Source organism: uncultured Marinococcus sp., from assembly GCF_947493875.1.
Taxonomy (GTDB): domain Bacteria; phylum Bacillota; class Bacilli; order Bacillales; family Marinococcaceae; genus Marinococcus.
Genome location: NZ_CANLSU010000001.1, coordinates 395,600 through 509,312, shown reverse-complemented (window position 1 = coordinate 509,312; position 113,713 = coordinate 395,600). Strand labels below are relative to the sequence as shown.

The window sequence follows — 113,713 nt, the reverse complement described above, 5'->3', positions numbered from 1 at the left end:
CTCCAGTTCGGGTGGTTTAAGGCGTCCTCCACCGTTACTCCGTCAAGATCACTGCGTGAATAGTCACGGAAGCTTCCTCCCGAAGCTGTCAAAATCAGGCGGGTCACTTCCTTTAACTCATTTCCTTCGAGGCACTGGGCGATCGCCGAATGCTCGCTGTCAACCGGGAGCAGGCGTACGCCGTGCTCCTTTGCTTTTTCCATTACAAGGTGACCGGCGGTGACGAGCGTTTCTTTATTGGCAATCCCGATATCCACCCGGTTTTCAATCGCCCGGAGCGTCGGCTCAAGCCCCATGCTGCCGCTGACCGCGTTCATCAGAAAGTCACAGGAGCTTCCCGCAATTTCCATCAGGCCGTCGTGGCCCCAGACGATGCGCATGCGTCCGCCGTATTCCGCCTGAAGCGTTTCGGCGTCTTCCTTTGTATGGACAGCCGCAATTTCAGGGGAAAATTCTTCAATCTGCTTTCGCACCAGGTCAACGTTTTTCCCGGCAGCAATCGCCGTTATCCGGAACCGTTCCGGATGCAATCGAACAACGTCAAGCGTCTGTGTACCGATGGATCCGGTGGACCCAAGCAATGCTATTCGTTTCATGGCTTAAACTCCTTTAGGTTGGCAACCTGCGTCTGAGGTATTAACCAAAAAAATAGAAAAAATGAAGCAGGGGCATAACGAAAATCAGGCTGTCGAACCGGTCCAGGATGCCGCCGTGACCAGGAAGAATATTCCCGGAATCCTTAACCGCGTAGTGCCGTTTCAGCGCTGATTCCACCAGATCCCCAAGCTGGCCAAAGATGGATGTCACCACGATAAAAGCACTCATGATCAGGTAGGACTCAAATACCGGGTACACCGCCTCAAAGATGAAGCCGACAATAAATGCCGCGACAAGCCCCCCGACAAATCCTTCGATGGTTTTTTTCGGACTGATCTCCGGCCAGGGCCGGTGGCGCCCGAAATTCTTTCCAATAAAATAGGCTCCGGAATCGGTTGCCCAGATTAAAAATAAAATCAGAATGACAACAGCAAGGCCGATGTCCGGCAGCTGGCGGATCATAATCAAGCTGTGAAACCCGTACCCTATGTACACAGAGGATAAAATGACGAACCCTGCTTCATCAAAGGTGAAGGAGTTTTTCGTGACTACTGTTAATGCAAGCAGGCCCAGAATCATCGTCAAAAAAATCTCTGTTTTCGTTATATGCTGCAAAAACGGAAAATCCAGCCATTCTGTGGGCACGAGCAGTATCCACATAAAGCCCATACTGATTACACCCCGGAAGGACAGCAGCGGGATCCGTTTCATGCGCATTATTTCAAACATGGCGACAGAAGCAAGCAAAGCGATCAAAAGAGTAAACCATTCGCGGCCTACAAATACAATCGCCAAGACGAGTACTGCTCCGATAAGACCGGTAATCGCCCGCAATCCCATACAAGACCTCCCCTTCAGTCGTTAAACGCCCCCGTACCTGCGTTTTCTCTGCTGATATTCTATGACAGCTTCCGCTAAGCCCTCTTCATTAAAGTCCGGCCAGAGCGTTTCGGTAAACCAAAATTCCGCATAAGCTAACTGCCATAGCATAAAATTGCTCAGCCGGATTTCGCCGCTCGTACGAATAAGCAGGTCAGGGTCCGGGATCTGGTTCGTGTACAGCCGGTTGGTGATTAACTCTTCATCGATAGCCTCTGCCTTCATCCGCCCCTCTTCCACGTCCCGGGCAAGCTCCTGCACCACATGGACAAGCTCATGCCTCCCGCCGTAGTTAAGGGCAAAGTTTAAAACGATGCCGGTGTTTTCGGCGGTGGCATCCACAGCCTCCTGCACAGCCTGCAGCGTATGGTCCGGCAGCTTGTCCGCATCACCCATCATCCGCACCTGTACGTTGTTTTTCATTAGCTTTGGCAGCTCTTTAGCCAAAAATCGCTCCGGCAGCTGCATTAGAAAATTCACTTCTGATTTCGGCCGCTTCCAGTTTTCCGTGGAAAAAGCGTAGAGCGTTAAGTACTTTATACCGAGCTCGTGCGCTTTTTCCACCACCTTCGTGATCGCCTTCATACCTTCGCGGTGGCCGGCTACACGGGGCAGGCCTCTTTTTTTTGCCCAACGGCCGTTGCCATCCATAATAATAGCCACATGGGCAGGCGTATTCACTTTCACTGCCGTGGCGTTCGCCTCCGCCCATGGATTTATTTGATTAAATAGTCGATCGTTCATAACGAGGGCACCAGCCTTTTCCCCTTTGTCTGATTTATATGGCGCATGTGAAATCAATTCCATATAAAAACCGTTCCTGCCTCAGCATTGTTGAAGAACGGAAAGCAGTATATCTGTTTATGTGTTCTTTCCGGCAGCGCAAATAAATCTGCCGGTTTTGTACTTACAAAAAAACCCTCTTGAGTGCAGAGGGTTCCAGTCTGTTCCTATTGTAACTCGATTCGCATCAAACTTCCATAACTTCTTTTTCTTTTTGTTCGGCTGCCTGATCCACCTGACCGATGTATTTGTCGGTTGCTTTTTGCACCTGCTCCTGCTCACGCTTCAAATCATCCTCGGTGATTTCATTGCTTTTTTCATCTTTTTTCAGCGTGTCATTAGCGTCGCGCCGGATATTACGGATGGCCACCCGTGCTTCTTCCGCGTACTTGTTAATGAGTTTGGTCATTTCCTTGCGGCGGTCTTCTGTCATTGCCGGAATCGGAATGCGGATTACTTCGCCGTCGTTACTGGGATTCAGGCCGAGCTCCGCCTTTTGGATCCCTTTTTCCACGTCCTTGATGGAGCTTTTATCAAACGGCGCCACAACAAGCAGGCGCCCCTCCGGCACGGTAATCGTCGCAAGCTGCTGAAGCGGCACCTCGGCACCGTAGTAGTCAACTACCACCCGGTCGAGCATGGAAGCGTTTGCCCTCCCTGTCCGCAGCGTGGCAAGCTCGCGGCTTAAAGAATCCACTGACTTTTTCATTTTCTCTTCTGTTGCTTTTATATCATGAGCCATCGTTGTTCCTCCTTATGATTGTTCCAATGTCTTCTCCCATTACGGCCTTCTTGATGTTTCCTTCTTCCATAATCGAAAATACGAGAAGCGGGATGTTGTTGTCCATACAAAGCGTGGACGCCGTCGAATCCATCACCTTCAGATCATGATTTAAAATATCCAGGTAAGTGAGCGACTGGTACTTTTTCGCGTCCGCATTCGCAGATGGGTCTGAGTCATATACCCCGTCCACTTTGTTTTTAGCCATCAAAATAATATCCGCTTCGATTTCTGCCGCCCGCAGCGCCGCAGTGGTATCGGTCGAAAAGTACGGATTCCCCGTCCCGGCCGCAAAAATGACTACCCGCTTTTTCTCTAAATGCCGGATGGCTTTGCGGCGGATGTACGGTTCGGCTACCTGTCTCATTTCTATGGACGTCTGCACCCGTGTAGGAATCTCAATGTCTTCAAGGCTGTCCTGGAGCGCAAGCGAATTCATGACTGTCGCGAGCATGCCCATATAGTCAGCGGTAGCCCGGTCCATCCCTTTTGAACTTCCGGCCATGCCTCTCCATATGTTCCCTCCGCCGACAACAATCACTACCTCTGTACCCAATTCTACTATCTCACCGATTTGAGAAGCAATAGACTGAATGACTTCCGGATCAATACCGTAGCCCTGCTGTCCTGCTAATGCCTCTCCGCTCAACTTCAACACAACGCGATTGTATTTCTCCATCGTCATGAACCCCGCCTTTTTATTATGTATCGCAGAAGCGCTGCGGCCTCTGCCCTGGTTTTGCTTTCAGAAAAAAGGAGAGCCTACGGACCCTAGAGGATTCGATATGGACTCTCCCATACTGCCGATTTATTTCTTTACCTGGTTCATTACTTCATCTGCAAAGTTTTCGTCGCGTTTTTCCATGCCTTCGCCTACTTCATAGCGGGCAAATGTGCGCACGGTAGCGCCCTTGCTTTTCAGGTAGTCGCCTACTTTTTGGTCTGTATCCTTTACAAATTCCTGATCAAGCAGGCAGATTTGTTCAAAGTACTTGCCAATACGGCCTTCCACCATTTTTTCAACGATGTTTTCCGGCTTGCCTTCGTTCAGCGCCTGCTGCTTCAGCAGTTCACGCTCACTGTCCGCTTCTTCCTTCGGAACATCTTCACGGGAAATGTATTTCGGGCTGATCGCCGCTACGTGCATCGCCACGTCCTTGGCAAGATCGCCGTCTTCCGTGTTTTCAAGAACCGTCAGCACGCCGATGCGCCCGCCCATGTGAAGATAGGCGCCGAATGCATCACCGTCGTTTTTCTCCGCAAGCAGAAAACGGCGCAGGGAAATTTTCTCCCCGATACGTGCGATCTGGTCGTTAATGTAACGCTCAAGCGTCACTCCGCTTTCGATTTCCCCGGCAAGTGCCGCGTCAACGTCAGCCGGCTGTTCCTTCAGCAGGTACGTGGAAACGTCCGCGACGAGCTGCTTAAACAATTCGTTTTTCGCGACGAAGTCTGTTTCAGCGTTTACTTCCACAATCACTGCCTGGTTTCCTTCATACGTTGCGTACGTAAGGCCCTCTGCTGCTACACGATCAGATTTTTTCGCTGCTTTGGAGATACCTTTTTCGCGCAGGTAGTTAACCGCTTCTTCCATGTTACCATCTGTTTCGTTGAGTGCTTTTTTGCAGTCCATCATACCTGCACCTGTTTTTTCACGCAGTTCTTTTACCATGCTTGCTGTTACAGCCATTTAAATTCCTCCTTCGATTTTTCCATGCACAAGCGCTTGAGCGCTATTTTTCAAGAAAAAGGGTGATAAAGGGTTTTTCCCTTTTACCACCCTTCGCGTCAGGCCTGGGCCCGTTATATTTATGAGAGCTTACTGGTTTGAAACGCTCTCTTCTTCTGTGTTTCCTTCTTCTTCCGCTGCGGCTGCTTCCTGTTCTTTTTCCTGGGCAGCTGCCTGCTCACGGGCTTTTTCTTCTGCACCCTGGGTTGCTTCGATAACGGCATCGGCCATTTTTCCTGTAAGAAGACGAACGGCACGGATAGCGTCGTCGTTACCCGGGATGAGCTTGTCGATCTCGTCAGGATCACAGTTAGTGTCCACGATCGAGATGATCGGGATGTTTAATTTGTGTGCTTCTGCCACTGCGATGCGCTCTTTGCGCGGATCGATAATAAACAGGGCATCCGGAAGCTTGTTCATATCTTTAATGCCGCCAAGTACTTTTTCGAGACGGTCTTTTTCTTTGTTTAACAGCATAACTTCTTTTTTCGGAAGAATATCAAAGGTACCGTCTTCTTCCATTTGTTCGAGGTCCTTCAAGCGGGCAATCCGTTTACGGATCGTTGCGAAGTTCGTCAGTGTACCGCCTAACCAACGCTGGTTAATGTAGTACATGTTTGAACGGATCGCTTCATCGCGAACAGAGTCCTGCGCCTGTTTTTTCGTTCCGACGAAAAGGATTTTACCTCCGTCTTCTGCAATGCTGCGCACGTATTTGTACGCTTCTTCTACTTTACGTACCGTTTTTTGAAGGTCAATGATATAAATACCATTACGCTCCGTGAAAATATAACGGCTCATTTTAGGGTTCCAGCGACGAGTCTGGTGACCGAAGTGCACCCCTGCTTCAAGCAACTGTTTCATAGAAATAACAGCCATAAAATAATTCCTCCTTAGGTTTTTTCCACCGCAAGCGTCATGTCTGTACAAAACTTTCCATGCGGAAAGCACCTCTATACAGATCAGCTGTTGCGTGTGTTTTTAACACCAACTCGTAATATACCACACGAGTCTTTAGGACGCAATGCTAAAGCTTATTTTTCCTGCATCTGCAAAAACAGATGCACTTCCCGCTGGCCGATAAACAGGGTCTTTGCAATATCCTTTTCCTTCCATCCTTCTTTATATAACATTATAACACGGTTCATCATCGATTCCTTCGGCGAAGGTTCGTCCACGTCCTGTGCCGGCTCAGCCATTTCCGTTTCTTCCACTGGACTCTCCCGCCCCTCCCACACGCTGCGGAGACGTTCATTGTCGCGTTTCATTTCTTCGGTATAGTAGATTAACAGCTGCTCGATTTCTTTTTTATCATTTTTTAACGCCTGCAGTTCACGCACTGTGAATTGATGCTTTATCCATAAAGCACCGGCAGCCATCAGGGCAAGCAGACTGAATATCAGAGACATAGGCCTTCTCCCTTCTCACGTTTTTTCTTCCGTCTGTTTCAAATACTGGCGCAGACGGAAAAGTGCTTTGGAATGAATTTGTGAAATTCTCGATGTGGACAGCGATAAAATATGGCCGATTTCGGTCAACGTCATTTCCTCCAGGTAAAAAAGGGAGACGACCTTCTGCTCCTTTTCCGGCAGATTTGCTATTGCTTCCCCGAGCTCGTGCAGGGAGGCCTGGTCGGTTAGCATTTCCTCCGGGGACGGAGCGTTATGATCCACAATGGCCCCGCGATACGTTTCATCGCGTTCACCGTCCGGCGTCGCCTCATCCATAGACAGCATATGCACGAAATAGTTTTCGGCGATCACCTTCGATACTTCCGAGGACTTCATGTCCAGCTCTTCGCCTATCTCCCGGTCCGAGACAAAACGTCCCTTTTTTTGTTCGAGCCATTCAGCTGTTTCTTCAATTTTCTTTGTTTTCTCGCGAAGAGAGCGCGGCATCCAGTCTTCCTGCCGGAGACCGTCAATAATCGCTCCGCGGATCCGGAATGAGGCATATGTATCAAATTTCAAATCCCGGGACAGGTCGAATTTTTTCATCGCATCGTACAGGCCCATCAGCCCGTGACTCACAAGATCGTCCCGGTTCACATTTTTAGGAAGCTTCGCTGCGATGCGCTGAACGTGATAATGAACAAGGGGCATATAAATGTCGACTAGTTGGTCGGCCGCCGTATCGTCATAATTATCCAGCCATTTCTCCCAAATCTCCTGATGAGCATGCGCTGTCGATCTACTCATGTCTTCTTCCCCCTGTTCATATTATCGTTGTTTCTCCTCCGGTCAGCTTAATCCGCAGAACTCCTGTGACCACATCGAATTCTATCGTTCTGCCAGTGTGACCCCCTGTTTCCTCTGCTCTGACCGGTACGGACCGCCCGGCAAGTATTTCCTTTGCTGCTTCGACATTTCGTTTTCCAATATGCAGATGATCCGTCTGAAACTGAAACATTCTTGCTCCTCCGGCAAGCTTTGCTTCGAGCGAAGCAATTGGAATACCACGTTCTTCAAAGCCGGCAAACGCCTTTTGCAGGGCCGTATCAGCATATTTCGCCTCGTTAACATGCTGCCCTTTCCGTGCCATCCCAGAGAACGGGAGCATCGCATGAATCAGGCAGGCATATTGGTGGCGGAGCGAATAAATGACAATGCCTACACACGAACCCAGGCCGCTCGTTGAGAGTATATCGCCGTCCGTGCCCCACTTCATATCCGCCATCGCCACTTTTATCTTCGTTTGTTTAATGTCCAAGTTTTTCACTCCCCATCCTCCTGTACTCCGAGGGAGGCAAAAATTTTCGGAAGCGAGTGGGCATCCGGCAGCATAAAAAACCGGCCTGCCATCTGCGAGTGATCCTCCCCTTTTGTCATGTTCGTGTCGATCATGATCGCTTCATCTCCTTCAAGACCAGCTTCGATAAGCCCTTCGCTCAAAAGCGCTCCGATCATGTCAACGGCAGACGACGGAACCGTCGGCATCATGTAAAGACCTGTAAAATCTGAAAGCGCCGATAAATAAGACCCAGCCAGAATATTCGTTAATTCACACACTGCCGACTCAAGCAGCTCCTGTTCATTTTCCGGCGTGTACGGAAGATTCCAGCTTTGTACCAGTGCTCTTCCCACTGCCTGCATCTCCTGTGGCTCAAGCACAAAAAATATGCTGCCGCTGATGTGGCCCGCGATGCGCAGAAAGGTGACCGCCGCTACTTTTTCTTCTCCTCCGGCTGCTTCAAGCAGCTTCGGAAACGGCACCATCTGTACCGACGGCACGCTGATCTGGACCGGCGTTTTCAGAAGGGAGGACAGTGCAGTGGCGGCATTGCCGCCCCCGATGGTTCCGATTTCTTTTAATATATCGAGCTCTACGTCACGTTTATCCATCATTTTACCTCTCCTTCATATACAGTAGTTTGCACCAGCTGGCCGATCCGCTCTCCAATCGCATGGAGCGGGAGGACTTCGTCGATGACACCGGCCTGTACCGCTGCCCGGGGCATCCCGTAGACTACAGCCGTTTCTTCTGATTCAGCGACAGCATAAAGTGCCGTCGCTGCCTGCAGCTTTTTTAATCCGCATGTACCGTCGCTGCCCATGCCCGTTAAAATAACAGCGAGTACCCGCAGGTCTCCTAATTTAAAGAGAGAAGCCAGCAGCAGATCCATCGACGGGTGATAACGGTCACCGGTTTCACTTTCATTCACTGCTGTTATCAGCCGGTTTCCTTTTCGACGGATTTCAAGCTGCCTTCCTCCGGGAGCAATATAAACGGTACCTTTCTGCAGCGCTCCACCGTCTTCGGCTTCCTTAACGCTCCACCTGTAATCCCGGTTCAGCCTGTCCGCAAGTGATCTTGTGAATCCAGACGGCATATGCTGCACAATCACAATCGGCAGCTCCACCTCCTCCGGCATCGAATGGAAAAGCTTCTGCAAAGCTGCAGGTCCGCCTGTGGACGTTCCGATCACCAGCAGGTCCCAGCGGCCCGGTTTCCCGGAAGGTTGAATGTTCATATATTTAGGCTCCGTTCTATGTGCGGGCAGAAGCGAATAACCGCTGCTTCATCCCTGTAATAAAATGCCGGAACGGCTTGCCGTCCGTTTTTGCTGACTGTTCTTTCACCCACAGCCCTGCTGCAATCTGCTTCATGCTCTGGGCCGCCCGGCTGTCAGGATAGGCAATGACAAACGGTGTCTGCTCCATGACTGCCCTGCTTACTTTAGGGTCATTTGGCACCATCGGCAGCACGGTCAGCTGCATGCCGAGAAACCGTTCACTGACTGTCATTAATTTCTGCGCGGCCGCCCGGCCGTCTTTTTTCTGATCCACCCGATTAATGACGGCCGCAAATGGAAAATCACTTTTGTGGGAGCGGATGTATTTCATCATGGCGTAGCCATCCATCAGCGCCGTCGGCTCCGGGGTTGTTACAAGAATTCCGCGCTCGGTCGTCGTAATCAGGTGCATATGGTTTTCGTTCAGCCCTGCTCCCATGTCAAAAATAATAAAATCAAATTCACCTTCAAGCAGCTGCAGCTGTTCGTAAAACCTCAGCTTATGCTCCTCCTCCATATGAAAAATACCGGAAAGACCCGAACCTCCCGCAATCCACTGCACTCCGGACGGGCCGGATTGAATCAATTCAAAAATGCTTTTATTTTCCGTAAACATCTCCTGAAATGGCAGAAGAGGCGTATATCCAAGCAGGATATCCAGGTTGGCCATGCCGGTGTCCATGTCAATCAGCAATACCTCCGCGCCGGATTCCGCCAGGGAGATAGCTACATTCAGGGACACATTGGACTTGCCGACGCCCCCTTTTCCGCTTACGACCGACAGCACTCTCGTCTGCCTGTGACGCCGTTTCTGCATCTGAGTACGCAGACTTTCAGCCTGATCATTTTTCACCAAGTGCCCCCCCTGCTATTTTTGCTGCAAGCCATTTGTTGTCCGCGGGCTCAATGTCCTCCGGCACTTCCTGGCCGGTGGTAACAAAGGACACCCGTAGTGAAAATTCATCAATAATATTCAGAAGTGCCCCAAACGAAGTGGTTTCATCTGTTTTAGTGATAATAACCTCGTTTGATATATAAGGAAGAAATTTTTCAGCGACTTCCTTCATGTCTTTGTATTTAGCCGTCAGCGAGAGCACGAGCACGGTTTTAATCGGTTCGCCCGCCGGAAGCAGCCGCTGCGCTTCTTCCACGGTCTGTTCATGCAGAAAATTTCTTCCTGCCGAATCAATGAACACATAATCATGAGCCCGGGACTGAGCCAATGCTTCCCTGTAATCAGCCTGGTCGTATATAACATGAACCGGTGCTTCCATAATGGAGGCGTACGTATTCAACTGGTCGACTGCTCCCATGCGGAAGGTGTCTGTCGTAAAAAAGGCAATCGATTTTTTTCTTCGGAGCATTTCCCGGGCACCGAGCTTGGCAAGTGTCGTCGTTTTGCCGACGCCAGTCTGGCCGACCAGCTGAACCATCCGGGACATTGCTGCTTCGGCCCGGGGATGCCGGTCCTCCAGCCATTCTCCTATGCAGGCTTCGAGTATGGACACTTCCGGCCGGCTGCCCTTTTCGGCGTACCATTTTTCCATAAACCGGTTCATCAGCTCTTCTTCCACCCGTTCGTTTACTTCCTGTGTCTTTAAGGCAGCGGAAACGGACTGAAAAGGAGCTGGAGCTGAAGCAGGAAGCACGTTTGGCTTTTTATCCGGTACCTCGAAAGTCTTCACCTCTTTTGGCTGAGCCGGCTTTACGGGTTCTGCCGGAGGCGTGCGCTCTTTTTTTCGGGGAGGGGCGTCATCGATCCCTGCATAAACTTCGAGCCTGTCCACGGACTTAAGCCCGAACCATCTTCTGACCTTCACCGGCCGGGAATGCAGAATGACCGCTTCATCTCCGAACTCCTGCCGCACCTTCGCTACCGCTTCCGGCATCGAATCCACTGTAATTTTTTTCATTCTCATTCATTGTTCACCACCCCGACGCTTTGAATTTCGATGGAAGGCTCCAGTTCGTTATAGGATAATACCGGCATCTGCGGAAAGAACCGCTCAATCAGATGGCGCACGTGCATGCGCACAGCCGGCGAACAAAGAATGACCGGTGTCTTTCCGATGTTCATCAGCTGTTCGGCTTCTGCCCCGATCCGCTGCACCATCCGCTGGGACTCGTTTGGATCCATCGCTAAATAATTACCGCTTTCGGTCTGCTGCAGAGCGTCGGCAATTTTCTTTTCAATGCCGCCGCTGAGCGTGACGACCTGAAGCAGCTCTTCCCCGTCAGCGTACTGCTTGGAAATCTGTCTCGACAGGGCCTGCCGTACATACTCTGTCACAATCTCCATGTCCTTGGTCATCGTGCCGTATTCGGCCAGCGCTTCAAAAATGGTTGGCATGTTCCGGATGGATACCCCTTCCCGGAGCAGCTTGGCCAGTACCTTCTGAACATCCCCGATCGTAAGCGTTGAAGGAGTCACTTCTTCGACCAGCGTCGGGTACGTTTCCTTCAGATGATCGATCAGCTGCTTCGTTTCCTCGCGGCCGAGGAGCTCGTGCGCGTGCGTTTTAATAACCTCGGTTAGATGCGTACTCACAACCGACGGCGGGTCCACGACGGTGTAGCCGGCATCTTCGGCAATGTCGCGCTCCTCCTCCGGAATCCAGAGAGCAGGCAGTCCAAAGGCCGGCTCTATCGTTTCGATACCGTCGATTGGCTCTTCAGTACCGGTCCCCATCGCCATGTAATGATCCATGTAAAGCTCACCCCGGGCGATTTCGCTGCCCCGCATGCGCACAACGTACTCTCCCGGCTGCAGCTGGATATTGTCACGAATGCGTATCACCGGCACGACCATCCCGAGCTCGAGTGCCAGCTGGCGCCGGATCATCACAACCCGGTCAAGCAGGTCGCCTCCCTGCTTCGCATCCGCAAGAGGAATGAGGTTGTAGCCGAATTCAAACTCGATCGGGTCTACGTCCAGCAGCTGCATCACGCTGTCCTGCGAACGCAGATCCTCCTCCTGCGCTTCTTCGGTTTCATGCACTGCGGCCTGCTCCTCCTGCAGCACCGTCTGCCTGATGCTAAAGCCAATGGCAGCCATCGCTCCGGCAATGCAGGTGGTTAAAAAGAAGTTAATCGGCGTAAACACGCCCAGTAAAAAGATGGCGCCCGCTGCCACAAACAGCATCGGGGGAAAGGCAAACAGCTGCTTTGTAATATCGTGACCGAGGTTGCCTTCCGAGGCCGCCCGGGTAACGACAATACCGGTTGCTGTAGAAATAAGCAGCGCAGGGATCTGACTGACCAGACCGTCCCCGACGGTAAGGAGCGTAAAGGTGTTCGCAGCAGTGCCGATATCCATTCCGTGCTCAGTCATGCCAATCACAAGACCGAAAATAACGTTAATAATTACGATAACAATCCCTGCGATGGCGTCCCCTTTCACAAACTTACTCGCCCCGTCCATCGAACCGTAGAAGTCCGCTTCCCGTTCGATTTTCTCCCGGCGCGCCTTCGCCTGCTGTTCGGATATAACACCCGCATTCAGGTCGGCATCGATGCTCATCTGTTTTCCCGGCATCGCATCGAGGGTAAAGCGGGCCCCGACTTCTGACACCCGTTCCGCCCCTTTAACGATAACGACAAATTGAATCACTACAAGAATCACAAAAACCACCAGGCCGACAAAGGCACTGCCCTGTACCACAAAGCTTCCGAACGTTTCGATAACGTTGCCTGCTTCGGCGTTGCTTAAGATGGAACGGGTCGTCGAAACGTTCAGCCCGAGCCGAAACAACGTCACAAGCAGAAGCAGCGTGGGAAAGATACTGAATTCAAGCGGCTCCTTTGTGTTCATTGCCACGAGAATAACCAGAAGCGCCAGTGAAATATTGGCCATGATCAGGATATCTAAAATAAATGTCGGCAGCGGGATGATCAGCATAATGACAATCAATATAACGCCCAGCAGCACTGATAGTTCTCTAAATCCCATAGGGTTGCTCCTTTTCTAGCCGTTTTTCCTTTTGATGCGGTACACGTATGCAAGCACCTCAGCTACGGCTTTAAATAAATCTTCAGGTATTTCATCATCAATATCGGACTGGGCATACAGCGCACGGGCGAGCGGTTTGTTTTCCACCATTGGGATGGAATGCTCACCTGCTTTTTCTTTAATTTTACGGGCCAGATGGTCGGCTCCCTTGGCAATCACCTTCGGCGCACCCATCGCGCCTTCTTCATAACGGAGGGCCACCGCAAAGTGTGTCGGGTTCGTAATGACGACGTCTGCTTTCGGTACTTCCTCCATCATCCGCCCCATCGCCATTTCCTGCTGCTTCTGCTTTCGCTTGCCACGGATGAGCGGATCGCCCTCCATGTTTTTCATTTCCTGCTTTACATCGTGCTTGGACATGCGGATCTGCTTTTCATGGTCGTGCTTTTGATAAACATAGTCCGGCAGCGAAAGCACGAGCAGCAGCAGGCTGCCAATCAGCCCCATCAGCCCGGTCAGGCGGGCAATTTCCATAAAGCCGTCACCGACATCCTTTTGCGATAAAAACAGCAGCCGGTCGAGCGACAGCCAGAGAATCGTAAAAACGACCCCGCCGACGAGCGTAATTTTCAAGAGTGCCTTCGCCAGCTCTACAAGCGCCCGGGCCGAAAATATCCGCTTGATGCCGCTGAGCGGGTTAATCTTTTCAAGCTTCATTTTGATCGGTTCGCCCGTGAACAAAAAACCTACCTGCGTAAGCGAGGCTGCCACGCCCGCCACCATGGCCACAAGCATCACCGGCAGAATAATGATAACGGACTGAATCGTAATTTCCTGCAGCATCGCCGGGACACTGGCTTTCGTTATTTCCCACTGCATGTATTCTATGTATGTATGCGTCATTAATGCCTGCAGGTGATTAAATATGGTGCCTCCGTACATGTAGAAGAGTGCGAATACTAAAAACAGGATAATTGCCGTATTCACATCGTTGCTTTTGGGGACCTGGCCTTTCTGCCTGGTGTCCCGGCGCTTTTTGGGAGTGGCCTCCTCTGTTTTTTCCTGTGAAAAAAACTGCAGATCCAGCTTCCACTTCATTCCTGTCCCTCCCCCAAAAGCTCAAGCAGTCCGCGCGAGACGTGAAACATATCCTCGTACAAATACTGAATGGCCAGAAACATACCCGGGATTGCCACCACAAGCAGCGGCAGTCCCGCTGCAATTTTCAGCGGCAGTCCGACGACGAACACGTTCATCTGCGGAACCGCCCTCGCCATAATCCCTAAAGCGAGATCGACCAGAAAGAGCGAGCCGACGAGCGGAAACGCCAGTTGAAAAGCGAGAATAAACATCTGGTTAAAAGCCTCCGCCACGTGCGTAACGACCGCTTCATCACCGAATGCGAGTCCCGTCTGGTCGATCGGCACAAAGCTGTAGCTGTAATAAATGCCGTCGAGCAGCAGATGGTGGCCATTTACCGCCAGAAGCATTAAGAGTGCAAAAGCGTAAAAATAGCCGCCGAACAGTGGGCTTTGGGCACCCGTCTGCGGGTCCACTACGTTTGCCACCAAAAAGCCGAAGGAGATATCAAGAAACATTCCGGCTGTCTGTACCGCATACAGCATAATCGTCGCAATAAGCCCAATCGCAAGCCCGAGCATAACCTCCTTTAGCAAAAGCAGGATATACTCGCCGTCCACCGTCATCAGCGGGGCATCCAGCGCCGGAAAAATAGCCAGAGCAAGAAAAAATGCCAAACCTACTTTAAATTGATTCGGAATAGTCCGATAAGAGAAAAGAGGCATCGTCGTAAAGAAAGCGAGCACTCGCACAAGCACCAGGGAAAAAGCCGGGAGCTGCTCTATTATTGCTTCCATCGTCTGTTCATCCGATGAACTGCTGCGCGTGGTACCAGAGGTTTCTCGTATACTCCACCAGCTGCGTCAGCATCCATGGGCCGAGCACGAGCATGGCGGCCAAGACGCCAAGAATCTTTGGTATAAACGCGAGTGTCTGCTCCTGGATCTGGGTAGTCGCCTGAAATATGGCAACACCAAAGCCGAGTACGAGCGCAATGACAAGCAGCGGCCCTGCAATTAAAAAAACCATCCATATTCCCTGTTGTGCGATCTGCATTACCTGTTCTGCTGACATACATTTCTTCCTTTCTTCGTCCCGGCTAGGTGTAGCTGAGGAGCAGCGACTCCACAATCAGGTACCATCCGTCCACGAGGACAAACAGTAAAATTTTAAACGGCAGACTGATCATGACAGGCGGAAGCATCATCATGCCCATACTCATCAGTACACTTGCCACAATCATGTCAATAACAAGAAAAGGCACAAAAATGAGAAACCCCATCTGAAAGGCTGTTTTCAGCTCACTGATGGCAAACGCCGGCACGAGCGATGTGAGCGGAATATCCTCGACCGACTCCGGCCGTTCTTCCCCCGCGTAATCCATAAACAGTGCCAGGTCTTTTTCCCGTGTGTACCGGGACATAAATTCCTTCATCGGTCCGACCGCTTCTGTCAGTGCTTCGTTCTGGTCGATTTCTCCTGCCATCAGAGGACTGAATGCCTGCTCGTTTACTTCCGAGAGCGTCGGCGCCATGATGAAGAAGGTTAAAAATAAGGCAAGGCCGATAAGCACCTGGTTGGGAGGAGTCTGCTGCGTTGCAAGACCCATCCGCACAAAGCTCAGCACGACCACGATTCTGGTAAAGCAGGTCATCAGCACTAAAATACCGGGAGCAAGCGACAATACAGTAAGCAGCAGCACAAGCTGCACCGACGTTGCCGCTCCTTCCCCGCCACCCTCGAACAGGCCGCTGAAATCAAGCGCCGGAAGAGCACTAATAATCATCGCTGTTCCTCCTTCGCTTCCATCCGCTTATCGGATGCTTCCGGATGCTTCGCTCCGCGTGCTGTTTTCAGCCGTTCTTCGAGCACCGATTGAAAGGACTGGCTGCTTCCTTCCTCCGTGTTTCCCCGTGTTTTCCATTTTTCCAGCAACGACGGAACGCCTGTATATGTATTCTGTTCCCGGGCAGTAATCCGCTCCTGCTCCTCTTTATCCTCAATCTCCTGAAGCAGCGAAATCGTATCCCCCACTCCGACAACAAGCATTTTATCCCCGACTTTAACCACCTGAATCGATTTGTTCTGTCCAAGCCCGATACCGCCAATGCTTTGAATCGAGCGGGTTGACTGGTACCTGCTTGTTTTTTTGTTGATGAATTTCAGCAGCCAGAACAGCAGACCGAGAACGACTGCAAGTGCTCCTATCATCTTTACAAAGTTCAGCCACAGGTTTCCATTATCCATTGCTGCCGGCGCGGTCTCATCGCCTGCCGGAGCTTCTTCATTTCCGGCTGCCGGCTCCTCCTGGTTTTCCTGCGGATTCAGGGACTCATTGACAGTAGTGCTGGCAAACGCTGTGTCAGCGCCCGCCAAAAGAATTGCTGCCATCATTACACCTATGAATACTGCATATTTCCAATTCATTTTCTTCCCCCGCGGCAGGCCATCAGCCCAGCGTTTTATTGATTGCTTCAAGTACACGGTCTGCCTGAAATGGTTTAACGATGAAATCTTTTGCCCCCGCCTGAATCGCATCGATCACCATCGACTGCTGGCCCATGGCTGAACACATGATTACCTTGGCATTCGGATCCGCCGCCTTAATTTCCTTCAGTGCTTCAATTCCGTCTTTATCAGGCATCGTAATATCAAGCGTGACCAGATCCGGCGACGTTTCCTGAAATTTTTGCACTGCTTCGTTTCCGTCCTTTGCCTCCCCTACTACGTTAAAACCGTTCTTTTCCAGGATATCTTTAATCATCATCCGCATGAACGCGGCGTCGTCTACTACTAAAACTGAATATGCCATGTGTTCCACTCCCTGTTTGTCATTATTTTAATTGTGCAACCCGTTCTCTCGGACTTAGAATTTCCGTAATACGAACACCAAAATTTTCATCGATGACGACTACTTCCCCTTTAGCCACAGGCTTTTGGTTCACCAGTACATCAACGGGCTCGCCGGCAAGCTTATCAAGCTCGACCACAGAGCCCTGGGACAGCGATAAAATATCCTTGATCGACTGCCGGGACCTGCCCAGCTCCACCGTTACATCAAGCGATATATCCATCAGCATATCCAGGTTCCCGCCGCCGTCACTGTACCTGTGTGCAGGCTCCTCAAGCTCGGAAAAGGCGGCTCCGCTTACTGTTGGAGCTGCTTGCGGCTCCGGAGCGTATGCTCTCTCGGCCCTCGTTTCCTTCCGTGCGGAAGGCCCCGGGGCAGGCTGCTTTTGTTCAGGCTGCGCTGCTTCAGCATTTGCCCCAAGCAGCTCCTCCACCATTTTTTTCGCAAACCTAAGTGGTATGAGCTGCATAATGTAGGAGTCCATCAGTTCCCCTATCTGGATTCGAAACGCCACCTGAACAACTGTGTCTTCATCAGGGATGTAGCGGGCCGACTCTTCTTCTTCGAGATTCATAATATTGACTCCCGGAGGAGAAATATCCACCCGTTTGTTAAAAATTGTACTCATCGATGTTGATGCTGAACCCATCATCTGGTTCATGGCTTCCTGGACCGCGCTTTGCTGCATTTCGTCAATATTGTCAGCTTCATCGACTTCACCGTCGCCGCCCATCATCAGATTCGCGATAATGCTTGCGTCCGTCATACTGATCACAAACAAATTGGTGCCTTCAAACCCTCGCGTATATTCTACATTTACAGCTACGTGCGGACGTGGAAAGGACTTTTCCACCATCTCGGTCGATACTGCTTTTACGCCCGGAATAGTAATGCTTACTTTTTGGTTCAGCAGGCTCGACAGGGCGGTTGCTGCGCTGCTGAAGCTGATGTTGCCGATTTCGCCGAGCGTGTCTTTTTCTTCACTGGAAAGCAGATGATCAAGCCCTGTCTCTTCCGAGTTAGAGGCAGTTTCTTTAGCCGCCGCCTCACCGGAGGAATCGCCGCTGCTGTCATCATCATCGTCGGCGCCGACGTTTTTCAGCAACTCGTTAATTTCGTCCTGTGAAAGCATATCGTCATTGCTCATGCTGTTCTTCTCCCTCCTCTATTTTTTCTAGAATCTGTACAGCCATATGGCTGCGCTTTTTCCCGGGCTGAGCCGTGAATTTCTTTCTGCTTCCTACATGCACCTCGAGTGGGTCATGGATGTGCTGCTTGAGCGTTAAAACATCGCCACGCTCCATATGTAAAAGTTCTTCGATAGTGATAGAAGAAGTGCCGAGAATCGCCTGCAGGGAAATGTTCCCCTGCAGCAGCCACTCGTTCAAATGCTTGACTTCCTGCTGATCCCGCTCTTTTACTTTCGTCTGCATCCAGTAGTGGGTGGTAAGCTTGGGCAGTATCTCTTCAAGCACCATATGCGGCAGGCACAGATTAATCATCCCGGACGTCTCTCCAATTGTTGTGGTCAAAGAAATAACCACTACAGTTTCGTTTGGAGAAACCATCTGGAGAAACTGCGGATTGACTTCAATTTCGGAGCCTATCGTTTCAATGCTGAGCACTGATTCCCAGGCGCTCTGAAAGGATTCGAGAATCATCTGCATAAATGAGCTTAAAAGCTTTGTTTCAATTTCCGTCAGCTTTTCCACCTTGTTCATGCTCTGGCCCTGGCCTCCGAGCAGCCGGTCAAGCATGGCGTATCCGACGTGCGGATTAACCTCCATAAGCATCCGCCCTTCAAGCGGCGGCGCTTCGAATACATTCAGCAGTGTCATTTTAGGAATCGAGCGTATAAATTCATCGTAGGGCACCTGATCCACGGAGGCTACGCTGATATCCACAAAGGAGCGCAGCTGTCCTGAAAGCGCCGTGGTAAGAATCCTGGCAAAATTTTCATGAATTCTCGACAGGCCCCGGATCTGTTCTTTGGAAAAACGCAGTGCGCGTTTAAAATCGTACGACCGGACCTTGCGTTCATTTTCTTCCTTTTTTAACTGCTCACCGTCCATTTCTCCGGTAGACAAACCGGACAAAAGGGCATCTATTTCATGCTGGGATAGTACATCTGACAAGAGGTTTTCACCTCCCTTTCTCTTCTCTCTGGCGGCTCCTGGATTATTGAATGACACGTTCGGTCGTGTAGACCCGCTGTACTTTCCCTTCAGTCATAACCTCATTCACTTTTTCCTTGATTCGTTCTTCCATTCTGGTAGTGCCTTCCGAGCCTTCAATGTCTGCGGGTTCGAGCTGGGCCAGCTCATGGATGATAATATTGTTGATCTGATAGTCCCGCTGCTCCAGTTCTTCCCGGGCTTTTTCATTATCGGCCTGCAGACTGAACATCGTTTTAATATAGCGATCGTTGCCTTTAAGGTTGGTCGTCATTTCATCCATATCCCACGTAAGCTCCCGCAGTTCTTCGGCGCTTAATTCCTCTGCCTTTTCTTCACTGCCTTCTGCCTGTTCAGATGAGGAGCCGAGAAACTGATACACAGCCGCCGCCGCACCGGCAATAAGTACAAGGGTCAAAAGCATAACCATCATCACTTTTCCTGCTTTGCTTTTTAACATAGCTTAAGCGTCCTCCCCCTTTCGACCGGCCGGCATCCAAGACCGACGGTAAAACCGTTCGGCAAGCTCCATCACTTCACTGATGTTTTCCCTCACCACAATCTTATTGCCGTTTAACAGCGTAATCGTAGTGTCTGGCGCTGCTTCGACCTGCTCGATCAGTGTAGTGTTCAGCACGAACGGGCGTCCGTTTAATTTTGTTAATTCCATCATAATTAATTGAGGGGCAGCGCTGCGCCCCTGTCTCCCCCGATTTCATTCATTAGTTACCGTTTGATGTTGAGCAGCTCCTGCAGCACTTCATCTGCTGTCGTAATACCACGCGTATTCGCCTGGAACCCGCGCTGGGCGGTGATCATTTCCGTAAACTCCTCGGAAAGGTCAACGTTGGACATTTCAAGGGCACCAGCTACAATTTCCCCAGCTCCGTTTTCACCTGGAACGATATTGTTAGCATCGCCCGAATTTAATGACGGACGGTAAACGTTTCCGCCTGATTTTTCAAGTCCTCCCGGGTTTGCAAATGTAGCCATACCGATTTGAGCCACTGTTTCTGTTACATTGTTCTCATCGACAATATTAACGTTGCCCACATCATCGATACTGAAGCTTCGCGCTTCCTGATCAATATTAATAGTGCCTCCATCTGTGTTTAACACATATAGCCCTTCAGCGTTCACCATGTCTCCATTATCATCAAGATAGAAGTTACCAGCTCTTGTGTAGCTCTCTCCCTCTTCGGTAGGATTCTGCAGGCGGAAATACCCGGATCCGGAAATAGCCAGATCGAGTTCACGGCCGGTATTTTGCAGACTACCCTGCGTATCAACCGTATCAATACTGCCCATTTCGCTTCCGATTCCCACTTGTTTTGCGTTCACACCGCCACGTCCACCTTCAGCTGCTGCAGCTGATCCGGTCTGCTGGCTCATCATATCCTGAAATGTCGGGCGTCCTTTTTTAAACCCCTGGGTATTGACGTTTGCGATATTGTTGCTGATAACGTCCAGTTTCTGCTGAAAGTTCTTCATTCCTGCGATTCCTGAATACATAGAGCGTAGCATCGTATTCCTCCTTTGGTTTAAGCGGGTCCCGTCTGTCTGTCGGGGGCCCAGGCCTCCTTGCGGTCAAGCCTTTTACATAAATATAACGCCGTCAATATTAGTGAATGTATGGTTTGCTGCTTCCTGCTTTGACATTGCTGTAATAATAGTCCGGTTCTCTGCGTTTACCACCAGTGCCGCTTCCGGGAATACCACGACGGATTCTTTGACGCCTTTTTCCGCTGCCTCACCTAGCTTCACCTGCATCTGCTCCCAGTCCGCGCTTTTAATATGAACATTTCTTTCTTCCATTCGTTTGGCAGCGTGCTTGCTGATTTTGACATCCGGGACTTTCAGCTCGTTCTGCAGCAGCGTGGCAAATGAGCCGTCCTGCTGTTTTTCCGGTCGCGGGGTGTTGGCTGTACTAGACGGAACCGGCATTCTGGCATAGTTGTGCACCTTTGAATAATCCATGCTGTTCCTTCCTCCGTATCAGCTTTCCTCTGAAGTCGCCTCGTCTTCCCCGATGTTCACCACCTGCCTGCCATCAATCCAGCGGCCGGAGTCAAGCTCAACCATTATGTTTCCCTGCGTGTCTTTTTTCACCGACATAATTTCGTTGCGGCCTGTCTGCACATCTTCATTTGGAGTATTCGCGTTTACGAGCGTCTGCCATGTTACATCCTGGCCGATCAAACCGCTCAGCTGCATCAGGGCGTCCTGCGCCATAAATTGTGTCGACTGCTCCATCGATTTATTCATATTGTTCATCTGTTCAAGCGTACTGAAGTTGGCAATCTGTGAGACGTATTCGGTATCATTCATCGGCTCAAGCGGATTCTGGTTCTGCAGTTGGGTAATGAGCAGCTTTAAAAAATCATCTTTATCCATATTGCCGTTACTGTTTTCAGCGGCAAAGGGGGTTTTGGTGTTCGAAGCGCTGTTCAGCTGCATATTATCTGTAATCGTACTCACCGTATGTTCACCTCCTTTAAATTCGTTCGTTGACTGAAAGCTGCTGTAAAATATCTTCAAACGAGCGTTCTTCCTCTTCTGAAGAATCCTCCTGGACATTTAACGTTTCCGGCTGTTCTTCAGGGTCTTCTTTCTGTTCCTCTTCTTTATAGAAGTCCGGGTGCTCGGCTACCTCGATGCGTTCCACCTGAAGGTTCTGCTGGAGGAAGGAATGTCTCAGCTGATGGATGCTGCCTTCCACAAGCTCCTGCGCCCCTTTGGAGGTTGTAATCAGCTGGGCGGTCCATTGTCCTTCGATTTTCGTAAGCTTCACATCGAGCCTGCCCAGATGTTCAGGGTGAAGACGAATCGTATAGGAGGCCCCGTTTTTCAGCTGGGCGGCGTTCATAGTGCCAAGCGTCTGCTGAAACTGCTTTAAAAATTCGGCCTGTCGCTGATTTCCTTCAGATGCCGGCGGGATCCGGATCACAAGCGGCGTGTCCGGCTGAAGCGTTCTCGCCTCTCCCGAGCCAGCTGCTGGCGCTGGGGAAGCTGAAGCATTCCCTCCTTCGCCGCGGATGCTCTGAAGAATCTGCTCAAGCTGCTCAGCAAAAGCTTCGCTCTTACTGTCCTTTGCTGTTAAAGACAATGGCAGCTGCTTTTTCACCAGAGCTGAAAGGTTTTGGATAAACGCCGTCAGCTGCTTTTCCGGCTGTTCTCCAGCGGACGGCTGAAGCGCTTTAGGTACCCAGTTGCCTGCCTGTTCCCGTCCACTGAGATATTTCTGCCACTGCTGCAGGTCGTGTTTTACCGCCTGGGCGGCGTCATCTGCAGACGGTTCCTTCCCGGCTGCAGGGCTCATCCACCCAGCAGGCATCTGCGGCAGCCACTGGGGACGCGGATCTGCACTGCGTTCGGCTTCTTGATGCTGCTTCAGGTATGAAATAAGCTGCCGCACTTGCGGAGGTTTTTCTGGAAACAAAATCTCCAGCTTTTCAATTCGGGATATTACTTTTTGAGATGCGTTCCGCTCCGGCTGAATATCTCCCGTTTTATCCTTCATTCCATTTCCCTGCACCAGAGCTTCGGCAGCTACTGCTGCAGCGATAAGAGCAGCTTCCGGTCGGGCTTTTCCTGAGCTTTCTGGTAAAACTTTTGAAAGCAGTTCAGTCAGCTCACTCAATTGGTTCGTAAAAAGTTCTGCCGCCTTTTCCTCTCCCGCCAGAGCTTTAGAAAGCAGCGGCCCAGCGGCCTTCTGCAGCTTTACTGCTGCCGTCTGTATCGCCTGCTTTTCGCTGGGAGCAAGGTCATTAAACCGGGCCGCCAGCTGCTCAGGCACAGGCAGTTCTGATTTCACTTCCCGCTCTTCATTGGTGCTCCCCAGGGATTCAGGCTTCACTTCACCCGGTCCGGCATGTATGTCTGCCGATACTTCTGCATGTGGGGAATGCAGGGCAGCGGCAAGCTTCGTGAACACATTATCCTTTTCCTTGGGCATTTCTTCGAGCGTATCTCCCGGTACTGCTGTCCTGCCGCCCTGCTCCTCAAGTATGAGCTCTGCAATATACATCACTGCTTCTTCAAGCTCCGGATACTGCTTCATCAGGGCGTTGATTGCTTCGGGATGCGAGTCGATCGCTTCCATTATTTGTTCAGCTGAAGGCAGGGCGTTTCCCGGCCCTTTTTCCTCTGCCGGTTGTCTTTCCGCAAGCGCAGCTGCTCCTGCGAATAACGCTGCAAAAGCTGATGAACTGCTTCCTGCCTGCCCGGACAAAGGCGCGCCGGTCAACTGGGCCGGTGACCGGCCGGTGATTGCTGTTTCCATAGCCTCCTCCTTTCTTCTACTGCTCCAGGTCAAGGCCTTCAATTCCCGAAACAACGGAAGCAGCAAGCTCCTCATCCATTTCTTCGAGTATGGCGGCCTGTTCCTCCGGCTGCAGTGAATACAGCTGCTGAACAATGACTTCTGTTTCCTGCTGTCCGAGCACCGCTGCCGCAGTCGCCGGTTTCATTTCCCCGTATATTTTCTGGACTGAACCGGTATTCCCACTGCTTTCTTCTTCTTCACTATTCTCTTCTGATTCTGTTTCAAGCGTCAGCTCCTCAAGCTCTTCTTCCACGCTGCGCAGCTCCTGCTCCCGTTCATCAAGCCGCTGCTGCAGTTCGACGATTTCTTCTTCCTTGGCTTCAAGCTCTTCACCGGAGGCCCCGGCGTCATCTGCACTTTCCTCGCTGCCAATGACCGACTTCACTACGTCCTGGCCGAGCTGAGTGACGTTTATGCCCATAAAGGACATAACAGCCACCGAAAGCACGACGGCGAAAAGAAGCGGAATAAGAAACAGCATGAAAAACCATTGAAAAAAACCGCCTTTTTTCTTTTCTTTTTTAGCCATAATGCTGCACCGTCTGCTTCTGAAGATACATCTGTACGGCCGTGTCATCCATGGCCATACGCTCGCTCCGCTTTATTTTTTCCACATGTTTTGCTTCTTCTTTTTCCTTCATCAGTTCAAGCTTCCGGTTTTCGCGCCATGCTTCCTGCATCGCTTTCTCTTCACGCTGCATCATCCATCTGGCCTTACTCACCGCTTCTTCGAGAACGATTGCTTCCCGCTCATACATATGCAGCATTTTTTCCTGCTGGCGAAGCTCCCGGACTGTCACTCCCCGGGTCATTTTCTCCCGGTTTATATCCTCTGCGTGCTCTTTGGAACGAAGCATTTCATACAGGGCGCCGGCTTTCTGTTCAAACTGGTCCACTGCTTCATTATAGGATTTTACTTTTTGGTCTTTTTCGCGGTCCCTCAGCTGCAGCAGCTGTTCTAAAGAAAATTGGTAGGACATCAGGATGCTCCTTTCTCCATAACATTTTGCAGCCTTTGCAGCGTCTGTTCCATCGTGGATGCTTCCATCGGCCGCTGCTGGATAAGCGCTTCAACAGCAGCTAATTTTTCCAGTGCCTCATCGGTTTCCCGGGAGCTGCCTTTGCGGTAGGCACCGATTCGTATAAGGTCCTCCGCTTCCCGGTAAGCTGCAAGCCAGCCCTTCACCTTTGAAGCCGCCTCCTGATGGGCTTCATTCGTAATTTCTGACATTACCCGGCTGACGCTTTGAAGCACGTCAATGGCCGGAAAATGATTTTTATTGGCAAGTGACCGTTCAAGAACAAAGTGGCCGTCAAGAATACCGCGTACGGCATCGGCAATCGGCTCATTCATGTCATCCCCGTCAACAAGCACGGTATAAAAAGCAGTAATTGAACCTTCTTTACTTGTCCCCGTCCGCTCAAGCAGTCCCGGCAGTAGGGCAAAAACTGAGGGCGGATAGCCCTTGGTTGTCGGAGGTTCGCCGATCGCAAGGCCAATTTCTCTTCTAGCCATCGCAAACCGGGTGATGGAATCCATCATGAAATTGACCTTTTTTCCTTTGGAGCGAAAATATTCGGCAATGGCAGTCGCCGTGTAGGCACCCTGGATCCGCATCGAGGCCGGCTGATCCGAGGTTGCCACCACCAGCACCGACTTGGCCATGCCTTCTTCCCCGAGGTCGCGTTCGATAAAGTCGCGCACCTCACGCCCGCGCTCCCCGATAAGGGCGATAATGTTAATATCGGCTTCTGTGTAGCGTGTGATCATCGAAAGCAGGGTGCTTTTTCCGACACCACTTCCGGCAAAGATACCTATACGCTGGCCCTCGCCCATCGTGAGCAGACTGTCAATTACTCTCACACCCGTTGGCATAACGTTTGTAATTCTCGGCCGGTCAAGCGGCGCCGGCGGGGCTGCATCCGAAGAAACGCTGACCAGCCCTTCCGGAAGCTTTTGATGATCAATCGGTTCTCCCATACCGTTTAACACACGTCCGATAAGGCCAGCCCCTGCCTTGATTTTCAGTGGTTTTCCGGTGGCTTCGACTGTGCACCCCGGGCTGATATTTTTTAATGACTCAAGCGGCATGAGCAGCACGTATTCCTGTCGGAAACCAACTACTTCAGCGGCCGTGGAGGCGTCGGTTCCGACACCGTATATGTAGCAGATATCACCGACGTTTGTTTTCGGGCCGCGCGACTCCACCATTAATCCAATCACCCGCTCCACACTTCCGTAAGAACGATACAGAGACATCTGTTTCATTTGTTTTGCTGCGTGCTCTGCTCTCATACCGGCATGCCTTCTTTCACGACAGCCTGCAGCTGTTTTTTCAATTCCTGGAGCTGGGTATCCAGGGAAACGTCGAGTTTTCCAAAATCCGTTTCGAGCACGCACTGCCGCTCTTTCATCTGCGTATCCGGATAAATGGTCACCTTCTGGTCGCTTCCCGCCGCACTCTGCAGCTCCTCTTTGTACATTCGCACATCTTCATAGTCACCGGCGCTGACGAGCACACGGATATTGCCCTGCTCGCGCAGGGAGCTGACTGCAGTCGAGAGCTGCATCCGCCAGTGTTCATCCGGCAGCCATTCCGGGCCAAGCATTTTTTCAAGTGCCTGCACCGCGATATCGACCACCGTCGGTTCGGCTTCATTCAGGCGTTCGTGAAAAGCCTGTTCCGCAGACTCTATGATCCGCCCGGCGTGGCTAATCTGTTCCTGCCACGCTTCGAATCCTTTCTCCTCCCCGCTCTTAAAACCTTCTTCGTATCCTTGTTGTTTGGCTTCCTCAGCCCATGCAGCGATACGGTTTTGAGCCTCAATTTCTTCCTGTCTGATTTTTTCCTGTGTTTCCTTCCAAGCCTGTTCGGCCTGCTCGTGCAGCCGAGCGGCCTGTTCCTTTAACTGTTCGGCCCGGCGCTGCTTGAGAAAATGCTCGTCTGCCTGAGGGGGTGTTTCTTCATACACGATTTTTCTCGGCGCTATGGTTCGATGCTCTGCGCTGAGGTGCGTGCGAAATACGTTAGACAATGACATCATCTCCTCCGCCGCGGGCAATTACAATTTCCCCCGTTTCTTCGAGTCTGCGGATAATACCGACAATTCTCGACTGGGCTTCTTCGACATCACGCAGCCGTACCGGGCCCATGAATTCCATTTCTTCCTGGAATGTTTCGGCCATCCGCTGGGACATGTTCTGGAAAACGACTTCTTTCACCTGCTCACTGGCTACCTTCAGCGCAAGCTGAAGGTCATCGTTATTGACGTCGCGCACCACCCGCTGAATCGAGCGGTTATCAAGCGCCACAACGTCTTCAAATACAAACATGCGCTTTTTGATTTCCTCGGCCAGCTCCGGGTCCTCCTGCTCCAGAGATTCAAGGATAATTTTTTCCGTGCTCCGGTCCACGCCGTTCAGCACCTCCACGACGGATTCAATACCCCCTGCTTCGGTGTAGTCCTGGGTGACGGAGGTGGAAAGCTTTTGCTCGAGCACTGCCTCCACTTCGCTTACGATCTCGGGCGAGGTCCGGTCCATTTTCGCAATACGCCGGGCCACATCGGTCTGCTGGATCTCAGGCAGCTCCGATAAAATCTGACCGGCCTGCCCCGGCTCTAAGTAGGAAAGCACAAGAGCGATGGTCTGCGGATGCTCATTTTGAATGAAGTTCAGCACCTGGGAAGGCTCAGCTTTACGGGCAAAATCAAACGGCTTTACCTGCAGAGATGACGTAAGACGATTGATCATATGCATCGCTTCCTCTTCTCCAAGCGCTTTTTCAAGCACGCTTTTAGCGTATCCGATGCCTCCCTGGGAAATGTAATCCTGGGCAATCGCTATTTGATGAAATTCATTCATCACTTCTTCTTTTTTTGAGCTTTCTACTTTTCGGACGTTGGCAATTTCAAGCGTCAGCTTTTCAATTTCTTCTTCCCGGAGATGTTTATATACTTCGGCTGAAACGTCCGGGCCCAATGAAATCAGCAGTACAGCTGCTTTTTGTTTACCAGTCAGCGTTTCTTTTCTTTTCTGCAATTGCTGCTCCCCCTTTTAATCATCGGACAGCCAGGAACGAAGCAGCTTTGAAAATTCCTCCGGCTTTTCTTTTGCTAGCTTCTCGAGCTGGTTTCGTTTCATTTCTTCCTCGGTCATTTCCCGGCTGCTTTCCAGGTCCGGGATATCACGCTGTTCAAATTCTGCAGCCTGAAAGGTTTCTTCCTTGGCTTCTGCCGGCTTTTTCCGCCGGACGAGCCATACCACTAACAGGATAAGGCCAACAGCTCCGATCGCCATTAACGCATACGCCCACCACGGCAGACCGCCCGCTTCCTGATCGATCTCTTCTGCGCCGAGGAAGGTCTGGGAGGAAATAGAGACTTTTTCTTCCACATCCATTTCTTCGCCTTCCACTTCAAGATATTCCTTATCAATGCTCGTACTGATGACTGTCTCAAGCATCGCCTGCATATTATCCATCGTTTCCGGTTCTAAAGAATTTGGATCTTCCGGATCCGGTGGCTCCACCATCACCTGAATACCGAGGTCGCGCAGCTTGTACGGACTTTCCTGAATCTCTTTATGTATACGATTCACTTCGTAGTTGATTCGCTCCTCGGTCCGCTCGGAGTCACCGGCTGCTTCAGTACCGGCCGGGTAGTTGGCTACGTCCTCCTCCCCGGCTCCTGCTTCCCCTTCTTCGACTGGATCCACGCCCTCATAGGCTTCAGCCACTTCTTCGGCACTAACGGCAATGCCTTCCATTGTCTCTTCATCCACCGGTTCCACCAGGTCTTCTTCCCGGTTTTCCTTCGTAAAGTCGATATCTGTCGTTACCGATACCATCACTTTATTTTGCCCGGCCACGGTACCAAGCATTTGCTGGACTTCCCGGCGGATATCCTTTTCGATGTCCTGCTGAACCGCACGCTGGTCCTCATATTGATCCATCGCTGAGCCGGACGCCCCGTTTTCTTCATATGTATAATAGTTCATGCTCGTATCACTGATATCAATGTTTTCCACCGGCAGATCAGGTACGCTTTTGGATACCAGGTTGTACAGGGTTTTCACCTGCTCCTGATCCAGCTCCCCGGTACCGCTCAAATCAACGGTCACCGATGCAGTAGCTGCTTCGGCCTCCTCGGCCACCCATGTGGCTTCCTCCGGCATATTGATCATTACATCAGTGCTTTCCACCGCGTCCATGTTGGAAATCAGCGCCTCAAGCTCGGTCTGGAGCGCCGCCCGCTCCATAACGGAAAATTCGTTGTCCGTCATTCCGAAGCCGGTCTGATCTTCAATAAAGCTGTAGTCAATCGCTCCGTCCTGCGGAAGTCCCTCAGCCGCCAGATCCACCTTTAATGCGTCCACCTGCTCCTTTGGCACACTGATGGTGGTCCCTTCATTTGATATTTCATATTTCACCCCGCGGGTGTCCAGTGTCTCTTTGATGCTTCCTGCTGTTTCCGGTGCCAGGTCGGTGTAAAGAGGCTCAAAGTTTGTCCGCGAAAACAGCAGTATGCTGATGAGGAGAAAAAGAAAGATCGCCGTCGTGCCAAAAATATATATTCTTTTTTGTTTTTTACTGCGGCTGCCCCAATACGTTTTTGCCTTTTGGCTGTACTCTTTCCATTTTTCTTTCATAACTCCGCTTCATACCTTCCTCTTTACGATTACACCTGCATCCGCATCATTTCTTTGTAAGCTTCCACTGCCTTATTTCTCACCTCGGTGGCCGTCTGCATGTAGATACTTCCTTTTTCCGCAGCAATCATTACGTCATGCAGATTGTCCGCTTCCCCGGTTACCAGTTTTTCTGTCATCTGGTCCGACTCCAGCTGGGCCTCATTGACTTTACTCATCGCCTCGCTCATCGCTTTTTGAAACGAGTCGCTGGTTTCCTTTACGGTGGCCCCGCCCGCCTCATTCGCTGTTTTCATGACGGGAGCCTGAATATTATTGATTTCCATCCGTACTCCTCCTTTCGTCGTTAGTTTTTACCGATCTCGAGTGCTTTCATCATCATGTTTTTATTGGCATTGAGCGCCGTGACGTTTGCTTCGTACGAACGCGAGGCCGAGGTCAGGTCCGTCATTTCTTTTAAGGGGTCCACGTTCGGCATCTGTACGTAGCCTTCTTCATTGGCATCGGGATGCTCAGGCTGATAGACCTCATCGAAGGGGGCGTCATCCACTCCTATTTCCGACACGCGCACGCCGCCCTGATCATTCAATGCCTTCGTTAAATTTGACTGAAAAGAATTGTCCTGCTTCGGACTCATAGAAACGGTTTTGCGCTGGTATGGCTGCCATTCCCCATCGACGAGACGACCCCTCGTTGAATCCGCATTTGCAAGGTTGGAGCTTACAACATCCATCCGCAGGCGCTGGGCCGTCAAGGCTGAACCGGAAGCCTGAATTCCATTAAAAATAGACATGCTTATGACCCTCCCCGGATAGCTGATTTAATACCGCCGAATTTTCCGTTAATACGATCGATAATGGCGTTATAATGCAGCTGATTTTCCGAAAGCTCGGTCATTTCTTTATCAATGTCTACGTTGTTTCCGTTATTGTTGTATGTATTGCCCCGCTGCTCGTATACGCTTGGAGTATTATGATTATTCTGAAAAGGGAAATGTTTTTCATTTGTTCGCATGGCTTCCATTTGACTGCTGCTTTCCTCCTTTAACATATCCTGAAAGGAGACTTCCTTTGCTTTGTAGTTCGGTGTGTCAATATTAGCAATATTATCCGTAATTGCTTTTTGTCTGAGCGAAGCCCCTTCGACACCTGCCTGCAATTTCTGCCAAGTCCCGGACTGGAACAGTTCCATTTTCTCACCTCTGGCTTTTTTATTAATACTAAAGTTTCAGTTAAATATTTTTATATGAGCATTACTTCCTAAATTGTATAGAAAAAATGTACATTTGTCTAACCAATATTGCCGTTTTTGCATTTCAGTAACTTCCGTCTAAGTGGTTAAACTACTTTTTTGTAGTTCTTTTATCCTCATCGTGCTTATTTGCTTGTATAATATTCAGTTTTTCCCTGCAGAAAATGTTACAGCACGAATTTTTTCTTTTTCAGAGACATAAAAAAAGCGACCCATGAAAGGATCGCTCTTAAGCCGTTAATCGTTACTTTTAATTTTCTCGAGTTCATACAAAAACTTGTTGTTTAATACTTTAATATAGGTCCCTTTCATGCCGAGGGATCTCGATTCGATGACACCCGCGCTTTCAAGCTTGCGCAGAGCGTTGACGATCACAGAACGGGTGATGCCGACACGGTCGGCGATTTTACTCGCTACAAGCAGCCCTTCCTTGCCGTCGAGTTCTTCGAAAATATGCTCAACGGCTTCAAGTTCGCTGTAGGACAGGGAGCTGATGGCCATCTGAACGACCGCTTTGCTTCTTGCTTCCTCTTCAATCTCCTGTGTCTTTTCATGAAGAATTTCCATTCCAACCACAGTCGCCCCGTACTCGGCAAGGATCAGGTCATCATCATCAAACGTTTCGCTCAACCGGGCCAGTACGAGTGTGCCAAGACGCTGGCCGCCACCGACTATCGGTACAATCGTAGTCAGTCCGGAGGCAAATAATTCGGCGCTTTCCTGCGGAAATGCCGTATATTCGCTCTGTACATCCAGGTTCGGCGAGGTTTCATTGATGCCGAACAGGCCGGAGGTGTATTCCTGCGGAAACTGACGCTCCTCTAAAATCCGCTGCATTTTTTCGTGCTCGATTTCCTGCTCGATCGAGTAGCCGAGCAGCTTTCCGCGGCGGCTGACCACAAACACATTGGCCCCGATAATTTCCTGAAGAGTTTCGGCCATGTCCTTAAAATTGACGTGGTCCCCCTGTGTTTTCTGTAACATTTCATTAATTCTTCTGCTTCTCGTTAACAAATCCATGCTGATTCTCCTCCTGATTTATGCTACAAAATGTACCGGCTGACGTCCCGGTCCCTGGCGATCGTTGCCAGTTTATCATTGACGTACTCCGGCGTGATGGTGATAGCGTCCATAGTAATTTCCGGAGCCTCAAAGGACAGATCTTCGAGCAGTCTTTCAAGCAGTGTATGCAGCCGCCTCGCGCCGATGTTCTCTGTCTGCTGATTGACTGCTTCCGCTAATTCTGCAATGGTTTCGACAGCTTCGTCTGTAAATGTTACTTCAATGCCTTCGGTGCGGATGAGTGCCTGGTACTGCTTGGTCAGAGCCTGATCCGGCTCCCGCAGAATCCGGGCAAAATCTGCTGCTCCTAAGTTATCTAATTCGACACGCACCGGAAATCTTCCTTGCAGCTCAGGAATTAAATCGGAAGGCTTGGCTGTATGAAAAGCACCGGCGGCGATAAACAGCATATGATCGGTACGCACCGGGCCGTATTTGGTATTGACCGTGGAGCCTTCCACAATCGGCAGAATGTCCCGCTGTACGCCTTCACGCGACACATCCGCACTGCTGCTTTCCTTTTTGCCGGTCACTTTATCAATCTCGTCCAGGAACACAATTCCCAGCTGCTCCGCGCGGTAAACAGCTTCCGTGCTCACTTCGTCCATATCGATCATTTTCTGGGCTTCCTGCTCGGTCAGCACCTTGCGTGCTTCGCGCACGGGCAGCGTGCGGCTGCTCGTTTTCTTTGGCATCATGTTTCCGAGCATCTCCTGCATGTTCATGCCCATCTGCTCCATGCCGCCGCCCTGAAACATGTCTCCCATCGAGCCGGACTGCTGCTCGACCTCAATGGTTACTTTGCGGTCTTCAAGCTCGCCCATCTCCAGCTGCTTCTGCAGCTGGCGGCGCTGCTCACGAAGATCACTGTTGTCCGGCGTGTCCGTTTCTTCTTCTTCCTCATTGTCATCATTCTGCTGAAAAAGCATGCCGAACGGGTTGCCGGAGCTGCTGTCCGCCTGACGATTTTTGCGTTTTCTCGGTGCGAGCAGCCGGACGATTTTTTTATTCGCAGCTTTTTCCGCCTTCTCCTGCACGGAGGCTGTTTTTTCTTCCTTTACAATACGTACGGCAACCTCCACCAGATCCCGGATCATCGATTCCACGTCGCGGCCGACATAGCCGACTTCCGTGAACTTAGTGGCTTCGACTTTTGAAAACGGGGCGCCGACAAGTTTTGCAATCCGGCGGGCGATTTCTGTTTTCCCTACGCCCGTCGGCCCGATCATCAGAATATTTTTCGGTGTTACTTCCTCCTGGAGCTGTTCTGGCAGCTTGCTCCTGCGGTACCGGTTGCGAAGAGCGACCGCGACTGAACGCTTCGCTTCATTCTGGCCAATAATATATTGGTCGAGCCGTTCTACAATCTGTTTGGGTGTCATCGAAATTTCCATTAATAAGCCCCCTTAGCGGACTATGTTTTAAGATTCCAAATCTTCAATAATGATTTCATGGTTGGTGAAAACACAGATGTCTGCTGCTGTCTCAAGTGAGGCTTCGGCCATTTCCCGGGCGCTCAGATGCGTGGCATGCTTTTTGAGTGCACGTCCGGCGCTGAGCGCATAATTGCCTCCGGAGCCAATCGCAAGCATGTTATCATCCGGCTCGATCACTTCTCCTGTGCCCGCGACCAAAAGCATCGTGGATTTATCCATGACAATGAGCATCGCTTCAAGCCGCCGCAGCGTTTTATCGCTGCGCCAGTCCTTGGCAAGCTCGACGGCCGCCCGCTGCAGATTGCCGCTCCACTGCTCCAGTTTTTCTTCAAACAAGTCAAACAGGGTGAACGCATCAGCCACCGAGCCGGCAAATCCGGCGAGTACCTTCCCGTTGTACAGCCTTCTCACTTTTCGTGCGGTATGCTTCATGACCACCTGCTGGCCGAGCGTTACCTGGCCGTCGCCGGCCATTGCTCCTTTACCGTCGTGGTGAACAGCGTATATCGTTGTGGCGTGAAAGGATGGTTCCATTAGTTATTCACGCTTCCTTTCTGCTCTTGGATGTGATTGTCGGTACACATCCTGGAGCCGTTCTTTAGTTACGTGGGTGTAAATCTGGGTCGTGGATAAATTGGCATGGCCAAGCAGATCCTGCACGACCCGGAGGTCCGCCCCGTGATTGAGCAGATGTGTCGCAAACGTGTGCCTCAGGTCATGAGGAGAAATACGAAGCGTGCTCGAAACCTTTTTCACCCGTTCGTTAATAACATGGCGGAACCCGCGGTCGGTCAGCGGGCCGCCACGGGCGTTTAAAAACAGCTGGCCGGCCGGCACTTTGCTTTTGGCTGCCAGCTCCGGCCGCACGTTCGTTTTGTACAGCTCGACGGCTTCCTGGGCAAAGCTTCCTACCGGCACGTACCTCTCCTTCCGGCCTTTACCCTTCACAAGAATGGTGCCAAGGTAATCATCGAGGTCATCGGCCTGCAGCTGCTGGCATTCACTGATGCGCATGCCTGTTGCATAAAGCAGCTCCATAATAGCTTTATCCCTGATATCAAGCGGCTTGCTCATATCAAATGAAGCAAACAGCGATTCGATCTCTTCTTCATATAAAAAATGGGGGAGCGGCCGCTCTTTTTTTGGATGGCTCGCACCGATAAACGGATTTTGTTCAATATAATCCTCGCGCTGCAGATAGCGGAAATACGCACGCAGCGCGGAGATTTTCCGCGCTACCGTCGCTCTTGCATACGAGCGGTCGTACATGCTGCTGTAGTAGAGACGGACGAGGGTTGGATCTACCTCCTCCACGTGCTTCCAGCCTTCCTGCTGCATAAATGCTTCAAATTCCATCAAATCCTGTTCATAAGCTGTTTTCGTATAGGAGGAAATGTTTTTTTCCAGTTCCAGGTAGCGGAAAAATTCCTCCCTCCAGGTTAATAACGGGTTCATCAGCTTTTTGCTCCTTTACGCTTTCTGCTTCCTTCTGCGCGTCTGTTACGCCTTATGAAGACAAAAGCTAGTAAATCGTATCATAAACCATGGAGCCTAGCAATCATATTTGGACTTTTTTCTTAAAATTCTGAATGGCATCCAGAGCCCGTTCTGCGTAGTATTCGTTGCGCTCCCGCTTGTTTTTGATTTTTTGCTCCGGGGCCGGCAGCAGGCCGAAGTTAGCGTTCATCGGCTGGAAGTTTTTGGCGCCGGCTGTCGTAATATAGTGGCTCATGGCACCAATCACCGTTTCCGTCGGGAAGGTATCCGTGTCCTCCTGCAAATATTGTTTAGCCGCGTTCCATCCGGCGACCAGACCGGAAGCAGCTGATTCCACATAGCCTTCCACCCCGGTAATCTGTCCGGCAAAGAACAAATCACTGCGGGCCTTCGTCTGGTAGGTCGGGTTCAGGAAGTTCGGGGAATTTAAAAACGTGTTCCGGTGCATCACGCCGTAGCGGACGATGTCGGCATTTTCAAGTCCCGGGATTAAGCGGATTACTTCTTTCTGCGGTCCCCATTTGAGGTGAGTCTGGAAGCCGACAATATTAAAAAGCGTGCCTTCCTGGTTGTCCTGGCGCAGCTGCACGACGGCGTGCGGGAGCTCCCCTGTTTCCGGGTGCTCCAGGCCGACCGGCTTCATCGGGCCGAACAGGAGGGTCTTTTTGCCTCTGCGGGCAATTTCCTCGACCGGCATGCAGCCTTCAAAAAAGATGTTTTTCTCAAATTCACGCAGCGGCACGACTTCTGCTTCCACCAGTGCATCGTAAAAACGGTCAAATTCCTCTTCGGTCATCGGACAGTTGATGTACGCAGCCTCCCCTTTATCATACCGGGATTTCACGTACGCTTTATCCATATCGATGCTGTCTGTTTCCACAATCGGCGCGGCTGCGTCGTAAAAGTACAAATGCTCTTCGCCGGTCAGCTTAAAAATATCCTCGGATAGCGACTCGGCGGTCAGTGGTCCCGTGGCAATAATCGCCGGTTCATCCGGGATATGGGTCACTTCTTCCGATACGACTTCCACGAGCGGATGATTTTTGACTTTTTCCGTGACGTTAGCGGCAAATTCATGCCGGTCGACGGCAAGGGCGCCGCCTGCCGGTACCGAAGCCGCGTCTGCTGCCTCGATAATCACGCTGTCGAGATGTCTCATTTCTTCCTTTAATACGCCGACGGCATTTGTAAGATTATTGGCGCGCAGGGAATTGCTGCAGACCAGCTCCGCAAATTTATCAGTATGATGGGCGGCCGTCTGTTTGTTCGGACGCATCTCGTGAAGTACGACCGGCACGCCCTGTTTAGCAAGCTGCCATGCCGCTTCGCTTCCAGCCAGTCCTGCACCGACGATATGAACAGATGTACTTTTCATGATAAAAACTCCTTTCCCTTTTGAAAGCGCAGGCAACTATTCCTTTCGGAAGCAGTCAGACCTGCGCTGTAACCAGTCATTTTTTAATTTGGTTCTTCTTTATAATCACATTCAGAGCACTGGACGTGTACGCCTTTTTTCGTCTTTTTCTCTACGAGCATATTTTCACATTTCGGACACGGCCGGGCAATCGGTTTATCCCAGGACACGAATTCGCAGTCCGGATACCGGTCACACCCATAAAAGATCCGCTTTTTCTTACTTCGGCGTTCAACGACATTTCCCTCTTTACATTTCGGGCATTTCACGCCGATATCTTTAACAATCGCTTTTGTATTACGGCATTCCGGGAAATTGGAGCAGGCCATAAACTTTCCGTACCGGCCCATTTTATAAACCATGGGATGGCCGCACTGTTCACAGTCTTCGCCTGCCGGCTCATCTTTGATTTCGACTTCTTCCATTTCTTCCTCAGCTTTTTTCAGCCTCGGCTCAAATCCCTGGTAAAATTCGTCGATGATTTCAATCCAATTTTGTTTTCCTTCTTCAATATAGTCAAGATCGTTTTCCATCTTTGCGGTGAATTCCACATCGAGAATTTCCGGGAAGAATTCTACGACCAGATCCATGACAATTTCGCCGAGCTCGGTCGGCACGAAACGCTTTTCTTCAAGCGCTACGTAGTTCCGGCGCTGCACTGTATCGAGTGTCGGAGCGTACGTTGACGGCCGGCCGATCCCCATTTCCTCCATCGTCCGCACGAGCCGTGCTTCTGTATAACGCGGCGGCGGCTGGGTAAAGTGCTGATTTTCTTCCATATCCGTCCGTGTGACCATCTGGCCCTCCTGGAGGTCCGGAAGCATTTTATCCTCTTCTTTTTTCCCGTCATCCTGACCTTCCACGTACACCTTCATAAAGCCGGGGAATTTCACTTTCGAGCCGGTCGCCCGGAAAAGCACGCCTTCATTATCAAGGTCCACCGACATTGTGTCCATCACGGCCGGAGCCATTTCACTTGCCACCAGACGTTCCCAGACAAGCTTATACAGCCGGTACTGGTCTCTTGAGAGCGAGCTTTTCACCTGTTTTGGTTCATACATGATGGACGTCGGCCGGATCGCCTCGTGGGCGTCCTGGCTGTTGGTGCTTTTGGCATTCTTGCGCTCTCCCTGGCGTACGTATTCCTCGCCGTATTTCTCTGTAATAAACGTCCGGGCTTCTTCCTTGGCGGTCTGGGAAACCCTGGTGGAGTCGGTACGCATGTACGTGATCAAACCGACGGTGCCAGCCGGTTTGCCTAAATCAATACCTTCATACAGCTGTTGGGCGACCATCATCGTCTTTTTCGCCCGGAAATTGAGCTTTCTCGCAGCCTCCTGCTGCAGGGACGAGGTGGTGAACGGCTGTACCGGGTTTCGTTTGCGTTCTTTTCTCGTAACCTTTGTTACTTCAAACTGGTCGCCCTTCATCTTTTGAAGCACGCCATCGACGTCCTCCCGGGAGGCAAGCGCCTGCTTTTCTTTGGCTGTGCCGTGAAATTTCGCTTCAAATTCCGCGTCCCCGTCCGAAAACGTTCCATTAATACTCCAGTATTCTTCCGGTATAAACGCCTTAATCTCTTTTTCCCGGTCAATGATCATCTTCACGGCAATCGACTGTACCCGTCCGGCACTCAGCCCTTTTTTCACTTTCTTCCATAGTAATGGGCTGATGTTATAGCCAACGAGCCGGTCAAGTATCCGGCGGGCCTGCTGGGCGTCCACCAGGTCCATATTGATGGAGCGGGGGTGCTTAAACGCATCCTTCACCGCCGTTTTTGTAATTTCGTTAAAAACGACGCGGCATTCCGAATCCTCATCAATGTTTAAGCTGTGCGCCAGATGCCAGGCGATAGCTTCACCCTCTCTGTCAGGGTCGGCTGCGAGATATACTTTTTTCGCTTTCTTTGCAGCCGTTTTTAATTCTTTTAAAACTGGACCTTTCCCGCGTATCGTTATATATTTCGGGTCATAATTGTTTTCAGTGTCGACTCCCATCTGGCTTTTTGGCAGGTCTCTTACGTGCCCCATTGAAGCTTTCACTGCATATTTTTTCCCTAAATACTTTTCGATTGTTTTTGCTTTTGCGGGAGACTCCACGATGACTAAATAGTCGGCCATTCCTCTTCTCCCCTTTGTCTCAATGAAATATTACCATTATTAACGTGAATAAATTGCTCTGTCAAATAGTGATGCTTTTATGATCTGACTTGTTTCAGTGCGTTTTGTGCTTGAAATCACAATTATTCTTTCACAGTTTCCCGGACGTGTCTAGCATAACATACGGAAAATTTAAAATTACGTTTCAATTCGGTCAACTGTTATGAAGCACTGTGCGGCCGGCGGCTAATATGTAAATCCTCCGGCTGAAGGACCGGGAGGGCGCCATCGTAAATCAGCTTATTCGTGCCCGCGCTCTGCCTGGAAAACACCGGACCCGGCAGCGCGCAGACCTCCCTGCCCTGCTCAAGTGCAAGCGATGCTGTGATAAGGGAACCGCTGTTCACATCTGCTTCCACCACAAATATTTTATCAGACAGACCACTGATAATACGGTTTCTGGCCGGAAAGTGCCACTTTCTCGGCGATCTGTCCGGGGGATATTCGCTCAAAAGCAGCCCCGCGGCAGCAATATTTTTCGCCAGAGCGAGATGCTCCTTTGGATAAATACGGCCAAACCCGGAGCCAAGCACCGCAATAGCCGGCGCTCCTGTTTTTAATGCCTGACGGTGGGCGTGCCCGTCTACGCCTCTCGCGAGTCCGCTGACAATCTGCACCTGGCTGCGGGGAAGAAATGCTTCCACCGCTGCTCTGCCGTAAGAAGTCATGCTCCGGGAGCCGACTACCGCAAGCCGGGGACTGTCCTGCAGCAGCTCTGTGTTTCCCTTCGTGTATAACACCCACGGCGCATCGTAAATTGATTTTAAGGACGACGGATAGCAGTCGTCAAAATATGTAATCCACCCGGTGCCCTGCTCACGGTGCCACGTGAGCCGCTGCTGGAAGTTAAGCTGGGACATATATTTCCACCAGGCAGTCCGATGGGCGCTGCTTACGGGCAGAAGATGAGGGTGCGTAAAAGGGAGAAGCAATTCGCGGTCGCGGCGGAGCAGCTCTGTGACGTGCTTCCATTGAAAATGGGGAAATTCGTGTACAGCCAGAAGTCGTTCATTAAAGGAGAGATTTTGCATAGGGGATAGTCCTTTCCTGGGGGTGATGGTTCCTCGGGGAAATACGGGGAGTAAAAGAAACCCTCCGCCTGCCCGAAAGAGGCAGCGGAGGGCGGTTGATTTATACTTGTGGTTCGTGGGTGAGGCATTTTTCGTACAGGCCGCGTTCTTTCAGAACGTTGATCATCGTATCACCGATTTCTGCCGGTGTCGCTGCTACCTGCACGCCGCTTTCGTTTAACGTTTTGATTTTTTCCTCTGCGGTACCTTTACCGCCGGAAATAATCGCGCCGGCGTGGCCCATCCGTTTTCCTGGAGGCGCTGTGGCACCGCCGATAAAGCCGACTACTGGCTTGGTCATGTTCTGCTTGACCCATTCAGCTGCTTCTTCCTCGGCTGTACCGCCGATTTCACCGATCATGATCACGGCTTCTGTGTCCGGATCGTCATTAAAGGCCTGAAGCACGTCGGTAAAGCTTGTGCCATTTACAGGGTCGCCGCCGATACCGACAGCTGTCGACTGGCCAACGCCTGCTTTAGTAAGCTGGTCTACGGCTTCATACGTCAGGGTACCCGAACGGGAAACAACACCTACGTGTCCTTTTTTATGAATGTAGCCCGGCATAATGCCGATTTTGCATTCGTCCGGGGTAATAACGCCCGGGCAGTTTGGACCGACAAGGCGGGTGCGCTTGCCTTCCATAAAGCGTTTCACTTTAATCATATCAAGAACCGGGATGCCTTCAGTGATGCAGATGGCAAGATCTAGATCTGCGTCCACTGCTTCAATGATCGCGTCCGCTGCAAAAGCAGGCGGAACGTAAATAACCGAAACGGTAGCACCGGTTGCTTCCACTGCATCATCAAGCGTGTTGAAGACCGGTACGCCTTCAACTTCCGTGCCGCCTTTACCCGGCGTCACGCCGCCGACGATTTTCGTACCGTACTCTAACGCCTGCTGAGTGTGAAAGAGGCCGGTAGATCCTGTAATTCCTTGAACAACTACTTTTGTGTCCTGATTAATATAAATGCTCATAGGTCGATGGTCCCTGCCTTTCTATTGAACTAACGAAACAATTTTTTGCGCACCGTCTGCCATAGAGTCCGCTGCTGTAATATTCAATCCGGATTTTTCCAGAATTTCTTTGCCTTTTTCTACGTTCGTGCCTTCCAAACGTACAACAAGCGGAATCTCTAATCCAGTCTGCTTCGTAGCTTCCACTACCCCGTCAGCGATGACGTCGCATTTCATGATTCCACCGAAGATGTTCACGTAAATGCCTTTAACCGCATCATCTTCAAGGATAATTTTAAATGCTTCCGTTACTTTCTCAGCCGTCGCACCGCCGCCGACATCCAGGAAGTTCGCCGGATCGCCGCTGTAGTGCTTGATGATATCCATCGTAGCCATCGCAAGACCGGCACCATTGACCATGCAGCCGATATTGCCGTCGAGGGCAATGTAGCTTAAGTCGTATTTGGAGGCTTCGATCTCTTTTGGATCCTCTTCATCAAGGTCACGGTAATCAAGCACTTCTTTTTGACGGTAAAGTGCGTTGGAATCGAAATTGAATTTCGCATCGAGTGCCATTACTTTCCCGTCCCCGGTCGTTACAAGCGGGTTAATTTCCGCGATCGAGCAGTCATTGTCGATAAATACTTTGGACAGGCCAAGCATAAATTTCACTGCTTCCTTTAGAAGGTCTGTCGGTATATTCATGTTAAATGCCATACGACGGGCCTGGTAAGGCTGCATACCGATAGCTGGATCAATGTATTCACGGAAGATCTTTTCCGGATTTTCTTCAGCTACTTCTTCGATTTCTGTTCCGCCTTCTTCAGATCCCATCATCACAATACGGGACGATACCCGGTCGAGCACAACACCTAAGTAGTATTCCTTCTTGATGTCGCTTCCCTCTTCGATGTAAAGACGCTTCACTTCTTTACCTTCCGGGCCGGTCTGGTGAGTAACCAGTGTTTTGCCGAGGATTTCGTCAGCATACTTGCGGACGTCATCAAGGTTTTTAGCGAGCTTCACCCCGCCGGCTTTCCCTCTTCCACCTGCGTGGATCTGGGCTTTTACCACTGTTACGTCAGAACCCAGTTCTTTTGCGGCTGCTTCTGCTTCATCTACCGTAAATGCAACTTTTCCGTTAGGGACTGCTACTCCGTATTTACGAAGGAGCTCTTTTCCCTGGTACTCATGAATATTCATGCTTTTTCCCCCTCACCGTTACAATACGAATCCTTCTATCGACTGTGTAAGTGATTACAAAATCGAATCTGGGCAGAGCGAAAGCCTGCAAGCGGCCTCGCTGCTTCCCACACATCCTTTATCGTATAGAAATTTAGAAAAAAATTCAACATTTCCGTGAAAGTTTCTGTCGCGCGGTTTAGTTTTCATTTTGCCCGGCTGTTTTTTTATCCATCCGGTAGATAAAGGCGAAGATTTCTGCCACCACTTCATACAGCTCTTCCGGAATTTCTTCGTTCCATTCCAGCTCATGAAGCATATGTACAAGACCGGCATCCTTATGCACCGGAACATTATGTTCAGCAGCCGCTTCGATAATTCGTTCTGCGGTCCATCCCCGCCCCTTCGCTTTGACTGCCGGTGCCTGCGAGATATTCTGCCTGTAATTCAGTGCCACTGCTTTTTTCGTTGTCCAGTTCTGGTTGGAGGTCATATCCGAATATCAAATGCTCCTTTCAGTCCGGCTTCCCGGCTCTTCGGCCTTTCCGCAGGCTCTTCTTCCTCATGCCACTGAAGCGACACCAGCTGGTAATTTAACGAAGCCATCGCCGTTTTCAGCATGGGCTGAAAAAGATGCAGCGGCTGCTCCGGGCGCGGATTTTCACTGCTGATGTTTACCGTCACGTTTCGTTTATAAATCTGCACGTCGGCGATTAAAACGCCGAGCCGGTCCATTTCAAGCTGAAATAAAATATGACAAGTGTCCGGGTCGAGCTTCCCGTCCTCCGTCCGTTTTCCCTCCCAGTGAACGACAGCATCCGAAAGCATTTCCCCCCACTTCGCCGGAAGATGGGAGAGCTGCTGCAGCCAGGCCTCCTGATCGGCCTGCTGCATAAGCTGCTGACCGGCCACATGAGCGACGGTCCGTTCGTGCTGGGGTGAAAATTCATTTCTCGACATAATATGCGCCTGTGCCTGCTCTAAATGCCTGTAAGACGTCTGCATCGCCTCTTTGCTCCCGCTTTCTGCCCAGGAGGACCAGCTGGCACTTCCTGCGTGACTCTTCAGCCATTCCACCATCTGCGGCTTATTCGCAAGCACCGTTACTGCTTCCGGGATCATCGCGTGCCAGGCCTTCATCAGAGCCGCCGCGCTCCGCTGCGGCGCACTGCCAAGCGGCTGCTGGACCGTTTGATGCAGCCTCTCGGCGTCCCCAACCTGGGACTGAAGCCATTTTTCCACGGAACCGCTGCTCATAGCAGCCTGGCCGATATGCTGTAGAAATGCTTCAGCATTCAACGGAGGCTGCAGGCTGGAAAATAACCGGTGGATCAGCTGGGCGGCCTGTCCGTGGTTATCACTCGCAGCCGCCGCTGCCACCGCAGCGTACAGCTGCATCGGCTTTGTCGGAGCTTCGATGTTTTCTTTAAAGCTCCCCGGGGTGAGCACTGCACTGCTTATAGACTGATGAACGGGGTCAGAAGTTTTATGCTGAGCAAGCAGCGCTGTTAAATCCTGCGCCATCGACGGACCGTGCAGCACCTGATGAACGCTTTGAAAGATAGATGTTTTTAAGGGAGCGCCTGCGGCAAGCATCCACTGAATTGTCTGCATTCCCTGCTTGTTGACGGCGCCTTCTCCTTTAAGCAGCTGCACGCTTTTCTGGAGCGTCTCCCTCGTTACCGGCAGCTGAATCTGTTCGAACATGCGGACTATGTACTGCTCCTGCTTTCCCGGCAGCAATCCGAGCTGCTTCAGGAGCTCCTGGCTTTTGTCTGCAGCAGCTCCGTTTGCTGTCACCTGCCATACCTGCCGCCCGTTCTCATTTTTCACCTGAAAATAATATGATTTGCCGGTTTCCACCGGTGCCTCGAGGGAAGCATGATACACCCTCCCGTGCACAGTAACCGCCGCCTGCTGGCCAGGATACAGCTGCCTGACAGTGCCTTTAATAATCTGGCCGGCTTTAATTTCTTCATTTCCGGTTTGTCCTGTACGGTTTCCGGTGTACGTGGACGGCAGCGACAGCTTCATAAGTTTTCTCTCCTTTTACGAACGCCGGTACCCGGCTACCGGCTGAAACGAATACCGGTGGATGGCACACCCGCCGAGACGCTTTAAGCCGTCCAGATGATTCTGGGTACCGTATCCCTTGTTGCTGGCAAAATCGTAATCCGGGTAGAGCGTATGATAATACTGCATGTAACGGTCCCGCTCCACCTTCGCCAGAATAGAAGCAGCCGCAATCGAAACGCTCCGGCTGTCTCCCTGCACCAGCGACTGCTGCTCAATATGTAATGGAAGGGTCATCGCATCTACGAGAAGAGCGTCCGGAGCAGGCTCAAGGTTCGCAACTGCCATCCGCATAGCTTTTTTAGTTGCCTGATATATATTCAGGCGGTCGATTTCGTCCGCCTCGATATGAACGACGCTCCAGGCGACCGCCGCCTCTTTGATTTTTGCTTCGAGCTCTTCACGTTTTTTAGCGGAAAGCATTTTGGAGTCATTTACTTCCACCAGACTGATGTCCTTTGGCAGCACCACAGCAGCGGTAGTCACCGGCCCGGCAAGCGGCCCGCGCCCAACCTCATCCACCCCGGCCACCGCCTGGAAGCCACGGCTCCAATAGTCCTGTTCAAATGAAAGCCGCCGGCAAAAGTCTTCATACTTTTCCTGCTTCTGCTTCTGTCGTTTGGCATACCGCTGCAGCTCCTTCTGGACGCCGGTCCGGGAGTCCTCTGCCCAGGCCTTTAGAAGCCCCGCATCCGGATCCTCATGGGTCTTTAAATACTCCTTTACAGCTGTTATCGTCCATTTCTCCAATATTTTCACCTCTGCTGCTCAATTATTCGCCCGCTTCGTCGTCCGGCCGTTCGAGACTGATGCGGCCGAGCAGCCCTCCACGGAACTCGCGTACCACCATTTCACCTGCTTTTTCATAATCGATTTCCGCTCCCGCAAGCAGTGCCCCCCGCTTACGTCCAATGTCTTCAAACCATTCCAGCGACGTTTCCCTCGGCTTGTCCTCAAGCCCAAAGCGCTGAAGCAGCTTTTCTGGATAATACTCCTGGCAGATACCGATAATAAAATAAGCAATATCCTGCAGATCCAAAAGCTCATCCTTGATGGCGCCAGTCGCTGCGAGACGTTCACCAACGTAAGGGTCTTCAAACTTCGGCCAGAGAATGCCCGGGGTGTCGAGCAGATCCATTTCTTTACCCATTTTCAGCCACTGCTGATTTTTTGTAATTCCCGGACGGTCACCGATTTTAGCCGTTTTTTTGCCGATCCATTGATTGATGAGCGTCGATTTGCCGACGTTCGGGATACCGATAATCATCGCCCGGATAGCCCGTGGCTTAATACCTTTTCTTTTCCATCTGGCCTGGAGACGTTCCGTCTGCTTAAGCGCCGCTTCCTTGATCACATGCAGACCCTTCTTATGCTTGGAATCCACATCGACTGCCTCGATCCCCTGATCGCGGTAATACTGCTTCCATTCCTCGGTTACCTTCGGATCGGCCAGATCGGCCTTGGTCAGTACGATGACCGAAGGCTTATCCTGAATGATCGTTTCAAGCAGCGGATTCCGCGAGGACCGGGGGATTCTTGCATCTGCGAGCTCGATGACCACGTCCACCTGCTTTAGCTTGCTCTGCACTTCTTTTTGGGCTTTATCCATATGCCCCGGATACCATTGAATGTCCATACCTCTGCCTCCTTTCAAATTAAAATGGCGATGGCCACATGTGATTGAGCGGCCAGAATGTTATGACCGCCTCCCCGACAATCTCCTCTTCCTCTACGAGTCCGATAGCCCGGGAGTCATAGCTGTTCGGCCGGTTATCCCCCATGACAAACACTTCTCCTTCGGGAATACGGCTGCGGCCTGTTTTCTCCTCCAGCGTAAAATCGGTGGTCGCCGGGAGCGGCCCCGCTGCCAGGGTCTGTTTATCGAGAAACGGTTCATCCACCTGCTCCCCGTTAATAAAAAGCTTATCATTTCTGTATTCAAGCGTATCACCCGGCAGTCCGATGATCCGTTTAATATAATCATCTTTATCGTTGGCGTGGAAAACGACCACATCAAAACGGTCCCATTCGTGCAGCCATTTGCTTGTTTTATTCAACAGCATCCGGTCCTCATCATGAATGGTCGGCTCCATCGATTCGCCTTTCACAACGACTGGAGCTATAAACAGCCAGCGTGCTGCCAGCGCAATAAGTAATGCAATCATAATTACTGTCAGAAGATGCAGCCAATTGATGGGAAAGCGGCGTTCATTCATGTGGTCGATTCCTTTCTTTACATAATTTATTCGTATGAAAAAAGCTGCAGACGGAATACTCCGCTGCAGCTTTTTTTCCTGTGTCTTATCGAAGTTCTTTGATACGCGCAGCTTTTCCACGCAGGTTACGGAGATAGTACAATCTAGCTTGACGTACTTTACCGCGGCGTTTCACTTCAATCTTGTCGATTCTTGGGGAATGAAGCGGAAGAGTTCTCTCCACACCAATTCCGTAGGAAACTTTACGCACGGTGAAAGACTCGCTGATGCCACCGCCGCGACGTTTAATAACGACGCCCTGAAACACCTGTACACGTTCACGGGAGCCCTCGACAACTTTCAAGTGCACTGCTACAGTGTCACCTGGACGAAAGTCCGGGAGATCCGATTTTAACTGTTCCTTCGTTATGTCGCGAATAAGTTGTTGCATTTGTATTCGCCTCCTTCTCTCGCATGCTCTTGTCCACGATGAAAACAGCGGAGCACCGTAATTGATGACTATTTAGTCACAAAATGAATCATAGCATATTACACTGGCGGAATCAACCGCCGGATTTACGTCTGATCGGTGTATTTTTCCCAAAGATCCGGCCGGCGTTCTTTTGTTCTTTTGATTGCCTGATTTTGCCGCCATTCAGCGATTTTTCCGTGATCGCCGGACAGCAGAATGTCCGGCACCGTCATGCCGCGGAAGTCCGCCGGACGGGTGTACTGCGGGTACTCCAGCAGCCCGTCTTCAAACGAGTCCGTATGGGCAGACTGTTCATTGCCGAGAACTCCGGGCAAAAGGCGTGTAATGCTGTCTGCCATGACCATGGCGCCGAGTTCCCCGCCGGTCAGTACAAAATCGCCGATCGAGTATTCATCCGTAATTAAATGCTCGCGGATACGTTCATCATAGCCCTCGTAATGTCCACAGATGAACAACAGCCTCTCCTCGCCGGCGAGCTCACGGGCGTCCTCCTGCTTAAAAGGCTTTCCCTGCGGGCAGAGAAGAATGACTCGGTCCGGCGGAGCATCACCTGCGCTTTTTACCTGTGCGGCGGCGTCAAACACCGGCTGCGGCTTCAATACCAGACCAGCGCCCCCGCCGTACGGGTAGTCATCCACCTTATTATGCTTGTCTTCTGTGTAGTCCCTGATGTCATGGGTATGAAAGGAGACGTGTCCTCTTTCAGCGGCCCGGGCAAGAATGGAGTGGCTGAACACACTTTCAAACATCCCTGGAAAAAGGGTTAAAAAATCCATTCTCATTCCGGCAGCATTCCCTTCATTATCCTTACAGTAATACGCTTTTCGGCCACATCCACATGCTGGACGACTTCTTCGATATAAGGAAGCAGAATGTCCTGCCGTCCTTCTGCCGGCTCCACCACCCACACATCGTTGGCCCCCGGGGTCAGGATCTCCTTCACGTAACCGAGGCGGGTGCCTTCTTCCGTGTAGACGTCTGCATCAATAATTTCGTGAAAATAATATTCCGTTTCCTCAAGCTGTGCAAGCTCCGTTTCCGGCACGGAAAGCACCGCATTTTTCATCCAGTCCACGTCATCAATCGAGTGAAACCCTTCGAACGTGAGCAGAATAAACTGCTTATGCGGCCGGGAGCTTTTTATGACCAGCGGTTCAAAGCCGGCTTCTGCCTCCGGCTTCTCCACGTAGACCTTCTGCCCCGGCTGAAAACGGTCCTCCTCAAAGTCGCTGACGGATTTTACCCTGACTTCCCCGCGTACGCCATGCGTGTTTACAATCGTGCCTACATTAAACCATTCCATCTTCGTCACTCGCTTTGTGTTTTGATCTGATTTCTTTTACAATGCCCTCTTCCACAACAATGGTCCCCCAGTGCTCGCCTTCATGCCACGGGCTTCCCACCTCGATATCAAACATCACTTCCGTCGTGCCAAATGAAAGCTCTGAGCCGACCGGGAGATGCTCGAGCTGATTCTGCAGAAAATAGAGCTGCTGCAGCTCCTCTTTTCGTTTTTCAATTTCTTTGTTGAATTTATCCATGGCAGACCAGCGGCCGTTCTCGGTTTCGCGTTCCTTGTTCTGCTTTTGTTTTTGAAAACGAAGCTGTTCTGTCTCCTCCAGCAGCCGGGATTTCTGCTGCTCGTACTTTTCCTGCAGCTCCTCTTTTAATGTTTCCGTCAGAATATGGTGAACGTTCATTTTTTTCATTACACGCACTATATCACCTCTTCAAGGGCCCCGAAGCGGCAGCTAAACAGGGAGCTATTTTTGATCGTTCAACAGCGTAAGACGAACGTTTTTCCCTTCCGCCGAAGCTTTCGCCTGCAGGAGCGTCCTTACCGCCTGAATTGTTTTGCCCTGCCTGCCGATCACTTTGCCTGCATCCTCCGGATGAACCCTCACTTCAATCAGCACCCGGCCGTTTTCCTCCGATTCTGTCATGTCTATATCATCCGGATAATCCACAATCCGTTCGAGTATTATGTAGGCAAAAGACTTCATCCACTCATCCTTTCCTGATATGTATTATTTTATCACAAACAAGTGCTCCCCGGGGCTTTCTCTGCAGGCAGAAGGCATACGGGCCTGACGAATCCATAAAAAAAGACCGCCTCTCCCTGCTCATTCCGAAAGGAAATGAGGGGCACAGACGATCTTTCAGCTTATTACTTCGCGTTCTTTTCGTTGTGAAGACGGGTCATAAGACCTTCCTTCGAAAACAGGTTACGAACAGTATCCGATGGTTTAGCACCGTCGAGCATCCACTTAAGAGCTTTCTCTTCGTTCACGTGGAACTCGGCAGGATTCGTCAACGGATTGTACGTACCGATTTCTTCGATAAAACGTCCATCACGTGGAGCCCGGGAATCCGCTACTACCAAACGGTAGAAAGGACGCTTGTTCGAGCCCATGCGCTTCAATCTAATGCGCGTTGCCATATGCAAACACCTCCATTTTTTTCTCACATTTGCTTATTATAATAGCTTCTTTGCGTGCTGTAAAGTGTTTTTCCTTGCCATATAAAAATTTTACATGAATGGCATCGAGAAATTGCCTTTTTTCTTACCCTTCTGCTGCGAAGTCATCTGCTTCATCATTTTTTTCATGTCTTCAAACTGCTTCAGCAGACGGTTTACATCCTGGATCGTCGTGCCGCTTCCTTTGGCAATCCGGCGCTTGCGGCTGGCGTTCATCAACGACGGATGCTGACGCTCCTGTTTAGTCATGGAACGAACGATTGCTTCGACCCGGGTAATCTGGTTGTCGTCCATCTGCACATTTTTGAGGCCTTTCATTTTACCGGCGCCCGGGATCATGCTCATAATGTCTTCCATCGATCCCATGTTGCGCACCTGTCCGAGCTGTTCCAGAAAGTCGTCAAATGTCAGCTCCTGCGACCGCATTTTCTTTTCAAGCTCTTTGGCTTTGTCTTCATCCACATTGGTTTGTGCTTTTTCAATCAGGGAGAGCATATCGCCCATGCCGAGAATTCTTGAAGCCATCCGTTCCGGGTGAAACGGTTCAATTGCGTCGATCTTTTCTCCGGTACCGGCAAATTTGATCGGTTTATCTGTCACCGATTTTACCGACAGCGCCGCCCCGCCCCGGGTGTCGCCGTCAAGCTTCGTCAGCGTTACACCCGTGATGCCGAGCTGTTCGTTAAAGCTTTCTGCCACGTTAACTGCGTCCTGTCCGGTCATTGAGTCAACCACGAGCATGATTTCATCGGGATTGACTGCTTCTTTCATGCGCTGCAGCTCATCCATCAAAGAATCATCCACGTGCAGACGGCCGGCCGTATCAATAAATAGATAGTCGTAATGCTCTTCTTTTGCTTTGGCAAGCGACTGTCTGGCGATATCAACCGGATCAGCTTCGGTTCCAAGAGAGAAGACAGGCATGTTCAGCTGCCGGCCGAGCGTCTCGAGCTGATCAATCGCTGCCGGCCGGTAGACGTCGGCTGCAGCCATCAGTGGCTGGCGGTTTTTATTTTTCCGTAAATAATTCGCAATTTTCGCAGATGTCGTCGTTTTCCCGGCACCCTGCAGACCGACCATCATTACTACCGTCGGCCCTTTAGTCGCTTTTGCGATTTCAGCCTGTTCGCCGCCCATCAGCTGTGTCAGCTCTTCGCTGACCACCTTGACCACCTGCTGGCCGGGCGTTAAGCTTTTCATCACTTCCTGGCCGGTGGCACGGTCTTTCACGCTGTTGACGAACTGCTTTACGACCTTGTAGTTAACGTCTGCTTCAAGCAGCGCAAGCCGTACTTCGCGCATCATTGCTTTAACGTCTTCATCCGTGACTTTCCCACGGCTCTTCATATGGTCAAACGTGGACTGCAGACGTTCGCCTAATCCTTCAAATGCCATTACGAAACCCCTTCCTCTTCTAATTTTTCCAGCGTTTCTACCGCTTCAAGCAGCTGCGCCTTCCCCGCGAAATCGTCCGGAGCCAGCGCTTTTAACTGCTCATACAGCGCCAGGCGCTCCTGATATTTTTTATATAAGCCAAGCTTTTCCTCATATTCCTCAAGCATCGTTTCCGTGCGGCGGATATTGTCGTAGACAGCCTGGCGGCTGACGTTAAATTCCTCCGAAATTTCACCCAGCGAAAAGTCGTCTAAATAATACCTTTCCAAATAGAGCCGCTGCTTGTTTGTCAGCAGCGGCTGGTAAAAATCAAACAGTGAATTCATACGAACTGTTTTTTCGAGCATGCAGACCACCTCTGGCGTTAAGTGCAATTACTTTACAGTTCATCTTACGAACCACAGCGGCTCTTGTCAAGAAATTGCATGGCCGGATGCTAACGCTCCTCTGCATCGGCCGGTGTCTGTTCAATCATATCCTTAAACAGCCCGTAGACGAAATCCTCCGCTTCAAAAGGCTGAAGATCATCCAGCTTTTCCCCGAGTCCGACCATTTTTACCGGAATGTTCAATTCGTTACGGATCGCCATTACGATACCGCCCTTCGCGGTCCCGTCAAGCTTCGTTAATATGATGCCGGAAACCTCCGTTGCCTCCCGGAAGGTTTTTGCCTGACTCATGGCATTCTGGCCGGTGGTGGCATCAAGGACGAGGAGCACTTCGTGAGGCGCTTCAGGAATTTCGCGCGTGATTACACGCTTTACTTTCGCAAGCTCATTCATTAAATTGACCTTATTCTGCAGACGTCCCGCCGTATCGCAGAGAAGCACATCTGCCTGTCTCGATTTGGCTGACTTGATCGCATCGTAAATGACCGCCGCCGGATCACTGCCGGCCTGCTGCTTGATAACATCCACTCCGGCACGCTCTCCCCAGCCTTCAAGCTGCTCAATCGCCCCGGCCCGGAACGTGTCCCCGGCTGCGAGAACTACCTTTTTTCCTTCTGCTTTCATCTGGTGGGCCATTTTCCCGATCGTTGTCGTTTTCCCGACGCCGTTTACACCGACAAAAAGCATGACAGTCATTCCATCCGGATTCATGTTCAGCTTGGAATCTTCTCCGGTACGGTCCAGCTTTTCCGCCATTTTTTCTGTAATCAGCGGGGTGAGCTTTTCCGTCGTCCGAATATTTTTCAGGAGCGATTCGTTTCGCAGCTCGTCGATGATTTCCATTACGGTCTCGACTCCGACGTCTGAGCTGATCAGGATTTCTTCGAGTTCCTCAAAAAAGTCTTCATTTACTTCACGGTACTGGGCGAACAGTTCATTCATCGCTTCGGAAAACGACGATCTTGTTTTTGCCAGCCCTTCACGGAAACGGCTGGAAAGCGAGACGCGCCCTTCTTCCGGCTCTTGTTTGCCTGCTTCCTGCGCTTCCTGCTTCGCTTCTTCCCTGGCTTCTTCTTCTGCCGCTTCTCCGGCCATTCGTTTTTTCAGTCGCTGAAAAAGACTCATACTTTTCACTCCTTAGACTTCCAATAGTTCATCCGCTTCTTCCAGGCGGACAGATACCATTTTTGATACGCCTGATTCCTCCATCGTGATTCCGTATAGCACGTCGGCTTCCTCCATGGTCGCCTTGCGGTGGCTGATCACAATAAACTGGGTCGTTTCACTGAACGAGCGCAGGTATTTCGCAAAGCGTACAAGGTTCGCTTCATCAAGAGCGGCCTCCACTTCGTCCAGCACACAGAACGGAGCCGGCTTTACTTTAATAATGGCAAACAGCAGCGCAATGGCTGTTAAAGCCTTCTCCCCGCCGGAGAGCAGAGACAGGTGCTGTCTTTTTTTACCGGGCGGCCGGGCGGATATATCCACTCCCGTATGAAGCAGATTCTCCGGTTCTGTAAGCACCAGATCCGCTTCCCCGCCGCCAAACAGCTTCGCAAAAACGTGCTGAAATTCCTCGCGTATGGCATGGTACGCAGCAGCAAAACGCTCCGTGACCTCTTTGTCCATTTCATCGATCACATCCTGCAGCGACTGTCTCGCCTCCATCAGATCCTCCTGCTGGCTGCTTAAAAAGCGGTAACGCTCCGTAACCCGCTCGCACTCTTCAATTGCCCCGAGGTTCACTGGACCGAGCTCTTCGATGCCCATCTGAAGCAGATGCACGTCATCCTTTGCCTGCTCCGGACTTACCGGCAGCGTATGCTTCTCCTTCGCCCGTTCAAACGACAGTTCATATTCCGACTGCAGGTAGGTGATTTTATTTTCAAGCGCCACATCGAGACGGTTTATGCGCACCGTTGTTTCATGAAGACGGTCCCGGCTCTCCTGGAAGCGGTCATTTTGAACCGATGCTGTTGCTTCGATCTGTTCTGCAGCGTGGGCTGCACGAGCCTTTTGTTCATTCAGCTGTGCCTGCAGCCGTTCAATTTCCTTCTTGGCTGCCTCCGCCTCCCCGACTAGCTGATCCCAATTCTGGCCGCTGTGGTCGTTATTTAAATGCTCCTCCCAGGCAGCCGCCCGCTCTTTACGCCCGGCCACCGCCTGTTCAAGCTCCTCTTTTTCCCTGTGCAGCCGCTCTTTTTCTTTATTCTGGGCAGAAACGTTTTCCCGGAGCGCTGCCGTCTGTACTTTTCCTTCTGTCTCCTGCTCCCGGAGCACCGCTTCTTCCTCACCGCGCCTGGAATGTTCCTGCTCGAGCTCGTCAATCGATGCTTTCAGCTCTGTAATCGTTTTTTCCACTCTTATCCGGTTGTCTTCAAGCACCTGAAGGCGTTCATCAAGACGTTTTTTCTCTTCCTCAAGCGAGGAATATTCCCGGTCAAACATACCAAGACGGGAATCAAGACGGTCATGCTCCTGCTCACTTTTACGGCGCGCTTCTTTTTTCTCCTCGAGCTGGCTGGAGCACTCCCGGGTCTTCTGCTGTTTGTCGCCGGCAGCCACTTTCTGCTTCCTTACAGCCTCTTTCGTATTCTCCACGGTCTTCTCCCACGCTGTGGTTTTTTCTTCTATTTCCGATAAATTGTTTTTTAACTCCCGAAGCTCACGCTGTTTTTCGAGAAGCGTGCCCTTCTGGTTCTGCATTTTTCCACCGCTCATCGAACCCCCGGGGTTTACGACATCTCCTTCAAGGGTGACGATACGGATTTTATAGCTGCATGCTGCTGCCAGGCGGTTCGCCGTTTCCAGCTGGTCCACTACAAAAATATGGCCGAGCAGTTGATCGCGGACATGCTCATATCCCGGGCGGATATGCACAAGCTCTCCAGCCGTTCCGATAAAACCGGTAAACGTCCGGGCTTTTTCATAGCTCGTCCGGTCGGCCTGTCTCGGCCGCACCGTTTCGGAAGGCAGCAGTGTCGCCCTGCCCTTCTGATGCTTGCGCAAATACGCAATCGCCTCGCGTGCATCTTTTTCGGTACGGGTCACAATATGCTGCAGCGAGGCACCGAGTGCCGTTTCCATCGCCTCCACATATTCTCCCGGCACATCCATCAGCTCCGCCACCGAGCCGATAATTCCCGAAAGCTTCTGTTCCCGGGCTTTTAAAATTTCCTTGGCCCCCTGGTAATAGCCGGCATATTCCTCCTGCATTTCCTCAAGCATACGGATTTTTGATTTTTTTTCGTCGACGTACCTGTACGCTTTATACAGCTTATCTTCCTGCTCCTTTAATTTTTCCTTCAGGCGCTCTTCTTCTCTCCCGGCTGCTTCTGCCTCTGCGTGTGCGCTGTCTGTTTGACGGGAAAGCACTTCTTCTTCTTTTTTCTGCTTCTCAACGAGCTTCAAGGAGCTCTCGCGCTCTTCAAGAAACGATTGATTATCCTTTTTCAGTGCTTGCATTCGCCGTTCGAGAGAAGCCTTCTGATCTGTTACGTAACGGGTCTCGTTTCCTACAGACGCCTGTTCATTGAGTCTTTCAATGTATTCGCTTTTTTCATTTTCAATGTCTTTTCCGTTCATTTCCTGGTAGGAGCGCAGCTGCTTTTGAACCGAGCGCAGCTCATTCATTCCATTCGTGAGCGCTTCGTTTTCTTTTTCATACCGCTCTTTTTGCTCCCGGTAAGCATTTGTTATTTCGCTCAGCTTTGCCTCGTCTTTTTCGAGAGCCTTTTTTTCTGCTTCAAGCTTTTCGGCTGCGTGTTTTCCCTGTTCATTTGAAAGGTTACGGTCCCCTTCACGTTTTTCGAGATTTCTGGCCGCTTCCACGTAGCCGCTTTGCACCTGCTGGTGGAACCGGGCAAGCAGTGCTTCGAAAGCCCGGGCTTTGCGGGCACCCGCTTCCGTCTGTTCTTTTTTCTGCTTCCAGCGCCTGTTGTACTGCTCTTCTTTTTTCTCCTGATCCTGGGCTGCTTTCCAATCGGAATGCAGCTCTTCAATTTCATGCACGAGCAGAGCCGATTCCAGTGCTTCAAGCTCCTCGCGCTTGGCCAGGTAATCCTTCGCGGCCGAAGCCTGCATCTGCAGCGGCTCCATCTGCCCGTTCAATTCATGCAGAATGTCTTTCACGCGATGCAGATTCGCCTCAGTTGACTCAAATTTTCTTTCCGCCTCCTGCTTGCGCTGCTTGTATTTCAATACCCCGGCGGCTTCTTCAAACATCGCCCTCCGTTCTTCCGGGCGGCTGTTTAACACTTCTTCGACCCGGCCCTGGCCAATAATCGAAAAAGATTCTTTTCCCATGCCGGAGTCCATAAACAGATCAATAATATCCCGGCGGCGGCATTTGGTCCGGTTGAGCAGATACTCGCTTTCCCCGGAGCGGTAAAGGCGGCGTGTCACGCTTATCTCACTGTATTCATACGGAAGGCTTTCGTCTTCATTATCGAGCACAAGCGTTACTTCTGCAATATTCAGTCCCCGGCGGGTGTCACTTCCCGAAAATATCACATCTTCCATGCGGGAGCCGCGCAGCGACCGGGCCGACTGTTCTCCGAGCACCCAGCGGATGCTGTCGGAAATATTGCTTTTGCCACTGCCGTTCGGGCCGACGACGGTCGTAATGCCGGGGTTAAAATCAATATGTAAACGGTCGGCAAACGATTTAAACCCTTTGATTTCTATTCGTTTCAGGAACAAAGGTATGCCCCCTCTTATTTTATAGTATGTGCTGACAGCTCCAGGCGCTGTCCTCCGCTGTTTATATTTTATCACAACAAGCACGCCGGCAGAACTCGACCTAAATCCCCCTTTGTCAAACGCAGGAAAAACCACTACAATAATATTAACGTTGTCATAAAACACCGTATGGTCCTTATAAACAGATGGCCCACGGGTTTTTAAACTGGACGGAGTGGAGGAGAAGAAATTCGCATGAGTTTAGAACAAGCAAGTCGTGATAACCTGGATTACATGATTACCGAACTGCAGAAAAAATTACAGATCGTCAATGTTTCGGTTATGCAGCCGGAGCATTATGATGTCGATCAATACCATGAGATTAAAGAAATCTACGACATGGTGGACTCCAAAAATAATATCAGCGTCAGCGAGATGCAGGCCATCGTTTCCGAGCTTGGTCATCTGCGCAAAGGCTGATCCGCACATTTAAACAACCGCCAGCGACTGGCGGTTGTTTTTTTGATTTCTTTTATTCGCGGCGCTGCAGCTGTTCGAGGGTAGCCTGGGCTGCCCGCTGCTCCGCTTCTTTTTTTGAGCGTCCACGTCCGGTACCGGCGCGCTCCTCGTTTAAAGAGACCGCAGAATGAAATTCCCTGTTGTGGGCCGGCCCCTGCTCATCGGTGATTTCATAGGAAATAACGCCCAGATTTTCCTTTTGGACGAATTCCTGCAGCTGGCTTTTATAATCAGCTGTCACGGAAAATGCCCCTTCGTCGAGCTTAGGAAAGACGAAGCGCTCCAGAAACTGTTCGACGTTTGAAAGCCCCTGATCAAGATACATTGCTCCGACGAATGATTCGAATACATCTGCGAGCAGGGCCGGCCGGGTGCGTCCGCCGGTCATTTCTTCGCCCTTGCCCATCAGGACAACGTCTCCAAATTGCAATTCCTCGGCCAAGCTAGCTAGCGATGCTTCACATACCATTGCAGCGCGGAGCTTTGTCATATCGCCTTCCGTCATGGAAGGGAATTCGCGAAACAAATGATTGGAAACCGCCAGCTCCAATACAGCATCGCCGAGAAATTCCAAGCGTTCGTTATCCCTTACGTGCTTCATACGATGCTCGTTTACATAGGAAGAGTGGGTAAAAGCCTGCCGCAGCAGCTGCTCGTCTGCAAATGAAACCTGCAGCTCCCGGAGTATCGACTGCATAAGTTCATTCTGTCTGGTCGTAAATACTGCTTTCTCCCTGGACTGGCTTTTGGATGATGTGGATTTTGGCACAAATGAACCTCCCTTAAAATAATTTCGGGGTATTACATAGAAAAGCCCAGCCCGCTTGCACAGGACGTGGGCTTGCTTTCTATTACTGCTTCTCTATGTAATTGATTACATCACCGACTGTCTGAATTTTTTCTGCTTCTTCATCAGAAATTTCCAGATCAAATTCATCTTCCAGCTCCATGACTAATTCTACTACATCCAGAGAATCCGCGCCGAGATCTTCCTTAAAGGTCGCGTCTTTATTGACGTTCGCCTCATCCACTCCGAGGTGGTCTGCAACGATTTTTTTCACACGTTCCAACGTGTCTGCCATTCCTTTCACCTCCTTTAAAGAATCGTTTCGGCTTCAATTCGTTCATTCCACTTCTGAGTTCGAATGAAACCGCTGTGTCACCGATATTTTATGGCATTACCATGCCGCCGTCAACATGAAGCGTCTGTCCGGTCATATATTTGGCGCTGTCTGAAGCGAGAAATAACACCGTATTGGCCACATCCTCCGTCTCCCCGAGCTTTTGCAGAGGAATCTGCTGCATCATCTGTTCCTTGGTGCCTTCCTCGAGTTCGTCGGTCATTTCCGTGGAGATAAATCCTGGTGCGACAGCATTTACCCGGATATTTCTCGAAGCAAGCTCGCGGGCGAGTGTTTTTGTCAGCCCGACAACTCCGGCTTTTGATGCCGTGTAGTTCGCCTGACCGGGGTTGCCAGTTGTGCCGACGACAGAAGCCATATTGATGATCGTTCCGCCCCGTTTCTTCATCATCGGACGGGCGGCTGCCCGGGATGTTAAGAACACACTTTTTAAATTCGTATCAATGACGTCATCCCACTCGTCTTCTTTCATGCGCATTAACAGATTATCCTTCGTGATACCGGCATTATTTATAAGCACGTCAATACCGCCGAATTCCTCTGTTACCTGCTTGAGCATCTCTTTGACATCCGATTCACTTGAAACGTCAGCCTGAATCACAAGCGTCTTTACGCCATGTTCCCCGCACTGCGAAGCCGTTTCCTCCGCTTTCTCCCGGCTGCCGGCGTAGTTGATCGCAACGTTTGCTCCCTGAGCGGCAAAGCCGAGGGCAATGGCTTTGCCGATTCCTCTTGACGCTCCGGTTACAAGCACGCTTTGTCCTTCGAAATTCATGACGATGCACTCCTTTTTTCAAGCCATTTATCCAGCGATGCTTCGTCCTGTACGGCATGTACATCCAGGCCGCGGCGCTGAATTCTCCGGATCATTCCGCTCAGGACGTTGCCAGGGCCAATTTCCACAAATTCTGTTACTCCAAGGTCAATCAGGCGGCGCACCGAGTCTTCCCAGTGAACCGGAGAGGTGACCTGGGCAATCAGCTGCTGACGGATGGCGGATGGGTCCGAGGTTTCCTTGGCATCCACATTCGCTATGAGCGGGCGGCGCGGACCGCGGATCTCAACGTTTTGCAGCGCCTCTGCCAGCTTTTCCTCCGCCGGCTTCATAAATGAGGAGTGAAACGGACCGCTAACCTGCAGCGGCACTACTTTTTTCGCTCCGCGGTCCGGGGCGTGCTCCTCCACATAACGCACGCCTTCCCGGCTCCCGGAGATAACAATCTGCCCGGGAGCATTCAGGTTGGCCAGCTGTACTTTATCCGCTGCTTCTGTCGCTTCATCCGCAAGCTCCTGCAGATCTTCACGCTCCATGCCCATGACGGCAGCCATGGTCCCTTTACCGTCGGGGTCTGCCTCAGCCATCCATTTTCCGCGTTTGGCCACAATTGAAGCAGCGTCTGCGAATTTGAGTGCGCCATTAGCCACAAGCGCCGAATATTCCCCGAGGCTGTGGCCGGCGGTATAATCAGCCTGCACGCCGCGTTCCTCCACAAGCGCATGAAGGGCGGAGCTCATCGTGAGCAGCGCCGGCTGGGTGTACTCCGTCTGGGTTAATGTTTCTTCCGGGCCGTTAAACATAATGTCGGTCAAACTGTATCCAAGCGCTTCATCCGCTTGCTGAAATACCGTACGGGCCGTTGGAGCGTTGTCATATAACTCTTTTCCCATTCCAACAAACTGGGATCCCTGTCCGGGAAAGATAAAAGCCGTTTTTCCCATTGCGATGCCTCCTACTCTTCTAAATGCTGCTGCATGAGGTGTGTCACGTTTTCCTCGGCCATCTGCCGGGCCTGGCGGATCGAGTGATAGACGGATACATGGTCGGACGAGCCGTGGCACTTAATCAGCGGTGCCTGAAGTCCCACGAGCGTAGCGCCGCCGTGATGGGAGTAATTCATTTTCTCGCGCAAATGCATCAGCCCTGTTTTCATCATGGCAGCAGCAAGCTTTGTCCGCAGGCTTGCCATAAATTCTTTTTTCAACAGGGAAAACAGTGTGGACGCGGTGCCTTCGATGGATTTCAGCACAAGGTTTCCGGAAAAACCGTCGCAGACCGCTACGTCACAGACGCCGTCCAGCAGATCCCTCGATTCCACATTTCCGACGAAATTAACCGGAGCATGCTCGAGCATCTCGTACGTTTCCTTCATTAAATTATTGCCCTTGCCCTTTTCCGTGCCAATATTAACAAGACCCACCCGAGGGTTTTCAATCCCCCGTACCAGCTGCATATATGTACTGCCTAAAATCGCGTGCTGGTACAGATGAGTTGCTTTTGCATCCATATTGGCGCCCGCATCAAGCAGCAAAAAGCCCGTGCCGTCGACCGTCGGGAGCGTCGGGGCAAGTGCCGGCCGCTCCACGCCTTGTATTCTGCCAATATGCAGAAGACCCGCTGTCATAAAAGCTCCGGTGTTGCCGCACGAAATACCTGCTGCTGCCCGGCCCTCTTTCACTTCCTGCACGGAAAGAACCATCGAGGACTGCTTTTTGCGACGAATGGCTTTAGTCGGGGACTCGTCCCCGTCAATCACTTCATCGGTATGCAAAATATCAATACGTTCTGTCTTGGACAAATGTTTTTTTATTTGAGGCTCAGAGCCCACCAGTGTAATCTCAATATCTTTAAAAGCTTGAACAGCAGCCATTGCTCCAGCCACCTGGGCTTTAGGAGAATGATCGCCGCCCATTGCATCGACTACAATTCTCATTTTTTAGTCTCCTTATTCGCTCACCGAAGCAGCGTGGGAACGGTACATGACGAAATCGCCCTGAAACACTTCTTCCCCCTGCACGCGGCTTGTTACCGTAACATATGTTTTTCTTTCGGTCTTTTTAGTGACGACCGCTTTGGCAATAATTCGTTCTCCCAGAAGCACCTGCCGGTTAAATTCAAGGGACGAGCGCATCGTAAGCGCCAGTTCATCGTTGATCACGGCTACAGCCAGGGAATTCGCCTGCGCAAACAGGTAATGCCCACGGGCAATGCCGTTCCTTGAGAATACGTGGTCCTCCGTAATTTCAAGCATGCTGATCGCCTCGTGGTCCAGATGGAGATCAATAACCTCTCCAATCACTTCTTCGATCGGCAGCGCCTTGACTTCGTCAAGCCTTTCCTTGGCTACGTGCTTGATTCTTTCCCGGTGCTCCGGGATCGAGAGCTCCAGACGGTCCAGGCGGACTGTCTGAACGCTCACCTGAAACGACCGGGCAAGTGCTTCATCGGTAATAAAGGGATTAGAGGCAATGACACTCTGAAGCTCTTCCTGTCTTGCCTTTTTGTTTTTTCGGGCCATAATAATCATCCACTTCTATGAGTAGGTACTAATAGTAGTATATAGACCGATTTCTTTCATTTCAACCACTAATCCAGTTTATCTTTTTGAAAGGCTCCGGCCTCTTCAAGATATTCCCGGAGAGCCCGGTATTTTTCATCCTTCCAGAACACCTCGCTGCGGATCAGCTTCGCCGCGTCGTCCCGGGCGGTTTCGAGCGCTTTAAAGTCATGCACCACGTCCGCAATTTTAAATTCAGGCAGTCCGCTCTGCTTTTTCCCAAAAAAGTCTCCCGGCCCGCGCAGCTCCAGGTCTTTTTCCGAAAGAACAAATCCATCCTCCGTTTCCTGCATGATATTCATCCGCTCCTGGCCGGTTTCTGATTTCGGGTCGGCCAACAGAACGCAGTAGGACTGGTGCTCTCCACGGCCAACCCGGCCCCGCAGCTGGTGCAGCTGGGAGAGCCCGAAGCGCTCTGCATCGTAAATAACCATCATCGTGGCGTTCTGCACGTTCACGCCGACCTCCACGACCGTCGTCGAAACGAGAATATCAAGCTCATGGCCGGCAAACCGCTGCATGACGTCTTCCTTTTCCTCTGCGGGGAGCCGCCCGTGCATGAGGCCGACACGGTACTGCGGGAAAAATTGCATCAGCTGGGCATGTACATCTATCGCGTTCTGTACGTCGAGTGCCTCTGACTCTTCAATGAGCGGACAGATCACATAAGCCTGCCGTCCCTGATCGATTTCTTTTTGCACAAAACGAAGCACCCGCTCAAGCATCTGCGGCTTCGCCCAGTAGGTTTCAATCGGCTTCCGTCCCGGCGGCATTTCGTCAATCACCGACACGTCCATATCCCCGTAGACGCTGATCGCAAGGGTCCGGGGGATCGGGGTTGCAGTCATGAACAACACATCGGGGTCCTCTCCCTTTTCTTTCAGGATCCGGCGCTGGCCGACTCCGAACCGGTGCTGCTCATCGGTGATGACAAGCTTCAGGTTGTGAAACTGCACCGGCTCCTGGATAAGGGCATGGGTGCCGATAATAATGTCGATGGTGCCGTCGGTAATTCGCTCGTAGGCGTTCCGCTTTTCCTTCTGGCGCATGGAACCGGTCAGCAGTCCCACAGTCACATCCGTCCCGGCAAACAGCTCCTGAAGAGAGTCATAGTGCTGCTCGGCAAGAATTTCTGTAGGCACCATCAGGGCAGACTGGGCGTTTCCGGTAAACACGGCCTGCATGGCAATGGAGGCCACCACCGTTTTTCCGGAGCCCACATCCCCCTGCAAAAGCCGGTTCATCCGAATGGGAGCCTCAATATCCTCAAGGATTTCCTGCACTACCCTTTTTTGCGCATTCGTGAGTGGAAACGGCAGCTGCTTTTCAAAATCCGCCGTCGCCTCCACATCATACACAAACGGCTGCGACGAGGCAGACTGGCGCTCCATTCGTTTAAACATCTGCATTTTCAGCTGAAAAAACAGCAGTTCTTCATAAACGTAGCGTCTTCTTGCATGCTTCAGCTGCTCCCGGCTCTCTGGCTGATGAAGCGCCTGGAATGTTTCGGGCTTGCCCGGCAGACGGTACCTTTCGCGGATTTCTTCAGGCAGATTCTCGGGAACTGTCTGAAAAACGTATTTTACGGCCTCTGCCTGCATGCGCTGCATCTGCTTGACCGTCAGACTGCCGGTCACGCTGTAGATTGGTTCGAGCTGCTTTGCCGGGTCGGGGGCTCCGGCCCGAAAATCCTGCACTGATATGGTGAGACGATGCTTGTCCCATTTCCCGGTAATAGTCACCTGCCTGCCGACTTCTATCTGCTTTTTTAAAAACGCACGGTTAAAAAACACGGCTGTCACCAGTAAATGATCAATTAATATCCGCACGGTCATCCGGGACTTTTTTTGGCCGAAAAAACGCACGGACGGCTCCGACTGCACCTCGCCGGTAATTGTGACTTTTTCCTGATGCTTTAATTCTTCTATAGGAACCACTTCGTGGTTTTCATATCGATAAGGAAAATGATGAAGCAGGTCGTCAATCGTTGTAATACCAAGCTGTTCGAGCTCCCGCTGTTTTTCTTCTCCTACACCTTTTAAGTCAGAGACCGGTGATTGAAGCGTCGAAGTCATAAACCGTCCCTTCCTTCCTGCTTTTGCTGTATTATACGAACGGTTGTTCACCTTTCATTATATACGTTTCCTTTTTCGCGCGAAAGAGGTACTGCTGCGCGTTATACAAAAAAATAAGCCGCCCGGGGCAGCTTATTCTACGGAAACGATATACTGGTACAGCGGCTGTCCGCCTGTATGTGTTTCTATTTCCAGATCAGGGTACGCCTGCTCAATCTCTGCGGCAAGTTCATCCGCCTGCTTTTCGCTCACATCTTCTCCACTGATCAGCGTAATAATTTCACTATCGCTGTCCACCATCTGTGCAAGCAGCTCCTGAAAGGCCTGTTTCATCTCCTGGTGGACAGTAACAATGTCCTTTTCCCAGATGCCCATAAAATCGCCTTCCTGAATCTTCTTTCCGTCAATACTTGTTTCCCTGACGGCGTGGGTGATCTGGCCGGATTTAACGTACCGGGTGGCTTCTTTCATTGCTTCTTTATTTGCCTCAGCGTCTTTTGTGTCATCAAATGCAAGCATCCCGGCAAGCCCCTGCGGAACCGTTTTGGTTGGAATAACCGTTACCTGCTTGTCGCTGATGTCTGCTGCCTGCTCGGCAGCCATCACAATGTTGCCGTTATTCGGCAGTAAAAACACATGCTCCACCTGCACCCGGCTGACTGCCTCGAGAAGGTCTTCGGTGCTCGGGTTCATCGACTGCCCGCCGTGGACGACCTCCTGCACTCCGAGGCTTTCAAAAAGCGCAGCTATCCCGTCGCCGGTTGTCACAGTCACAAAGCCGTATGGCACTAAGGACACGGCCTCTTCTCCGGCCGAGGGGCCCTGCTGCTGCAGGGCACGGTTCTGTTCGCGCATATTTTCGATTTTTATATGAATCAGTTCCCCGTAACGCTGGGATTTTTCCAGAATTTTCCCTGGTTCTTCGGCGTGAATATGAACCTTCAGCAGCTCTTCATCGCAGACCACCAAAAGGGAATCCCCGTGGGCCGAAAGCTCCTCCCGGAAGGCTTCTTCCTGAAAGGAGGGTTCACTGCCTGCAAAGCGGACCATCACTTCGGTACAGTAGCCGTACGTAATAGCTTCGGCTCCGCCATGGGCGGCCGGATCTTTATGGTGCTCAAGCTTTACAAGCTGGTCGAGCGAAGGCGCGGATTCTCCTTCTTCCTCCTCCTCCCCGGTGAGCGCGTGCAGCATCCCTTCATATATGTACACAAGCCCCTGGCCACCAGAGTCAACCACACCAACCTCCTTTAGAACCGGCAGCTGCTCCGGCGTGTACGCAAGCGCTTCCTTTGCCGCTTTCAAAAACCGCCTCATCCACTCCTCAAGCCCAAGCCCGCCGGCATCATGTTCATTTTTCATAGCCAGAGAAGCTTCCCTGGCCACCGTGAGGATTGTTCCTTCCACCGGTTTCATTACTGCCCGGTACGCAGCGTCCACTCCCTGCTCAAAAGCTTCTGCCACGTCTTCTGTACGCAGCTCAGCTTTTTTTTCCATCGATTTGGCAAAGCCGCGGAACAGCTGTGACAAAATAACGCCGGAGTTCCCCCGCGCGCCCATCAGCAGCCCTTTGGAAAAACGCTTGGCCGTGTCCCCGGCATGATCGTTCTCCTGGAGCTGCTCAACGCCCGAGCGGATCGTCAAGCTCATATTGGTGCCTGTATCCCCATCCGGAACTGGAAACACATTCATTGCGTCTACCTCTTTGCTGTGTTTTTGCAGTGCAGAAGCTCCCTGCTTCAGCATCCTTCCCAGCTCAGGACCGCGTACTAATTGATCCATTTTTCTCTCTCCTTCATCCGTCTCTTCCTATGGTAAGGCTGATTCAATCTGGACACCCTGCACATATACATTCACAGCAGCCACATCCAGCCCAAGCATTTTATGCAGCTGGTACTTTACTTTCCGCTGCACATTATGAGCCACTTCAGAAATTTTCGTACCATAGCTTACGATAATATACATATCAATATAGATAAGATCGTTCTCTTCCCGAACAACTACTCCCCGGGAATAATTTTCTCTTCGCAGCAGTTCCGACAAATTGTCCTTAAAATGTTTTCTGGACGCCATGCCTACGATGCCGTAGCAGTCCATGGCTGCCGCTCCCACAGCAGTGGCAAGCACTTCGAGTGTGATATCGATGGTTCCGTTTGACGAATATATTTCGAAGCTCATGTCTCGTTTCCTTCCTTTCCAGACGCCCGCAATCCCCGGACAATCCAGCTTCTTTTCAAAGTAAACTCTGCCATTATCACTATAACCACGTTTGCCTTAAAAGAAAAGCATAATTGTATTTTTGGTGAATCAACATTGCGTGTGTACAGGCTCTGTGCTAATATATTTGAGTATGGGTAATTTTGTTTGATATTAATAAGGAGGTGCCGCATATGTCCCGCAAGTGCTATGTAACAGGGAAAGGCCCTAAAGCTGGAAATAACCGTTCTCACGCCAACAATGCAACGAAACGCCGTTGGGGAGCTAACGTGCAAAAAGTCCGTATTCTTGTAAACGGTAAGCCAAAACGCGTATACGTTTCCGCGAGAGCATTAAAATCCGGTAAAGTCACACGCGTATAAAGCAAAAAGCGGCCAAAGCGCCGCTTTTTTTATAGGTTTTTTCAGTTTACATAATAATATTATTTACTGTTTTAATTCTTTGATCGCCTTTGCTTTATCCTCCTGCCTGAATAGAGCCGAGCCCGACACAAGCACATTTGCTCCGGCTTCAAGACAATCTTTCGCTGTTTCCCGGGTGACTCCGCCATCCACTTCAATCTCGAGCTCCGGATTAACGACATCCGCCGCCTTTTTCACTGCCCTGATTTTGTCGAGTACGTTTGGAATAAACGCCTGGCCGCCAAAGCCCGGATTCACAGTCATTAAAAGCACAAGATCCACATCCGGCAAAATATGGGTGACCATTTCCACCGGTGTTGCCGGGTTTAACACTACACCCGCCCGGCAGCCGGCTTCTTTAATCTGCTGGATTGTACGGTGCACGTGGGGACATGCTTCCACATGCACCGAAATGATGTCGGCCCCCGCCCGGGCAAAATCTGCAATATAGCGTTCCGGTTTTTCAATCATTAAATGCACGTCAAACGGTTTATCACTGTACGGGCGAATTGCTTCGATAACCGGAAGCCCGAACGTGATGTTCGGAACGAAGTGGCCGTCCATGACATCGATATGTATGTAATCCGCCCCGGCTTCGTCAATTTCCTTCACCGCCCGGCCCAAGTCCGCAAAATCAGCTGACAGGATAGAAGGCGCTATTTTTATCATCATTAATACCTCCTCGGAGTGGATGAAATTTCTTCGTGGAACTGTTTATAATGCTCATAGCGATGGGACGGAATACGTCCTTCTTCCACGTCGAGCCGTATGGCGCAGCCCGGCTCCTGCCTGTGGGAGCAACCGCGGAACTTACAGTCAGGCATTCTTGCCCGCATTTCCGGAAAACAGATATCAAGATCTTCAGCTGTGATTGAGCCAAAATCAAGCGAGCTGAATCCTGGCGTATCTGCCACCCATCCATCATTCACCCGCAGAAACTCCACATGCCTTGTCGTATGCTTTCCACGCCCGAGCGCTCCGGAAATGTTCGCTGTCTCAAGATCAAGGTCAGGCGCTACCGCGTTCAACAGCGAGGATTTCCCCACTCCCGACTGCCCGGACAATAGAGAATACTTCTCCGGGAAATAAGCGGCTGCCTCCTCGAGGCCTTCGCCTGTTTTCGTCGAGTAAAAGTGAAAAGGATAGCCGATATGCTCATAATCCTTCTGAATAACCCGCAGCGTCTCTTTTTTTGCCTCGTCTGCTTTATCCCATTTACTCACCAAAATCACCGGCTGTATTTCTTCGTTTTCCACGTGCACAAGAAAACGGTCGAGCAGCCAGGTGGAAAAATCGGGCTCGACAGCGGAAAATATAAGCAGCGCCTGGTCAAGGTTTGCGACCGGCGGGCGCACCAGTTCATTACTGCGTTCTTTAATTTCGAGTACGTATCCGTCTGTATGATTTTCTGCTTCAAACCGTACAAAATCACCTACAAGCGGTTTGATTTTCTGTTTGCGGAACAGTCCGCGGCCCCGGCACTGGAAATACCCTTCTTCACTGTCTACATAGTAGAAACCGCTGACTGCTTTTACAATTCGACCTGTCGCCATACCTTCGCCCCTTCTTGTAATACTTGAACCTGCTCTGCATCAGCCACGTTCCACCCTGTTGTCTGCACTAAGGGAAATACTTTCACAGCACCGCTTACCACAAACATCTCTGGAAGCAGCCAGTAGAAAAAGGCTGCTCCTGAAAATACGAGTATACAGGCCACAACATACGGCCATTTTTTCGTTTTTTCCGGCTGCCGGTCCACTGTCGTTTCCGGGCCGGGAGCACCCTGATCCTCTTTTTGAACAGCCGGCGCTGCTACCATCGTATCCTCTTCAGCCGCCTGGGGATCCGCCCATTCCCGGTCATGGGCATTGGCATAACCGTTCTGGATGAAATAAGGGCGTTCGCTTCTTCTCTCGTCCGACAGCGCAGAACGGATATCCTCATACATTTCTTCGGCGCTCGCGTAACGGTCATCCGGGCTTTTCGCCGCAGCTTTTAAAATAACGTTCGACAGACTCTGCGGCAGGCCCTGCCGGAGCTGTGCAGGATCCGGAAGCGGCTCCTGGATATGTTTTAAAGCAATACTCACGGCGGATTCTGCATTGTAGGGAACCATCCCGGTTACCATTTCAAACAGAACGACACCGGCTGCATAGATGTCCGAGCGCGCACTTACCATGCCGCCTCTGGCCTGCTCCGGCGAAATATAATGCACGGAGCCCATCATCGTATTAGTCTGCGTGATCGTAGAAGCAGACGCAGCACGGGCAATACCAAAATCAGCTACTTTTATTTCCCCGCGGTCGTTGGAAAGAAGATTGTGGGGCTTAATGTCCCGGTGGATGATGCCATGGCTGTGCGCCTGCATCAATGCCTCAAGCAGCTGCTTGGTCATATGGACCGCCTGTTCAAGCGGCAGAGGCCCATGCAGACGGATCATTTCCTTCACCGTCTGGCCCTCCACGTATTCCATGACAATATAATGCAGTTCCCGTTCTTCGCCAACGTCATAAATATTGACCGTGTTTCTGTGGCCCAGAATAGTGGCTGCCCGGGATTCCCGCCGGAAACGCTGCAGAAATTCCTCATCGCCGTTAAACTGCGGCTGAAGAATTTTAATTGCCACCAGCCGTTCCAAAATCATATCCTCTCCGAGATACACGTACGCCATACCGCCGCTTCCAAGGAGGCGCTTAATATGATAACGGTCACTGATACGGCGTCCGATCAGTTGGTCCATACCTCTTCCTCCCGCAATACCACCGCAATCGTTATATTGTCTTCGCCTCCGCGGTCGTTAGCTGCCTGCACCATTGCTTCCACACCTTCACGAAGGTGTTTGTGGGAATCGAGCATCCGGGTCATGTCTTCAGAGCCGAGCTTATTTGTCAGCCCGTCGGTACAAAGAAGCACGCCGTCCCCTTCGCCCCATTCATACGTGTAGATGTCAGGGGAAAGGCCGCGGTCCGTGCCGAGTGCTTTCGTTAATATATTTTTCTGCGGATGCGACTCCGCTTCGAGTGCTGAAATCTGTCCCTTGTTATACAGCTCCTGCACAAGGGAGTGGTCTTCACTCTGCTGCTGAACAGTACGGTCCGTCCAGATGTAGCTGCGGCTGTCGCCGATATTTCCGGTCACGGTAAACGACGGATGGCAGATAGCTGCGACAAGGGTCGTTCCCATTCCCGCATGCTCCGGATAATGATCGGCGTGGCGGATGATGGCTTCATTTGCTTTCATCATGTTGTCAGTCAGCCACTCGGACGCCTGTTCAATGGAATCAACAGACGGGTTTTCCTCCCATGCATCCTTTAACGTCTGATAGGCCATGGCGCTTGCCACATCCCCGGCTGAGTGACCGCCCATTCCATCGGCTACGACAGCTAAAACAATGCCGGAAGCATGCGTGACAATGCCTCCGGTATCTTCATTATGGGGACGGATTTTCCCCCGGTCTGTTAAGAACATGTGGTTCACTGGGAATTAGCCTCCGTTTCTTCCTTCCGCTGGTTGGCACGCAGCTGTCCACAGGCTGCATCGATATCGTGCCCCTGCTCACGCCGGATCGTTACGTTCACCCCGCGGTCTTTTAATGCCTTTTCAAACGCAAAAATGTCGTTTCTTGTGGTACGCACGTAATTTCTTTCCGGAACGTCGTTCACAGGGATCAGATTGACGTGGCATTTCAAATCACCGATCAGGTCAGCGAGTTCGTCTGCATCCTCTTTCTGGTCGTTTACCTGGCCGAACAATCCGTACTCAAACGTCACTCTCCGGTTCGTTTTCTTCTGATAGTAGCGAATTGAATCCATCAGCTCAGAGACGTCCCATGCGCGGTTGATCGGCATCAGCCGGCTGCGGGTTTCTGTGTTCGCTGCGTGGAGGGATACTGCGAAATTGATCTGCATGTTTTCGTTGGCAAAATCATAAATGCGCGGCACGACCCCGCTGGTGGAAACGGTAATGTGGCGTGCACCGATGTTTAAACCATCGTTGTGATTGACTACGCGCAGAAAGTTCATCAGACCGTCGTAGTTATCGAACGGCTCGCCGATTCCCATCACAACGATCGAGCTGACACGTTCGTCTCTTTCGTCAAGCAGACGCTGGGATTCAAGAACCTGGGCGGTAATTTCGCCGCCTTCGAGGTTTCTTTTCAAGCCGCCGAGTGTGGAAGCACAGAAGGTGCAGCCGAGCCGGCAGCCTACCTGGGTGGTTACACAGACGCTGTAGCCGTAATCATGCTTCATCAGTACGGTTTCGATCGTATAGCCGTCCTGCAGCTCAAACAAAATCTTAATCGTGCCGTCCTGGGACTGCTGATGGATGACCTCTTTTAACGTCGTCAGTGTAAATGTGCTTTCGAGCTTTTCGCGAAGCGTTTTCGGGATGTTGGTCATTTCCTCAAAGGAGGTTACGCGCTTTTGATACATCCATTCAAACAGCTGCTTCGCCCGGAACGCCGGCTCCCCGTTTTCTTTTAACCATTGTTCAAGTTCCTCGTATTTCAAGCTGTACATGGAGGGGCTGTCCGTTTGCGGGGCAGGCGCCTCCTTTTTTAAAATCTGCATGCTTATGCTCCTTCCGTTTCTTCCTGATTATTTTTTACCGCCGCAGCAATGAAAAATCCGTCTGTGCCGTATTCATGGGGAAGAATCGTGCACCATCCGTATTCGCTGGAAAAATGCTCTATTTCTGAAATGTTTAGTTTGTCGGTCAGTTCATGGTCTGGCGTAAGTTCTGGATGCCGGTGCAAAAACGCTTCCCACACCTGTTCGTTCTCTTCTGGACGAATGGTACATGTGCTGTACACAATCCTTCCATTAAATCGTAACATACTTACAGCTTCATTCAATATTTCCTGCTGTATCTCCGGCAGGCGTTCAAAATCCTCTACTTTTTTGGCCCATTTCTGCTCGGGCTTTTTCCGGATAACGCCAAGTCCGCTGCACGGAGCATCGACGAGCACCCGGTCAAATGTACGCGCCGGAAAAGTCGTTGTCAATTGACGTGCATCCCCGGCGGCAGTTGCGATATTTTCAAGCTGCAGCCTTGCCGCCTGCTCTTCAATCTGGTTTAGCTTTTTTGCACTCAGGTCATGGGCGGTCACGCTTCCGCCCGGTCCGGTACGCTCAGCCAGGTCCGTTGATTTTCCGCCCGGGGCGGCACAGGCGTCGAGAATATCCATGCTTTCTTCAACCTTCAGTGCTTCGCCGGCCTTCATGGAGCTTTCGTCCTGCACCGTTATATAGCCGTTCTGATACGCTTCGGTGACGAGAACATTTCCTTTTTCTACAATTAATGCTTTCTCCGCAATAGCCCCGCGGGTTGTCTGAATGCCTTCCTGCTCAAGCATTTCCTGCACGTCTTCGAGTTCAGCCTCCGGGGAGACCCGCACGCTCGTTTTTGGCGTGACATTGTTTGCTTCGGCAATACGGAGAGCTGTTTGTTCTCCGTAGGCGTTCTGCCATTCCTTCAGCATCCATGCCGGATGGCTGTAATCGACGGCCAACCGTTCCTCTGCATTTTTGATTGCAGAGGTATCGGGAAATCCTTTGCGCTGCAGGGAGCGGAGCACCCCGTTCACAAAACCGCTCACCCCTTTGTTTCCCCGCTGCTTAGCGATTTTCACTGCCTCATCCACAACGGCGTGGTCCGGCACCCGGTCAAGATAGCGCATCTGATACACACTCATGCGCAAAAGCACGCGTACCCAGGCGTCAAGCTTCGTTAGCGGTTTGTTCACAAAAACCCCGAGCATGTAGTCGAGGGTGTTCTGGCGGCGCAGGGTGCCGTAAACAATTTCGGTCAGCAGACCGGCGTCCTCCCTCGACCATGCTTTCCCGGCGAGCTCGTGATGGAGCAGCAGGTGGCTGAAGGCCTGGCCGGTCTCCACCCGCTCGAGCAGGGCAGCAGCTGTATAGCGGAGGGAATAGGAAGGCTCCGTTTTATTCATTAAAACTCTCTCCTTTGGACCAGCCGTGGCTGCCACGCAAAAATTCGGCCGTTTTCATCCGTTTTTTTCCGGCCGGCTGAATCTCCCACAGCCGGACCGCCGTGCCGTCACCGGCTGCCACATCAATGTAGTCATCCGTGATATCGGTAATGGTTCCCCCGTAAGCATTGACGGACGCGTCAATCCATTCAGCCCGCCACAGCTTGATCGACTTTCCCTCTTTCTCTGTATAGGCCACCGGCCACGGGTTCATTCCGCGGATCTGGTTATAAATCGAGCGGCCGCTCTGCTTCCAGTCGATTCTTTCCTGACCGCGCTGGATATTTGACGCAAACGTTACTTCATCTTCATGCTGCGGAGTCCGTTCCGCCGTCCCGTCAATAACCGCGGGCAGCGTGTCGATCAAAAGATCTGCTCCGACGGCGCTCAGCTTGTCATGCACATCCCCGACCGTATCCTCCCATTCAATCGTCACTTCCTGCTGACGGATGATGTCGCCGGCATCAAGCTTCGACACCATATCCATAATCGTGACGCCTGTTTTTTCCCGGCCGTCGATGACCGCCTGGTGAATCGGGGCGCCTCCGCGGTATTCAGGAAGCAGGGAAGCGTGCACATTCACCGCTGCAATGGACGGAGCTTCAAGAAGCTTCTTCGGCAGAATCTGGCCGAAGGCCGCTGTAATAATTAAATCCGGCTTTTCTGCCAGCACTTCGTTTAATGAGGCTTCGTTTTTCAGCTTCTCCGGCTGCAGTACAGGAAGCTTCCACGCTTCTGCTTCTGCTTTGACCGGCGGCGGGGTCAGCTCTTTTTTTCTTCCTTTCGGGCGGTCCGGCTGAGTGACCACCGCAGTTACCGGATAGCCCTCTTCAAGCAGACGCCGCAGGATTGGGACCGAAAAGTCCGGCGTTCCCATAAATAAAATGTTCATATTTATCCCTCTTTTCACAATACACAGCCCCGTGCGTCGGTCACTATCGAAGCAGCGGGGCTGGCGTTTACCTTATAGAAACAACTGCGGATACATATCAATCGTAATAAACAGCTTATCCTGAGCTGTCTCTTTTTGATAATGTACAGCAATATCATTCAGGATTTTCGTTAATTCAGGCTCATCCCTGTATTTTATCATGCATTGGTACCGATATCTATCCTTGATCCTTGCGATCGGAGAAACGGTCGGCCCGAGAATTTTTGCCTGCGGCGACAATTCCTCCCGCAGCCGGCTCGTCACTTTTTCCGCCGTCTTTAACGCTACCCCGATCTCTTCGTGAGAGACGTTGACCATCGTTAAATAGTAGTACGGCGGATAGCCGCCCCGCTTGCGCTGGCCCATTTCATGCCGGCTGAACGACGGGTAGTCGTGATTTTTAGCAAACTGGATGCTGTAATGATCAGGGCTGTAGGATTGAATCACGACTTCACCCTGCAGCTTGTCCCGGCCGGCCCGGCCGCTCACCTGGGTAAGCAGCTGAAAGGTCCGCTCCGGCGCCCGGAAATCAGGCAGATGCAGCATAGTGTCTGCGGCAAGCACACCGACCAGTGTGATCATTGGGAAATCCAGTCCTTTGGCAATCATCTGGGTACCAAGCAGAATGTCCGCCTCTCCGTTTCCGAACCGGCGAAGCATTTGCTCGTGGGATCCTTTTTTCGTCGTCGTATCCATATCCATACGGATAATCCGCGCCTCCGGCAGCACCTTCGTCAGCTCTTCCTCCACCTTCTGGGTGCCTGTACCGAAATAGCGGATCTGTTCGCTTTCACAGGACGGACAAGTCGAAGGCATCGCTTCTTCATAGCCGCAGTAGTGACACTTCAGCTGGTGCTTTGTCTGATGGTACGTGAGCGTAATTTCACAGTGCGGGCATTCGGCAGTATAGCCGCATGAACGGCACATCACAAACGAAGAGTAGCCGCGCCGGTTTAAAAACAGAATGCTCTGCTCTCCTTTTTCCAGACGGTCCTTCAGCTTTTCAAGCAGCGTTTCGGAAAATACCGACCGGTTGCCCTTATGAAGCTCATCTCGCATATCCACCACATCGATGGCAGGCAGCTGTTTCTGATTGATTCTCTCCGGCATTTCAAGCAGCTGATAAACCTCCCTGCCGGCACGGGCGTAAGACTCCAGCGACGGCGTTGCACTCCCCAATACGACCGGAGCTCCGTGATACCTGCCTCTCCAGATCGCTACCTCGCGGGCATGGTACCGGGGGTGGTCCTCCTGCTTGTAGCTGCCTTCATGCTCTTCATCAATGATAATCAGGCCGACATTTTTGAAGGGGGCAAAAATCGCCGACCGCGCTCCGACCGCTACTTTCGCGTCTCCGGCATGCACCCTGCGCCATTCGTCATAACGCTCGCCCCTTGAAAGAGCGCTGTGCATCACCGCCACCTGGTCACCAAACCGCCCTTTAAAGCGTTCAACCATTTGGGGGGTGAGCGAAATTTCCGGCACGAGCACAATCGCTTCCCGCCCCTGCTGCAGCACACGGTCTATGGCCTGCAGGTACACTTCTGTCTTTCCGCTTCCGGTGACCCCGTGCAGCAAAAACGTATGGTGCTGCTGCCGGGACGCTTTTTCCGTAATCGGGGCAAGCGCCCGCTGCTGATCGTGTGTCAGCTCCTGCGGAGGGGTAGCCTCAAATGAGCGGTCTTCGAACGGGTCCCGGTATGATTCCTGGTCCCGTTCCATTAGGATATTTTTTTCCACAAGGCCCTGAATGACGGCCCGGCTCGCCGTCTGCTCATGCAGCAGCTGGGCCGCAGGCACGACCGCCTCTTCGTCCCCAATCGAAAGAAACCAGTCATACAGCTCCAGCTGTTTTTTCGCTTTTGCCGTAAGCGAAGCCGCATGCGCCCGGTGCTCCGGATGAAGCCGCAGCATCCGCCTGGTCTGCTTTTTCGTCTGGTCCTTCACCTGGTAGTCGATCCGGATCTGTTCATGCCGGACAGCTTCCTGCACGTGCTGCATCACAGCTTTTTCGTCCGGGAGGTCCTTCCAGTCGACTGTTGTCTGCTTCTGAAACACCGCCTGCAGCACAGGCGGCAGAGTTTCCACAGATACGAGCAGCTCAATTTTCTTTTTTGGCTTTGCCCGGATAGCCGCCGGGATCATCGACTGGTAGGCGGTGATTAAAAAGCATACCGTTTCCACGGCGAGGTATTCCCCTAGCTCAAGCAGCTCCTGGGTGAGCACCGGATGGGGATCAAGCACATCCGTGATCGGCTTCACCCGGGCAAGCTCTGTTTTTTCTTCGATCCGCCAGATAAACCCCTGAATTTTCCGGGCGCCAAATGGCACCGTCACTCTCGACCCGGGGCGCGCTAGCATTTCGAGAGATGCCGGGATCTCATAATCAAATGCCCGGTTCGTCTGGCCGGTCGCTATATCAACAATAACTTTGGCGTACATAGTTACGCGTCTCCTATTCGTTTCTGCAGCCAGGCCATAATTTCTGCCGCCGCCTCATGCTTCGACTGGGCAGGAAAAGAAACGGCTCCGTTTTCATCCACGAAGGTGATTGTATTTTCATCGGCACGGAAGCCGGAGGCCGCTTTGCCGATTTCATTGGCTACAATTAAATCGGCGTTTTTACGCTGCCGCTTGCTTTCTGCGTATTCCACGAGGTGTTCCGATTCTGCAGCGAAGCCAATCAAAAGCTGATGCTTCTTTTTTTCTCCGAGCTCCTGGAGAATATCCGGTGTTTTCACCATCGGTATCTCAAGGCTGTCGCCCTTTTTCTTCTGTTTTTTTTCATACACGGTCTCCGGCCGGTAATCGGACACAGCAGCTGCTTTAATAACCACATCCGACGTATCGTAATGGGTCAGCACGGCTTCGCGCATATCCTCCACGCTTTCCACATCGATTCTTGTCTGGACTCCGCCGGGGGTGGAGAGCGTCACCGGCCCCGCCACCAGCGTCACCTCTGCTCCCCGCCGGGCTGCTTCCTCTGCAATCGCAAACCCCATTTTTCCGCTCGACGGGTTGGTAACGACCCGGAACGGATCAATATGCTCATGCGTCGGACCGGCTGTGACAAGCACCCGTTTGCCTGCAAGCGGAGTGCCCACATCCTCGGCATCCTGCACAAACTGCATAATATCCTCGGGCTCTGCCATCCGGCCTTTGCCGATCCAGCCGCAGGCAAGATAGCCCTCCCCGGGTTCAATGAACCGGTAGCCGTCCTGCTTTAATGTTTCCTTGTTGCGCTGAAAGCTAGGATGATTATACATGTTGACGTTCATCGCCGGTGCGACATAGACGTTGGCAAGCGTCGCCATCATTGTAGTCGTGAGCATATCGTCTGCCAGCCCGTTCGCAAGCTTTCCAAGCGTGTTGGCTGACGCAGGAGCTACAATAAATACATCCGCCCAGTCTGCCACATCAATATGGGAAACAACCGAAGGGTCGGCTTCTGCAAACGTATCGTCATACACTCTTGAGCGGGTCAGCGCCTGAAATGTAAGCGGAGTGATAAACTCTTTCGCTTCCGGAGTCATAATAATACGCAGCTCTGCCCCTGCCTGGTACAGCCTGCTTGCAAGAGCCGCGGCTTTAAAGGCAGCTATTCCTCCTGTAACACCAAGTACAATTTTTTTTCCCTTCACAGCTTTGTCCTCCTTTTACAGGCACTTCCAGGCTAAAAAAAGCAACCTACGTAATGCCATAGGTTGCTTCTTCATATCTGGTGCCCGTTCATTTTCCGTTATTCTTCGTAGTCATGTTCTTTGTAGTCACCCTGGCGGTAGCTGAGCACGCCGGCCTGGATTTCTTCGAGAGCAATGCCTACTGCCTTCACGGATTTTGCGTTATCGATCATCGGAAGTGCTCCGTCGATTTCTTCGAGATCTCTCGCGCGCCGTGCCGATACGGATACCAGCGTATATTTGGAATTGATATGACCGAGCAGCTGGTCAATGGACGGATACAGCATTCCTTCGTCGTTTCTGTTTGAAGCCATTATTCCACCTCCGCTAATTCTTTATATTTTTCAATCAGGCGTTCCTGCTTACAGTGTTCTGCAGTGACAATAGAGCGGATGCGCGAGACCGCTTTTTCAATCTCATCGTTCTCCACTACATAATCATACATCTGCATCATGTCAATTTCATTTTTGGCCACCGTCATCCGTTTGTCAATCAACTCGGATGTTTCCGTGCCGCGTCCGACAATCCTGCTGCGGAGCTCGGCGAGGCTCGGAGGCATTAAGAAAATAAATGTTCCTTCCGGATAACGCTCCTTCACCTTTTCTGCGCCCTGCACTTCAATCTCGAGAATAATATCTTTGCCGCGGTCGATGGTTTCCTCGACGTAATCAAGCGGGGTCCCATAGTAGTTGTCTACATACTGCGCCCACTCAAGCAGCCGTCCTTCCTCAATCATTTTTTCAAACTCTTCCTTCGAATGAAAGAAATAATTTACACCGTGCTCCTCTCCCGGACGGGGAGCACGTGTGGTGGCGGAGACGGAATACTCGATGTTGGTATCCTCTTCACGCAGCGCTTTGCACACTGTACCCTTCCCTACACCGGCCGGGCCGGAAAGAACAATCAATAACCCTTTATCATCTTTCATAGGTTGACACGCCTCATTTCACAATCTTATTCGTCCGATGAATCATCGTCTTTTGTATGCAGCCGCTGGGCGACTGTTTCCGGCTGAACTGCAGAAAGAACCACATGGTCGCTGTCTGCAATGATAACCGCTCTCGTCCTTCTGCCGTAGGTGGCATCGATCAGCATGTTCCGGTCCCTTGCTTCCTGAATAATCCGTTTGATTGGTGCTGATTCCGGGCTGACAATAGAAATAATCCGATTTGCCGACACAATATTTCCAAATCCAATGTTGATTAGCTTAATGCTCAAAACTACCCCTCCTGGTCGGACCATCCCTCTAGCTGCTGCCTGAAAAAATGGTTCATGTATGTTTCTTCTGCGATTTTTGACGAGTTGTTCTCCTGCTTCAGTATAGCATGATTATTTCAAGCGTCACAAACGATGCTTCGCGGCGAGGCCCGAACATTATGTACCTCTATATTGTAAACAATATCTTTCGGGCCCACAACCAAAGTTTATTCAGCAAACAAGACGGCGTGCTTTACATTATGCTATAATCCACCGTACAGAACGCAAGCAGCAGAAGGTTTTCTCCTGCTTGCACGAGTAAAGGATGATCGAACGTGAGCTTTGACGGAATCATGACCCAGGCCGTTGTCCAGGAGGTCCAGCAGACGCTCCAAAGCGGCCGGATTACAAAAATACACCAGCCCTACAAAACCGACCTCGTCATTACAGTGCGGGCAAACCGCAAAAACCACCAGCTGCTGCTGTCGGTGAACCCTTCCCTGTCGAGAATGCATCTGACAGACGAAAAATACCAGAATCCTCCGGAGCCTTCCATGTTCTGCATGCTGCTGCGCAAGCACCTCGAAGGCGGATTCGTACGGGAGGTATCGCAGCAGGGACTCGAGCGGATCGTTTCGCTGCGCATTGAAAACAAGGATGAAATCGGCGATCTTACGGAACGGACCCTGGTGATGGAAATCATGGGCAAGCACAGTAACGTCGTGCTCCTTAATGAGGACCGCACGCACATCCTGGACAGCATGAAGCATATTTCTCCCGCCCAGAATACGGTCCGTACGATTCTTCCCGGCCAGACGTATATTGAACCACCCTCCCAGCATAAAGCGAATCCCCTCGAGGCCGAAGCCGGCGATGTGCTGAGAGCACTGGACGCCAATCAGGGCAAGCTCGACCGCCAGCTGATGCAGGCATTTGAAGGAATTTCTCCCCAGAGTGCCAAAGAGACCGCGCACCGGGCCGGTCTTGGTTCGCTGCAAAAGCTCGCCGATACGTTTACCGCGCTCATGAGCGACGTAAAAATTGGAAATTTCCAGCCGCAGATTGTGACCACCGAGGCGAGCAAGGAATATTACAGTGCCATTGACCTCACTCATGTAGATGGTACGAAAGAAACCTTTGACTCGGTGAGCGCTATGCTCGACCGCTATCATAACGGCAAAGCCGAACGTGACCGCGTCCACCAGCAGGCTCATGACCTCGAGCGGTTTCTCCAGAACGAACGTGAAAAAAATGAGCGCAAGCTAAAAAAACTGCGCCAGACGATTACGCAGGCTGAAAACCGCCTCGTCTACCAGAAATACGGAGAGCTGTTAACCGCGCACATGCACCAGCTCCGCGGTGGTGAAAATGAAATAGAAGTAACGGATTATTACGATCCCGAAGGCGGCACGCTTACCATTGAGCTTGAGCCTGAACTGTCGCCATCAGATAATGCCCAGCGTTATTTTAAACGGTATAATAAAGCCAAAACCTCGCTCTCCGAGGCCAAAAAACAGATTAAGCTGACCCGGCGCGAAATCGATTACCTCGACCGGCTGATTCAGCAGGTCGAAACGGCGGCTCCATCTGACATTGACGACATTCGTGAAGAATTGTCGGACGGCGGTTACCTGAAAAAACGTGTGCAAAAGAAAAAGCAGAGGAAAAATACGAAACCGCAGGTGGAACAGTACGTTTCCTCCGCCGGCATCCTTCTGCTCGTAGGTAAAAACAATCGGCAGAACGAATACGTCACCAACCGGGTGGCAAATGTTGGGGACACCTGGCTGCACACTAAAGATATCCCCGGCTCCCACGTAGTGATCCGCTCCACAGACGTGGACGAGGAAACGCTAAAGGAGGCGGCTGTCCTTGCCGCCTATTTCTCCAAAGCGCGCTCCTCGTCCTCTGTGCCGGTCGACTACACTCTGATCCGTCACGTACGAAAACCAAACGGCGCCAAGCCCGGGTTTGTGACCTATGATCAGCAGTCCACCCTGTTTGTCACGCCGGAGGAAAGCCTCGTTCTCGAAATGAAAAACCGGGCCAAGGCCCAGACTGCTGCAAAATAAAAAAAAGCTCCTCCCGGACAGCTGAGCTGTCCGGGAGGAGCTTTTTTTCATTCGTATTTACGCCCAGGACGCCGGGGCCTGCTTCCATTCCTGCAGACGCTCGATGTCTTTTTCCTGCACGTAGCCTTCCTCAGCAGCAATCTGAATCAGTGCAGAGTAGTTGGTCAGTGTTTTTGCCGGCAGCTGTGCTTCTTTAAGCTGCCTTGCGGCTTCCTCGAGCTCATATGTGAAAATCGCAGCGGCTCCGAGCACCTCGGCTCCGGCTTCGAGAATCGCCTGCTGGACCGTAATCATGCTTTTTCCGGTCGAGATTAAATCTTCAACAATTACGACTTTATCCTCCGGCGTGACCCGCCCTTCTATCTGATTGCCTTTACCGTGGGATTTGGAGGATCCGCGTACATAGCACATCGGCAGCCCGAGCCTGTCTGCTGCAAGCGCCGCATGAGCGATACCGGCCGTCGCGGTGCCGGCAACAATCGTAGCCTCAGGGTAATTGACCCGGATCAGCTCCGCCAGGCCTTCTGCCACCCGGGTCCGTACATCCGGATATGAAAGCGTCAGCCGGTTATCGCAGTATATCGGGGAGCGGATACCGGAAGACCAGGTAAACGGTTCATCCGGGCGCAGGGTCACTGCTTCAATGGTCAGCAGATCTCTGCTGAGAAGTTCTTCATTCTGCATTGGGCATTCTCCATTCCTTTTCCATTTGTTCGTAGGCCGCCGCCGGATCTGCAGCTTTTGTAATGCTGCGGCCGACGACGATCGCATCACTGCCGAGATCTGCCGCGGCACCCGGGGTCACTACCCGGGCCTGGTCCCCCGCCTCTTCGCCAGTGCCGCGAATTCCCGGTGTCACGGTCATAAAAGAGGTGCTTCGGGCATTTTTAATGATAGGTACTTCCCCGGCCGCACAGACAACGCCGTCCTGCCCCGACCGTTCGGCAAGATCCGCGTAAGCCGTCACTGCTTCATTCATCGAAAGTGGGATGCCAAGCTCCTCGTTCAGCATCGTTACCGAGGTACTTGTCAGCTGAGTGACCGCTATACAGGCAGGCCTCTTTTGACCGGACAGCGTGCCCTGCTCCAAGCCTTCTACAGCCCCCGCCATCATCCGGACCCCACCCGCGGCATGAACAGTGATAAGATCCACATGCAGCCGGGCAAGCTGGGCTGCAGCCCGCTGAACCGTATTAGGGATATCATGCAGCTTCAAATCAAGAAACACCCGGTGGCCCTTCGCTTTCCATTCCTCTACAAGCGCCGGGCCTTCTTTATAAAATAATTCCATGCCGACTTTTAAAAACAGCGGCCTCTGCCCGAATGAAGCGAGCAGAGCATCCGCCTCTGATTTGTCCGGCACGTCCATTGCGATAATCAGCGGACGGTCATTCATGCCTTCACCCCGCCCTGCTTCCAGCCGGCCCAATCTGCGGCCGACTCAGTGCCGGCCCAGTCTGTCAGCTCCTGAATAATTTCCGGGCAGGCAAACGGGTTGCTGATGTTTGCTGTTCCGACAGCCACTGCATCGGCTCCGGCCATCATAAACTCCAGCACGTCCTCCATGCCCATAATTCCGCCCATACCGATAATAGGCAGATCCGTCACCTGCCGCACCTGATACACCATCCGGATGGCCACCGGCTTAATGGCGGGCCCCGAAAGGCCGCCGATTTCATTAGCGAGCAGCGGCTTGCGCGTCCGCGGATCGATTTTCATGCCCGATAATGTATTAATCAGCGAGAGCCCGTCCGCGCCTGCGTGCTCCACCGCTCTGGCAATCTCGGTAATATCCGTCACGTTGGGAGAGAGCTTAACATACACCGGAACCTCAGAGACACGCTTCACCCTTTTCGTCAGCTCTGCCGCAAGCTTCGGATCGGTCCCAAACGTAATGCCGCCCTCTTTAACATTCGGGCAGGAAATATTGAGCTCCAGCGCCGCAGCCATTCCGGATTCCGACAGCCCGGCGGCCACCGCTTCATAATCTTCCATTTTCGTCCCAGCGACATTTGCAAGGACCGGGGTATCTAACTGCTGAAGCCACGGAAGCTCCTGTTCAGTGACTCCCTTAAGCCCCGGATTCTGCAGACCGATGGCATTCAGCATGCCTGCTTCTGTTTCTGCCACCCGCGGTGTTTCATTCCCGAATCGCGCTTCTTCGGTGGTGGCTTTAATCGCAATAGCTCCAAGGTCATTAAGGTCATACAGCTGGGCAAACTCTTTTCCAAAGCCAAAGCATCCGCTTGCCGGCATAACCGGGTTTTTCATCTCAAGTCCGGGCAGGCTCACATGCAGTTTCATGACAGCACCACCTCTCCCCACGGAAAGACCGGTCCGTCGCTGCACACCTTCCGGTAGTCCGTTCCGTCTGGATCATCTGTCGTGTGACATACACAGGCAAAGCAGGCACCGATGCCGCAGCCCATGCGCTCCTCAAGGGAAAGCTTTCCCTTCGCCGTCGCATAGGAGCCGTCAAGCGCCCGGAGCATCGGCAGCGGCCCGCAGGCAAAAATAGCGTCGTAGGAAAGCCCGCGTTGGTCAATCACGTCTGTGACAAATCCGGTATCTCCGACGCTCCCGTCGATGGTGCTCACAAAACAGTCCCCGAGCGAGCTGAATCTTTCCTGAAAGAAAGCACTGGAGGCATCGGCAAACCCGAGCACGGTCTGTACACGGACACCCTGGCCCTCCAGCTGCTTAGCGAGACCGAGCAGCGGCGGGACGCCGACGCCGCCCCCGACAATCAGCGCCTTTTCTCCTTCGCTCACGTCACTCGTATCAAATCCGTTGCCGAGCGGCCCGAGCACATCCACTTCGTCGCCTGTACGCCAGGCTGCCATCCGGCTTGTGCCTTCGCCCTCGGCCCGGAACACAAGCGCCATTCGCCGCTGTTCCGGCCAGTATTCACTAATACTGACCGGACGGCGGAGGAGCGGGGCGACGTGCGGGGATGTTTTCACATGCACGAACTGTCCTGGCGCCTGAATGCGCTCCGGCATATCGCCTTCGAGCACGACTTCAAAAATCGATGCTGCGATTTCGTCAATAGAAACGACGCTCATCCATTCTTTTTGAATCACGCCATCACCTCATTTGTACGGTCTTCTTTCATCGCCGGCATGGCTTCGGTGGAAAAGGTAATCATCTCAAGCACCTTCAGCAGGGCTCCAGCCGTGTCGAGCGAGGTGAGACATACTACTTCATTTTCCACCGCTTCCCGACGAATCCGAAAGCCGTCCGCCGCCGCTTTTTTCTGTTTTTCCATGGTGTTGATCACAAACTGGGCTTTGCCTTCCCGGATAAAGTCCAGAATGTTTGGCGACTCTTCCTCCACTTTTGCGACCGACGAAGCCGGTATGCCTTCCTTGTTCAGCCACGCCGCGGTTCCCTGGGTCGCTGTAATCGTATAGCCGATTGCATGAAACCTTCTGGCAAGCGCAAGCGCCTCCTTTTTCCATTCGTCGGCGATAGTAAACAGCACGGTGCCGTGATTTGGAATTTTCATCCCGGAAGCGATCAATCCTTTATACAAGGCTTTCTCGAGCGTCTGATCCCTGCCCATCACTTCTCCGGTCGATTTCATTTCCGGGCCGAGGGATATTTCCACCTGGCGGAGCTTGGCGAAGGAAAAGACCGGTACCTTGACCGAAACGCCTTCTGCCTCCGGCAGCAGTCCGCTTTCGTACCCGAGCGAAGCCAGGGGTTCGCCAACCATCACCCGGGTGGCAAGCTTGGCGATCGGGCACCCGGTAATTTTACTTAAAAACGGCAGGGTGCGGCTCGCTCGCGGATTCACTTCAAGCACATACACTTCGTCTTCGTGTATAACGAACTGAATGTTGAGCAGTCCTTTAATATTCAGCCCTTTTCCGATAGCGACCGTCCGCTCTGCAAGCGTTTGTTTCGTCTGCTCCGAAAGCGTCTGCGATGGATAGACCGCAATCGAATCGCCTGAATGCACGCCGGCGCGTTCGATATGCTCCATGATTCCCGGTATTAGCACCGTCTCCCCGTCTGAAATTGCGTCAACCTCCACTTCCTTTCCGACCATATAACGGTCGATCAGTACCGGGTGCTTGCGGTTAACGCGTACAGCCCGTTCCATGTAGTTAAGCAGTTCTTTTTCATTTCCGACAATTTCCATTGCCCGTCCGCCCAGAACGTACGACGGGCGTACCAGAACTGGGTAGCCGATATCAGCAGCCACCACTCGTGCCTCTTCTGTGCTGACGGCTGTACGGCCGAGCGGCTGAGGGATTTTGAGCGACTGCAGCGCTGCTTCAAATTTATCCCGGTCCTCCGCCCGGTCCATGTCTTCGAGTGTAGTGCCGAGAATCTTGACGCCGTGGTCGGCGAGACCGTCCGCAAGGTTAATCGCCGTCTGTCCGCCGAACTGAACGATAACGCCCTCCGGCTGTTCCACATCGACCACGTGCATCACGTCCTCTACGGTCAGCGGCTCAAAGTACAGCTTGTCGGAGACGCTGAAGTCTGTCGACACGGTTTCCGGATTGTTGTTGATAATAATCGCTTCGTATCCCGCTTCCTGGAGCGCCCAGACGGTATGCACCGTCGCGTAGTCAAATTCCACGCCCTGTCCGATACGGATCGGGCCGGAGCCGAGAACGATAACCGACGGACGCCCGGTTTTGCTGCTTTCGTTTTCTTCCTCATAGGAGGAGTAGTAATACGGCGTTTCGGATTCGAATTCCGCCGCACACGTGTCGACCATTTTATACACGGGCGTAATACCCAGATCGAGGCGCTGGCTGCGCACCTTTTTCTCTGTTGTATTCCAGTAGGCTGCGAGCGTTTCGTCGGCGATTCCCGTCGTCTTGGCCACCCGGAGAATCTCTTCGTCATTTGGATACGCACGTGCCATCTCGGCCACTTTGACAATGCCGGCAAATTTTTCGAGGAAAAACAAATCAATTTTTGTCCAGCTGTGCAGCTGTTCAAGCGAGTAGCCCCGCTTCAGCGCCTCCCCGATATAAAACAGCCGCTCATCATCCGCACGAATAAGCTTGTCTATGAGCTTGTCTTCAGAATCCTCGGCGTAGTCCGGATGCGTCAGAAAAGCCCGTCCGAGTTCAAGCGACCGGATACCTTTTAAAATGGACTCTTCAAATGAGCGTCCGATGGCCATCACTTCTCCTGTTGCCTTCATCTGCGTACCAAGCCGGCGGTTCGCTGCTTCAAATTTGTCAAACGGCCAGCGGGGAATTTTCGTTACTACATAATCAAGGGCCGGCTCAAAGCTTGCGTACGTCGTCCCTGTAATCGGATTCTTTAACTCATCGAGCTTATAGCCCGCCGCAATCTTTGCTGCCAGCTTGGCAATCGGGTAGCCGGTCGCTTTGGACGCAAGTGCCGACGAACGGCTCACCCGCGGATTCACCTCGATGATGTAATATTCAAAGCTGTCCGGAGAGAGGGCAAACTGCACGTTGCATCCGCCTTCGATTTCAAGCGCGCGGATGATTTTCAAAGACGAATCCCGGAGCATGTGGTACTCCCGGTCGGCAAGCGTCTGGCTCGGGGCGGTGACGATTGAGTCGCCGGTATGAATACCGACCGCGTCGATGTTTTCCATGTTACAGACAACAATGGCCTGCCCGGAGCTGTCGCGCATCACCTCGTATTCAAGCTCTTTAAAGCCTGCGATGCTTTTTTCAAGCAGACACTGGGTCACCGGGCTGTACTTGAGCCCGGAGCCGACAATTTCCACGAGCTCGTCGTGATTGTCCACCAGGCCGCCGCCGGTGCCGCCAAGTGTATAGGCCGGCCGCACGATAACCGGATAGCCGATTTCCTCCACAAAGGCCTCTGCTTCCTGCAGGTTGTGTACGATGGTGCTTTCCGGAACCGGCTCATTCAGCTCGTACATCAGGTTCCGGAAGGACTCCCGGTCCTCTGCCTGTTCGATTGCAGACAGCTCGGTGCCAAGAAGGGAAATATCATACCGCTCGAGCAGTCCGTGGCGGTGCAGCTCCATCGCCATATTCAGCCCGGTTTGGCCGCCGAGAGTAGGAAGGATGGCATCGGGACGTTCTTTTCGTATCACCCGGTCAACAAACTCAAGCGTCAGCGGCTCCATGTACACCTGGTCGGCAATGTTGGTGTCTGTCATGATGGTTGCCGGGTTGGAATTAATTAAAATGACCTCGTATCCTTCTTCCTTTAACGCCTGGCACGCCTGGGTGCCTGCATAGTCAAACTCCGCGGCCTGGCCGATCACGATAGGGCCAGAGCCAATCACTAATATTTTTTGGATATCTGTACGTTTTGGCATGGTGACTCCCCTTTTACATTCGAGTAGGTACTTTTTCGTAGCGGTTCATTAAGCGGACAAACTGGTCGAACAAGTCGTTGGCATCGCTCGGTCCCGGGCAGGCCTCCGGATGATACTGGACACTGAAGGCCGGATACTCCCGGTGTTCGACGCCTTCCACCGTGCCGTCGTTAACGTTGACGTGTGTCAGTATAAGGTCTGTGCCCATCAGGGAATCCCGGTCCACAGTATAGCCGTGGTTCTGGGAGGTTATATCCACCCGGCCGGTTTTCACCTGCTTGACCGGATGGTTCCCCCCGCGGTGGCCGAACTTGAGCTTCGACGAGGTGGCCCCGCAGGCTAGACTCAGCAGCTGATGGCCGAGACATATCCCAAATACCGGCACTTCACCGATCAGACCGCGCAGCGTCTCCACGGCCTCCGGTACGTCTTCGGGGTCCCCGGGGCCGTTACTTAGCATTACTCCGTCCGGGTTCAGGGCGAGCACTTCCTTCGCTGTGGCGTTGTATGGAAGCACAAACACATCGCAGCCGCGGCTGAGCAGATTCCGGGTAATACCATGCTTGGCCCCGTAATCCATCAAAACGACCCGTTTGCCGTTGCCCGGTGCGTGGTAGGCATTTTTCGTACTGACCCTGGACACCTGGTCCCGGGGGTCGAGCCACTGCTGCAGCTCCCGGACGATTTCCTCTTCTTCCGCTTCTTCTGCGCACAGTCTGCCCCGCAGCGTGCCGGCCGTCCGGATCATTTTCGTCAGACGTCTTGTATCAATGCCGCACAGACCAGGAATATCTTTTTCATGCAGCCATTCGCTGAGTGTTCCGATGCTTCGGAAATTGCTTGGATGCGATGCCGCTTCCTTGACGATCACTCCACCGGCAGAGGGGTGCATCGTTTCGAAGTCATCCCGGTTAATGCCGTAGTTGCCGATCAGCGGATACGTCAGCGTCACCAGCTGATCGCAGTAGGACGGATCGGATAAAATCTCCTGATAACCGGTCATGCCGGTGTTGAATACGACTTCCCCTACCGTTTCCCGTTCGCTTCCAATGCCTTCTCCGTGAAAAACCGCTCCATTTTCCAGTATTAATTTGCGCTTCATTGCTGCACCTCTTCCTTTTCATACACTGTCTGTCCGTCTACGATCGTGAGTACCGGCCAGCCTTTCAGCTTCCAGCCGGTAAACGGCGTGTTTTTTCCTTTTGATACAAACTGCGCAGGGTCAACTGTTTCTTCGTGCTCGAGGTCAATGAGCGTCAGATCTGCAGCAGCACCGGGGGCAAGCGTGCCGGCACCAAGTCCGAACACCCGGGCCGGCTGCTCCGTCATTGAGGCGAGCAGATACTCCAGCGTACATACTTCGTTTAAAACCAGTTCGTTATATAAAAGCGGAAAGGCCGTTTCAAATCCCGTAATTCCAAACGGGGCTTCGCCTATAGGCCGTGCTTTTTCTTCCGCCGCGTGGGGCGCATGGTCGGTCGCTATAAAATCAATGGTGCCGTCGAGCCAGGCTTCAAGCAGTGCCTGCCGGTCACCGCGGGACCGCAGCGGCGGGTTCATTTTATAGTTCGTGTCCACCTCCGGTATGTCGTCTTCGCTCAGCAGCAGATGATGCGGCGTCACTTCAGCTGTTACATGGATGCCGGCACGCTTGGCATCGCGGATCAGCCGCACGGATTCCTTCGTGCTCACGTGACACACGTGATAATGGCAGCCGGCCGCTTCAGCAAGCAGAATATCGCGGGCGATATGAACCGATTCAGCTACCGCCGGTATGCCCTTTAGTCCGTTCTTTTCCGCAAACCTGCCGGCGTGCACGCTGCCGCCGTATACGAGCGTATTTTCTTCACAGTGCGCCACCACCGGCATATCGACCGCTGCTGCTTCGAGCATGGCTTCGTACATGACAGAGGCGTCCTGAACGCCCACTCCGTCATCTGTAAACGCAAAGGCCCCGTGCTCTTTCAGTACTTTCATGTTCGTACGTCCGGTTCCCTGCTGTTTTTCCGTAATCGAGGCGTAGGGAAGAACACGCACAACAGCCGTCGCTTCGATGCGTTCATATAGCAGATCAAGCTTTCCTGCGGAGTCCGGTACCGGGTGCGTATTTGGCATCGGACAAACGGTGGTGAATCCGCCTTTGGCCGCCGCCTTTGTACCTGAATAGATCGTTTCTTTATGCTCGCCTCCCGGCTCACGAAGATGCACATGCACATCGACCAGACCCGGGCTGAGCAGCCGCCCTTTTGCATCGAGCACCACTTCAGCTTCCTCCGGCGCCCGGCCTATGTCCTGGATACGCCCGTTTTCAATCAGTACATCCTTCGGTCCAATGATTTCCCCGGAGGTAAACACCTGCGCATTGATAATCCATCCGTTCATTTCCAATCTCCTCCTTTAGCCTGTCTTAATACGTGATCAAGCACAGCCATACGAATAAACACACCGTTTGTCATCTGCTTAAAGATTCTTGAGCGGCTGCCCTCCACGAGCGAGTCCGCGATTTCCACACCCCGGTTGATTGGGGCAGGGTGCATAATAATGCTTTTGTCCTTCATGCGCTGCGCCCGTTCTATAGTGAGTCCGTATGCTTCGTGATAATCGTCCGGGCCGGCTATCAGCTGAACAGTATGCCGTTCATGCTGAATGCGGAGCATCATCATGACGTCCGCCACCTCTACCGCTTCATCCATCGGAATAAAACGGCTGCTCATGGCTTCATCCATCCATTCTCTTGGTCCCGATACGTATACCTTCGCTCCGAGACGCTCCAATACCTCCACGTTTGAACGGGCGACCCGGCTGTGCCGGATATCACCGGCAATGACGACCTTCACCCCGGCAAACCGTCCAAACTCCTGCTGGATGGTCATTAAATCCAGAAAAGACTGGGTGGGGTGATGCCCGCAGCCATCCCCGCCGTTAATGATGGGAATGTTGATAAAGTCCCGCAGTTCATCAAAGTACCGCTCCTGCTCGTGACGGATAACAACTACATCCGCGCCGATGCTTTCGAGCGTGCGCACCGTATCGTACAGGCTCTCTCCCTTTTTTACGCTTGAGGTGGCAGCATCGAAATGGAGGATCCCGAGACCGAGATTCTGTTCGGCCGCTTCAAAGCTGAGCTTGGTCCGGGTGCTCGGCTCAAAAAATAAGTTCGCTGCGTACAAGGGCAGGCTTTTCCGTTCCCGGTCCGTCTCTGCGAAGGCGTTGGCCTTCGCCAGCAGCTCATGAATCTGCCGCACATCCCATTCTTCCATTGTCAGCACATGCTGGACTGATGCTGTTCTTGAAGATTTTATACTCATCATCATTTCCGCTCCTTTTTAAGCGCCTCGATCCTATATAAAAAACCCGGAGTCGGAAAGACTCCAGGTTTACGGGTATGAAGAAACGCCCCGCGCAGGATAGTCTGCTGACGGAAGTGTTTCCATGCCGTTCAACCTTGGATGTCTCTCTGTACTTCCTTAAAGGATGATCAAGCTGCCTTATTTTTTGATGTAGATGGACTGACGGATTCAAACATCGACCGGTTGCCGTAGGAATCTTCCTTCCCCGGCAGTACTGCGTGCAGCACCATACCGATGACTGTAGCAAGCGCCATGCTTGAAACTTCAAAGTATTCCCCGACTTCAATGAACGCTCCCCCGATTCCGGTCACCAGAATAACCGAGCTGATGATCAGGTTCCGCTTTATGCCGAGGTCAATGTTGTTATCAATCAGCATCCGGAGTCCGTTCGAGGCAATGATGCCAAACAGCAGAATGGAAACACCACCCATTACCGCTCCGGGAATGCTTGCTATAAAGGCCTCCACCTTTCCGATAAATCCAAAGCTGATGGCAAGTACGGCCGCTCCGCCAATCACATACACGCTGAATACGCGGGTGATGGCAAGCACTCCGATGTTTTCCCCGTACGTCGTATTCGGCGGCCCGCCGAGCACTGCGGCAAACATGGTTGCCACCCCGTCGCCCATGATGGAACGGTGCAGCCCCGGGGACTTCAGAAAGTTTTTTTCCGCTACTTTGCTTAATACAAGCTGATCGCCGATATGTTCAGCGATGGTCACCAGCGCAATTGGCGCCATGATCGCGATAACGCTCCAGCTCCAATCCGGACTGTACGTGGCAAACGGTACGGAGAAATCCGGCACCTGAATCCAGGAAGCCTCTCCGATGGCACCTGTATTTACCATACCGGCAGCAAGCGCCGTCAGGTATCCGCCGATGATGCCGAACAGCACGGGAATGATGCGGAAGAAGCCGCGGAAAAACACGGAAGCGACGATGACAATCGCAAGTGTTACGGCGGCTACGCTCATATGGCGCATTGGCTCATTGTAGTTTCCGGTGTCTGCATTGTAGTTCATCGACATTTCGATCGCTGTCGTCGCAAGACCGAGCCCGATGACCATAATGACCGGACCGACTACTACCGGCGGCAGAATGTTCATCAGCCAGCCTACCCCGGCTTTACGGATAATCAGTGCCGTAATGCCGTAAACAAGCCCCGCAGCGAGCGAGCCGAGCATGACGCCCCCCGGACCCCCGATGGATAACGCGGCAATGATCGGGAAAATAAAAGCAAATGATGACCCGAGGTAAGCCGGTATCTGTCCTTTGGTGATTGCCAGATACGCAAGTGTTCCAAGACCGCTGGAAACAAGGGCTACGGCCGGACTGAGCCCGGTGAGCGCCGGCACGAGTATTGTAGATCCGAACATGGCGAACAGATGCTGCAGGCTCAAAATCAGCCAGGTAGCGGGAGCCGGGCGGGTCTGGATATGGATATCTTCGTTATTTTTCATGATAAACCTCCATTAATATTGGCATGGAGGGAAGAAACGCTTTCGTCTCATCCCTTTTTGAACTCTCTGGTTCAAATTAAAGAGAACTCTTATTACGCAGAATGAATACTTACCTGATCTTCGCCGTCTTCTTCTGCCATATTGACAGCGATGATTTCCTCGCGGGAGGTCGGTACGTTTTTGCCAATGTAGTCCGGCCGCACGGGAAGCTCCCGGTGGCCCCGGTCCACGAGCACGGCCAGCTGAATCTGTGCCGGCCGGCCACTGTCCATCATGGCGTCCATGGCTGCCCGCACCGTCCGTCCAGTGTATAGCACGTCGTCCACCAGAATTACTGTTTTTCCGGTGATGTCTCCTGGAAGTACAGCCCCGTGCAGCTCCGGCTCCTGGCTGTTATTGTTATGGGATAAATCATCACGGTACATCGTAATGTCCACTTCGCCAATCGGAATGGCGTTTCCTTCAATCCGTTTGATATTTTCCGCGAGCCGGTTGGCAATGTAAATGCCGCGCGTTTTGATGCCGACCAGAATGCAGTCTTCCACGCCTTTATTTCGTTCAATAATTTCGTGTGACACCCTCGTCAGAGCTCTCCGGATTGCCTGTTCATCCAAAAGCACCCGTTCCAACTGCATCATCCTCCTTTATTTCATCAAAAAAGCCCCCATCCCGTAAGGATGAGAGCTTGCGGCTCCGGGCACATTCATCCGCAGGCCGGGTATTTACACATACGCCGCCCTGGGTCCTTCTGCGCTCAGACACAACCTCTTCTCAGCCTCACGGGACTGTGTTAAAAAGGCATTCGTTTTTTTCGTTATTACGTAGTATGACAGTCTTTTTCTGTGCGGTCAACTAGTTTTGTTAAGTTCGTCAATAGCGGCCTGCATCTCCTCCGGCAGCTCAGCCTCCACCTCGATCCACTCTTCACTCACAGGGTGCTCAAACCGGAGGCGGTACGCATGCAGCGCCTGGCCCGGAAGAGAGAGAGTCTTCCGGCGTCCGTATTTCGGATCAGCGGCCACCGGATGGCCAATCTGTGCAAAATGCACACGGATCTGATGCATCCGGCCGGTTTCGAGTTCACACTCCACAAACGTATATTTGTGCCACCATTGCAGCACCTGAAAATGAGTGACCGCCGGCTTGGAGTTTTCCCGCACTGCCGCCATTTTCTGACGGTCATGAGGATCACGGCCGATCGGCATATCAATTTTCCCCGTTTCGTGCGGCACCTCTCCGTGCACAATTGCTTTATATTTCCGCTCAATTTTCCGGTCCTTCATTTGAGCAGACAGCTGCTCATAAGCCTTAGGATGCTTTGCTGCTATCAGCAGGCCGGACGTATCCTTATCCAGTCGGTGAATCAGTCCTGCCCGGGCTTCGGGATGGTGCTGCCATGCCGGATAGCGGTGCAGGAGCCCGTTCATCAGTGTTCCCCGGGTATGTCCCGGCGCCGGATGCACGACCATCCCCCGTGGTTTGTAAATCACCACTACGTCGTCATCCTCGTATCGTACATCAAGATCCATTTCTTCCGGCGTCATTTCTTCATGATTATCTTCAGGTATAGTGACATCGACCCGGTCGGCGGCCTGGAGCTTGTAATTATTTTTCACGTGGCCCCCGTTAACCGTGATCCAGCCGTTTTTTACCCATTGCTGCACGACCGAACGTGACTCTTCGAGTTCATCTGTCATCAGACGGTCAATTCTTATTCCCTGCTCTTCTTCGTCAATAATTCGTGGATTCATGCGCTTCTTCCTTCTTTCGTGATCTTTCATCTAAAAACATACCGATAATCAGCCATACTACACCTACCGTCAGGGCAGCGTCTGCGACGTTGAAAATAGGATAATTGTAGGCAAACAGGTAAACATCAACAAAGTCGACGACTTCACCAAACAGCATACGGTCAATGAAATTTCCAACGGCTCCTCCAAGCACAAGAGCCAATGGAATTCCAAAAGTAAATGAGAGCGCACCATACTTCTGCATGTAATACACCACTACCGCTATTACGGCAACCGTAATGATTAAGAAAAACCAGCGCTGGCCCTGCAGTATGCCAAAGGCCGCTCCTGCGTTCCGGTGAGAGGTCAGGTACAAAAAAGACGGGATAACTTCAATGCTTTCTCCAATACGCATGGAGGCAGCTACTATGTATTTGGTTACCTGATCGAAAATAATAATCAGCGCAGCCAGCAGGTAATGCCACTTAATAATTTTCATACGGACTCTGTCATCCTCTCTTGCGGTGTGCGTTCCATCCTTAGCATTTTAGCATATATTCGCCGGGGCGAACAGCGCTCAGGGCGATCCTTCCGGCCCTTTACTTTTTATAAAAAAGAGCCCCCTTGCAGTAAAGGGGCTCAGCACGTGCTATGACTGATTGACGTTCTCTTTTTGATGCATGACCGAAGCACAGCGGCTGCAGAGATCCGGATACGCCGGGTCTTCTCCCACTGTGTCGGTAACCTCCCAGCAGCGTTCGCAGCGTTCACCTTCCGCTGCCTTTACAACGACGCTTACTTCATCAAGCTTCGCGGCTTCTGCCGGGGCCTCAGACGCTGATCCGGCAACCTCTGCCTTTGACACAATAAACAGCGTCTTTAAGCGGGTTACGCTCTGAAGCATATCTTTCACTTCGCCGTCGGCATAAATATCAACCGAGGCTTCGAGCGACTTGCCAATCACTTTTTCTCCTCTCGCTGTCTCCAGCGCCTTTAATACATCGTCCCGGACGTCCATAAGACGGTCCCACTTCCGGCGGAGCTCTTCATCCTCCGTCGAACGGTCCGCCTGCGGCATATCCGTCAGCTGTACGCTTTCAGCCTCTGTGTGAGGGATAAACTCCCACACCTCCTCGGCCGTATGCGGAATGATCGGGGCGATCATCTGCACGAGAGCTGTTAACGTGTCATAAAGCACTGTCTGCACAGCCCGGCGGCGGACGTCATCTTCATGCTCCACATAGAGTGTATCCTTGGCAATATCAAGGTAAAACGAACTCAGATCCACGGTGCAGAAATTATGGAACGTCTGATAGACATTCACGAACTGATACTCTTCATAGCCGGCACGGATTTTTGCGATTAAATCCTGCAGACGCAGATGCATATACTGATCAAGCTCGCTCCAGTCCGACGGCGCGACCCGGTGCTTCTCCGGATCAAAGTCGCTCAGGTTTCCGAGCATGAACCGGAACGTGTTACGGATCTTGCGGTACGCTTCTGCGATTTGCTTTAAAATGTTGTCTGAGAGCCGGTGATCCGCCTGGTAGTCGACACTCGAGACCCAGAGCCGGAGAATATCCGCACCGAGCTGCTTTGTGATGTCGTTTGGCGAAATGGTATTTCCGAGCGACTTGCTCATTTTTTTGCCTTCTCCGTCCATCGTAAAGCCGTGGCTCAGTACAGAGCGGTACGGTGCCTTGCCGGTAACCGCGACACTCGTTGTAAGAGAAGAGTTAAACCAGCCGCGGTACTGGTCGGAGCCTTCAAGATACATATCAGCCGGACGCTGCAGAAGCGGAGATGCCTCAAGCACTGACTGATGGGACGATCCGCTGTCAAACCACACGTCCATAATATCCATTTCTCTCGTAAAGGTGCCGTTCGGGCTGTGTTCCGACGTAAACCCGTCCGGAAGCAGATCGGCTGTGTCCCACTCAAACCATACGTTGGATCCGTGGCTGCGGAACAGTTCGGAAACGTGCTGAATAGTCTCATCGTTAATGAGCGCTTCGCCGTCCTCTGCATAAAAGACCGGAATCGGCACGCCCCAGGCACGCTGTCTCGAAATGCACCAGTCGCCCCGGTCGCGCACCATGTTGTACAGGCGCGTTTCGCCCCAGGCCGGAGTCCATGTCACCTGGCTGATTTCATCCAGAAGCTCGCCCCGGATGTTTTCGATCGATGCAAACCACTGATCGGTCGCCCGGTAAATGACCGGCTTTTTCGTTCTCCAGTCATGCGGATACGAGTGACTGAAGAAGTTCAGCTGCAGGAGCGCCCCGAGCTGATCGAGTTTATCCGTGATTGATTTATTTGCCTTATCGTAAAACAGTCCTTCAAAGCCCGGGGCCTCGTCGGTAAATACCCCTTTGTCATCTACAGGACAGAGTGTTTCCAGGCCGTACTGCTGTCCTACCACAAAGTCTTCTTCCCCGTGGCCGGGCGCTGTGTGCACGCAGCCGGTACCGGCGTCGAGCGTCACATGATCCCCGAGAATAACGAGAGAATCCCGGCCATAAATAGGGTGCTCAGCCATTACGTATTCAAGGTCGCTTCCCTTCATACGCTTTGTAATCTCATAGCCGTCCCATTCCAGCTTTTGTTCGAGCTCCTCGAGCAGTCCCTCAGCAACGACGTACTTTTCTTCATTTGCCTTCACGACGACGTAGTCAAGCTCCGGATGAACAGTGATTGCCAGGTTTGCCGGAATCGTCCAAGGGGTCGTTGTCCAGATGATAAACTTCTCATCGCCTTCGAGAACATTTTTTCCATCTTTAACCGCAAACGACACATAAATCGACGGAGAGCGCATATCGTGGTATTCGATTTCTGCTTCTGCCAGGGCCGATTCCGAGGACGGGGACCAGTAGACCGGTTTTTTGCCTTTATAAATATGGCCGCGCTTGGCCATTTCCCCGAATACCTGAATCTGCTGGGCTTCGTACTCATGATTCATCGTCACATACGGGCTTTCCCAATCCCCTCTGACCCCGAGACGTTTAAACTGCTCCCGCTGCCGGTCAATTTGTTTCTCCGCATATTCTTCACACGCGGCACGGAATTCAGCTGTTGTCATTTTTTTCCGGTCCACTTTTTTATTTTTCGTAAGCGCCGTTTCAATCGGAAGCCCGTGAACGTCCCAGCCCGGAACGTACGGTGCATGGTAGCCTGTCATCGATTTATAGCGGACAATAAAGTCCTTCAGCACTTTATTCAGCGCATGCCCCATATGGATGTCCCCGTTAGCATAGGGTGGCCCGTCGTGCAGCACAAACAGCGGGCGCCCTTCTGTGCGGGCCTGCACCTGCTCATAAATGTCCTGCTCGTTCCATGTTTTCTGGCGCTCCGGCTCTTTATTTGGCAGATTGCCGCGCATTGGAAATTTAGTTTTCGGCATTAACAGCGATTCTTTATAACTCATTTCCGCATCCTCCTCTTTTTTTACAATAAAAAGAGCCATTCCAAGCCCCCTGTGCATAGCATAGGGGCGAGAATGACTCGCGGTACCACCCTGATGAGCGCAGGAGGCTATACGGCCCCCTTCTCGTCTCTTCATTGGCAATAACGGCTTTTTTTAAGCCGCCTTAACTTACTGCTTTGTTCAGTTAAGGAACTCCAGGGTGATAACAAAAATGTCCTGGTTCTGCGCTTACACCAACCGCAGATCGCTGAGACCGGTACATTACTGCCTGCTCCCCTTCAACGTTTATCGAATATGATAATGCAAAAGTATAATCTAGTTACCGGTGTTAGTCAAGGCGTTCGCCGTCGCCGGCATAAACGTTTGCCTCAGCCGGTTCCTCCTCGGCAAGATTCTGCCATTCATCCGAATGAAGCATTTCCATTTGTGCTTCGAGCAGCATTTTGAACTTGGTCTGGTAAACAGAAGCCTGCTTTTTCAGTTCTTCAATTTCAAGCTCAATCCGTCGTGATTTGTTTAGGGCTTCGTTAATAATGCGGTCCGCATTTTTCTCCGCTTCCTGCACCTTCAGCTGTCCTTCCTTCTGGGCATTTTTCCGCACCTCTTCTGCCGATTCCTGGGCTACATAGATCGACTTATTCAGCGTCTCTTCAATGCTTGAGAAATGATTGATGCGGTCTTCGAGCTCTTTTGTGCGGTCGTACAGCTCGTCGCGTTCACGAATCACATCTTCAAAATCCTTAATCAGCTGCTTTAGAAAATCGTTTACTTCATCTTCGTCGTATCCCCGGAATCCTCTTGTGAATTCCTTATTATGAATATCCAGTGGTGTTAAAGGCAAAATCTTTCACCCTTTCTACTGTTCAAGTATGTATACTGGCCCGAAAGCCTGCTGCCTCTTTCTACATTCGCGGCGAAAAAGGCAGTTCCTTCCTTCAAAACCAAAAAGGTTATTTTTTTCTTTTTTGTTCTTTAATTCCGTACACAATCCGCTGCTTATCCTTTTTCGTGCGTCCCAGCACCTCCATCAATTTAGAGCGGCCAAGCCCGCGTACCGAAACGTAATCCCCGGGGCGGAGCATATAAGAGGACTGGTCCACCTTTTTCCAGTTCACGCGCACCTTGGCCTTTTCTATGAATGGAAGCGTTTTGCTTCTTGAAAGCCGGTATGCTTCTGCCATAAAGGTATCAAGCCGAAGCGAAGAAATGGTGGTTTCACGTTCCACCCACTGTTCTTCTATCGGCAGCATAGCGGAAAATGGTTTTTCTACAGGCGTTACCGAAACATTGGCAATTTTTGGAAGGTTCAGCTCGATATAGCTGCGGACTTCAGCAGCTGCTACGAATTGAAAGCAGCCTTCCCCCTCCAGGATATCACCGAATTTCTCCCGTTTTAACCCAATGCCCATCAAAGCCCCGAGAACATCCTTGTGTTCAAGAGAAGCAAATTTCTGCGGATAGGAGATTTCAAACAATATGAGCTGAAAATCCTCCAGCTCCGGCTGTTCGTAAAACGGATAAATTAACGCCCGTTTTCGTTCAGCATCATCGCTCCCCCCGGCAAAAGCATAGTGAACGGTTTCGTCTTTTCCGATGACCGACGCTAGAATATCCCGCTCCCGCGGATCGAGAAAATCGGTCAGCCGTCTTTCGAAGTTTGTTTCGACTGCTTCTTTCCAGTCTGACGCCTGTTCCACCCAGGCTCTTTCCTCCGGCCGGAAGTGTTCGAGCATGTTCATGTTTTATTCACCTCAATTAAAACAATGCACCGGCATTGAAAAACAGCGCCCGGATGCCTGATTCTGCAAAAAAGAGCACAATGATTGCCACGATTGGCGATATATCAAGCGGGCCGAGTGGTGGAATAAAGCGGCGGAACGGCTCCAAATATGGTTCACAGATCGAACCGATAAACTGGCCGATTGTAGATTCTCTCGCGTTTGGGAACCACGACATGAGGATGTATACAATTAACACAATCCGGTAAAGACTGATTAAACTAATCAGCAAGGAACCTATAAGCTGCATAATCTCTCTCCTTTCTTTTAATAGTGTTCATCCCGTTCTGATAAAATATCTGTAATGGCCCCTGAAATATCCACATTATCGGGCGCGCAGAAAAAGATCTGGCTGCCGACCTTCTGAATGTCTCCGCCGATGGCATAGACCGTGCCGCTTAAAAAATCTACGATACGACGCCCCTGCTCCTTCGGCACCCGCTGCAGATTAATGATCACTGCTTTTCGGCTGCACAGGTGATCGGCGATATCCTGCACTTCTTCGTAGCTGCGCGGCTCCAGAAGCATCACCTTCGAGGACTTCTGCACACTCTGCAGGCTCACCACATTGCTTGGAGATGTCCCCTGCCTGTTTTCATACTGGGCGTACTGTTCTTCTTCAGAAAGAGGGACTTCCTGTTCGACCACATCGTCGTCCATTTCAAAAAAACGCCGGAACTTCGAACGCAAACTCATCTTCTCCTCTCCTTTTTACACAGAGATACAGCTGTTTTGTTACTTAACGCCTGGTTCCTTTATTCACCTACAAGCGAAGTACCAAGACGGATATGAGTAGCGCCTTCTTCCACAGCTACCATATAATCGTTGGACATTCCCATGGATAAATACCGGCAGGGAGCGTGCGCCCAGCCTTTTTCCTGGATACGCCTGCGCAACTCATTCATCTGACGAAAAACCGGCCGGGTTTTTTCAGCGTCCTCTTCAAATGGAGCGAGTGTCATTAAACCTACGATCCGGAGGCCGGAAAGTTTCACGAGTGATTCGATAAACGGTTCCACTTCCTCTGGCGGAAGCCCTGCCTTGCTTTCTTCCCCAGAGACATTCACCTGCACAAAGCATTCGGTGACTGTTTCTCCGGAGCGCTTGTTGATTTCCTCTGCCAGACTCCAGCGGTCCAGCGAATGAATGTATGCACATTTGCCGATAATTTTTTTCGCTTTTTTGGACTGCAGGCTGCCAATAAAATGAATGTCCGCGCGGCCGGAAACAGCTTCGTATTTTTCAAGCGCTCCTTCCACACGGTTTTCCCCTAAATTGGTTATTCCGGCTTCTACTGCCTCTACCGCCCGCTCCGGGGAAACGTACTTGGTAACAGCAATGCATGTGACATCCTCCGTATCCCGGCCGGATGCTTCACAGGCGAGGCGGATGTTACGCTTTATCACTTTCCAGTTGGCTTCCACCGTGTTCAAATTGCAGCATCCTCCTGTCTATATAATATAGATATAACTCATCATTCGTCCAGTTTTCCCGTTATCACGACGGTGGGAGAAAAACAGATCCTCTTCGGCATAAGTACAGTAACCGCTGACAGCAATACGTTCAGGGGGGATTCCTGCCTGTTCAAGCAGCAGTCTGTTGGCTGTCTTTAAATCAAGCGCGTAACGCCCATCTGCCTTTTCGACCCAAGGCTCCCCATCGGAAAAATCAAGTTGACTCTTAAATGCTGACAGGACCGTTTCATCCACTTCATAATTAGCTCCGGATATAGCCGGTCCGATCGCCACATATATTTGTTCAGGCGGGACCCCCTTATCTGCAAAAGCACGAATCATTTCAGCCCCAATGTCCGCGGCGGTTCCTTTCCATCCTGCGTGAGCTAACCCTGCCATCGCAGCGCTTTCTGCATAAAAGAACAGAGGAACACAATCAGCATAAAAACTGACAAGCGTCACTTCCTTCGACTCGGTAATCATGCCATCGGCTTCTGCCACAGAGGTTTCCCTCTGCTCACTCCCTTTGCCGGCATCACTGCGGCTGACTTCTACAATACGGCTGCCGTGAACCTGCTCTTCAGCAGTCCAGGTGGAAAGAGGACGGCCGATATGTTCGGCGGTGATCAGCCGGTTGTTTATCGTTACATTCCTGTCTTCACCTACATGAAGGGCAGTATTGCGGCTCTCGTAAGGCGGATTCCCCTCGCCGTTTACTCTTGTAGTAAAGCCGGCGGCAGCTGCTTTGCTGTTCATTTGCAGCTCGAGAATACCGTTTGTTAAAAGGTGAAACGGCTCAGGCTTCATGCCATCACGACCTTTCTGCTTGTTGATCAGTTATATGGCTTAAACGGAAATACTTCAGCATCAGCGAAGAAAAGCGGGCCGTATCCGGCCCGCTTTTTTCTTCTATCACCTGCCCGCGCCTAACGGCGGCGCCGGTTGCGCAGGAACGTTGGAATATCGAGTCCTTCGTCTTCTTCCTGTCCATCTCTATCTCTGGACGGTTCATTTTCAGAAACAGGCTCTTCCTTCCAGTCCTGCTGGGGTGCAGACTGCTGGGGCTGCTGCGGAGCCTGCTGCCTTGTCGGCTGCTGCCGGGAAACAGTCTGACGGCCTCCGCCACGTGTTCCCTGCGCGCTCCGCTGGTCTTCACTGTCCTGAAACCCTGTCGCAATAACCGTAACTACGATTTCGTCCTTCAGGTTTTCGTTAATAACCGAGCCGAAGATCATATTAACATCCGTGTCCGAAGCTTCAGATACAATCTCTGCTGCTTCGTGCACTTCAAACAGACTCAGGTTGGAGCCGCCGGTAATGTTCATCAGCACACCCTGAGCGCCTTCCACGGACGTTTCAAGAAGCGGGCTCGAGATGGCTTTTTTCGCCGCTTCCACTGCACGGTTTTCTCCGGTTGATATACCGATGCCCATTAACGCAGAGCCTTTTTCACTCATGATTGTTTTTACGTCGGCAAAGTCAAGGTTGATAAGTCCCGGTACCGCGATCAGATCACTAATGCCCTGGACGCCCTGGCGAAGGACATTGTCTGCTTCACGGAACGCTTCAAGCATCGGCGTGCTTTTGTCCACAATTTCAAGCAGACGGTCGTTTGGAATAACAATCAGCGTATCCACTTTTTCCTTTAAAGAGGAAATACCGTTGGAGGACTGCACCGCACGCTTTTTACCTTCAAATGTAAATGGGCGCGTAACGACGCCTACGGTCAGGGCCCCAATTTCTTTGGCTACTTCAGCAATAACCGGAGCAGCACCTGTGCCTGTGCCTCCGCCCATGCCAGCTGTGATAAATACCATATCGGCACCGGTGAGCGCTTCTTCGAGCTGCTCTTTGCTTTCTTCAGCAGCTTTTTTACCAATTTCCGGGTTCGCTCCGGCACCCAGGCCTCTTGTCAGCTTTCCGCCTAATTGAAGCTTTGTTTCTGCTTCTGATAATTTTAACGCCTGGGCGTCTGTGTTTACCGCAATAAATTCTACTCCCTGTAAACCGTTCTCAATCATACGGTTCACAGCGTTCGAACCGCCCCCGCCGACACCGATGACTTTAATCTGGGCTAGCTGGTCCATATCCATTTCAAATTCCAACATATGTGGTCCTCCTATATAGTCGTTTTATCCTTCATTACTTATTCAAAGAAAGATTTAAATACGCTTCGCATACGCTCTTTAAATCCAGGCTCCTCCGGATCTTTTTCCTTCGTCCGGTTTTGCTGGCGCGTGCTTGAACCATTGCGGTAATTCGCTTCTCCTGCTGAAGCCGGGCGGTCTGATTCTGCATATTTCTCAGAGCGTCCCGCTGCTACAACGGATTCCTCTCCACTATGAACCTTCATGCTTTTATATGCAAATTCAATCAGGCCGATACTGGCTGTATACGTAGGCTCCCGCACGCCGATATAGTCCGGCATTGCAAGGCGGACATGCTGCTTCCATATGTCCTGGGCAAGCTCGAGCGTTCCCGGCATCATGACCGCTCCTCCGGTTAATACATAACCTCCCGGAAGATCATAATAGCCCATGCGGTTGATTTCCTGCTGAACTAATGTAAGAATTTCTTCCATTCTCGGTTCAATAATTTCTGCAAGTTCGAGCTGCGTGAATTTTTTCTGATCATTGTTTCCAAGCGTCTGAATAGAAAAGGACAAATCATCAGAAGCATCATCAATAAAGGCATGGCCATGCTCAAGCTTCAGACGCTCTGCTTCTTCAGCGGTCGTTCTGATGCCGACAGAAATATCGTTTGAGATGTGGCTCCCGCCAATTGGGAGAAAGGACATTGTCTGCAGTTGGCCTTCCTGAAATACAGAGACCGTCGTCGAGCCGCCGCCAATATCAATCAGTGCCACCCCAAGAGAACGCTCGTCCTTTGAAACGGCTACGCTCCCTGAAGCCAACGGCTGAAGCACAATATCTGCAATTTCCAGTCCTGCTCGCTCCACACAGCGTAGTAGGTTATGTAAAGCGGTTTTAGCTCCTGTGATAATAGTTCCTTCCATTTCGAGACGAGTGCCGAGCATGCCGCGCGGATCTTTAATTCCATCCATCCCGTCCACAATAAACTGGGCCGGAATAATATCAATAATTTCTCTGTCGGGCGGAATGCTCATCACATGTGCCGCGTCGATAACTCTTTCCACGTCCTCGTCCTGAATTTCACGATCGGTGCTTGAGACGGCCACTATTCCATTACATGCCCGCATTTCCACCTGATTACCGTTAATTCCTACAATAACCTGCTTTACTTCTAAATCAACCATTCGTTCCGCCTGATCCACGGCTTCTTTAATTGCTTTGACCGTTTCATCGATATCGACGATTGCACCTTTTCTCATGCCGATAGACGGCGCCCGGCCGACTCCGATAATTTTCAAGGCACCACCGCTCATATCTCCGATAATCGCTCGTACAGACGATGTGCCGACATCAAGACTGACATACAAATTTTCACTGTTCAAGGTTGGGCACCCCCTTATAGATCTATTTTCGTTTCAATTTTATAGCTATTGTACCTTTTATAATTCCATACGCACCAGAATTATCCCGGTTGCGCTTCCATTAATAATATATGGCAGTATTTTTATCTGGGTTAAGAAAAATACGCCTTCTTTTCAGTCTACAACAACTATCTTCAATGGAAAAGGCAATTTTCAAACAATATTCATTCTTTTATTGCCCCGCTCCATCTGCACTATCATTTTCTTCTGTGCCGGAAGCTCCGTTTTCTGCCTCTTCAGGAGTGTCATTTCCTTCAATGAAGCTTTCCTCAGGCATCTGCTGTGTCCCTTCATTTTCATCTCCGGAGTTTTCCTGCGTTTCTGCTGCTTCAAAGTATGGAGCTCTCATCATATAAAGCACCCCGTTTTGCCCAGCATCAATATTTCTCGCAATGGAGGGGTATGAGCTCATATACTCCGAGAATCCGGAAACAGAACTGCGGACCTCAAGACCGTCGTTCATGTAAAGAGTGATGTTATCCTCTTCGCTTTCAGAAGGCTCGAAATACACTTCTGAAATCCGGTTGGTCACCCCTTCCCCCAGTTTGCCCAGCTCCTCTGCGAACGCTTCAAGTCTTTCCTCGTTTTCAAAATTCTGCAGAAGCGGTGCATCAGCCGGAAGTTCGCTGTTCACATCATCTGTCAGCGCATAACCGTTTTCAAGCACCGGGGCGTAAGCGCCTTCCATCTGTGTATAAGCAACTTTTTCATACTCAGTAACCTTAATGTTTACCGTCGCCGGCCACGACCTTGTTACTTCTGCTTTTTCAATTGCCGGCAGCTTTTCTACATTATTCTTAATCGCCTTTCTGTCCATTTCCCAGATATTTGTTCCAATCTGGGCCCCGCTGTCTTCTTTAATAACCTGTTTATCTGTAAATTGGGATCCGCTCGTTTCAATACTGCGGATATGACTTAACGGGGATTGAAAATAAATAACCAGTCCGATCAATACAAAAAATACAGCCAGATAGATAAACAGCCGGCGCCGTGATTTTTGCCGGCGCTGCTCCTTTAAACTGGGGTGATGCTCTTCGAGCGAGACCAGTTTGCCATCATTTGGCTTCCTCAAACCGCAGTCCTCCTCTATTTCCCCGCTTATCAGCTGTCAGCTGATCTTCTGTTTACGATTTCCACTTCGGTTTCAAGCTCAATACCGTAAGCTTCTTTCACGGAGGAGCGGGCTTTTTCAATTAATGCAAGCACATCAGATGCTTTGGCTTCCCCTGTGTTAACAATAAAGTTTGCATGAAGCTCTGATATCTGCGCACCGCCGATTACGTGTCCCTTTAATCCGATGTTCTCTATAAGTTCACCGGCATGGTCAGGCAGGGGATTCCGAAACACGCTTCCGGCACATGGATGAGCCCACGGCTGCGTTTCTCTTCTGTACTCTTTGTATTCCTGCATTTCTTTAAAGATGACATCTTTTTCTCCCTGCTCAAGCTTGAGCCTGGCGGCTACACATATACCCTTGTCCGACTGGAGCCTCGAGGTACGGTAGGCAAATCCCATTTCTTCGTTGGGAATCCATTCCATTGTTCCGTCCGGAAATAAAATTAACGCTTCTATCAGTACCTTCGACATATCAGAGCCGTGGGCGCCTGCATTCATAAATACTGCCCCGCCGACGCTCCCCGGGATGCCCCCGGCGAACTCCATGCCTCCGTATCCATCCCGGCTTAAAATCGTAGCAAGCCGGACTAGTGGATAGCCCGATTCCACGGTGACTATACCGTTATCGTTTTCCAAATTGGCAAGCTTCGTACCAAATTTTATTACCACGCCTTCAATTCCATCATCATCCACCAGCAGATTCGAGCCGCGTCCAATGGCACGCCATGGAAGATTTTCTTCACGAATCCAATCCATTGCGTTCGCCAGTTCCTCCACGCTTGTAGGCTCAACCAGCCAGTCCGCCGGTCCGCCGATTTTCCAGGTTGTGTGCTTTGCCAGTGGCTCATCCTTCAATACCTTGCCAAAGTCTTCGAAATTCCGTGCTGATTCCGCCTCTTGTCCCATACAGTCCCCTCCTGTTTATTCATTTGTTTATTTCGGGCTCCCTGGATTCCATTACTTTTTTGTGTTTGTTTTTATATAGGCTTATTTTAAAGAATGTATCATTTCGATCCATTCCTGAAACCACCTTTTAAAGGTAGCTTCAGGAGTGGAGCAAACCTGCACTCCATGTCATTTATACTTTTCTACATATTCCATAAACGTCCGGCCCCGCTCTTCAAACGTCCGGAACTGGTCCCAGCTTGCGCAGGCAGGTGAGAGCAGCAACACGTCCCCGCTTTCAGAAAGCTGAAAGCTTTTGTCTACAGCATCTGCCAGAAATTCTGTGCGGTGGATTTCAGTTACTCCTGCTTCCTGTGCAGAGGCCGCAAGTTTGTCCCGCGTCTCGCCGTAAGCAACGAGCGCCTTGATTTTCCGGAAAGATTCAATTAAATCATCGAAGGTGTTGCCGCGGTCAAGGCCACCGGCCAAAAGCACCACCGGCTCTTCAAAAGCTTCGATCGCCTTTTGGGTGGAAAGCATGTTCGTCGCTTTCGAGTCATTGTAGATTTTGCGTCCATTCACAATCCCGCTGAATTGAAGCCGGTGCTCGATGCCGTGGAAGTCGGATAAGGCCGAATCGATGGCCTGGTTGGAGGCGCCAAGTACTTTAGCAGCAGCAATCGCTGCCAGCATATTTTCCTTGTTATGCGCCCCCGGAAGAGAGGCACGCTCCACAGCCATCACCGGCTCAGTCTTATAATAAAACATACCGTCCTTCATATAGGCGCCGTTTTCACAAACAGTCTCTTTGGAAAAAGGCACAAGTACCGCGTCCGAGCTTTCGGCAATTCGTTTTACCTCTTTTTGATCATAGTTGTAGACTGCAGTATCTTCTGCGGTCATGTTCTGAAATAGCTTTGCTTTTGACTGCTCGTAGTCATTCCTCGATCCATGGTAATCCAGATGGGCATCGAAAAGATTCAGCAGCACCCCAACCTTCGGGCGGAACTTTTGTGTCCCTTTCAGCTGAAAGCTGGAAACCTCTGTAACCATAATCTGGTCTTTTTTTATCCGGGGAGCTACTTCACATGCCACACTTCCAATATTACCAGCTACAGCAGCTTCTCTGTGGTCCTTTTTGAAAATGGCCTGGATCAATGATGTAGTGGTCGTTTTTCCGTTCGAGCCGGTAATAGCCATCATCGTCCCTTCACACAGCTCTGCCGCAAGTTCAATTTCTGTAATAATATTGAATTGTTTTTCCAGAGCTTTTTTGATAAAAGGATGGTGATAGGGAATACCCGGATTTTTAACAATGACTGAAAACGGTTCTTCGAGCAGGGAGACTGGGTGGCTTCCAGTAATCAGCCGAATGCCGAGATTCTCAAGCTCCTGAACCTTCGCATCTCCTTTTTCCGCCTCTGCTCCGTCATTCACAGTCACCTCCGCCCCAGAGCGATGCAGCAGCTTCGCCGCCGCTAAACCACTTTTAGCCAGACCTACGACAAGCACTTTTTTTCCCTTATATTCTTTTAAGCGATCCATTATAAAAACACCTCTAATGCGACCCCGGACAGCCCGGCAGCAGCGCCCACCACCCAAAAGGCAGTAACAACCTGCCACTCCGACCAGCCTGACAGTTCAAAATGGTGATGAACCGGGCTCATTTTAAATACCTTTTTCCCTCTTAATTTGTACGAAATCACCTGGATAATGACACTCAGCGTCTCCAGAACAAATACGAGACCGATCACAATCAGCGTCAGCTCGGTTTTGGTTAAAATAGCTACAGCAGCAATCGCGCCCCCGAGCGCGAGGGAACCGGTGTCCCCCATGAAAATCTTTGCCGGGTATTTATTGAAGATTAAAAAGCCGAGCAGGCTGCCCACAACTGCAAACGCAAACAGCCCAACGTCCATATACCCAAGCGAAAAAGCGACCAGGGCATAAGCGGCAAACGCCATCGTTCCCGTGCCGGCCAGCAGTCCATCCAGCCCGTCCGTCAAATTCACTGCGTTGGAAGCACCGACGAGCATAATAATGATTAGAAAAAAATACGCCCATCCAAATTCGAGTGACCATTCAGTTCCCGGCACAGCTACACTTGTATCAAACGTGCCGTTATACAAAACAATAAAAAAGATAAATGCAATAACCACCTGGCCAATCAGCTTCTGAATACTTGTAAGGCCGAGGTTCCGTTTCATGACAATTTTAATGAAATCATCCAAAAATCCAAGTATTCCAAAGCCTACAGTTACAAGCAGGAGCAGCCAAATTTCTGTTGTGTAGCCGACAAAAAGCGGCAGCACGATGAGAGCAGTAATCAAAAGGCCGGCAATAATCATTACGCCTCCCATTGTTGGCGTGCCGCCTTTTTTCTGATGCGATTCCGGCCCCGTTTCCCGGATACTCTGGCCAAATTTCAGCCGCTTTAAAGCTGGAATAAGGACCGGTGCTGAAACCGCACATATAATAAATGAAACTATTGTTACTATTAAAGCTGCAAAACCCATCGAGGGAGCTCCTTTCAGTATGAAGCGCTAAGACTGTTTATTATTTTTCTTTCTGACCGCTTCTTTTGCTACTTCGCGGTCATCAAATTCCAACGTTTGATCCCCTATTACCTGGTACGTTTCGTGGCCTTTGCCTGCAACAAGCACTGTGTCCCCGTCCCCGGCAAGGAATACGGCACGTTCGATCGCCTTGCGGCGGTCCTCAATGATTTCGTATTCTGTACCGGCAAACCCTGCTTCCATCTGCTCCAATATTTCAGCCGGGTCTTCCGAGCGCGGATTGTCGGAGGTAAGAATGACCAGGTCACTGAACTTTTCTGCTGCAGCTGCCATCTTTGGCCTTTTTTCTTTGTCCCGGTCTCCGCCGCACCCTATCACGGTATAAAGACGCCCCTCAGTCATATCAAAGGCTGTTTGAGCAACATTTTCCAGTCCGCCCGGGGTATGGGCATAATCAACGACAATGGTGCTTTTCTGCCCTGCTTCCACTGCTTCAAATCTGCCGCTTACAACCGGGGCATGCTTCAGGCCATCAACGATGCTTGTGACAGAAACGTTTTCTGCAATACATGCAGCGATGGCTGCGAGCGCGTTGTATACATTAAACCTTCCAAGCAGTGGATACTCCACCTCCGTGCTCCCCCAAGGGGTGTTCAGCGTAAACGATGTTTTGCCACCGGAAGTTTTTATATTTTCAGCGTAAATATCGTTGCGGTCACTGATCCCGTATGTGAGCACCGGTGCTGTGGTCACTGCCTGAAAGTAATCGGAGGCTTCGTCGTCTCCATTTAATACCGCAGTGCTCAGCTCTCCCGCAAAGCTGTTGCCCAGCTGTGAAAACAGGAGGCTTTTAGCGTTTCTGTAGCTTTCCATCGAGCCGTGATAATCCAGATGATCCTGTGACAGGTTTGTAAAAACTGCTGTCCGGAACTGGACTCCCCGCACGCGCCCCATCTGCAGCGCATGAGAAGAAACCTCCATAACACAGCTTTCCACTTTATCCTCCCGCATCTTCGCAAACAGCTGCTGCAGCTCCAGGGATTCAGGCGTAGTGTTATTTGTCTCTACGGATTCACTTCCGATTTTTGCATACATAGTGCCGATTAACCCTGTCTTAGTCTGCTCTTCGTTTAGGATAGATTCAACTAAATGACTGGTCGTGGTTTTACCATTTGTCCCGGTAATACCGATTATGCGGACATCCTCTGTAGGGTGCCCGTAGAAATGATCCGCCGCGTAGGCCATTACCTTCTGCGTATCCTTCACTAGCCACACAGGAGCTTCGACGTCCACATGCCGTTCAGCTATCACAGCCGCCGCCCCATTACTTACTGCGTCGGCGGCAAAATCATGGCCGTCTACTTTGGTCCCTTCAATACAAAAAAACAGACCATTTGGGATTACTCCCCTGGAATCCATATGTAAGCTCTCGATTTCTTTGTCTTCGCGCTCAACCCGAACCATTATACTTGGAATAATGTCTGTAATATATTTCATTTCCGTGCCTCTTTTCTATCCGGAGCAAGTGTTTACCACTAATTATAGAAAAAACGTGTTTCGTCTTTCCCGGCTGTTTTTAAACGAATATACACGCAGAGAACTGCGTTCGTTCTCTGCGTACACCCCACTCATTCTAATGTGAACGATAAAACATGTCATGGGACAATCGTCATTAATTTTCTACCGGTGCTTCACTTTCTGCTGGCTGCTCTTCACCGGAGCTTTCCTCTGTATCATTTTCCTGAGCTTCAGGTTCCTCTGTTTCAGCCTCTTGTGGCTGTTGTTCCCGGTTTTCATTTTCCGCGTCAGCTTCTTCTGCTTCTGTCTGCTCTGCCTGAGCGTCCTCCAGTTCGTCCGGCGGAACCAGCTCGACTTCCATATTGCCGGCAGCACTAACGGCTGTGCCGGCTTCCACCGACTGGGAGCTGACATAGCCGGAACCGCTTGTGTCTATATCGATTTCAAGCAGCGCTTCAAGGCGCTGGATTTCCCGGAGTGACCATCCGCTGACATCAGGAATACTTTTTTGTCCATTTGTAAGGAAGATTACTTTTTCACCTACGATCAGCCGTTCCGAATTTGTAGGAATCTGATTTTCCACCTGGCTGCCGCTGCCGATTACCACCGGCTGCAGTCCCGCGTTCTCAGCGGCATTTTCAGCTTTATTCACCGATTTCCCGGTATAGTCTTCAAATTCGATACCTGATTCTTCATAGGCTTTTGTATCCTCAACATCCGAAGGGGTAAGATTCATGTATGAAAGGCTCTGCTGCATTACCGGATTAAAAATAGCGCTCACGGCATCCGAGCCTGTTTCTGTCGGCTCAAGCTCCGGACGGTCCACGACAACATAGACAATAATTTCCGGATCGTCCACCGGCGCCATGCCGATGAAAGAAAAGATATTCTGGTTTTCCCCGCTCAAGTAGCCTCCCCCCTCGGGATCAGAGATTTGAGCTGTGCCTGTTTTTCCCGCAACCTCTACTCCATCAATCTGGTACGGCGCCCCAGTGCCATGCTCTCCCTCAATGACGGTTTGAAGCTTTTTCCTAGTTTTTTCAGCTGCCTTCTTGCTGATCGGCTTGCCTGCTACGTTGGGTTCGGATTCATACGTTGTTTCGTTGTTGTTTGGGTTTTCAATGTGGTCGATCACATAGGGCTGCATCATTTTACCATCATTGGCTATAGCGGTGGCCCCCTGAATCATCTGAATAGGAGTAACTGTAGAAGCCTGCCCGAAGGCTGTTATACCAACGTTTAATGGTGTCTCTTCCGCTAATGCGCCGTCCGCTTCATTCGGCAGATCAATTCCGGTTTCCTGGCCGAAACCGAATTTTTCCAGGTAATTAAACAGGGCTCCTTCAGGCAGAATTTCAAGCGCAATCCTCATAAATGCTACGTTCGAAGAACGCCGGAGACCTTCATTATAAGTGATTTCTCCCCAACCTTCCCCGTTGTTATGATCCCGGATTGTTTCCCCGGAAACGTTATATGTGCCGGACTCATAAGTATCCTTGCCTTCAAAGACTCCTTTATCAATCGCAGCTGCCAGCGTAAAGATTTTCATGGTCGACCCGGGCTCAAACTGATCGGAGACAGCATAGTTGGTGTAGTTTTCGATTTCTTCATATTCATTCGGGTTAAAGCTCGGGCGGTTGCTCATACCGAGTATTTCCCCACTGTCTGCGTCTGCTACAATGCCCATAATTTTGTTTGGGCTGTAGCTTTCTTCCACCTCTGACATCGACTGTTCAAGCACGCTTTGAATATTTCCATCCAAAGTCAGGTAAACGTCTTTGCCGTCTTCAGCTGTGTTCGTTGTGGTCTCATCTTCGTCAAGAAGAGCATTCTCTTCAGACTCTGTTCTTGTTCCGTCTTTTCCGGTCAATTCTTCATTCAATCCGGCTTCAAGTCCCATGTGAGCTTCTGACATATCCCGACTCATATAGCCAAGCACGTGGCTTGCAAACGTCTGGTTCGGATAGTAGCGCGTCGGCTCCTCACGAAAATGTATACCTGCAAGATCAAGCTGCTCGATTTCTTCTCGTTCAGACAGCGTTAAATACTTGCTTCCGGAACCAAGCTCCACCTGGTACTGATCGCGTTCGAGCATGTCTTTCAGCTCTGCATTTTCCATACCGATCAGTGGCCCAAGCTCTCTCGCTACCCTGTCCGGGTTTTTCACATGATCATCGTAGGATTCATCGAGGACGGCATACACAGAATAAGAGGGCACCTGTTCTGCCAGAGGTTCTCCCTGCTTGTCAAAAATAGTCCCTCGTTTCGCATCAACGGTTTCAGTCGTGGTATATCTGGAGTCTGCCATACTTGCAAGGTCATTTCCCTCTACTGTTTTTCCCACCTGGATGTACACCATACGGCCGGTGAAAACGAGAAAGAAAACAGCTACAGCAATGACCAGTAAAAGCGCCCGTACTTTCGTGCTTTTCAATTTCTTCATGCTGAGAACGTTCACCACCTGAGTTTTTACATGTGCCGGGGCCGCAGTTAACTTGCAAGAAGGGAGCAGTACTACCGTGTTTCCACGGATTCCCCTCCCTTCTGCATCAGTTCTGTTCTGTTCCGTTTACGACTTGAATATTTTCATCCTTCATTTCCATACCCAGCTCATTTTTCGCGTAGTCCATGATACGCTCCGGTGAACTAAGTTCAGCAACCTGCAGCTCAAGGTTCTGATTCACCTGCTGCTGCTCCTGGACCTGTGTTGCGGTCTGGTCAATCTGCTGGTCCTGGGCGTGTATCGTAGCGAAATTCGAAACGATGAAAAAGGATGCGATTAAAATCCCGATAATAACGGCCGTCATTATCAGTTTTTCACCCTTTGTAATCCCACCACGAACGTGGTACTGGACTTTTTTATGTACGATTTGTTTGTCTTCCTGCTGGCGTTTAATCTGCTGTGCCAAATTCTCCATTATTGTTTACCCTCCTCGCGTTTTTCGATGATTCGAAGCTTCGCGGAAGCCGCCCTTGGATTTTGCGTCAGTTCATCTTCTGATGGCAGGATCGGTTTCTTTGTAACCAGGTTAAAATCTGGTTCTGCTTCATCGGGCACGACCGGGAGCCCCTTCGGAAGCGGAGGTGGAGAACTTTTCTGTTTAAACAACCTTTTACAAATTCTGTCTTCTAACGAATGAAATGTTATGACACATAATCTTCCGCCCGGCGCCAGCATTGTCAGCGCATCGCCAAGCGCTTCTTTGAACACATCAATTTCATTATTTACAGCAATTCGCAAAGCCTGAAAAGTCCGCTTCGCCGGATGCCCGCCCTTTCTCCTGGCCGGTGCAGGTATTGCACTTTTGATGATTTCAACTAGTTGTTCAGTGGTTTCAATACGGTGATCTTCACGCGCTTTTTCGATTTTTCTGGCAATCTGCTTTGAAAAACGCTCTTCCCCGTACTCCGAGAGAATCTGCCAGATCTCCTGAAATGATGCTTCATTGACGATATGTGCTGCTGTACGCTCCTGCCTGTGCCTGTCCATTCTCATGTCAAGAGGGGCATTATAGCGGTAGCTAAATCCTCTTTCCGGCCGGTCGAACTGCGGCGATGAAACTCCAAGATCGAATAATATCCCGTTTACCTGCCCGGCTTGAAGCTCAAGCAGTTCTTCCTTTAAAAACTGGAAATTGCTATGTACGATCCTGAAATTCTCCCCATAAACCTGAAGCCGCTGCTGTGCATGAGCGATCGCTTCCTCATCCTGGTCAAAGGCTATTAAAAGGCCTTCGGAAGAAAGCTGCTTCATGACTTCTTCACTGTGTCCGCCGCCCCCGAGAGTACAATCAACATACACCCCATCCGGATGTATATTCAGCCCCTGGACTGCTGCTTCCTTTAATACGGTTTCATGCTCAAATTGTGGCGGCACTTCTATTCCTCCGGCAAAAACGTGTTTGATACTGCTTTTAAAAATCTAAATCGGCCATGTTCTCTGCGATATCCGGAAATGCTTCCTCTGATTCTGCGTAATATTCGTCCCATTTGTGTTTATCCCATATTTCTACTCGGCTGCTTACCCCGATGATCATACATTCTTTTTTTAATTCTGCATATTGGCGGAGGGTGGTTGGAATCATCGAACGTCCCTGCTTATCAAGTTCACATTCAGATGCACCTGAAAAGAAAAAACGTGTGAATGCCCTTGCGTCTTTTTTTGTGAAAGGCAAAGCTTTTAATTTGGTTTCAATACGTTCCCATTCGTCGTAAGGATAAACAAACAAGCATCCATCCAGACCACGGGTAACGACGAAAGAATCTCCCAGCTTCTCCCGAAAACGGGATGGGATAATGATTCTTCCTTTATCGTCCATATTATGTTGATATTCTCCCATAAACATATGGACCCAACCTTTCACCACTCCATATATTTAAGTTACCACATTCCCCCACTTTGTACCACTTTTTCCGGAAAATTTTTTTAACAAAAAAACTTCCCGCTATTTCGGGAAGTTTCTATCCGGATATTATATAAATCAGTACAAAGACGCTACAGTAATATAATGTTCTGCCGACCGCTCTTCCAATCCGTTTTGGCTGAAACCTGTTCCGGAAGACAGGCGCCAAATTCATTTAGCATAAATAAAATATTGATCTGCCGTTCTGCCGGCTCCCGGCGCGGATACAGCTGCCCAATGATTAATTCGAGCCGCTGTATATGAACCTGAACTGTGCGCTCCTGCTCCGCATCCAGCCGGTTTCCAAGATAACCGACTTCTTTTTCAATACGCCGCCAGTTTTCTTGTGCAAAGCTTTCCTGCGAAGGAAACTGGCGAACCCATTCGTCCGCAAGAGCGGCATGCGCTTCTTTCATTTCCTCCATTACCCTTGCTGCTTTAGCTTTCCCGTCCACTTCCAGGGCAGCATGCTTTACCTCCTGAAGCTTTTGTTTTAGTGCCGGTAAATTCAGCAGTTCTCTAAAGGGAATGCGTTCTTTTTCGGCGGCCTGCTGCACCTGCCGGGTAACGTAATGCATCTCCATCCGCTTTTGCACCACTGGGACCCGCAGGTCCAGTGCTTCAAACAACGGCTTCAAAAGAGACCAGTACTGCATTTCCCCCGGGCCCGCCACAAAATGAAGAACCGGAAGCATCTGCTCCTGCATTAAAGGCCGGGTGACTACATCCGTACTGAAAAGAAAGGGGGAATGCACCGATTCTCTCAGTAATTCCTTCGTGTTCATCACATCCCCTGTTCTCCGGCTGCGCCAGACGCCATCTGAATATTCAAGCAGGTGCCGCACATGATTTATATGATAAAACAGGTGCCCGCTGTCAAAATTGATGCCCCCGACATCCCCGTACCCAGCTTTTGCTCTTTCGACTGTGCCTTGATAAACAGCCTCGTTTATTTTTCCCGGCTCAGAGAGCAGGCTTTTAAAAAGTGGAGCCCCCAGCTCTCTCCATTCCGGCTGCTGAGGGTCCATCATAATGAGATCTGTTTCTTTAAACAGCCAGCGCATCATCTCTGCGAAAAACTGGGACCAGGACACCGATCGGTGAACAAGTACACGCACTTCGTTTCTTAATTCCTTTGTAAACGGGCTCTCACGGAGCTTCGAAAAGGCCTCTTCCACAAATGCTTCCGCTTCCTCTGCGTTAAACGGCTGCTCGGACACAGGCACGTTCGGCAGAAAGTTTCCTTCAAATCTTGTTTTATCGAGATGTCCATCGACCGGGAAATTGACATGGTTTATTTCCTCCCAGTCATGGTCCTCGCCCGCGATCCAAAACAACGGAAGCACGGGACGGCCCAGCCGCTTTTGTTCCTTTTCTGCCAGCTTAATCACCGATAAGGCCTTGGATATAACCATAGAAGGGCCGGTAAGCATACCGGCCTGCTGGCCACCGGCTACAATGACAGCTTCTTCACTTTCAAGTTTTTCGAGAGCTGCAACGGCTCTTTCTCCGTAGTACAGACTGTCGTTATACTTCTGCAAAAGCTGCTTTAAGCGCCGGCGCTCAAAAGACCGGCCGTCTAAATAACGAAGCCGGTCCTGCACCCCCTGGGTATCCCCAGCGTAATGAAAGAGCTGTCTGGCACTGGGTTCTCCCTGTTGATAGTCATGCAAAAAATGATTGTTTTCTATTGGTTGATCGTACAGCACTTTCATATCAAACTACCATCCTTTATGCCTTGCTCCGTTCTATGCCGTGAACTGCAGATACACCCAGTACCCGGCTAACAGGACATATCCTGCCGCAAATATAAAAAAGCTGCATCTCCATATGCCCTTCAGCACCCGGAAAAATTCCAGCTCCTCCCGGGAATGATAATGGATAATGGATATCACTATGGCACTGGCCAGAATCACTAAATAAATGACCCACAGATAGGATTCATTCCACAGGTCACTGGACCATCTGTGCACCGAAGCAATAAACAACAGCGTAGTTGAATCACAGGCAGCGCGGAAGGCGTATGCTTTTCTTTTCGTTAATTTTGCCGTGACCAGATAGGCTATGTACCAAAAAGCCGGCGGAAAGGCCAGAGCTGCTTCCATTAACCATCCATATATCTGCTGTAGCATGTTTGTCACTTTCCCTCATCCAGTTTGCTCGCATTT

The 113,713-nt window shown here is 51.3% G+C and carries 118 protein-coding genes (1 of these 118 only partly in view); 3 read left to right on the top strand and 115 right to left on the bottom strand.

What is annotated here, in order from left to right; all coding sequences use genetic code 11:
- From Q0757_RS02555 to smc, 62 genes are all read right to left on the bottom strand, one after another.
- Positions 1 to 596, bottom strand: the 5' portion of a protein-coding gene (locus Q0757_RS02555) for a 1-deoxy-D-xylulose-5-phosphate reductoisomerase (protein WP_298784391.1). It extends 550 nt beyond the left edge of the window; 596 of the gene's 1,146 nt are visible here — the first part of the coding sequence; the start codon lies at positions 594 to 596; its stop codon lies off the left edge, out of view.
- A gap of 40 nt (positions 597 to 636) precedes the next feature.
- The gene (locus Q0757_RS02550; RefSeq protein WP_298784390.1) at positions 637 to 1,437 is read right to left on the bottom strand and encodes a phosphatidate cytidylyltransferase; all 801 of its coding nucleotides are present in this window, start codon (positions 1,435 to 1,437) and stop codon (positions 637 to 639) included.
- 21 nt (positions 1,438 to 1,458) lie between these two features.
- On the bottom strand, positions 1,459 to 2,220 hold the full coding sequence (locus tag Q0757_RS02545) for an isoprenyl transferase (protein WP_298784514.1): 762 nt from the start codon (positions 2,218 to 2,220) through the stop codon (positions 1,459 to 1,461).
- Positions 2,221 to 2,446: 226 nt separating this feature from the next.
- Positions 2,447 to 3,001, bottom strand: a complete 555-nt coding sequence (gene frr / locus Q0757_RS02540; RefSeq protein ID WP_298784388.1) for a ribosome recycling factor — start codon at positions 2,999 to 3,001, stop codon at positions 2,447 to 2,449.
- Positions 2,991 to 3,725: a UMP kinase gene (gene pyrH, locus Q0757_RS02535; protein ID WP_022792797.1), complete on the bottom strand. Its 735-nt coding sequence runs from the start codon at positions 3,723 to 3,725 to the stop codon at positions 2,991 to 2,993. Before pyrH ends, frr begins: the two co-directional genes overlap by 11 nt.
- Before the next feature lie 123 nt (positions 3,726 to 3,848).
- Positions 3,849 to 4,730 (bottom strand): translation elongation factor Ts, encoded by an 882-nt coding sequence (gene tsf, locus Q0757_RS02530; RefSeq protein WP_298784386.1) that lies wholly within the window; start codon positions 4,728 to 4,730, stop codon positions 3,849 to 3,851.
- A gap of 129 nt (positions 4,731 to 4,859) precedes the next feature.
- Positions 4,860 to 5,648, bottom strand: a complete 789-nt coding sequence (rpsB, locus tag Q0757_RS02525) for a 30S ribosomal protein S2 (RefSeq protein ID WP_298784384.1) — start codon at positions 5,646 to 5,648, stop codon at positions 4,860 to 4,862.
- A 155-nt stretch (positions 5,649 to 5,803) separates the two neighbouring features.
- Positions 5,804 to 6,178: a DUF6115 domain-containing protein gene (locus tag Q0757_RS02520; protein WP_298784382.1), complete on the bottom strand. Its 375-nt coding sequence runs from the start codon at positions 6,176 to 6,178 to the stop codon at positions 5,804 to 5,806.
- Positions 6,179 to 6,193: 15 nt separating this feature from the next.
- Positions 6,194 to 6,967, bottom strand: coding sequence for a FliA/WhiG family RNA polymerase sigma factor (locus Q0757_RS02515; protein ID WP_298784380.1), 774 nt, complete (start codon positions 6,965 to 6,967; stop codon positions 6,194 to 6,196).
- Between the two features lie 16 nt (positions 6,968 to 6,983).
- Positions 6,984 to 7,487 carry a chemotaxis protein CheD gene (locus Q0757_RS02510; protein ID WP_298784378.1) on the bottom strand — a complete coding sequence of 168 codons (504 nt, stop codon included), beginning with the start codon at positions 7,485 to 7,487 and terminating at the stop codon, positions 6,984 to 6,986.
- Positions 7,484 to 8,113, bottom strand: a complete 630-nt coding sequence (locus tag Q0757_RS02505; RefSeq protein ID WP_298784376.1) for a chemotaxis protein CheC — start codon at positions 8,111 to 8,113, stop codon at positions 7,484 to 7,486. Before Q0757_RS02505 ends, Q0757_RS02510 begins: the two co-directional genes overlap by 4 nt.
- Positions 8,110 to 8,739 carry a CheB methylesterase domain-containing protein gene (locus Q0757_RS02500; RefSeq protein ID WP_298784374.1) on the bottom strand — a complete coding sequence of 210 codons (630 nt, stop codon included), beginning with the start codon at positions 8,737 to 8,739 and terminating at the stop codon, positions 8,110 to 8,112. Before Q0757_RS02500 ends, Q0757_RS02505 begins: the two co-directional genes overlap by 4 nt.
- Before the next feature lie 16 nt (positions 8,740 to 8,755).
- Complete coding sequence (locus tag Q0757_RS02495; protein ID WP_298784372.1) at positions 8,756 to 9,634, bottom strand: MinD/ParA family protein; 879 nt, start codon at positions 9,632 to 9,634, stop codon at positions 8,756 to 8,758.
- Positions 9,624 to 10,700 (bottom strand): hypothetical protein, encoded by a 1,077-nt coding sequence (locus tag Q0757_RS02490; protein WP_298784370.1) that lies wholly within the window; start codon positions 10,698 to 10,700, stop codon positions 9,624 to 9,626. Before Q0757_RS02490 ends, Q0757_RS02495 begins: the two co-directional genes overlap by 11 nt.
- Complete coding sequence (gene flhA / locus Q0757_RS02485) at positions 10,697 to 12,730, bottom strand: flagellar biosynthesis protein FlhA (protein ID WP_298784368.1); 2,034 nt, start codon at positions 12,728 to 12,730, stop codon at positions 10,697 to 10,699. The genes Q0757_RS02490 and flhA overlap by 4 nt, the downstream gene beginning before the upstream one ends.
- Positions 12,731 to 12,745: 15 nt before the next feature.
- Positions 12,746 to 13,828: a flagellar biosynthesis protein FlhB gene (gene flhB, locus Q0757_RS02480; protein WP_298784366.1), complete on the bottom strand. Its 1,083-nt coding sequence runs from the start codon at positions 13,826 to 13,828 to the stop codon at positions 12,746 to 12,748.
- Positions 13,825 to 14,607: a flagellar biosynthetic protein FliR gene (gene fliR / locus Q0757_RS02475; protein WP_298784364.1), complete on the bottom strand. Its 783-nt coding sequence runs from the start codon at positions 14,605 to 14,607 to the stop codon at positions 13,825 to 13,827. Before fliR ends, flhB begins: the two co-directional genes overlap by 4 nt.
- Before the next feature lie 7 nt (positions 14,608 to 14,614).
- Positions 14,615 to 14,884: a flagellar biosynthesis protein FliQ gene (gene fliQ / locus Q0757_RS02470; RefSeq protein ID WP_022792784.1), complete on the bottom strand. Its 270-nt coding sequence runs from the start codon at positions 14,882 to 14,884 to the stop codon at positions 14,615 to 14,617.
- A 25-nt stretch (positions 14,885 to 14,909) separates the two neighbouring features.
- Positions 14,910 to 15,596 (bottom strand): flagellar type III secretion system pore protein FliP, encoded by a 687-nt coding sequence (gene fliP / locus Q0757_RS02465; RefSeq protein ID WP_298784361.1) that lies wholly within the window; start codon positions 15,594 to 15,596, stop codon positions 14,910 to 14,912.
- Positions 15,593 to 16,237 carry a flagellar biosynthetic protein FliO gene (locus Q0757_RS02460; protein WP_298784359.1) on the bottom strand — a complete coding sequence of 215 codons (645 nt, stop codon included), beginning with the start codon at positions 16,235 to 16,237 and terminating at the stop codon, positions 15,593 to 15,595. Before Q0757_RS02460 ends, fliP begins: the two co-directional genes overlap by 4 nt.
- 22 nt (positions 16,238 to 16,259) lie before the next feature.
- Positions 16,260 to 16,622 carry a response regulator gene (locus tag Q0757_RS02455; protein WP_298784357.1) on the bottom strand — a complete coding sequence of 121 codons (363 nt, stop codon included), beginning with the start codon at positions 16,620 to 16,622 and terminating at the stop codon, positions 16,260 to 16,262.
- Between the two features lie 22 nt (positions 16,623 to 16,644).
- Positions 16,645 to 17,808, bottom strand: a complete 1,164-nt coding sequence (fliY, locus tag Q0757_RS02450) for a flagellar motor switch phosphatase FliY (RefSeq protein WP_298784355.1) — start codon at positions 17,806 to 17,808, stop codon at positions 16,645 to 16,647.
- Positions 17,798 to 18,796 carry a flagellar motor switch protein FliM gene (gene fliM, locus Q0757_RS02445; protein ID WP_298784353.1) on the bottom strand — a complete coding sequence of 333 codons (999 nt, stop codon included), beginning with the start codon at positions 18,794 to 18,796 and terminating at the stop codon, positions 17,798 to 17,800. The genes fliY and fliM overlap by 11 nt, the downstream gene beginning before the upstream one ends.
- Positions 18,797 to 18,839: 43 nt before the next feature.
- The gene (locus Q0757_RS02440; RefSeq protein ID WP_298784351.1) at positions 18,840 to 19,295 is read right to left on the bottom strand and encodes a flagellar basal body-associated FliL family protein; all 456 of its coding nucleotides are present in this window, start codon (positions 19,293 to 19,295) and stop codon (positions 18,840 to 18,842) included.
- A 3-nt stretch (positions 19,296 to 19,298) separates the two neighbouring features.
- Positions 19,299 to 19,508, bottom strand: a complete 210-nt coding sequence (locus Q0757_RS02435) for a flagellar FlbD family protein (RefSeq protein WP_298784349.1) — start codon at positions 19,506 to 19,508, stop codon at positions 19,299 to 19,301.
- A gap of 53 nt (positions 19,509 to 19,561) precedes the next feature.
- Complete coding sequence (gene flgG / locus Q0757_RS02430) at positions 19,562 to 20,359, bottom strand: flagellar basal body rod protein FlgG (protein ID WP_298784347.1); 798 nt, start codon at positions 20,357 to 20,359, stop codon at positions 19,562 to 19,564.
- Between the two features lie 72 nt (positions 20,360 to 20,431).
- On the bottom strand, positions 20,432 to 20,812 hold the full coding sequence (locus tag Q0757_RS02425; protein ID WP_298784345.1) for a TIGR02530 family flagellar biosynthesis protein: 381 nt from the start codon (positions 20,810 to 20,812) through the stop codon (positions 20,432 to 20,434).
- 18 nt (positions 20,813 to 20,830) lie between these two features.
- Positions 20,831 to 21,313 (bottom strand): flagellar hook capping FlgD N-terminal domain-containing protein, encoded by a 483-nt coding sequence (locus Q0757_RS02420; protein WP_298784343.1) that lies wholly within the window; start codon positions 21,311 to 21,313, stop codon positions 20,831 to 20,833.
- A 16-nt stretch (positions 21,314 to 21,329) separates the two neighbouring features.
- Positions 21,330 to 23,117: a flagellar hook-length control protein FliK gene (locus Q0757_RS02415; protein WP_298784341.1), complete on the bottom strand. Its 1,788-nt coding sequence runs from the start codon at positions 23,115 to 23,117 to the stop codon at positions 21,330 to 21,332.
- 16 nt (positions 23,118 to 23,133) lie between these two features.
- A complete protein-coding gene (locus Q0757_RS02410) occupies positions 23,134 to 23,688 on the bottom strand; it encodes a hypothetical protein (protein ID WP_298784339.1) in 555 nt (184 codons plus the stop codon).
- The gene (gene fliJ / locus Q0757_RS02405) at positions 23,681 to 24,139 is read right to left on the bottom strand and encodes a flagellar export protein FliJ (RefSeq protein WP_298784337.1); all 459 of its coding nucleotides are present in this window, start codon (positions 24,137 to 24,139) and stop codon (positions 23,681 to 23,683) included. The genes Q0757_RS02410 and fliJ overlap by 8 nt, the downstream gene beginning before the upstream one ends.
- Positions 24,139 to 25,455 carry a flagellar protein export ATPase FliI gene (gene fliI / locus Q0757_RS02400; RefSeq protein WP_298784336.1) on the bottom strand — a complete coding sequence of 439 codons (1,317 nt, stop codon included), beginning with the start codon at positions 25,453 to 25,455 and terminating at the stop codon, positions 24,139 to 24,141. The genes fliJ and fliI overlap by 1 nt, the downstream gene beginning before the upstream one ends.
- A complete protein-coding gene (gene fliH, locus Q0757_RS02395) occupies positions 25,452 to 26,195 on the bottom strand; it encodes a flagellar assembly protein FliH (protein ID WP_298784334.1) in 744 nt (247 codons plus the stop codon). Before fliH ends, fliI begins: the two co-directional genes overlap by 4 nt.
- Positions 26,188 to 27,201 carry a flagellar motor switch protein FliG gene (gene fliG, locus Q0757_RS02390; RefSeq protein WP_298784332.1) on the bottom strand — a complete coding sequence of 338 codons (1,014 nt, stop codon included), beginning with the start codon at positions 27,199 to 27,201 and terminating at the stop codon, positions 26,188 to 26,190. Before fliG ends, fliH begins: the two co-directional genes overlap by 8 nt.
- A gap of 15 nt (positions 27,202 to 27,216) precedes the next feature.
- On the bottom strand, positions 27,217 to 28,809 hold the full coding sequence (fliF, locus tag Q0757_RS02385; protein WP_298784329.1) for a flagellar basal-body MS-ring/collar protein FliF: 1,593 nt from the start codon (positions 28,807 to 28,809) through the stop codon (positions 27,217 to 27,219).
- A 29-nt stretch (positions 28,810 to 28,838) separates the two neighbouring features.
- The gene (gene fliE, locus Q0757_RS02380; RefSeq protein ID WP_298784328.1) at positions 28,839 to 29,135 is read right to left on the bottom strand and encodes a flagellar hook-basal body complex protein FliE; all 297 of its coding nucleotides are present in this window, start codon (positions 29,133 to 29,135) and stop codon (positions 28,839 to 28,841) included.
- A 20-nt stretch (positions 29,136 to 29,155) separates the two neighbouring features.
- Entirely contained in the window at positions 29,156 to 29,602 is a 447-nt protein-coding gene (flgC, locus tag Q0757_RS02375; RefSeq protein WP_298784326.1) for a flagellar basal body rod protein FlgC, read from the bottom strand.
- A gap of 2 nt (positions 29,603 to 29,604) precedes the next feature.
- Complete coding sequence (flgB, locus tag Q0757_RS02370) at positions 29,605 to 30,000, bottom strand: flagellar basal body rod protein FlgB (protein WP_298784324.1); 396 nt, start codon at positions 29,998 to 30,000, stop codon at positions 29,605 to 29,607.
- A 297-nt stretch (positions 30,001 to 30,297) separates the two neighbouring features.
- Positions 30,298 to 31,080, bottom strand: a complete 783-nt coding sequence (gene codY, locus Q0757_RS02365; RefSeq protein ID WP_298784321.1) for a GTP-sensing pleiotropic transcriptional regulator CodY — start codon at positions 31,078 to 31,080, stop codon at positions 30,298 to 30,300.
- Between the two features lie 23 nt (positions 31,081 to 31,103).
- Positions 31,104 to 32,516, bottom strand: coding sequence for an ATP-dependent protease ATPase subunit HslU (gene hslU, locus Q0757_RS02360; RefSeq protein WP_298784319.1), 1,413 nt, complete (start codon positions 32,514 to 32,516; stop codon positions 31,104 to 31,106).
- A 27-nt stretch (positions 32,517 to 32,543) separates the two neighbouring features.
- The gene (gene hslV / locus Q0757_RS02355; protein ID WP_298784317.1) at positions 32,544 to 33,092 is read right to left on the bottom strand and encodes an ATP-dependent protease subunit HslV; all 549 of its coding nucleotides are present in this window, start codon (positions 33,090 to 33,092) and stop codon (positions 32,544 to 32,546) included.
- Positions 33,093 to 33,095: 3 nt separating this feature from the next.
- A complete protein-coding gene (gene xerC / locus Q0757_RS02350; protein WP_298784315.1) occupies positions 33,096 to 34,013 on the bottom strand; it encodes a tyrosine recombinase XerC in 918 nt (305 codons plus the stop codon).
- 103 nt (positions 34,014 to 34,116) lie between these two features.
- The gene (trmFO, locus tag Q0757_RS02345) at positions 34,117 to 35,430 is read right to left on the bottom strand and encodes an FADH(2)-oxidizing methylenetetrahydrofolate--tRNA-(uracil(54)-C(5))-methyltransferase TrmFO (protein WP_298784314.1); all 1,314 of its coding nucleotides are present in this window, start codon (positions 35,428 to 35,430) and stop codon (positions 34,117 to 34,119) included.
- An 83-nt stretch (positions 35,431 to 35,513) separates the two neighbouring features.
- Positions 35,514 to 37,589: a type I DNA topoisomerase gene (gene topA / locus Q0757_RS02340; RefSeq protein WP_298784313.1), complete on the bottom strand. Its 2,076-nt coding sequence runs from the start codon at positions 37,587 to 37,589 to the stop codon at positions 35,514 to 35,516.
- A 200-nt stretch (positions 37,590 to 37,789) separates the two neighbouring features.
- Positions 37,790 to 38,659, bottom strand: a complete 870-nt coding sequence (dprA, locus tag Q0757_RS02335; protein ID WP_298784311.1) for a DNA-processing protein DprA — start codon at positions 38,657 to 38,659, stop codon at positions 37,790 to 37,792.
- Between the two features lie 100 nt (positions 38,660 to 38,759).
- Positions 38,760 to 39,674: a succinate--CoA ligase subunit alpha gene (gene sucD / locus Q0757_RS02330; protein ID WP_298784309.1), complete on the bottom strand. Its 915-nt coding sequence runs from the start codon at positions 39,672 to 39,674 to the stop codon at positions 38,760 to 38,762.
- A gap of 21 nt (positions 39,675 to 39,695) precedes the next feature.
- Positions 39,696 to 40,856, bottom strand: a complete 1,161-nt coding sequence (gene sucC, locus Q0757_RS02325; protein ID WP_079476151.1) for an ADP-forming succinate--CoA ligase subunit beta — start codon at positions 40,854 to 40,856, stop codon at positions 39,696 to 39,698.
- Positions 40,857 to 41,034: 178 nt separating this feature from the next.
- Positions 41,035 to 41,328 (bottom strand): EscU/YscU/HrcU family type III secretion system export apparatus switch protein, encoded by a 294-nt coding sequence (locus Q0757_RS02320; protein ID WP_298784304.1) that lies wholly within the window; start codon positions 41,326 to 41,328, stop codon positions 41,035 to 41,037.
- Positions 41,325 to 42,869, bottom strand: a complete 1,545-nt coding sequence (locus tag Q0757_RS02315; protein ID WP_298784302.1) for a hypothetical protein — start codon at positions 42,867 to 42,869, stop codon at positions 41,325 to 41,327. The genes Q0757_RS02320 and Q0757_RS02315 overlap by 4 nt, the downstream gene beginning before the upstream one ends.
- A gap of 15 nt (positions 42,870 to 42,884) precedes the next feature.
- Positions 42,885 to 43,667: a ribonuclease HII gene (locus Q0757_RS02310; protein WP_298784300.1), complete on the bottom strand. Its 783-nt coding sequence runs from the start codon at positions 43,665 to 43,667 to the stop codon at positions 42,885 to 42,887.
- Positions 43,668 to 43,680: 13 nt separating this feature from the next.
- A complete protein-coding gene (gene ylqF, locus Q0757_RS02305; protein WP_298784298.1) occupies positions 43,681 to 44,544 on the bottom strand; it encodes a ribosome biogenesis GTPase YlqF in 864 nt (287 codons plus the stop codon).
- 19 nt (positions 44,545 to 44,563) lie between these two features.
- Positions 44,564 to 45,124, bottom strand: a complete 561-nt coding sequence (gene lepB / locus Q0757_RS02300) for a signal peptidase I (RefSeq protein ID WP_298784296.1) — start codon at positions 45,122 to 45,124, stop codon at positions 44,564 to 44,566.
- Between the two features lie 85 nt (positions 45,125 to 45,209).
- Entirely contained in the window at positions 45,210 to 45,554 is a 345-nt protein-coding gene (gene rplS, locus Q0757_RS02295) for a 50S ribosomal protein L19 (protein ID WP_022792749.1), read from the bottom strand.
- 125 nt (positions 45,555 to 45,679) lie between these two features.
- Positions 45,680 to 46,378 (bottom strand): tRNA (guanosine(37)-N1)-methyltransferase TrmD, encoded by a 699-nt coding sequence (gene trmD, locus Q0757_RS02290; protein ID WP_298784294.1) that lies wholly within the window; start codon positions 46,376 to 46,378, stop codon positions 45,680 to 45,682.
- Positions 46,375 to 46,899: a ribosome maturation factor RimM gene (gene rimM, locus Q0757_RS02285; protein WP_298784293.1), complete on the bottom strand. Its 525-nt coding sequence runs from the start codon at positions 46,897 to 46,899 to the stop codon at positions 46,375 to 46,377. Before rimM ends, trmD begins: the two co-directional genes overlap by 4 nt.
- Positions 46,886 to 47,305 (bottom strand): YlqD family protein, encoded by a 420-nt coding sequence (locus Q0757_RS02280; protein ID WP_298784512.1) that lies wholly within the window; start codon positions 47,303 to 47,305, stop codon positions 46,886 to 46,888. Before Q0757_RS02280 ends, rimM begins: the two co-directional genes overlap by 14 nt.
- 54 nt (positions 47,306 to 47,359) lie before the next feature.
- Positions 47,360 to 47,599 carry a KH domain-containing protein gene (locus Q0757_RS02275; RefSeq protein WP_298784291.1) on the bottom strand — a complete coding sequence of 80 codons (240 nt, stop codon included), beginning with the start codon at positions 47,597 to 47,599 and terminating at the stop codon, positions 47,360 to 47,362.
- A 164-nt stretch (positions 47,600 to 47,763) separates the two neighbouring features.
- Positions 47,764 to 48,036: a 30S ribosomal protein S16 gene (rpsP, locus tag Q0757_RS02270; RefSeq protein ID WP_298784289.1), complete on the bottom strand. Its 273-nt coding sequence runs from the start codon at positions 48,034 to 48,036 to the stop codon at positions 47,764 to 47,766.
- A gap of 90 nt (positions 48,037 to 48,126) precedes the next feature.
- Positions 48,127 to 49,470: a signal recognition particle protein gene (gene ffh, locus Q0757_RS02265; protein WP_298784287.1), complete on the bottom strand. Its 1,344-nt coding sequence runs from the start codon at positions 49,468 to 49,470 to the stop codon at positions 48,127 to 48,129.
- Positions 49,470 to 49,817 carry a putative DNA-binding protein gene (locus tag Q0757_RS02260; RefSeq protein WP_298784285.1) on the bottom strand — a complete coding sequence of 116 codons (348 nt, stop codon included), beginning with the start codon at positions 49,815 to 49,817 and terminating at the stop codon, positions 49,470 to 49,472. The genes ffh and Q0757_RS02260 overlap by 1 nt, the downstream gene beginning before the upstream one ends.
- A gap of 89 nt (positions 49,818 to 49,906) precedes the next feature.
- A complete protein-coding gene (gene ftsY / locus Q0757_RS02255; RefSeq protein ID WP_298784283.1) occupies positions 49,907 to 50,983 on the bottom strand; it encodes a signal recognition particle-docking protein FtsY in 1,077 nt (358 codons plus the stop codon).
- Between the two features lie 12 nt (positions 50,984 to 50,995).
- Positions 50,996 to 54,559, bottom strand: a complete 3,564-nt coding sequence (gene smc / locus Q0757_RS02250) for a chromosome segregation protein SMC (protein ID WP_298784281.1) — start codon at positions 54,557 to 54,559, stop codon at positions 50,996 to 50,998.
- Between the two features lie 234 nt (positions 54,560 to 54,793).
- Here smc and Q0757_RS02245 point away from each other — a divergent pair, with 234 nt between their 5' ends.
- On the top strand, positions 54,794 to 55,018 hold the full coding sequence (locus Q0757_RS02245) for a DUF1128 domain-containing protein (protein WP_298784279.1): 225 nt from the start codon (positions 54,794 to 54,796) through the stop codon (positions 55,016 to 55,018).
- Between the two features lie 52 nt (positions 55,019 to 55,070).
- Here the strand turns inward: Q0757_RS02245 and rnc are convergent, their stop codons facing one another.
- The 9 genes from rnc to Q0757_RS02200 all read right to left on the bottom strand — a co-directional run bounded on the left by rnc (position 55,071) and on the right by Q0757_RS02200 (position 63,787).
- A complete protein-coding gene (gene rnc, locus Q0757_RS02240) occupies positions 55,071 to 55,754 on the bottom strand; it encodes a ribonuclease III (RefSeq protein WP_298784510.1) in 684 nt (227 codons plus the stop codon).
- Between the two features lie 154 nt (positions 55,755 to 55,908).
- Positions 55,909 to 56,139 carry an acyl carrier protein gene (gene acpP, locus Q0757_RS02235; protein WP_027847178.1) on the bottom strand — a complete coding sequence of 77 codons (231 nt, stop codon included), beginning with the start codon at positions 56,137 to 56,139 and terminating at the stop codon, positions 55,909 to 55,911.
- A gap of 88 nt (positions 56,140 to 56,227) precedes the next feature.
- The gene (gene fabG, locus Q0757_RS02230; protein WP_298784272.1) at positions 56,228 to 56,974 is read right to left on the bottom strand and encodes a 3-oxoacyl-[acyl-carrier-protein] reductase; all 747 of its coding nucleotides are present in this window, start codon (positions 56,972 to 56,974) and stop codon (positions 56,228 to 56,230) included.
- The gene (gene fabD / locus Q0757_RS02225; protein ID WP_298784270.1) at positions 56,971 to 57,918 is read right to left on the bottom strand and encodes an ACP S-malonyltransferase; all 948 of its coding nucleotides are present in this window, start codon (positions 57,916 to 57,918) and stop codon (positions 56,971 to 56,973) included. Before fabD ends, fabG begins: the two co-directional genes overlap by 4 nt.
- An 11-nt stretch (positions 57,919 to 57,929) precedes the next feature.
- Positions 57,930 to 58,910, bottom strand: coding sequence for a phosphate acyltransferase PlsX (gene plsX, locus Q0757_RS02220; RefSeq protein WP_298784269.1), 981 nt, complete (start codon positions 58,908 to 58,910; stop codon positions 57,930 to 57,932).
- Positions 58,911 to 58,922: 12 nt separating this feature from the next.
- Positions 58,923 to 59,495, bottom strand: coding sequence for a transcription factor FapR (gene fapR / locus Q0757_RS02215; RefSeq protein WP_298784267.1), 573 nt, complete (start codon positions 59,493 to 59,495; stop codon positions 58,923 to 58,925).
- 68 nt (positions 59,496 to 59,563) lie between these two features.
- Positions 59,564 to 61,609, bottom strand: coding sequence for an ATP-dependent DNA helicase RecG (gene recG, locus Q0757_RS02210; protein ID WP_298784266.1), 2,046 nt, complete (start codon positions 61,607 to 61,609; stop codon positions 59,564 to 59,566).
- Positions 61,610 to 61,741: 132 nt separating this feature from the next.
- Positions 61,742 to 63,391: a DAK2 domain-containing protein gene (locus Q0757_RS02205; protein WP_298784264.1), complete on the bottom strand. Its 1,650-nt coding sequence runs from the start codon at positions 63,389 to 63,391 to the stop codon at positions 61,742 to 61,744.
- Between the two features lie 27 nt (positions 63,392 to 63,418).
- Positions 63,419 to 63,787, bottom strand: coding sequence for an Asp23/Gls24 family envelope stress response protein (locus Q0757_RS02200; protein ID WP_298784263.1), 369 nt, complete (start codon positions 63,785 to 63,787; stop codon positions 63,419 to 63,421).
- A gap of 212 nt (positions 63,788 to 63,999) precedes the next feature.
- On the opposite strand from Q0757_RS02200, the gene rpmB reads away from it, so the two are divergent.
- The gene (gene rpmB / locus Q0757_RS02195) at positions 64,000 to 64,188 is read left to right on the top strand and encodes a 50S ribosomal protein L28 (protein ID WP_022792731.1); all 189 of its coding nucleotides are present in this window, start codon (positions 64,000 to 64,002) and stop codon (positions 64,186 to 64,188) included.
- Positions 64,189 to 64,251: 63 nt separating this feature from the next.
- Here rpmB and rpe read toward each other — a convergent pair whose 3' ends face one another.
- From rpe to remA, 12 genes are all read right to left on the bottom strand, one after another.
- Positions 64,252 to 64,896, bottom strand: coding sequence for a ribulose-phosphate 3-epimerase (gene rpe, locus Q0757_RS02190; RefSeq protein WP_298784258.1), 645 nt, complete (start codon positions 64,894 to 64,896; stop codon positions 64,252 to 64,254).
- A gap of 2 nt (positions 64,897 to 64,898) precedes the next feature.
- A complete protein-coding gene (rsgA, locus tag Q0757_RS02185) occupies positions 64,899 to 65,780 on the bottom strand; it encodes a ribosome small subunit-dependent GTPase A (RefSeq protein ID WP_298784256.1) in 882 nt (293 codons plus the stop codon).
- Positions 65,759 to 66,967, bottom strand: coding sequence for a Stk1 family PASTA domain-containing Ser/Thr kinase (pknB, locus tag Q0757_RS02180; RefSeq protein ID WP_298784254.1), 1,209 nt, complete (start codon positions 66,965 to 66,967; stop codon positions 65,759 to 65,761). Before pknB ends, rsgA begins: the two co-directional genes overlap by 22 nt.
- Positions 66,955 to 67,695, bottom strand: a complete 741-nt coding sequence (locus Q0757_RS02175) for a Stp1/IreP family PP2C-type Ser/Thr phosphatase (protein WP_319632932.1) — start codon at positions 67,693 to 67,695, stop codon at positions 66,955 to 66,957. The genes pknB and Q0757_RS02175 overlap by 13 nt, the downstream gene beginning before the upstream one ends.
- A gap of 5 nt (positions 67,696 to 67,700) precedes the next feature.
- Positions 67,701 to 68,798, bottom strand: a complete 1,098-nt coding sequence (gene rlmN / locus Q0757_RS02170) for a 23S rRNA (adenine(2503)-C(2))-methyltransferase RlmN (RefSeq protein ID WP_298784249.1) — start codon at positions 68,796 to 68,798, stop codon at positions 67,701 to 67,703.
- A 2-nt stretch (positions 68,799 to 68,800) separates the two neighbouring features.
- Complete coding sequence (rsmB, locus tag Q0757_RS02165) at positions 68,801 to 70,183, bottom strand: 16S rRNA (cytosine(967)-C(5))-methyltransferase RsmB (protein ID WP_298784247.1); 1,383 nt, start codon at positions 70,181 to 70,183, stop codon at positions 68,801 to 68,803.
- Positions 70,176 to 71,114, bottom strand: a complete 939-nt coding sequence (gene fmt, locus Q0757_RS02160) for a methionyl-tRNA formyltransferase (RefSeq protein ID WP_298784245.1) — start codon at positions 71,112 to 71,114, stop codon at positions 70,176 to 70,178. Before fmt ends, rsmB begins: the two co-directional genes overlap by 8 nt.
- A gap of 72 nt (positions 71,115 to 71,186) precedes the next feature.
- On the bottom strand, positions 71,187 to 73,595 hold the full coding sequence (gene priA, locus Q0757_RS02155; protein ID WP_298784243.1) for a primosomal protein N': 2,409 nt from the start codon (positions 73,593 to 73,595) through the stop codon (positions 71,187 to 71,189).
- A 2-nt stretch (positions 73,596 to 73,597) separates the two neighbouring features.
- Positions 73,598 to 74,794, bottom strand: coding sequence for a bifunctional phosphopantothenoylcysteine decarboxylase/phosphopantothenate--cysteine ligase CoaBC (gene coaBC, locus Q0757_RS02150; protein WP_298784241.1), 1,197 nt, complete (start codon positions 74,792 to 74,794; stop codon positions 73,598 to 73,600).
- Positions 74,795 to 74,892: 98 nt separating this feature from the next.
- Entirely contained in the window at positions 74,893 to 75,147 is a 255-nt protein-coding gene (gene rpoZ, locus Q0757_RS02145; RefSeq protein WP_319631344.1) for a DNA-directed RNA polymerase subunit omega, read from the bottom strand.
- Positions 75,147 to 75,761 (bottom strand): guanylate kinase, encoded by a 615-nt coding sequence (gmk, locus tag Q0757_RS02140; protein WP_298784239.1) that lies wholly within the window; start codon positions 75,759 to 75,761, stop codon positions 75,147 to 75,149. Before gmk ends, rpoZ begins: the two co-directional genes overlap by 1 nt.
- Before the next feature lie 26 nt (positions 75,762 to 75,787).
- Positions 75,788 to 76,051 (bottom strand): extracellular matrix/biofilm regulator RemA, encoded by a 264-nt coding sequence (gene remA / locus Q0757_RS02135; RefSeq protein WP_022792719.1) that lies wholly within the window; start codon positions 76,049 to 76,051, stop codon positions 75,788 to 75,790.
- Between the two features lie 314 nt (positions 76,052 to 76,365).
- Here remA and Q0757_RS02130 point away from each other — a divergent pair, with 314 nt between their 5' ends.
- Complete coding sequence (locus Q0757_RS02130; RefSeq protein ID WP_298784237.1) at positions 76,366 to 78,102, top strand: NFACT family protein; 1,737 nt, start codon at positions 76,366 to 76,368, stop codon at positions 78,100 to 78,102.
- 57 nt (positions 78,103 to 78,159) lie between these two features.
- Here Q0757_RS02130 and pyrE read toward each other — a convergent pair whose 3' ends face one another.
- From pyrE to Q0757_RS01970, 32 genes are all read right to left on the bottom strand, one after another.
- A complete protein-coding gene (gene pyrE, locus Q0757_RS02125; protein WP_298784235.1) occupies positions 78,160 to 78,786 on the bottom strand; it encodes an orotate phosphoribosyltransferase in 627 nt (208 codons plus the stop codon).
- Positions 78,776 to 79,498, bottom strand: coding sequence for an orotidine-5'-phosphate decarboxylase (gene pyrF, locus Q0757_RS02120; protein ID WP_298784233.1), 723 nt, complete (start codon positions 79,496 to 79,498; stop codon positions 78,776 to 78,778). The genes pyrE and pyrF overlap by 11 nt, the downstream gene beginning before the upstream one ends.
- On the bottom strand, positions 79,495 to 80,406 hold the full coding sequence (locus Q0757_RS02115; RefSeq protein WP_298784231.1) for a dihydroorotate dehydrogenase: 912 nt from the start codon (positions 80,404 to 80,406) through the stop codon (positions 79,495 to 79,497). Before Q0757_RS02115 ends, pyrF begins: the two co-directional genes overlap by 4 nt.
- Positions 80,403 to 81,185 (bottom strand): dihydroorotate dehydrogenase electron transfer subunit, encoded by a 783-nt coding sequence (locus tag Q0757_RS02110; RefSeq protein ID WP_298784229.1) that lies wholly within the window; start codon positions 81,183 to 81,185, stop codon positions 80,403 to 80,405. The genes Q0757_RS02115 and Q0757_RS02110 overlap by 4 nt, the downstream gene beginning before the upstream one ends.
- On the bottom strand, positions 81,182 to 84,397 hold the full coding sequence (gene carB, locus Q0757_RS02105; RefSeq protein ID WP_298784227.1) for a carbamoyl-phosphate synthase large subunit: 3,216 nt from the start codon (positions 84,395 to 84,397) through the stop codon (positions 81,182 to 81,184). Before carB ends, Q0757_RS02110 begins: the two co-directional genes overlap by 4 nt.
- Before the next feature lie 13 nt (positions 84,398 to 84,410).
- Positions 84,411 to 85,499 (bottom strand): carbamoyl phosphate synthase small subunit, encoded by a 1,089-nt coding sequence (locus tag Q0757_RS02100; RefSeq protein WP_298784226.1) that lies wholly within the window; start codon positions 85,497 to 85,499, stop codon positions 84,411 to 84,413.
- Positions 85,496 to 86,779, bottom strand: coding sequence for a dihydroorotase (locus Q0757_RS02095; RefSeq protein ID WP_298784224.1), 1,284 nt, complete (start codon positions 86,777 to 86,779; stop codon positions 85,496 to 85,498). The genes Q0757_RS02100 and Q0757_RS02095 overlap by 4 nt, the downstream gene beginning before the upstream one ends.
- Positions 86,776 to 87,708 (bottom strand): aspartate carbamoyltransferase catalytic subunit, encoded by a 933-nt coding sequence (locus tag Q0757_RS02090; protein WP_298784222.1) that lies wholly within the window; start codon positions 87,706 to 87,708, stop codon positions 86,776 to 86,778. The genes Q0757_RS02095 and Q0757_RS02090 overlap by 4 nt, the downstream gene beginning before the upstream one ends.
- Before the next feature lie 167 nt (positions 87,709 to 87,875).
- Positions 87,876 to 89,207 (bottom strand): solute carrier family 23 protein, encoded by a 1,332-nt coding sequence (locus Q0757_RS02085; RefSeq protein ID WP_298784219.1) that lies wholly within the window; start codon positions 89,205 to 89,207, stop codon positions 87,876 to 87,878.
- Positions 89,208 to 89,299: 92 nt separating this feature from the next.
- Complete coding sequence (pyrR, locus tag Q0757_RS02080; protein ID WP_298784504.1) at positions 89,300 to 89,842, bottom strand: bifunctional pyr operon transcriptional regulator/uracil phosphoribosyltransferase PyrR; 543 nt, start codon at positions 89,840 to 89,842, stop codon at positions 89,300 to 89,302.
- 213 nt (positions 89,843 to 90,055) lie between these two features.
- Entirely contained in the window at positions 90,056 to 90,958 is a 903-nt protein-coding gene (locus tag Q0757_RS02075) for an RluA family pseudouridine synthase (RefSeq protein ID WP_298784217.1), read from the bottom strand.
- Entirely contained in the window at positions 90,939 to 91,436 is a 498-nt protein-coding gene (gene lspA, locus Q0757_RS02070) for a signal peptidase II (protein ID WP_298784215.1), read from the bottom strand. Before lspA ends, Q0757_RS02075 begins: the two co-directional genes overlap by 20 nt.
- A 150-nt stretch (positions 91,437 to 91,586) precedes the next feature.
- Complete coding sequence (ileS, locus tag Q0757_RS02065) at positions 91,587 to 94,361, bottom strand: isoleucine--tRNA ligase (RefSeq protein WP_298784214.1); 2,775 nt, start codon at positions 94,359 to 94,361, stop codon at positions 91,587 to 91,589.
- A 328-nt stretch (positions 94,362 to 94,689) separates the two neighbouring features.
- The gene (locus tag Q0757_RS02060; protein ID WP_298784212.1) at positions 94,690 to 95,202 is read right to left on the bottom strand and encodes a DivIVA domain-containing protein; all 513 of its coding nucleotides are present in this window, start codon (positions 95,200 to 95,202) and stop codon (positions 94,690 to 94,692) included.
- A gap of 109 nt (positions 95,203 to 95,311) precedes the next feature.
- Complete coding sequence (locus Q0757_RS02055; protein WP_298784210.1) at positions 95,312 to 96,100, bottom strand: RNA-binding protein; 789 nt, start codon at positions 96,098 to 96,100, stop codon at positions 95,312 to 95,314.
- 16 nt (positions 96,101 to 96,116) lie between these two features.
- Positions 96,117 to 96,389 (bottom strand): YggT family protein, encoded by a 273-nt coding sequence (locus Q0757_RS02050; RefSeq protein ID WP_298784208.1) that lies wholly within the window; start codon positions 96,387 to 96,389, stop codon positions 96,117 to 96,119.
- A 17-nt stretch (positions 96,390 to 96,406) separates the two neighbouring features.
- A complete protein-coding gene (locus Q0757_RS02045; RefSeq protein WP_298784206.1) occupies positions 96,407 to 96,835 on the bottom strand; it encodes a cell division protein SepF in 429 nt (142 codons plus the stop codon).
- Between the two features lie 59 nt (positions 96,836 to 96,894).
- Complete coding sequence (locus Q0757_RS02040) at positions 96,895 to 97,572, bottom strand: YggS family pyridoxal phosphate-dependent enzyme (RefSeq protein WP_298784204.1); 678 nt, start codon at positions 97,570 to 97,572, stop codon at positions 96,895 to 96,897.
- Positions 97,573 to 97,590: 18 nt separating this feature from the next.
- A complete protein-coding gene (gene pgeF / locus Q0757_RS02035; RefSeq protein ID WP_298784200.1) occupies positions 97,591 to 98,400 on the bottom strand; it encodes a peptidoglycan editing factor PgeF in 810 nt (269 codons plus the stop codon).
- Between the two features lie 119 nt (positions 98,401 to 98,519).
- On the bottom strand, positions 98,520 to 99,701 hold the full coding sequence (gene ftsZ / locus Q0757_RS02030; RefSeq protein WP_298784199.1) for a cell division protein FtsZ: 1,182 nt from the start codon (positions 99,699 to 99,701) through the stop codon (positions 98,520 to 98,522).
- Positions 99,702 to 99,739: 38 nt separating this feature from the next.
- Positions 99,740 to 101,068, bottom strand: a complete 1,329-nt coding sequence (gene ftsA, locus Q0757_RS02025; RefSeq protein ID WP_298784197.1) for a cell division protein FtsA — start codon at positions 101,066 to 101,068, stop codon at positions 99,740 to 99,742.
- Between the two features lie 211 nt (positions 101,069 to 101,279).
- Entirely contained in the window at positions 101,280 to 102,179 is a 900-nt protein-coding gene (locus Q0757_RS02020) for a cell division protein FtsQ/DivIB (protein ID WP_298784195.1), read from the bottom strand.
- A gap of 29 nt (positions 102,180 to 102,208) precedes the next feature.
- On the bottom strand, positions 102,209 to 103,129 hold the full coding sequence (murB, locus tag Q0757_RS02015; protein ID WP_298784194.1) for a UDP-N-acetylmuramate dehydrogenase: 921 nt from the start codon (positions 103,127 to 103,129) through the stop codon (positions 102,209 to 102,211).
- 168 nt (positions 103,130 to 103,297) lie between these two features.
- Entirely contained in the window at positions 103,298 to 104,653 is a 1,356-nt protein-coding gene (gene murD / locus Q0757_RS02010; protein ID WP_298784192.1) for a UDP-N-acetylmuramoyl-L-alanine--D-glutamate ligase, read from the bottom strand.
- Complete coding sequence (gene mraY, locus Q0757_RS02005) at positions 104,653 to 105,624, bottom strand: phospho-N-acetylmuramoyl-pentapeptide-transferase (RefSeq protein ID WP_298784190.1); 972 nt, start codon at positions 105,622 to 105,624, stop codon at positions 104,653 to 104,655. The genes murD and mraY overlap by 1 nt, the downstream gene beginning before the upstream one ends.
- 27 nt (positions 105,625 to 105,651) lie before the next feature.
- Positions 105,652 to 107,121, bottom strand: a complete 1,470-nt coding sequence (locus Q0757_RS02000; RefSeq protein WP_298784188.1) for a UDP-N-acetylmuramoyl-L-alanyl-D-glutamate--2,6-diaminopimelate ligase — start codon at positions 107,119 to 107,121, stop codon at positions 105,652 to 105,654.
- 175 nt (positions 107,122 to 107,296) lie between these two features.
- Positions 107,297 to 109,585, bottom strand: a complete 2,289-nt coding sequence (locus Q0757_RS01995; RefSeq protein WP_298784186.1) for a penicillin-binding protein — start codon at positions 109,583 to 109,585, stop codon at positions 107,297 to 107,299.
- Positions 109,586 to 109,691: 106 nt separating this feature from the next.
- On the bottom strand, positions 109,692 to 110,060 hold the full coding sequence (gene ftsL, locus Q0757_RS01990; protein WP_298784185.1) for a cell division protein FtsL: 369 nt from the start codon (positions 110,058 to 110,060) through the stop codon (positions 109,692 to 109,694).
- Complete coding sequence (gene rsmH / locus Q0757_RS01985; protein WP_298784184.1) at positions 110,060 to 111,019, bottom strand: 16S rRNA (cytosine(1402)-N(4))-methyltransferase RsmH; 960 nt, start codon at positions 111,017 to 111,019, stop codon at positions 110,060 to 110,062. The genes ftsL and rsmH overlap by 1 nt, the downstream gene beginning before the upstream one ends.
- A 37-nt stretch (positions 111,020 to 111,056) precedes the next feature.
- A complete protein-coding gene (gene mraZ / locus Q0757_RS01980) occupies positions 111,057 to 111,488 on the bottom strand; it encodes a division/cell wall cluster transcriptional repressor MraZ (RefSeq protein ID WP_298784502.1) in 432 nt (143 codons plus the stop codon).
- Between the two features lie 149 nt (positions 111,489 to 111,637).
- Positions 111,638 to 113,260 (bottom strand): bacillithiol biosynthesis cysteine-adding enzyme BshC, encoded by a 1,623-nt coding sequence (bshC, locus tag Q0757_RS01975; protein WP_298784182.1) that lies wholly within the window; start codon positions 113,258 to 113,260, stop codon positions 111,638 to 111,640.
- A gap of 33 nt (positions 113,261 to 113,293) precedes the next feature.
- Positions 113,294 to 113,677: a DUF3397 domain-containing protein gene (locus Q0757_RS01970; RefSeq protein WP_298784500.1), complete on the bottom strand. Its 384-nt coding sequence runs from the start codon at positions 113,675 to 113,677 to the stop codon at positions 113,294 to 113,296.
- Between the last annotated feature and the right edge of the window lie 36 nt (positions 113,678 to 113,713).

What these genes read in the sequence shown, in the direction of transcription:
- Q0757_RS02115 (WP_298784231.1), bottom strand. Translation starts at nt 80,406, where the DNA reads ATGAAACTGCATGTGAGCCTGCCCGGACTTGAGATGAAAAACCCGGTT.
- rimM (WP_298784293.1), bottom strand. Translation starts at nt 46,899, where the DNA reads ATGGAATGGTTTAATGTAGGCACGATTGTAAACACGCATGGCGTACGC.
- Q0757_RS02320 (WP_298784304.1), bottom strand. Translation starts at nt 41,328, where the DNA reads ATGACCTCCAACCAGAACTGGACAACGAAAAAAGCAGTGGCACTGAAT.
- Q0757_RS02515 (WP_298784380.1), bottom strand. Translation starts at nt 6,967, where the DNA reads ATGAGTAGATCGACAGCGCATGCTCATCAGGAGATTTGGGAGAAATGG.
- Q0757_RS02245 (WP_298784279.1), top strand. Translation starts at nt 54,794, where the DNA reads ATGAGTTTAGAACAAGCAAGTCGTGATAACCTGGATTACATGATTACC.
- Q0757_RS02460 (WP_298784359.1), bottom strand. Translation starts at nt 16,237, where the DNA reads ATGAATTGGAAATATGCAGTATTCATAGGTGTAATGATGGCAGCAATT.
- fabG (WP_298784272.1), bottom strand. Translation starts at nt 56,974, where the DNA reads ATGAATTTCGAAGGACAAAGCGTGCTTGTAACCGGAGCGTCAAGAGGA.
- Q0757_RS02260 (WP_298784285.1), bottom strand. Translation starts at nt 49,817, where the DNA reads ATGCTCGAAAAAACAGTTCGTATGAATTCACTGTTTGATTTTTACCAG.
- sucD (WP_298784309.1), bottom strand. Translation starts at nt 39,674, where the DNA reads ATGAGCATTTATATTAATCAGGACACAAAAGTAGTTGTTCAAGGAATT.
- Q0757_RS02545 (WP_298784514.1), bottom strand. Translation starts at nt 2,220, where the DNA reads ATGAACGATCGACTATTTAATCAAATAAATCCATGGGCGGAGGCGAAC.
- recG (WP_298784266.1), bottom strand. Translation starts at nt 61,609, where the DNA reads ATGACTTCGACGCTTCAATCACCGGTCTCTGACTTAAAAGGTGTAGGA.
- mraY (WP_298784190.1), bottom strand. Translation starts at nt 105,624, where the DNA reads ATGGGTTTTGCAGCTTTAATAGTAACAATAGTTTCATTTATTATATGT.
- Q0757_RS02505 (WP_298784376.1), bottom strand. Translation starts at nt 8,113, where the DNA reads ATGATGGATAAACGTGACGTAGAGCTCGATATATTAAAAGAAATCGGA.
- hslV (WP_298784317.1), bottom strand. Translation starts at nt 33,092, where the DNA reads ATGGAACCATCCTTTCACGCCACAACGATATACGCTGTTCACCACGAC.
- rpoZ (WP_319631344.1), bottom strand. Translation starts at nt 75,147, where the DNA reads ATGGCTTCAAACAGAAACGACGAAGGAATGCTGTATCCGTCCATTGAC.
- fmt (WP_298784245.1), bottom strand. Translation starts at nt 71,114, where the DNA reads ATGAACATTTTATTTATGGGAACGCCGGACTTTTCGGTCCCAATCCTG.
- Q0757_RS02200 (WP_298784263.1), bottom strand. Translation starts at nt 63,787, where the DNA reads ATGAGCTTCGAAATATATTCGTCAAACGGAACCATCGATATCACACTC.
- murD (WP_298784192.1), bottom strand. Translation starts at nt 104,653, where the DNA reads ATGGATCGCTTAAAAGAATATAAGGGAAAAAAAGTGCTTGTCGTAGGT.
- Q0757_RS02520 (WP_298784382.1), bottom strand. Translation starts at nt 6,178, where the DNA reads ATGTCTCTGATATTCAGTCTGCTTGCCCTGATGGCTGCCGGTGCTTTA.
- Q0757_RS02050 (WP_298784208.1), bottom strand. Translation starts at nt 96,389, where the DNA reads ATGCAGCTTATAGGTTCCTTGCTGATTAGTTTAATCAGTCTTTACCGG.
- pyrE (WP_298784235.1), bottom strand. Translation starts at nt 78,786, where the DNA reads ATGCAGAATGAAGAACTTCTCAGCAGAGATCTGCTGACCATTGAAGCA.
- trmD (WP_298784294.1), bottom strand. Translation starts at nt 46,378, where the DNA reads ATGAGAATGGATTTTTTAACCCTTTTTCCAGGGATGTTTGAAAGTGTG.
- Q0757_RS02175 (WP_319632932.1), bottom strand. Translation starts at nt 67,695, where the DNA reads ATGTTCTTAACAGACCGGGGGAAAATCCGTCCCCATAATGAAGATACC.
- ftsY (WP_298784283.1), bottom strand. Translation starts at nt 50,983, where the DNA reads ATGAGTCTTTTTCAGCGACTGAAAAAACGAATGGCCGGAGAAGCGGCA.
- mraZ (WP_298784502.1), bottom strand. Translation starts at nt 111,488, where the DNA reads ATGTTTATGGGAGAATATCAACATAATATGGACGATAAAGGAAGAATC.
- frr (WP_298784388.1), bottom strand. Translation starts at nt 3,001, where the DNA reads ATGGCTCATGATATAAAAGCAACAGAAGAGAAAATGAAAAAGTCAGTG.
- rpsP (WP_298784289.1), bottom strand. Translation starts at nt 48,036, where the DNA reads ATGGCAACGCGCATTAGATTGAAGCGCATGGGCTCGAACAAGCGTCCT.
- fliF (WP_298784329.1), bottom strand. Translation starts at nt 28,809, where the DNA reads ATGAAAGAAAAATGGAAAGAGTACAGCCAAAAGGCAAAAACGTATTGG.
- fliE (WP_298784328.1), bottom strand. Translation starts at nt 29,135, where the DNA reads ATGGAAATCAATAATATTCAGGCTCCCGTCATGAAAACAGCGAATGAG.
- fliY (WP_298784355.1), bottom strand. Translation starts at nt 17,808, where the DNA reads ATGAGCAATGACGATATGCTTTCACAGGACGAAATTAACGAGTTGCTG.
- Q0757_RS02425 (WP_298784345.1), bottom strand. Translation starts at nt 20,812, where the DNA reads ATGGATTATTCAAAGGTGCACAACTATGCCAGAATGCCGGTTCCGTCT.
- fliJ (WP_298784337.1), bottom strand. Translation starts at nt 24,139, where the DNA reads ATGTCCTACCAATTTTCTTTAGAACAGCTGCTGCAGCTGAGGGACCGC.
- codY (WP_298784321.1), bottom strand. Translation starts at nt 31,080, where the DNA reads ATGGATTTGTTAACGAGAAGCAGAAGAATTAATGAAATGTTACAGAAA.
- flhA (WP_298784368.1), bottom strand. Translation starts at nt 12,730, where the DNA reads ATGGGATTTAGAGAACTATCAGTGCTGCTGGGCGTTATATTGATTGTC.
- Q0757_RS02085 (WP_298784219.1), bottom strand. Translation starts at nt 89,207, where the DNA reads ATGAAAAATAACGAAGATATCCATATCCAGACCCGCCCGGCTCCCGCT.
- Q0757_RS02000 (WP_298784188.1), bottom strand. Translation starts at nt 107,121, where the DNA reads ATGAAATATATTACAGACATTATTCCAAGTATAATGGTTCGGGTTGAG.
- Q0757_RS02205 (WP_298784264.1), bottom strand. Translation starts at nt 63,391, where the DNA reads ATGGATCAATTAGTACGCGGTCCTGAGCTGGGAAGGATGCTGAAGCAG.
- fliP (WP_298784361.1), bottom strand. Translation starts at nt 15,596, where the DNA reads ATGATTATTAGTGCTCTTCCGGCGCTTGATTTCAGCGGCCTGTTCGAG.
- ffh (WP_298784287.1), bottom strand. Translation starts at nt 49,470, where the DNA reads ATGGCATTTGAAGGATTAGGCGAACGTCTGCAGTCCACGTTTGACCAT.
- rpe (WP_298784258.1), bottom strand. Translation starts at nt 64,896, where the DNA reads ATGATAAAAATAGCGCCTTCTATCCTGTCAGCTGATTTTGCGGACTTG.
- flgB (WP_298784324.1), bottom strand. Translation starts at nt 30,000, where the DNA reads ATGGAACTGTTCCAGTCCGGGACTTGGCAGAAATTGCAGGCAGGTGTC.
- rplS (WP_022792749.1), bottom strand. Translation starts at nt 45,554, where the DNA reads ATGCAACAACTTATTCGCGACATAACGAAGGAACAGTTAAAATCGGAT.
- Q0757_RS02315 (WP_298784302.1), bottom strand. Translation starts at nt 42,869, where the DNA reads ATGAAGCTGTCGCTGCCGTCCACGTACACCGGAAACCGTACAGGACAA.
- fliR (WP_298784364.1), bottom strand. Translation starts at nt 14,607, where the DNA reads ATGGAAGCAATAATAGAGCAGCTCCCGGCTTTTTCCCTGGTGCTTGTG.
- Q0757_RS02415 (WP_298784341.1), bottom strand. Translation starts at nt 23,117, where the DNA reads ATGGAAACAGCAATCACCGGCCGGTCACCGGCCCAGTTGACCGGCGCG.
- gmk (WP_298784239.1), bottom strand. Translation starts at nt 75,761, where the DNA reads ATGAAAGATGATAAAGGGTTATTGATTGTTCTTTCCGGCCCGGCCGGT.
- xerC (WP_298784315.1), bottom strand. Translation starts at nt 34,013, where the DNA reads ATGAACCCGTTATTAACCTGGAGGGAGGAATTTTTCCGCTACCTGGAA.
- Q0757_RS01995 (WP_298784186.1), bottom strand. Translation starts at nt 109,585, where the DNA reads ATGAAGAAATTGAAAAGCACGAAAGTACGGGCGCTTTTACTGGTCATT.
- rsmB (WP_298784247.1), bottom strand. Translation starts at nt 70,183, where the DNA reads ATGAATAAAACGGAGCCTTCCTATTCCCTCCGCTATACAGCTGCTGCC.
- fliQ (WP_022792784.1), bottom strand. Translation starts at nt 14,884, where the DNA reads ATGTCAGCAGAACAGGTAATGCAGATCGCACAACAGGGAATATGGATG.
- topA (WP_298784313.1), bottom strand. Translation starts at nt 37,589, where the DNA reads ATGGCCGACTATTTAGTCATCGTGGAGTCTCCCGCAAAAGCAAAAACA.
- Q0757_RS02055 (WP_298784210.1), bottom strand. Translation starts at nt 96,100, where the DNA reads ATGAACATGCTCGAACACTTCCGGCCGGAGGAAAGAGCCTGGGTGGAA.
- Q0757_RS01970 (WP_298784500.1), bottom strand. Translation starts at nt 113,677, where the DNA reads ATGCTACAGCAGATATATGGATGGTTAATGGAAGCAGCTCTGGCCTTT.
- Q0757_RS02435 (WP_298784349.1), bottom strand. Translation starts at nt 19,508, where the DNA reads ATGATGGAATTAACAAAATTAAACGGACGCCCGTTCGTGCTGAACACT.
- Q0757_RS02440 (WP_298784351.1), bottom strand. Translation starts at nt 19,295, where the DNA reads ATGTTAAAAAGCAAAGCAGGAAAAGTGATGATGGTTATGCTTTTGACC.
- Q0757_RS02490 (WP_298784370.1), bottom strand. Translation starts at nt 10,700, where the DNA reads ATGAGAATGAAAAAAATTACAGTGGATTCGATGCCGGAAGCGGTAGCG.
- rpmB (WP_022792731.1), top strand. Translation starts at nt 64,000, where the DNA reads ATGTCCCGCAAGTGCTATGTAACAGGGAAAGGCCCTAAAGCTGGAAAT.
- flgG (WP_298784347.1), bottom strand. Translation starts at nt 20,359, where the DNA reads ATGCTACGCTCTATGTATTCAGGAATCGCAGGAATGAAGAACTTTCAG.
- priA (WP_298784243.1), bottom strand. Translation starts at nt 73,595, where the DNA reads ATGTACGCCAAAGTTATTGTTGATATAGCGACCGGCCAGACGAACCGG.
- Q0757_RS02410 (WP_298784339.1), bottom strand. Translation starts at nt 23,688, where the DNA reads ATGGCTAAAAAAGAAAAGAAAAAAGGCGGTTTTTTTCAATGGTTTTTC.
- sucC (WP_079476151.1), bottom strand. Translation starts at nt 40,856, where the DNA reads ATGAATATTCATGAGTACCAGGGAAAAGAGCTCCTTCGTAAATACGGA.
- murB (WP_298784194.1), bottom strand. Translation starts at nt 103,129, where the DNA reads ATGGGACAAGAGGCGGAATCAGCACGGAATTTCGAAGACTTTGGCAAG.
- Q0757_RS02095 (WP_298784224.1), bottom strand. Translation starts at nt 86,779, where the DNA reads ATGAACGGATGGATTATCAATGCGCAGGTGTTTACCTCCGGGGAAATC.
- lepB (WP_298784296.1), bottom strand. Translation starts at nt 45,124, where the DNA reads ATGAATGAACGCCGCTTTCCCATCAATTGGCTGCATCTTCTGACAGTA.
- ileS (WP_298784214.1), bottom strand. Translation starts at nt 94,361, where the DNA reads ATGAGTTATAAAGAATCGCTGTTAATGCCGAAAACTAAATTTCCAATG.
- dprA (WP_298784311.1), bottom strand. Translation starts at nt 38,659, where the DNA reads ATGCAAAATCTCTCCTTTAATGAACGACTTCTGGCTGTACACGAATTT.
- fabD (WP_298784270.1), bottom strand. Translation starts at nt 57,918, where the DNA reads ATGGGAAAAACGGCTTTTATCTTTCCCGGACAGGGATCCCAGTTTGTT.
- carB (WP_298784227.1), bottom strand. Translation starts at nt 84,397, where the DNA reads ATGCCAAAACGTACAGATATCCAAAAAATATTAGTGATTGGCTCTGGC.
- Q0757_RS02075 (WP_298784217.1), bottom strand. Translation starts at nt 90,958, where the DNA reads ATGAATCCACGAATTATTGACGAAGAAGAGCAGGGAATAAGAATTGAC.
- ylqF (WP_298784298.1), bottom strand. Translation starts at nt 44,544, where the DNA reads ATGGACATTCAATGGTATCCGGGGCATATGGATAAAGCCCAAAAAGAA.
- flgC (WP_298784326.1), bottom strand. Translation starts at nt 29,602, where the DNA reads ATGTCTATTTTTAATGGAATTCAGGCTTCCGGTTCAGCCTTGACGGCC.
- bshC (WP_298784182.1), bottom strand. Translation starts at nt 113,260, where the DNA reads ATGAAAGTGCTGTACGATCAACCAATAGAAAACAATCATTTTTTGCAT.
- Q0757_RS02500 (WP_298784374.1), bottom strand. Translation starts at nt 8,739, where the DNA reads ATGAACATTCAACCTTCCGGGAAACCGGGCCGCTGGGACCTGCTGGTG.
- Q0757_RS02275 (WP_298784291.1), bottom strand. Translation starts at nt 47,599, where the DNA reads ATGAAGTCTTTTGCCTACATAATACTCGAACGGATTGTGGATTATCCG.
- Q0757_RS02090 (WP_298784222.1), bottom strand. Translation starts at nt 87,708, where the DNA reads ATGATGAGTATAAAATCTTCAAGAACAGCATCAGTCCAGCATGTGCTG.
- acpP (WP_027847178.1), bottom strand. Translation starts at nt 56,139, where the DNA reads ATGGCAGACACGTTGGAACGTGTGAAAAAAATCGTTGCAGACCACCTC.
- Q0757_RS02455 (WP_298784357.1), bottom strand. Translation starts at nt 16,622, where the DNA reads ATGGCATATTCAGTTTTAGTAGTAGACGACGCCGCGTTCATGCGGATG.
- hslU (WP_298784319.1), bottom strand. Translation starts at nt 32,516, where the DNA reads ATGGAAATTTCGATGACACCCAAACAGATTGTAGAACGGCTCGACCAA.
- tsf (WP_298784386.1), bottom strand. Translation starts at nt 4,730, where the DNA reads ATGGCTGTAACAGCAAGCATGGTAAAAGAACTGCGTGAAAAAACAGGT.
- rlmN (WP_298784249.1), bottom strand. Translation starts at nt 68,798, where the DNA reads ATGCAGATTTTAAAAAAGGAGGCGCCTGCCCCGCAAACGGACAGCCCC.
- trmFO (WP_298784314.1), bottom strand. Translation starts at nt 35,430, where the DNA reads ATGAAAAGTACATCTGTTCATATCGTCGGTGCAGGACTGGCTGGAAGC.
- Q0757_RS02550 (WP_298784390.1), bottom strand. Translation starts at nt 1,437, where the DNA reads ATGGGATTGCGGGCGATTACCGGTCTTATCGGAGCAGTACTCGTCTTG.
- rsgA (WP_298784256.1), bottom strand. Translation starts at nt 65,780, where the DNA reads ATGGCGACAGGTCGAATTGTAAAAGCAGTCAGCGGTTTCTACTATGTA.
- pyrF (WP_298784233.1), bottom strand. Translation starts at nt 79,498, where the DNA reads ATGAATGACCGTCCGCTGATTATCGCAATGGACGTGCCGGACAAATCA.
- pknB (WP_298784254.1), bottom strand. Translation starts at nt 66,967, where the DNA reads ATGGACCAACTGATCGGACGCCGTATCAGTGACCGTTATCATATTAAG.
- pgeF (WP_298784200.1), bottom strand. Translation starts at nt 98,400, where the DNA reads ATGAAGCCTGAGCCGTTTCACCTTTTAACAAACGGTATTCTCGAGCTG.
- pyrH (WP_022792797.1), bottom strand. Translation starts at nt 3,725, where the DNA reads ATGACGATGGAGAAATACAATCGCGTTGTGTTGAAGTTGAGCGGAGAG.
- Q0757_RS02280 (WP_298784512.1), bottom strand. Translation starts at nt 47,305, where the DNA reads ATGAAAAAAATGAACGTTCACCATATTCTGACGGAAACATTAAAAGAG.
- flhB (WP_298784366.1), bottom strand. Translation starts at nt 13,828, where the DNA reads ATGAAGTGGAAGCTGGATCTGCAGTTTTTTTCACAGGAAAAAACAGAG.
- rpsB (WP_298784384.1), bottom strand. Translation starts at nt 5,648, where the DNA reads ATGGCTGTTATTTCTATGAAACAGTTGCTTGAAGCAGGGGTGCACTTC.
- Q0757_RS02045 (WP_298784206.1), bottom strand. Translation starts at nt 96,835, where the DNA reads ATGAGTTTGCGTTCGAAGTTCCGGCGTTTTTTTGAAATGGACGACGAT.
- pyrR (WP_298784504.1), bottom strand. Translation starts at nt 89,842, where the DNA reads ATGCAGTTGGAACGGGTGCTTTTGGATGAACAGGCAATCCGGAGAGCT.
- fapR (WP_298784267.1), bottom strand. Translation starts at nt 59,495, where the DNA reads ATGGCCCGAAAAAACAAAAAGGCAAGACAGGAAGAGCTTCAGAGTGTC.
- Q0757_RS02100 (WP_298784226.1), bottom strand. Translation starts at nt 85,499, where the DNA reads ATGAAGCGCAAATTAATACTGGAAAATGGAGCGGTTTTTCACGGAGAA.
- lspA (WP_298784215.1), bottom strand. Translation starts at nt 91,436, where the DNA reads ATGAAAATTATTAAGTGGCATTACCTGCTGGCTGCGCTGATTATTATT.
- plsX (WP_298784269.1), bottom strand. Translation starts at nt 58,910, where the DNA reads ATGAGAATTGTAGTCGATGCAATGGGCGGCGATCATTCTCCTAAAGCC.
- ftsL (WP_298784185.1), bottom strand. Translation starts at nt 110,060, where the DNA reads ATGGAGAATTTGGCACAGCAGATTAAACGCCAGCAGGAAGACAAACAA.
- ftsZ (WP_298784199.1), bottom strand. Translation starts at nt 99,701, where the DNA reads ATGTTGGAATTTGAAATGGATATGGACCAGCTAGCCCAGATTAAAGTC.
- rnc (WP_298784510.1), bottom strand. Translation starts at nt 55,754, where the DNA reads ATGCAGTCGATACTCCGGGAGCTGCAGGTTTCATTTGCAGACGAGCAG.
- fliI (WP_298784336.1), bottom strand. Translation starts at nt 25,455, where the DNA reads ATGAGAGCAGAGCACGCAGCAAAACAAATGAAACAGATGTCTCTGTAT.